This window comes from Bacillus glycinifermentans (genome assembly GCF_001042475.2).
GTDB classification, from domain to species: domain Bacteria; phylum Bacillota; class Bacilli; order Bacillales; family Bacillaceae; genus Bacillus; species Bacillus glycinifermentans.
On the sequence record NZ_LECW02000015.1, the window covers coordinates 1 to 115,343 of the forward strand.

The 115,343-nt window shown below is 47.5% G+C and carries 117 protein-coding genes and 1 pseudogene (1 of these 118 running past the window's edge); 116 read left to right on the plus strand and 2 right to left on the minus strand.

The genetic code is table 11. The features are described from left to right. From plsX to AB447_RS25770, 71 genes are all read left to right on the plus strand, one after another. The coding region (plsX, locus tag AB447_RS10245; RefSeq protein WP_082634644.1) for a phosphate acyltransferase PlsX at nt 1-626 on the plus strand (626 nt) is incomplete at its 5' end. A 17-nt stretch (nt 627-643) separates the two neighbouring features. Next, nucleotides 644-1,597: an ACP S-malonyltransferase gene (gene fabD / locus AB447_RS10250; RefSeq protein WP_048354634.1), complete on the plus strand. Its 954-nt coding sequence runs from the start codon at nt 644-646 to the stop codon at nt 1,595-1,597. Further along, complete coding sequence (gene fabG, locus AB447_RS10255; RefSeq protein ID WP_048354633.1) at nt 1,590-2,333, plus strand: 3-oxoacyl-[acyl-carrier-protein] reductase; 744 nt, start codon at nt 1,590-1,592, stop codon at nt 2,331-2,333. The genes fabD and fabG overlap by 8 nt, the downstream gene beginning before the upstream one ends. A gap of 66 nt (nt 2,334-2,399) precedes the next feature. Continuing rightward, the gene (acpP, locus tag AB447_RS10260; RefSeq protein WP_003181706.1) at nt 2,400-2,633 is read left to right on the plus strand and encodes an acyl carrier protein; all 234 of its coding nucleotides are present in this window, start codon (nt 2,400-2,402) and stop codon (nt 2,631-2,633) included. 145 nt (nt 2,634-2,778) lie between these two features. Continuing rightward, complete coding sequence (rnc, locus tag AB447_RS10265; RefSeq protein WP_048354632.1) at nt 2,779-3,528, plus strand: ribonuclease III; 750 nt, start codon at nt 2,779-2,781, stop codon at nt 3,526-3,528. Between the two features lie 98 nt (nt 3,529-3,626). Then, complete coding sequence (gene smc / locus AB447_RS10270) at nt 3,627-7,187, plus strand: chromosome segregation protein SMC (RefSeq protein WP_057957551.1); 3,561 nt, start codon at nt 3,627-3,629, stop codon at nt 7,185-7,187. A 16-nt stretch (nt 7,188-7,203) separates the two neighbouring features. Next, a complete protein-coding gene (gene ftsY, locus AB447_RS10275) occupies nt 7,204-8,190 on the plus strand; it encodes a signal recognition particle-docking protein FtsY (RefSeq protein ID WP_048354631.1) in 987 nt (328 codons plus the stop codon). A gap of 145 nt (nt 8,191-8,335) precedes the next feature. Continuing rightward, a complete protein-coding gene (locus AB447_RS10280; protein ID WP_048354630.1) occupies nt 8,336-8,659 on the plus strand; it encodes a putative DNA-binding protein in 324 nt (107 codons plus the stop codon). A gap of 16 nt (nt 8,660-8,675) precedes the next feature. After that, on the plus strand, nt 8,676-10,016 hold the full coding sequence (gene ffh / locus AB447_RS10285; protein ID WP_048354629.1) for a signal recognition particle protein: 1,341 nt from the start codon (nt 8,676-8,678) through the stop codon (nt 10,014-10,016). A 107-nt stretch (nt 10,017-10,123) separates the two neighbouring features. Continuing rightward, entirely contained in the window at nt 10,124-10,396 is a 273-nt protein-coding gene (gene rpsP / locus AB447_RS10290; RefSeq protein ID WP_006638197.1) for a 30S ribosomal protein S16, read from the plus strand. Further along, on the plus strand, nt 10,396-10,641 hold the full coding sequence (locus AB447_RS10295; protein WP_046128984.1) for a KH domain-containing protein: 246 nt from the start codon (nt 10,396-10,398) through the stop codon (nt 10,639-10,641). Before rpsP ends, AB447_RS10295 begins: the two co-directional genes overlap by 1 nt. A gap of 137 nt (nt 10,642-10,778) precedes the next feature. Continuing rightward, a complete protein-coding gene (locus tag AB447_RS10300) occupies nt 10,779-11,165 on the plus strand; it encodes a YlqD family protein (RefSeq protein ID WP_046128983.1) in 387 nt (128 codons plus the stop codon). A 4-nt stretch (nt 11,166-11,169) separates the two neighbouring features. Next, nucleotides 11,170-11,691 (plus strand): ribosome maturation factor RimM, encoded by a 522-nt coding sequence (gene rimM, locus AB447_RS10305; RefSeq protein WP_046128982.1) that lies wholly within the window; start codon nt 11,170-11,172, stop codon nt 11,689-11,691. Further along, entirely contained in the window at nt 11,688-12,419 is a 732-nt protein-coding gene (gene trmD, locus AB447_RS10310; protein WP_046128981.1) for a tRNA (guanosine(37)-N1)-methyltransferase TrmD, read from the plus strand. Before rimM ends, trmD begins: the two co-directional genes overlap by 4 nt. Before the next feature lie 137 nt (nt 12,420-12,556). Continuing rightward, nucleotides 12,557-12,904, plus strand: a complete 348-nt coding sequence (gene rplS / locus AB447_RS10315; protein ID WP_046128980.1) for a 50S ribosomal protein L19 — start codon at nt 12,557-12,559, stop codon at nt 12,902-12,904. Nucleotides 12,905-13,018: 114 nt separating this feature from the next. Further along, complete coding sequence (gene ylqF / locus AB447_RS10320; protein WP_048354628.1) at nt 13,019-13,870, plus strand: ribosome biogenesis GTPase YlqF; 852 nt, start codon at nt 13,019-13,021, stop codon at nt 13,868-13,870. A gap of 73 nt (nt 13,871-13,943) precedes the next feature. Then, a complete protein-coding gene (locus AB447_RS10325) occupies nt 13,944-14,711 on the plus strand; it encodes a ribonuclease HII (RefSeq protein WP_057957552.1) in 768 nt (255 codons plus the stop codon). A gap of 27 nt (nt 14,712-14,738) precedes the next feature. After that, on the plus strand, nt 14,739-16,412 hold the full coding sequence (locus AB447_RS10330) for a hypothetical protein (protein WP_232517665.1): 1,674 nt from the start codon (nt 14,739-14,741) through the stop codon (nt 16,410-16,412). Next, nucleotides 16,409-16,687: a FlhB-like flagellar biosynthesis protein gene (locus AB447_RS10335; protein ID WP_048354626.1), complete on the plus strand. Its 279-nt coding sequence runs from the start codon at nt 16,409-16,411 to the stop codon at nt 16,685-16,687. Before AB447_RS10330 ends, AB447_RS10335 begins: the two co-directional genes overlap by 4 nt. Nucleotides 16,688-16,863: 176 nt before the next feature. Continuing rightward, complete coding sequence (gene sucC / locus AB447_RS10340; protein ID WP_057957553.1) at nt 16,864-18,024, plus strand: ADP-forming succinate--CoA ligase subunit beta; 1,161 nt, start codon at nt 16,864-16,866, stop codon at nt 18,022-18,024. A gap of 19 nt (nt 18,025-18,043) precedes the next feature. Next, nucleotides 18,044-18,946: a succinate--CoA ligase subunit alpha gene (gene sucD, locus AB447_RS10345; RefSeq protein WP_048354625.1), complete on the plus strand. Its 903-nt coding sequence runs from the start codon at nt 18,044-18,046 to the stop codon at nt 18,944-18,946. Between the two features lie 104 nt (nt 18,947-19,050). Further along, nucleotides 19,051-19,953 carry a DNA-processing protein DprA gene (gene dprA / locus AB447_RS10350; protein WP_048354624.1) on the plus strand — a complete coding sequence of 301 codons (903 nt, stop codon included), beginning with the start codon at nt 19,051-19,053 and terminating at the stop codon, nt 19,951-19,953. A 203-nt stretch (nt 19,954-20,156) separates the two neighbouring features. Next, nucleotides 20,157-22,232 carry a type I DNA topoisomerase gene (gene topA, locus AB447_RS10355; protein ID WP_057957554.1) on the plus strand — a complete coding sequence of 692 codons (2,076 nt, stop codon included), beginning with the start codon at nt 20,157-20,159 and terminating at the stop codon, nt 22,230-22,232. A gap of 76 nt (nt 22,233-22,308) precedes the next feature. Next, on the plus strand, nt 22,309-23,613 hold the full coding sequence (gene trmFO / locus AB447_RS10360; protein ID WP_048354623.1) for an FADH(2)-oxidizing methylenetetrahydrofolate--tRNA-(uracil(54)-C(5))-methyltransferase TrmFO: 1,305 nt from the start codon (nt 22,309-22,311) through the stop codon (nt 23,611-23,613). A 66-nt stretch (nt 23,614-23,679) separates the two neighbouring features. Then, nucleotides 23,680-24,594, plus strand: coding sequence for a tyrosine recombinase XerC (xerC, locus tag AB447_RS10365; protein ID WP_048407238.1), 915 nt, complete (start codon nt 23,680-23,682; stop codon nt 24,592-24,594). 13 nt (nt 24,595-24,607) lie between these two features. Next, nucleotides 24,608-25,150, plus strand: coding sequence for an ATP-dependent protease subunit HslV (hslV, locus tag AB447_RS10370; RefSeq protein ID WP_048354622.1), 543 nt, complete (start codon nt 24,608-24,610; stop codon nt 25,148-25,150). 16 nt (nt 25,151-25,166) lie between these two features. Beyond that, nucleotides 25,167-26,570, plus strand: coding sequence for an HslU--HslV peptidase ATPase subunit (hslU, locus tag AB447_RS10375; RefSeq protein ID WP_048354621.1), 1,404 nt, complete (start codon nt 25,167-25,169; stop codon nt 26,568-26,570). Nucleotides 26,571-26,607: 37 nt separating this feature from the next. Beyond that, nucleotides 26,608-27,387, plus strand: coding sequence for a GTP-sensing pleiotropic transcriptional regulator CodY (codY, locus tag AB447_RS10380; protein WP_006638180.1), 780 nt, complete (start codon nt 26,608-26,610; stop codon nt 27,385-27,387). Nucleotides 27,388-27,728: 341 nt separating this feature from the next. Then, complete coding sequence (flgB, locus tag AB447_RS10385) at nt 27,729-28,118, plus strand: flagellar basal body rod protein FlgB (protein ID WP_048354620.1); 390 nt, start codon at nt 27,729-27,731, stop codon at nt 28,116-28,118. Further along, nucleotides 28,118-28,570 carry a flagellar basal body rod protein FlgC gene (flgC, locus tag AB447_RS10390; RefSeq protein WP_048354619.1) on the plus strand — a complete coding sequence of 151 codons (453 nt, stop codon included), beginning with the start codon at nt 28,118-28,120 and terminating at the stop codon, nt 28,568-28,570. Before flgB ends, flgC begins: the two co-directional genes overlap by 1 nt. A gap of 12 nt (nt 28,571-28,582) precedes the next feature. Next, on the plus strand, nt 28,583-28,900 hold the full coding sequence (fliE, locus tag AB447_RS10395; protein WP_048354618.1) for a flagellar hook-basal body complex protein FliE: 318 nt from the start codon (nt 28,583-28,585) through the stop codon (nt 28,898-28,900). A 50-nt stretch (nt 28,901-28,950) separates the two neighbouring features. Next, a complete protein-coding gene (gene fliF / locus AB447_RS10400; protein WP_057957555.1) occupies nt 28,951-30,552 on the plus strand; it encodes a flagellar basal-body MS-ring/collar protein FliF in 1,602 nt (533 codons plus the stop codon). 13 nt (nt 30,553-30,565) lie between these two features. After that, on the plus strand, nt 30,566-31,582 hold the full coding sequence (fliG, locus tag AB447_RS10405) for a flagellar motor switch protein FliG (protein ID WP_048354617.1): 1,017 nt from the start codon (nt 30,566-30,568) through the stop codon (nt 31,580-31,582). Further along, nucleotides 31,566-32,333, plus strand: a complete 768-nt coding sequence (fliH, locus tag AB447_RS10410; protein WP_082142516.1) for a flagellar assembly protein FliH — start codon at nt 31,566-31,568, stop codon at nt 32,331-32,333. The genes fliG and fliH overlap by 17 nt, the downstream gene beginning before the upstream one ends. Then, nucleotides 32,333-33,646, plus strand: coding sequence for a flagellar protein export ATPase FliI (gene fliI / locus AB447_RS10415; RefSeq protein ID WP_048406947.1), 1,314 nt, complete (start codon nt 32,333-32,335; stop codon nt 33,644-33,646). Before fliH ends, fliI begins: the two co-directional genes overlap by 1 nt. A gap of 2 nt (nt 33,647-33,648) precedes the next feature. Then, the gene (gene fliJ / locus AB447_RS10420; RefSeq protein ID WP_048354615.1) at nt 33,649-34,092 is read left to right on the plus strand and encodes a flagellar export protein FliJ; all 444 of its coding nucleotides are present in this window, start codon (nt 33,649-33,651) and stop codon (nt 34,090-34,092) included. 12 nt (nt 34,093-34,104) lie between these two features. After that, a complete protein-coding gene (locus AB447_RS10425) occupies nt 34,105-34,698 on the plus strand; it encodes a MotE family protein (RefSeq protein WP_048354614.1) in 594 nt (197 codons plus the stop codon). A gap of 18 nt (nt 34,699-34,716) precedes the next feature. Continuing rightward, the gene (locus AB447_RS10430; RefSeq protein WP_048354613.1) at nt 34,717-36,093 is read left to right on the plus strand and encodes a flagellar hook-length control protein FliK; all 1,377 of its coding nucleotides are present in this window, start codon (nt 34,717-34,719) and stop codon (nt 36,091-36,093) included. After that, entirely contained in the window at nt 36,093-36,530 is a 438-nt protein-coding gene (gene flgD / locus AB447_RS10435; RefSeq protein WP_048354612.1) for a flagellar hook assembly protein FlgD, read from the plus strand. The genes AB447_RS10430 and flgD overlap by 1 nt, the downstream gene beginning before the upstream one ends. Before the next feature lie 28 nt (nt 36,531-36,558). Further along, nucleotides 36,559-37,356 (plus strand): flagellar basal body rod protein FlgG, encoded by a 798-nt coding sequence (gene flgG / locus AB447_RS10440; RefSeq protein WP_048354611.1) that lies wholly within the window; start codon nt 36,559-36,561, stop codon nt 37,354-37,356. A gap of 44 nt (nt 37,357-37,400) precedes the next feature. Continuing rightward, nucleotides 37,401-37,616, plus strand: a complete 216-nt coding sequence (swrD, locus tag AB447_RS10445) for a swarming motility protein SwrD (RefSeq protein ID WP_048354610.1) — start codon at nt 37,401-37,403, stop codon at nt 37,614-37,616. Further along, a complete protein-coding gene (gene fliL, locus AB447_RS10450; protein WP_048354609.1) occupies nt 37,613-38,044 on the plus strand; it encodes a flagellar basal body-associated protein FliL in 432 nt (143 codons plus the stop codon). The genes swrD and fliL overlap by 4 nt, the downstream gene beginning before the upstream one ends. Before the next feature lie 38 nt (nt 38,045-38,082). Then, on the plus strand, nt 38,083-39,081 hold the full coding sequence (gene fliM / locus AB447_RS10455; RefSeq protein WP_046128953.1) for a flagellar motor switch protein FliM: 999 nt from the start codon (nt 38,083-38,085) through the stop codon (nt 39,079-39,081). Then, nucleotides 39,071-40,198, plus strand: a complete 1,128-nt coding sequence (fliY, locus tag AB447_RS10460) for a flagellar motor switch phosphatase FliY (protein WP_048354608.1) — start codon at nt 39,071-39,073, stop codon at nt 40,196-40,198. Before fliM ends, fliY begins: the two co-directional genes overlap by 11 nt. Nucleotides 40,199-40,226: 28 nt before the next feature. Further along, a complete protein-coding gene (locus AB447_RS10465; protein ID WP_003181796.1) occupies nt 40,227-40,589 on the plus strand; it encodes a response regulator in 363 nt (120 codons plus the stop codon). 15 nt (nt 40,590-40,604) lie between these two features. After that, a complete protein-coding gene (gene fliZ / locus AB447_RS10470) occupies nt 40,605-41,273 on the plus strand; it encodes a flagella biosynthesis regulatory protein FliZ (protein ID WP_048354667.1) in 669 nt (222 codons plus the stop codon). Next, nucleotides 41,266-41,931, plus strand: a complete 666-nt coding sequence (gene fliP, locus AB447_RS10475) for a flagellar type III secretion system pore protein FliP (RefSeq protein ID WP_048354666.1) — start codon at nt 41,266-41,268, stop codon at nt 41,929-41,931. The genes fliZ and fliP overlap by 8 nt, the downstream gene beginning before the upstream one ends. 14 nt (nt 41,932-41,945) lie before the next feature. After that, nucleotides 41,946-42,215 carry a flagellar biosynthesis protein FliQ gene (gene fliQ, locus AB447_RS10480; RefSeq protein ID WP_048354607.1) on the plus strand — a complete coding sequence of 90 codons (270 nt, stop codon included), beginning with the start codon at nt 41,946-41,948 and terminating at the stop codon, nt 42,213-42,215. A 7-nt stretch (nt 42,216-42,222) separates the two neighbouring features. After that, a complete protein-coding gene (gene fliR / locus AB447_RS10485; RefSeq protein ID WP_048354665.1) occupies nt 42,223-43,002 on the plus strand; it encodes a flagellar biosynthetic protein FliR in 780 nt (259 codons plus the stop codon). Next, nucleotides 42,999-44,078, plus strand: a complete 1,080-nt coding sequence (gene flhB, locus AB447_RS10490; RefSeq protein WP_048354606.1) for a flagellar biosynthesis protein FlhB — start codon at nt 42,999-43,001, stop codon at nt 44,076-44,078. The genes fliR and flhB overlap by 4 nt, the downstream gene beginning before the upstream one ends. A gap of 30 nt (nt 44,079-44,108) precedes the next feature. Then, nucleotides 44,109-46,145, plus strand: coding sequence for a flagellar biosynthesis protein FlhA (gene flhA, locus AB447_RS10495; RefSeq protein WP_048354605.1), 2,037 nt, complete (start codon nt 44,109-44,111; stop codon nt 46,143-46,145). Continuing rightward, on the plus strand, nt 46,142-47,251 hold the full coding sequence (gene flhF / locus AB447_RS10500; protein WP_048354604.1) for a flagellar biosynthesis GTPase FlhF: 1,110 nt from the start codon (nt 46,142-46,144) through the stop codon (nt 47,249-47,251). The genes flhA and flhF overlap by 4 nt, the downstream gene beginning before the upstream one ends. A gap of 2 nt (nt 47,252-47,253) precedes the next feature. After that, entirely contained in the window at nt 47,254-48,138 is an 885-nt protein-coding gene (locus AB447_RS10505) for a MinD/ParA family protein (RefSeq protein ID WP_048354603.1), read from the plus strand. Next, nucleotides 48,135-49,193 carry a protein-glutamate methylesterase/protein-glutamine glutaminase gene (locus AB447_RS10510; protein WP_048354602.1) on the plus strand — a complete coding sequence of 353 codons (1,059 nt, stop codon included), beginning with the start codon at nt 48,135-48,137 and terminating at the stop codon, nt 49,191-49,193. The genes AB447_RS10505 and AB447_RS10510 overlap by 4 nt, the downstream gene beginning before the upstream one ends. 18 nt (nt 49,194-49,211) lie before the next feature. After that, entirely contained in the window at nt 49,212-51,239 is a 2,028-nt protein-coding gene (locus AB447_RS10515) for a chemotaxis protein CheA (protein WP_048354601.1), read from the plus strand. A 55-nt stretch (nt 51,240-51,294) separates the two neighbouring features. After that, nucleotides 51,295-51,753 carry a chemotaxis protein CheW gene (locus tag AB447_RS10520; protein WP_411801421.1) on the plus strand — a complete coding sequence of 153 codons (459 nt, stop codon included), beginning with the start codon at nt 51,295-51,297 and terminating at the stop codon, nt 51,751-51,753. Continuing rightward, nucleotides 51,750-52,379, plus strand: a complete 630-nt coding sequence (locus AB447_RS10525; protein ID WP_046128941.1) for a chemotaxis protein CheC — start codon at nt 51,750-51,752, stop codon at nt 52,377-52,379. Before AB447_RS10520 ends, AB447_RS10525 begins: the two co-directional genes overlap by 4 nt. Continuing rightward, the gene (locus tag AB447_RS10530; protein ID WP_082142519.1) at nt 52,376-52,882 is read left to right on the plus strand and encodes a chemotaxis protein CheD; all 507 of its coding nucleotides are present in this window, start codon (nt 52,376-52,378) and stop codon (nt 52,880-52,882) included. Before AB447_RS10525 ends, AB447_RS10530 begins: the two co-directional genes overlap by 4 nt. A gap of 22 nt (nt 52,883-52,904) precedes the next feature. After that, nucleotides 52,905-53,669: a FliA/WhiG family RNA polymerase sigma factor gene (locus AB447_RS10535; RefSeq protein WP_046128940.1), complete on the plus strand. Its 765-nt coding sequence runs from the start codon at nt 52,905-52,907 to the stop codon at nt 53,667-53,669. Nucleotides 53,670-53,740: 71 nt separating this feature from the next. Next, a complete protein-coding gene (locus AB447_RS10540; RefSeq protein WP_048354599.1) occupies nt 53,741-54,277 on the plus strand; it encodes a hypothetical protein in 537 nt (178 codons plus the stop codon). A 149-nt stretch (nt 54,278-54,426) separates the two neighbouring features. Further along, nucleotides 54,427-55,170 carry a 30S ribosomal protein S2 gene (gene rpsB / locus AB447_RS10545; protein ID WP_046128938.1) on the plus strand — a complete coding sequence of 248 codons (744 nt, stop codon included), beginning with the start codon at nt 54,427-54,429 and terminating at the stop codon, nt 55,168-55,170. 99 nt (nt 55,171-55,269) lie between these two features. Next, nucleotides 55,270-56,151 (plus strand): translation elongation factor Ts, encoded by an 882-nt coding sequence (tsf, locus tag AB447_RS10550; RefSeq protein ID WP_048354598.1) that lies wholly within the window; start codon nt 55,270-55,272, stop codon nt 56,149-56,151. 147 nt (nt 56,152-56,298) lie between these two features. Next, nucleotides 56,299-57,021 (plus strand): UMP kinase, encoded by a 723-nt coding sequence (pyrH, locus tag AB447_RS10555; RefSeq protein WP_046128936.1) that lies wholly within the window; start codon nt 56,299-56,301, stop codon nt 57,019-57,021. Between the two features lie 16 nt (nt 57,022-57,037). Next, on the plus strand, nt 57,038-57,580 hold the full coding sequence (frr, locus tag AB447_RS10560) for a ribosome recycling factor (RefSeq protein WP_411801420.1): 543 nt from the start codon (nt 57,038-57,040) through the stop codon (nt 57,578-57,580). 129 nt (nt 57,581-57,709) lie between these two features. After that, nucleotides 57,710-58,489 carry an isoprenyl transferase gene (locus tag AB447_RS10565; protein ID WP_048354596.1) on the plus strand — a complete coding sequence of 260 codons (780 nt, stop codon included), beginning with the start codon at nt 57,710-57,712 and terminating at the stop codon, nt 58,487-58,489. A 12-nt stretch (nt 58,490-58,501) separates the two neighbouring features. Beyond that, nucleotides 58,502-59,305: a phosphatidate cytidylyltransferase gene (locus AB447_RS10570; protein WP_048354595.1), complete on the plus strand. Its 804-nt coding sequence runs from the start codon at nt 58,502-58,504 to the stop codon at nt 59,303-59,305. 44 nt (nt 59,306-59,349) lie between these two features. After that, nucleotides 59,350-60,501: a 1-deoxy-D-xylulose-5-phosphate reductoisomerase gene (dxr, locus tag AB447_RS10575; RefSeq protein WP_048354594.1), complete on the plus strand. Its 1,152-nt coding sequence runs from the start codon at nt 59,350-59,352 to the stop codon at nt 60,499-60,501. Between the two features lie 6 nt (nt 60,502-60,507). After that, the gene (rseP, locus tag AB447_RS10580; RefSeq protein WP_096891720.1) at nt 60,508-61,773 is read left to right on the plus strand and encodes an RIP metalloprotease RseP; all 1,266 of its coding nucleotides are present in this window, start codon (nt 60,508-60,510) and stop codon (nt 61,771-61,773) included. Between the two features lie 46 nt (nt 61,774-61,819). Then, nucleotides 61,820-63,538: a proline--tRNA ligase gene (locus tag AB447_RS10585; protein WP_048354592.1), complete on the plus strand. Its 1,719-nt coding sequence runs from the start codon at nt 61,820-61,822 to the stop codon at nt 63,536-63,538. An 85-nt stretch (nt 63,539-63,623) separates the two neighbouring features. Then, complete coding sequence (locus AB447_RS10590) at nt 63,624-67,940, plus strand: PolC-type DNA polymerase III (protein WP_057957556.1); 4,317 nt, start codon at nt 63,624-63,626, stop codon at nt 67,938-67,940. A gap of 467 nt (nt 67,941-68,407) precedes the next feature. Next, the gene (locus tag AB447_RS25770; RefSeq protein ID WP_156183651.1) at nt 68,408-68,551 is read left to right on the plus strand and encodes a hypothetical protein; all 144 of its coding nucleotides are present in this window, start codon (nt 68,408-68,410) and stop codon (nt 68,549-68,551) included. A 224-nt stretch (nt 68,552-68,775) separates the two neighbouring features. Here AB447_RS25770 and AB447_RS27230 read toward each other — a convergent pair whose 3' ends face one another. Beyond that, on the minus strand, nt 68,776-68,901 hold the full coding sequence (locus AB447_RS27230) for a hypothetical protein (protein WP_269430296.1): 126 nt from the start codon (nt 68,899-68,901) through the stop codon (nt 68,776-68,778). Beyond that, nucleotides 68,898-70,004, minus strand: coding sequence for a response regulator aspartate phosphatase (locus tag AB447_RS10595; RefSeq protein WP_053071270.1), 1,107 nt, complete (start codon nt 70,002-70,004; stop codon nt 68,898-68,900). Before AB447_RS10595 ends, AB447_RS27230 begins: the two co-directional genes overlap by 4 nt. Before the next feature lie 298 nt (nt 70,005-70,302). On the opposite strand from AB447_RS10595, the pseudogene AB447_RS26755 reads away from it, so the two are divergent. From AB447_RS26755 to mutS, 45 genes and pseudogenes are all read left to right on the plus strand, one after another. After that, nucleotides 70,303-70,515, plus strand: a pseudogene (locus AB447_RS26755) (hypothetical protein); the annotation flags it as partial. Nucleotides 70,516-70,710: 195 nt separating this feature from the next. Then, nucleotides 70,711-71,184, plus strand: a complete 474-nt coding sequence (gene rimP, locus AB447_RS10600) for a ribosome maturation factor RimP (protein ID WP_048354591.1) — start codon at nt 70,711-70,713, stop codon at nt 71,182-71,184. 31 nt (nt 71,185-71,215) lie between these two features. Beyond that, nucleotides 71,216-72,331: a transcription termination factor NusA gene (gene nusA / locus AB447_RS10605; RefSeq protein ID WP_048354590.1), complete on the plus strand. Its 1,116-nt coding sequence runs from the start codon at nt 71,216-71,218 to the stop codon at nt 72,329-72,331. 13 nt (nt 72,332-72,344) lie between these two features. Continuing rightward, entirely contained in the window at nt 72,345-72,620 is a 276-nt protein-coding gene (rnpM, locus tag AB447_RS10610) for an RNase P modulator RnpM (protein ID WP_082094016.1), read from the plus strand. Next, nucleotides 72,621-72,923, plus strand: coding sequence for a YlxQ family RNA-binding protein (locus tag AB447_RS10615; RefSeq protein WP_048354589.1), 303 nt, complete (start codon nt 72,621-72,623; stop codon nt 72,921-72,923). Between the two features lie 19 nt (nt 72,924-72,942). Continuing rightward, nucleotides 72,943-75,111, plus strand: coding sequence for a translation initiation factor IF-2 (infB, locus tag AB447_RS10620; protein ID WP_057957557.1), 2,169 nt, complete (start codon nt 72,943-72,945; stop codon nt 75,109-75,111). Continuing rightward, nucleotides 75,108-75,386 carry a DUF503 domain-containing protein gene (locus tag AB447_RS10625; protein ID WP_048354588.1) on the plus strand — a complete coding sequence of 93 codons (279 nt, stop codon included), beginning with the start codon at nt 75,108-75,110 and terminating at the stop codon, nt 75,384-75,386. The genes infB and AB447_RS10625 overlap by 4 nt, the downstream gene beginning before the upstream one ends. 18 nt (nt 75,387-75,404) lie before the next feature. Next, nucleotides 75,405-75,755 carry a 30S ribosome-binding factor RbfA gene (rbfA, locus tag AB447_RS10630; protein WP_046128919.1) on the plus strand — a complete coding sequence of 117 codons (351 nt, stop codon included), beginning with the start codon at nt 75,405-75,407 and terminating at the stop codon, nt 75,753-75,755. A 77-nt stretch (nt 75,756-75,832) separates the two neighbouring features. Then, on the plus strand, nt 75,833-76,762 hold the full coding sequence (gene truB / locus AB447_RS10635; protein WP_048354587.1) for a tRNA pseudouridine(55) synthase TruB: 930 nt from the start codon (nt 75,833-75,835) through the stop codon (nt 76,760-76,762). Between the two features lie 16 nt (nt 76,763-76,778). Further along, nucleotides 76,779-77,738, plus strand: a complete 960-nt coding sequence (gene ribF, locus AB447_RS10640) for a bifunctional riboflavin kinase/FAD synthetase (protein ID WP_048406950.1) — start codon at nt 76,779-76,781, stop codon at nt 77,736-77,738. A gap of 198 nt (nt 77,739-77,936) precedes the next feature. After that, nucleotides 77,937-78,206 carry a 30S ribosomal protein S15 gene (rpsO, locus tag AB447_RS10645; protein WP_006638123.1) on the plus strand — a complete coding sequence of 90 codons (270 nt, stop codon included), beginning with the start codon at nt 77,937-77,939 and terminating at the stop codon, nt 78,204-78,206. A gap of 199 nt (nt 78,207-78,405) precedes the next feature. Further along, nucleotides 78,406-80,523, plus strand: coding sequence for a polyribonucleotide nucleotidyltransferase (gene pnp / locus AB447_RS10650; protein ID WP_057957558.1), 2,118 nt, complete (start codon nt 78,406-78,408; stop codon nt 80,521-80,523). 156 nt (nt 80,524-80,679) lie between these two features. Beyond that, nucleotides 80,680-81,642, plus strand: a complete 963-nt coding sequence (locus AB447_RS10655) for a polysaccharide deacetylase family protein (RefSeq protein WP_048354586.1) — start codon at nt 80,680-80,682, stop codon at nt 81,640-81,642. A gap of 37 nt (nt 81,643-81,679) precedes the next feature. Then, complete coding sequence (locus tag AB447_RS10660) at nt 81,680-82,909, plus strand: M16 family metallopeptidase (RefSeq protein WP_048354585.1); 1,230 nt, start codon at nt 81,680-81,682, stop codon at nt 82,907-82,909. A gap of 86 nt (nt 82,910-82,995) precedes the next feature. Continuing rightward, the gene (locus AB447_RS10665) at nt 82,996-83,253 is read left to right on the plus strand and encodes a YlmC/YmxH family sporulation protein (RefSeq protein ID WP_048354584.1); all 258 of its coding nucleotides are present in this window, start codon (nt 82,996-82,998) and stop codon (nt 83,251-83,253) included. A gap of 167 nt (nt 83,254-83,420) precedes the next feature. Further along, complete coding sequence (dpaA, locus tag AB447_RS10670) at nt 83,421-84,305, plus strand: dipicolinic acid synthetase subunit A (RefSeq protein ID WP_048354663.1); 885 nt, start codon at nt 83,421-83,423, stop codon at nt 84,303-84,305. Nucleotides 84,306-84,316: 11 nt separating this feature from the next. Then, nucleotides 84,317-84,910 carry a dipicolinate synthase subunit B gene (dpaB, locus tag AB447_RS10675; RefSeq protein ID WP_096892162.1) on the plus strand — a complete coding sequence of 198 codons (594 nt, stop codon included), beginning with the start codon at nt 84,317-84,319 and terminating at the stop codon, nt 84,908-84,910. 125 nt (nt 84,911-85,035) lie between these two features. Further along, nucleotides 85,036-86,076: an aspartate-semialdehyde dehydrogenase gene (asd, locus tag AB447_RS10680; RefSeq protein ID WP_048354582.1), complete on the plus strand. Its 1,041-nt coding sequence runs from the start codon at nt 85,036-85,038 to the stop codon at nt 86,074-86,076. Nucleotides 86,077-86,174: 98 nt separating this feature from the next. Beyond that, nucleotides 86,175-87,389, plus strand: coding sequence for an aspartate kinase (gene dapG / locus AB447_RS10685; protein ID WP_057957559.1), 1,215 nt, complete (start codon nt 86,175-86,177; stop codon nt 87,387-87,389). Between the two features lie 30 nt (nt 87,390-87,419). Next, the gene (gene dapA / locus AB447_RS10690; RefSeq protein ID WP_048354753.1) at nt 87,420-88,289 is read left to right on the plus strand and encodes a 4-hydroxy-tetrahydrodipicolinate synthase; all 870 of its coding nucleotides are present in this window, start codon (nt 87,420-87,422) and stop codon (nt 88,287-88,289) included. A gap of 146 nt (nt 88,290-88,435) precedes the next feature. Then, nucleotides 88,436-90,100 carry a ribonuclease J2 gene (rnjB, locus tag AB447_RS10695; RefSeq protein WP_048354754.1) on the plus strand — a complete coding sequence of 555 codons (1,665 nt, stop codon included), beginning with the start codon at nt 88,436-88,438 and terminating at the stop codon, nt 90,098-90,100. A 311-nt stretch (nt 90,101-90,411) separates the two neighbouring features. After that, nucleotides 90,412-91,158: a ClpP family protease gene (locus AB447_RS10700; RefSeq protein ID WP_048354755.1), complete on the plus strand. Its 747-nt coding sequence runs from the start codon at nt 90,412-90,414 to the stop codon at nt 91,156-91,158. Then, nucleotides 91,155-91,370, plus strand: a complete 216-nt coding sequence (locus AB447_RS10705; RefSeq protein WP_048354756.1) for a YlzJ-like family protein — start codon at nt 91,155-91,157, stop codon at nt 91,368-91,370. The genes AB447_RS10700 and AB447_RS10705 overlap by 4 nt, the downstream gene beginning before the upstream one ends. 119 nt (nt 91,371-91,489) lie before the next feature. Continuing rightward, nucleotides 91,490-93,823, plus strand: a complete 2,334-nt coding sequence (locus AB447_RS10710; RefSeq protein WP_048354757.1) for a DNA translocase FtsK — start codon at nt 91,490-91,492, stop codon at nt 93,821-93,823. A 141-nt stretch (nt 93,824-93,964) separates the two neighbouring features. Further along, nucleotides 93,965-94,690 (plus strand): GntR family transcriptional regulator, encoded by a 726-nt coding sequence (locus AB447_RS10715; protein WP_048354758.1) that lies wholly within the window; start codon nt 93,965-93,967, stop codon nt 94,688-94,690. Between the two features lie 89 nt (nt 94,691-94,779). Continuing rightward, complete coding sequence (locus AB447_RS10720; protein ID WP_172796341.1) at nt 94,780-96,018, plus strand: bacillibactin exporter BcbE; 1,239 nt, start codon at nt 94,780-94,782, stop codon at nt 96,016-96,018. 129 nt (nt 96,019-96,147) lie between these two features. Continuing rightward, nucleotides 96,148-97,428 (plus strand): EF-P 5-aminopentanol modification-associated protein YfmF, encoded by a 1,281-nt coding sequence (yfmF, locus tag AB447_RS10725; protein ID WP_048354759.1) that lies wholly within the window; start codon nt 96,148-96,150, stop codon nt 97,426-97,428. After that, nucleotides 97,425-98,711, plus strand: coding sequence for an EF-P 5-aminopentanol modification-associated protein YfmH (gene yfmH, locus AB447_RS10730; protein ID WP_048354760.1), 1,287 nt, complete (start codon nt 97,425-97,427; stop codon nt 98,709-98,711). Before yfmF ends, yfmH begins: the two co-directional genes overlap by 4 nt. A gap of 75 nt (nt 98,712-98,786) precedes the next feature. Further along, nucleotides 98,787-99,518 carry an elongation factor P 5-aminopentanone reductase gene (gene ymfI, locus AB447_RS10735; protein WP_048354761.1) on the plus strand — a complete coding sequence of 244 codons (732 nt, stop codon included), beginning with the start codon at nt 98,787-98,789 and terminating at the stop codon, nt 99,516-99,518. Between the two features lie 70 nt (nt 99,519-99,588). Continuing rightward, nucleotides 99,589-99,846 carry a DUF3243 domain-containing protein gene (locus AB447_RS10740; protein WP_048354762.1) on the plus strand — a complete coding sequence of 86 codons (258 nt, stop codon included), beginning with the start codon at nt 99,589-99,591 and terminating at the stop codon, nt 99,844-99,846. A 230-nt stretch (nt 99,847-100,076) separates the two neighbouring features. Further along, nucleotides 100,077-100,868, plus strand: coding sequence for a YmfK family protein (locus AB447_RS10745; protein ID WP_046132857.1), 792 nt, complete (start codon nt 100,077-100,079; stop codon nt 100,866-100,868). A gap of 17 nt (nt 100,869-100,885) precedes the next feature. Beyond that, nucleotides 100,886-101,791, plus strand: a complete 906-nt coding sequence (locus tag AB447_RS10750; protein WP_057957560.1) for a helix-turn-helix domain-containing protein — start codon at nt 100,886-100,888, stop codon at nt 101,789-101,791. A gap of 62 nt (nt 101,792-101,853) precedes the next feature. Then, nucleotides 101,854-102,435, plus strand: a complete 582-nt coding sequence (gene pgsA, locus AB447_RS10755) for a CDP-diacylglycerol--glycerol-3-phosphate 3-phosphatidyltransferase (protein ID WP_048354763.1) — start codon at nt 101,854-101,856, stop codon at nt 102,433-102,435. Between the two features lie 19 nt (nt 102,436-102,454). Further along, nucleotides 102,455-103,705 (plus strand): competence/damage-inducible protein A, encoded by a 1,251-nt coding sequence (locus AB447_RS10760; RefSeq protein WP_048354764.1) that lies wholly within the window; start codon nt 102,455-102,457, stop codon nt 103,703-103,705. Nucleotides 103,706-103,890: 185 nt separating this feature from the next. Next, nucleotides 103,891-104,937 (plus strand): recombinase RecA, encoded by a 1,047-nt coding sequence (recA, locus tag AB447_RS10765; protein WP_046132861.1) that lies wholly within the window; start codon nt 103,891-103,893, stop codon nt 104,935-104,937. A gap of 346 nt (nt 104,938-105,283) precedes the next feature. After that, nucleotides 105,284-106,843 (plus strand): ribonuclease Y, encoded by a 1,560-nt coding sequence (gene rny, locus AB447_RS10770; RefSeq protein WP_048354765.1) that lies wholly within the window; start codon nt 105,284-105,286, stop codon nt 106,841-106,843. Between the two features lie 85 nt (nt 106,844-106,928). After that, the gene (locus tag AB447_RS10775; protein WP_048354790.1) at nt 106,929-107,726 is read left to right on the plus strand and encodes a TIGR00282 family metallophosphoesterase; all 798 of its coding nucleotides are present in this window, start codon (nt 106,929-106,931) and stop codon (nt 107,724-107,726) included. Nucleotides 107,727-107,928: 202 nt separating this feature from the next. Continuing rightward, nucleotides 107,929-108,189: a stage V sporulation protein SpoVS gene (spoVS, locus tag AB447_RS10780; protein ID WP_003181955.1), complete on the plus strand. Its 261-nt coding sequence runs from the start codon at nt 107,929-107,931 to the stop codon at nt 108,187-108,189. 103 nt (nt 108,190-108,292) lie between these two features. Beyond that, a complete protein-coding gene (locus AB447_RS10785) occupies nt 108,293-109,207 on the plus strand; it encodes a dipeptidase (protein ID WP_048354766.1) in 915 nt (304 codons plus the stop codon). 124 nt (nt 109,208-109,331) lie between these two features. Continuing rightward, entirely contained in the window at nt 109,332-110,375 is a 1,044-nt protein-coding gene (gene tdh / locus AB447_RS10790) for an L-threonine 3-dehydrogenase (RefSeq protein ID WP_096892164.1), read from the plus strand. A gap of 15 nt (nt 110,376-110,390) precedes the next feature. Continuing rightward, a complete protein-coding gene (locus AB447_RS10795) occupies nt 110,391-111,566 on the plus strand; it encodes a glycine C-acetyltransferase (RefSeq protein ID WP_048354768.1) in 1,176 nt (391 codons plus the stop codon). 131 nt (nt 111,567-111,697) lie between these two features. Continuing rightward, on the plus strand, nt 111,698-113,227 hold the full coding sequence (miaB, locus tag AB447_RS10800) for a tRNA (N6-isopentenyl adenosine(37)-C2)-methylthiotransferase MiaB (protein ID WP_048354791.1): 1,530 nt from the start codon (nt 111,698-111,700) through the stop codon (nt 113,225-113,227). A gap of 1 nt (nt 113,228) precedes the next feature. Continuing rightward, a complete protein-coding gene (gene ricA / locus AB447_RS10805) occupies nt 113,229-113,660 on the plus strand; it encodes a regulatory iron-sulfur-containing complex subunit RicA (RefSeq protein ID WP_048354769.1) in 432 nt (143 codons plus the stop codon). A 193-nt stretch (nt 113,661-113,853) separates the two neighbouring features. Continuing rightward, entirely contained in the window at nt 113,854-114,402 is a 549-nt protein-coding gene (gene cotE / locus AB447_RS10810; RefSeq protein ID WP_048354770.1) for an outer spore coat protein CotE, read from the plus strand. A 111-nt stretch (nt 114,403-114,513) separates the two neighbouring features. Beyond that, a protein-coding gene (mutS, locus tag AB447_RS10815) for a DNA mismatch repair protein MutS (RefSeq protein ID WP_048354771.1) crosses the window boundary here: on the plus strand, nt 114,514-115,343 show its beginning. It continues 1,777 nt past the right edge of the window; the window shows 830 of its 2,607 coding nt (coding positions 1-830); its start codon is at nt 114,514-114,516; its stop codon lies beyond the right edge, outside the window.

Sequence of the window (115,343 nt, forward strand, 5' to 3'; positions counted from 1 at the left end):
CACCGACGCTGCCGACGGTGGCGGGGGACGGCTTTCTCCTTCTGGACGTCGGAGCGAACGTAGATGCGAAGCCTGAGCATCTCGTCCAATACGCAATCATGGGTTCTGTATACGGCGAGCAGGTTCTCGGCGTGAAAAATCCGAGAATCGGGCTTTTGAACGTCGGAACGGAAGACAAAAAAGGAAATGAACTTGCAAAACAGACCTTTCAAAAGCTGAAGGAGACGGATTTGAACTTCATCGGCAATGTGGAAGCGCGCGACATGCTGGACGGAGTCGCAGATGTCATCGTAACGGACGGTTTTACCGGAAACGTTGCCCTGAAGACGGTTGAGGGCGCGGCTTTGTCGATCTTTAAAATGCTGAGAAGCACGCTGACATCAAGCTTTACCGCCAAATTGGCGGCGTCCGCGCTGAAACCGAAGCTGAAAGAAATGAAAACGAAAATGGACTACTCCGAATATGGCGGAGCAGGGCTTTTCGGTTTGAAGGCGCCGGTCATCAAAGCGCACGGTTCGTCGGACGGGCGCGCCGTTTACCATGCGATCCGCCAGGCGAGAGAGATGGTCAGCCAAAATGTCGCGTCTTTTATTGAAGAAAAAATACAACAAAAAGCAGATGAATAGTCTGGAGGTTTTACAACATGGGTAAGATTGCATTTCTATTCCCGGGCCAGGGATCACAGCATATCGGCATGGGACGTGAGCTGTATGAGAAAGAGCCGAAAGCAAGACGGATTTTCGAAGAGGCGGATGAAACGCTGGAAACAAAGCTGAGCGCTCTTATGTTTGAAGGCGACGCCAAAGAACTGACCCTTACATACAATGCGCAGCCGAGCCTTTTAACGGCCAGCATCGCCGCGCTTGAAAAACTAAAAGAATACGGCATTGAAGCCGATTTTGCAGCGGGCCACAGCCTCGGCGAATATACCGCGCTCGTGGCTGCCGGGGCGATGTCGTTTAGAGACGCCGTGTACGCCGTCAGAAAACGCGGCGAGTTCATGAATGAAGCGGTTCCTGCCGGAGAAGGCGCGATGGCCGCGATTCTCGGCATGGACGGAGAGGCGTTAAAAAAAGTGACGGATCAGGTGTCTGAAGATGGCCACCTCGTCCAGCTCGCCAACTTGAACTGCCCGGGGCAAATCGTCATTTCGGGTACGGCCAAAGGGGTCGAACTTGCGTCAGAACTCGCCAAGGAAAACGGTGCGAAGCGCGCGATTCCGCTCGAAGTCAGCGGACCGTTTCATTCAGATCTGATGAAGCCCGCCGCTGAAAAGCTGCGTGAAGTACTTGACGCATGCAGCATTAAAAATGCGTCAATCCCTGTCATTTCAAATGTGACCGCAGACGTGATAACGGATAAAGACGAGATCAAACAGAAGCTGATTGAACAGCTCTATTCACCGGTCCGCTTTGAAGAATCGATCAGCAGGCTGATCGACGAAGGCGTCACGACGTTCATTGAAATCGGGCCGGGCAAAGTGTTGTCTGGGCTTGTTAAAAAAGTGAACCGCAGAGTCAAAACGATTGCCGTATCTGACCCTGATACGATTGACCTCGCCGTTCAAACATTGAAGGAGGAAAACGAAAATGCTTGAGAATAAAACAGCCGTTGTTACCGGTGCTTCAAGGGGAATCGGCCGTGCGATCGCGCTGGATCTCGCGAAAAACGGAGCGAACGTCGTCGTCAATTACGCGGGAAATGAAGCGAAGGCGAACGAAGTTGTCGATGAAATCAAGGCGCTGGGCCGCGATGCGTTTGCAATTAAAGCGGACGTTTCCAATGCCGACGAAGTTCAGGCAATGATGAAAAAGGCGCTTGAGCGCTTCGGTTCAATCGATATTCTCGTCAACAATGCCGGCATCACGAAAGACAATTTGTTCATGAGAATGAAAGAAAATGAATGGGACGATGTCATTAACATAAACTTAAAAGGGGTATTCAACTGCTCCAAAGCTGTGACAAGACAGATGATGAAGCAGAGAAGCGGCCGGATCATCAATGTCGCCTCAGTTGTCGGCGTCGTCGGAAACGCCGGACAGGCGAACTATGTCGCGGCGAAATCAGGCGTCATCGGCCTGACGAAAACGCTGGCTAAAGAGCTTGCCTCTCGAAACATTACCGTAAATGCGATCGCTCCGGGTTTTATTTCAACGGAAATGACGGACAAGCTCACAAAAGACATTCAGGACGAAATGCTGAAACAGATTCCGCTTGCCCGCTTCGGGGAGCCTTCTGACATCAGCAGTGTCGTCGTCTTCCTTGCTTCTGACCAGTCGCGCTACATGACCGGCCAGACGCTGAATATCGACGGCGGAATGGTTATGCTGTAAAAATGTAATTATCTCTGGTTTTTTAAAAACGAATCAACTATAATACTTGAGGGGAGGTGAATAGCTATGGCAGACGCATTAGAGCGTGTAACAAAAATCATCGTAGACCGCCTTGGCGTAGATGAAGCTGACGTCACTCTTGAAGCTTCTTTTAAAGAGGATTTAGGCGCTGATTCCCTGGATGTAGTTGAGCTTGTCATGGAACTTGAAGACGAGTTTGATATGGAGATTTCTGACGAAGATGCTGAAAAGATTGCAACAGTCGGTGACGCTGTGAACTACATAAATAGTAAGCAGTAAGCTAACTTAAAGTCCCGTTTAAAGACGGGGCTTTATCCCTTTATACATGCGGCTTTAGCTTAATGTTTTGCCGAACGAAAAACGAACCCTGCCTTTTTCTAACAGGAGGTCTAGGTGAACCTGATGTGCCCATATGGAGGTTGCTATGTCAAAACATTCACATTTCAGAGACAAAAAATTGTTTCAAAAGAAAGCGGAGCAGTTTAAAAAGTTTCAAGAACGGATTTCGGTTCAATTTCAAAATGAGAAGCTTTTATACCAGGCATTTACACATTCATCTTATGTGAATGAGCATCGGAAGAAGCCGTATGAAGATAATGAAAGGCTTGAGTTTTTAGGAGACGCTGTTTTGGAACTGACGATTTCTCAATTTTTGTACGCCAAATACCCGGCGATGAGCGAGGGGGATTTGACGAAATTGAGAGCGGCGATCGTTTGCGAGCCTTCTTTGGTTTCTCTTGCCCATGAGCTGTCCTTCGGGGAGCTTGTCCTTCTCGGAAAAGGAGAGGAAATGACGGGCGGAAGAAAGCGGCCGGCGCTGTTGGCCGACGTGTTTGAAGCGTTTATCGGCGCGCTTTATCTCGATCAGGGGCTTGAAGCTGTTGTAGCTTTTCTGAAAGCGTACGTTTTCCCTAAAATCGATGATGGTGCTTTTTCTCATGTGATGGATTTTAAAAGCCAGCTGCAGGAATTTGTACAGCGCGACGGACGCGGCACTTTGGAATACAGAATCCTTCAGGAAAAAGGTCCGGCGCACAACCGCGAATTTGAAGCAAACGTATCGCTAAAAGGAGAAGTGCTCGGGGTGGGAAGCGGCCGTTCCAAAAAAGAAGCTGAACAGCATGCCGCTCAGGAAGCACTCGCAAAGCTGCAAAAACACCATATGAAACAGTAAATCCCCCTTGCTAGCATCCAGGGGGATTTCGATATGTTTACGCCTTTATCCAAAGGTGTGATAGAATTGTAATACTTTAATACATAAGGAGGATCAGGATGTTCCTCAAACGTTTGGACGTAATAGGTTTTAAATCGTTTGCAGAACGAATTTCTGTAGATTTTGTTAAAGGTGTGACAGCCGTCGTGGGCCCGAATGGAAGCGGAAAAAGCAACATTACCGATGCGATCCGCTGGGTGCTGGGGGAACAGTCCGCCAAATCATTGCGCGGCGGCAAAATGGAAGACATCATTTTTGCCGGGAGCGACTCGCGGAAAAAGCTGAACCTCGCCGAGGTGACGCTGACGCTTGATAACGAAGACCACTTCCTTCCGATTGACTTTCATGAGGTCAGTGTGACGCGGAGGGTATACAGGTCCGGGGAAAGCGAATTTCTCATCAACAATCAGTCGTGCCGCCTGAAGGATATCATCGATCTCTTTATGGACTCCGGACTCGGAAAAGAAGCGTTTTCGATCATCAGCCAGGGGAAGGTCGAGGAAATCCTCAGCAGCAAAGCGGAAGAGCGGAGAAGCATCTTTGAAGAAGCGGCGGGCGTTTTAAAATATAAAACGAGAAAGAAAAAAGCCGAAAACAAGCTGTTTGAAACACAGGACAATTTGAACCGCGTGGAAGACATCCTCCATGAGCTTGAAAGCCAGGTCGAACCGCTGAAGATGCAGGCGTCGATCGCCAAAGATTACCTCGGGAAAAAGGACGAGCTCGAAAAGATAGAAATCGCTTTGACGGCGTATGACATTGAGGAGCTTCACCAAAAATGGGAGGCGCTCAAACAAAAGGTCGAAAAAGCGAAAGATGAAGAAATGGCTTCCTCGTCAGCCATCCAGGCGAAGGAAGCCAAAATCGAAGAGGCGAGGGATAAAATCCAGGCCCTTGACGAATCGGTTGATGAGCTTCAGCAGGTCCTCCTTTTGACAAGCGAGGAGCTTGAAAAGCTCGAAGGCAGAAAAGAAGTGCTGAAAGAGCGGAAAAAGAACGCGAGCCAAAACAGGGCCCAGCTTGAAGATACAATCGCCCAGCGCGGGGAAAAAGAAAACAGTCTGAAAGAAAAAATCGCCGCACAAAAGCTTGTGTTTGAAAAACTGCAGGCCGAAACAAAGGGACTCGCACAAGAGGTCAAAGAAAAAACGGCGGCGCTTTCGGTTTACAGCGAAAATGTAGAAGAAGAGATCGAACAGCTCAAAAGCGATTATTTCGAGCTTCTGAATGAACAGGCGTCTCTGCGGAACGAGCTGCAGTTTTTAGACGATCAAATGTCCCAATCGAAAGCTGCGCAAAAACGGCTTGCCGGCAACAATGAAAAATACTTAAGCGAACGGCGGGATATCGCCGAGCAAAAAACAAAAGCCGAACACGAATTCAGCCTCTTGGAGAAGCGTCTCGGCGAGCAGATCAAAGCTTACCGCGACGCGCAGAAAAACTATGAGCTGAAGAAAAACGAATACGAAAAGAAAGAATCGGCTCTTTACCAGGCGTATCAATACGTTCAGCAGGCACGCTCTAAAAAAGAGATGCTTGAAGCCATGCAGGAGGATTTTTCCGGATTTTATCAAGGCGTCAAAGAAGTGTTGAAAGCAAGAAGTGAGCTAGCGGGCATCCACGGAGCGATCGCTGAGCTCGTCAAGACGGACGAAAGGTATGAGACGGCGGTCGAAATCGCTTTGGGCGCTTCTGCGCAGCACGTCGTGACCGAAAACGAAGACGCGGCAAGACGGGCCATTCAATATTTGAAAAAGCATTCGTCAGGACGTGCGACCTTTCTTCCGCTTTCTGTCATCAAAGAGCGCAGCATCCAGCCCCGCGACATCGAAGCCGCAAAAGAGCACCCGTCATTTATCGGGATCGCAAGCGAGCTCGTGTCGTTCGATCCCAGGTACAGGACGGTTGTGCAAAACCTGCTCGGCACCGTGCTCATCACCGAGCACTTAAAAGGGGCCAACGAGCTTGCCAAACGGCTTGGACACAGATACCGCATCGTCACGCTTGAAGGCGACGTCGTCAATCCGGGCGGATCGATGACCGGCGGTGCCGTCAAGAAGAAAAACAACTCTCTTTTGGGCCGAAACCGGGAGCTAGAAACAGCGGCAGAGCGCCTAAAGGTAATGGAAGAAAAAACCGAAGCGCTCGAAGCCGAAGTGAAAAGCTTAAAACAAGCGATCCAAAAGCTTGAACGGGAGCTTCAATCGCTGCGCGAAGACGGAGAGCGTTTGCGCGCTGAGCAGCAGGAGATCAAAGGACGCCTCTATGAGCTTGAAATCGCTGAGAAAAACGTCAACAGCCACTTGGAGCTTTACGACGAGGAAAAATCGGCGCTCCTGAAAGAAGACGACGAAAAGAAACAAAGGAAGGCAGAGCTCGAAGAAAAGCTTTCCGCCATGTCCGAAAGCTTAAAAGCGCTCGACGGGAAAATCGGGAGCCTGACGGAAAGAAAGCAGACGCAGACTTCAACCAAGGAGGCGCTGCAAAGCGAGCTTACAGATCTAAAGGTCGTTCTCGCCAAAACCGAGCAGTCATGTGCAAACGAACGGGAAAAGCTCACAAGGCTTGAAGAGGAATTTGCCGAGAACGAAGAAGCGCTGAAGATTGCAAAAGAAGACCTGTCATTATTGACAAATGAGATGTCGTCCAGCACAAGCGGCGAGGAAAAGCTTGAAGAAGCCGCGAAGAAGAAACTGAACGATAAAAACAAAACCGCCGAGCTTATCGCCTCAAGAAGGGAGCAGCGGATGAAGCTGCAGCAGGGCCTTGAAACAGAAGAGCTTGAACTGAAAGAAATGAAGCGCCAGTACAAACAAATGGCCGGCCTCCTGAAAGATGAAGAAGTCAAGCTCGGCCGCATGGAAGTGGAGCTGGACAACCTGCTGTCATTCCTGAGGGAGGAATACGGCCTCTCCTTTGAATGGGCGAAGGAAAAATATCCGCTTGAGCTCAGTCCCGAAGAAGCGAGAAAGCGCGTCAAGCTGATCAAGCTGGCGATCGAAGAGCTGGGCACCGTGAACCTCGGAAGTATTGAGGAATATGAAAGGGTCAATGAGCGCTACGTTTTCCTGACAGAGCAGAGAGACGATCTGCTTGAAGCGAAAAATACGCTCTTTCAGGTAATTGAGGAAATGGACGAAGAAATGACGAAGCGCTTTTCAGATACGTTTCAGCAAATCCGCTCCCATTTCGAAGACGTCTTCCGCGCGCTGTTCGGCGGCGGCAGAGCCGAACTGAAGCTGACCGATCCGAACGATCTGCTTCAGTCGGGCGTCGACATCATCGCTCAGCCTCCGGGGAAAAAGCTGCAAAACTTAAGCCTCCTCTCCGGCGGAGAACGGGCTCTGACGGCGATCGCCCTCTTGTTTTCGATCCTGAAGGTCAGACCCGTTCCGTTCTGCGTGCTTGATGAGGTTGAGGCTGCGCTTGACGAAGCGAACGTGTTCCGCTTTGCGCAATATTTGAAAAAATACAGCCGCGAAACGCAGTTTATCGTCATTACGCACAGAAAGGGAACGATGGAAGAAGCCGACGTTCTCTACGGCGTAACAATGCAGGAATCAGGCGTTTCCAAGCTTGTCTCCGTCAAGCTTGAAGATACGAAAGAATTAGTTCAATAAAGCGAGGTTACCAGTCATGAGCTTTTTTAAAAAACTGAAAGAAAAAATCACGAAGCAAACAGACTCAGTCTCAGGAAAGTTTAAAGAAGGGCTCGCCAAAACGAGAAACTCATTTCAGGAGCGGGTCAATGAACTTGTCTCCCGCTACCGGAAAGTCGATGAAGATTTTTTCGAAGAGCTTGAAGAAGTGCTGATCGGAGCAGACGTCGGCGTGTCAACGGTGATGGATCTGATCGATGAGCTGAAGACCGAGGTCAAACGAAGAAATATCCAGGACCCGAAGGAAGTGCGGTCCGTTATTTCTGAAAAGCTCGTCGACATTTATGAAGGCGGGGAGCAGGAAGCTTCAGAGCTCCGCGTGGAAGACGGCCGCTTGAACATCATCCTGTTTGTCGGGGTCAACGGCGTCGGCAAAACGACGACGATCGGCAAGCTCGCGCACAAGTTTGTCAAAGAAGGCAAAAACGTTGTTCTCGCAGCAGGAGACACGTTCCGCGCCGGTGCAATCGACCAGCTTGAAGTGTGGGGAGAGCGGGTCGGTGCCCATGTCGTCAAACAGGCCGAAGGCTCGGATCCGGCAGCCGTCATCTATGATGCCGTTCAAGCCGCCAAAGCGCGCGGCGCTGATGTACTGCTGTGCGACACGGCGGGACGTCTGCAAAACAAGGTGAACTTGATGAAGGAGCTTGAAAAAGTAAAACGGGTCATCCAGCGCGAGGTTCCTGACGCGCCTCATGAAGTGCTGCTCGTTCTGGACGCCACGACAGGCCAAAACGCGATGACGCAGGCGAAGGAATTTTCCAAAGCCACCGATGTATCGGGCATTGTCCTGACAAAGCTCGACGGAACGGCAAAAGGAGGAATCGTCCTCGCCATCCGCCACGAACTGAAGATTCCCGTCAAGTTTGTCGGCCTCGGCGAAAAAATGGACGACCTGCAGCCGTTTGAAGCCGAATCCTACGTATACGGCCTGTTTTCCGATCTGATTGAAAAAGAGGAATAGCACGCGAAAGCCCCTATATAAAAGGGGTTTTCTTTTTAACAAACGCTGCAGGACATTATGACAAGATAAAATCTTGACAGATGAAAAAAATCAGCGTAAACTAGTGTATCGTAAAGGGATTTGACTTAACAAGGGGGAGAGTCTCATGACGCTTGAAAAAACAACGCGAATGAATTACCTGTTTGATTTCTATCAGTCGTTGTTGACATCAAAACAAAAAAGCTACATGTCGCTTTACTATTTAGACGATTTCTCCCTCGGCGAAATAGCTGAAGAATATCATGTCTCAAGACAGGCGGTTTATGACAACATCAAACGGACCGAGGCCATGCTTGAGCAATATGAAGAAAAGCTACTTTTGTTTAAAAAATTTCAAGAGCGCAAAAAGATTTTTGAAGAGCTGAGACAGCTGACTGCCGGTCAGCCTGAAGCGTCTCCGCTCATCGACGCGCTTGAGAAATTAGATTAGGAGGCGGCACTGAAAAATGGCATTCGAAGGATTAGCCGACCGACTGCAGCAAACGATTTCTAAAATCCGCGGAAAAGGAAAAGTAACGGAACAAGACGTCAAAGAAATGATGCGCGAAGTCCGTTTGGCGCTCCTTGAAGCGGACGTCAACTTTAAAGTCGTCAAAGATTTTGTGAAAAAGGTAAGCGAACGGGCCGTCGGACAGGATGTCATGAAAAGTCTGACACCCGGACAGCAGGTCATTAAAGTCGTCAAAGAGGAGCTGACGGAGCTGATGGGCGGCGAAGAAAGCAAGATCGCCGCGGCAAAGCGCCCGCCAACCGTCATCATGATGGTCGGTCTGCAAGGGGCCGGTAAAACGACGACGACAGGAAAGCTTGCCAACCTGCTTCGCAAAAAACATAACCGCAACCCGCTGCTCGTGGCAGCGGATATATACCGCCCGGCTGCGATCAAGCAGCTGGAAACGCTCGGCAAACAGCTCGATATGCCGGTATTCTCGCTCGGAGACCAGGTCAGCCCTGTCGACATTGCCAAACAGGCAATCGAAAAGGCGAAAGAAGATCACCACGACTATGTGATCATCGATACGGCGGGACGCCTTCATATTGATGAAGAGCTGATGGATGAGCTGGAAAAGGTAAAAGAAACGGCTCAGCCGGAAGAAATCTTCCTTGTCGTCGATTCCATGACGGGTCAAGATGCGGTAAACGTTGCCAAAAGCTTTAATGAACAGCTTGGCGTGACAGGCGTCATCCTTACAAAACTTGACGGTGATACGAGGGGCGGGGCGGCCTTGTCGATCCGCGCCGTGACAAACACGCCGATCAAATTTGCCGGAATGGGCGAAAAGCTTGATGCGCTGGAGCCGTTTCATCCCGAACGGATGGCTTCGCGGATTCTCGGAATGGGCGATGTGCTCACCCTTATCGAGAAAGCCCAGGCCAACGTAGACGAAGAAAAGGCGAAAGAACTCGAGCAAAAAATGAAAAATATGAGCTTTACGCTCGACGACTTTTTGGAACAGCTCGGACAGGTCCGCAATATGGGGCCGCTTGAAGACCTGATTCAAATGATGCCCGGCGCAGGCAAAATGAAAGGCTTAAAAAACGTTAAGGTTGACGAAAAACAGCTCAGCCACGTCGAAGCGATCATCAAGTCCATGACGGGGAAAGAGAAAGAGCAGCCGGAGATCATCAATGCCAGCAGACGCAAACGGATTGCCAAAGGAAGCGGGACATCCGTCCAGGAAGTCAACCGTCTGCTAAAGCAATTTGATGAAATGAAAAAAATGATGAAGCAGATGACAAACATGACAAAAGGGAAGAAAAAAGGATTTAAATTGCCCTTCATGTAATCTTGTTTTCAGATGATAAAACCGTTGTTAAGAAAAAACACTTTACAAACACTTTTATCATTGTTAATATACTATCTTGTTGAAATATTTTCGGAGGTGCTAGTAAAATGGCAGTAAAAATTCGTTTAAAACGCATGGGAGCTAAAAAATCTCCTTTCTATCGTATCGTTGTAGCAGATTCTCGTTCACCGCGTGACGGCCGTTTCATCGAAACAGTCGGAACTTACAACCCGGTGGCAAAACCAGCGGAAGTGAAAATCGATGAAGAGCTTGCGCTGAAATGGCTTCAAACGGGAGCTAAACCGTCTGACACGGTTCGCAACCTTTTCTCAAAAGAAGGCATTATGGAAAAATTCCACAACGCTAAACAAAGCAAGTAATGAGTGATCTGCACTTGGAAGAACTGATTGTATCTTTGGTCAAACCGCTTGTGGATCACCCGGATGACATACAGGTATCCAAAGAGGAAAGCGAACGGCGGATCGTCTTTCGCCTTTCTGTCAACAAAGAGGATACCGGCAAAATCATCGGCAAAAAAGGGCGGACTGCAAGAGCGATACGTTCTGTCGTATTTGCGGCCGGCGCACAGTCTTCTAAGAAAGTTCAACTAGAGATCGCAGACTAAGGGGAGAGGGTGAAAACCTCCCCCTTTTTTATCATGTGAGAAACATTAAAACAGATGACAGATTCCGCGTCAGTCGGCCAAATCGCGCCGCCGGATATCAGGGAAGAAAAATCACGGGGACAGTAGGTGATGATGCCATGCAAATTATCCAACGTGTTACCGTCATGCAGGTTTTAACCGAAAACAGCAAAAAAAAGCTGCTGGCTTCTTTTGAAGAAAGAAAAGAAACCCTTGAGCGCGAATGCAACCAGCTTTATTTTCAGCTGAGAAAGCACGAAAAAGAACACCACAATCCGGCGGCAACCGAATCGTTCAAAAAAGAAATCGAAAAACGCCAGGATAAAATCAAAATCATCGATTTTCAAATCAATCAGATCCACACGCTCCCGCTGGGCAGCGAAGTGAAAGAAAAAGAGATTGATGCTTTAATGGAGATCGAAGTCGGTGACAATTGGCATGATATGACAGAGGGTAAAACAATCGTGATTAAAGACGGAATTGTCATTGAAATTCGTCCGAGGTGAAGAAATGCAGAAACAATGGTTTAATGTAGGGAAAATTGTCAATACTCATGGGGTAAAAGGTGAAGTCCGCGTGATTTCGAAAACCGACTTTCCCGAAGAACGGTACAAGCCGGGAAATACGCTCTATTTGTTCATGGAGGGAAAAGAGCCTGTTCAGGTGACCGTCGGCTCGCACAGGCTTCACAAACAGTTTCATCTCTTGCAGTTCGAAGAGATCTCCACTTTGACGGAAGCCGAAACGTTAAAAAACGCCTTGATTAAAGTTCCCGAAGACCAATTAAGCCCATTGGCAGAAGACGAATATTACTTTCATGAAATCATCGGCTGTGACGTTTTCTCGGAAGAAGGAGATCTGATCGGCAAAGTAAAAGAAATTTTGACTCCCGGTGCAAACGATGTCTGGGTTGTCGGGCGCCAGGGGAAAAAAGACGCGCTCATCCCTTATATCGATGCCGTCGTCAAAGACATTAACGTCAAAGACAAGACGATCAAGATTCATATCATGGAAGGATTACTTGACGAATGAGAATTGATTTTTTAACGCTTTTTCCGGAGATGTTTGAAGGCGTGCTGGGCTCTTCCATTCTGCAAAAAGCCCAAGAAAAAAATGCCGTCGACTTTCACGTAGTGAACTTTCGTGCTTATTCCGACAATAAGCATCAAACCGTTGACGATTATCCGTACGGCGGTGGCGCGGGAATGGTGTTAAAACCGCAGCCTGTCTTTGATGCGGTCGAAAAGCTGACAGAAGAAGCAGGCAGATCTCCCAGAATCATCCTCGTCTGCCCCCAAGGCGAGCGCTATACGCAGAAGAAGGCGGAAGAGCTGGCAAAAGAGGAGCATCTGCTGTTCATTTGCGGCCATTATGAAGGATATGATGAACGGATCAGAGAGCATCTTGCCACAGACGAGATTTCGATCGGGGACTTCGTCCTGACGGGCGGCGAGCTCCCTGCCATGATGATCGCCGACAGCGTTGTGAGACTTCTGCCGGGCGTGCTCGGCAAGGAAGAGTCGCACCTTGAAGACTCTTTCAGCACCGGGCTGCTCGAGCACCCTCACTACACGCGGCCGGCGGATTATAAAGGCATGAAGGTGCCGGAAGTTCTCACATCGGGAAACCATGCGAAGATTAAAGAGTGGAGACGGAAAGAGTCTCTCAAACGGACGTTTTTAAGGCGGCCCGATCTTCTCGAAGACTATCCTTTGTCAGACGAAGAAAGAAAATGGATTTCAGAGTGGGAAAACCGATAGATTCTATTGCATGGCGAGAAAAGGTATGATATGATACTACTTGTGACTCAAACGGGGATTTCGTTTGAGTTTGAAAACGATGTTCCGCTGTGTGAGGTTATTCGCTCATGAGCATCTGTTGGAAGGAGTTGAAGACGATGCAAAAATTGATTGAAGAAATCACAAAAGAACAATTGCGCACTGACTTGCCTGCGTTCCGTCCTGGTGACACTCTTCGCGTACACGTGAAAGTCGTCGAGGGTAACCGCGAGCGTATTCAGGTATTCGAAGGTGTTGTGATTAAGCGTCGTGGTGGCGGAATCAGCGAAACTTTCACAGTTCGTAAGGTTTCTTACGGTGTCGGAGTTGAGCGTACATTCCCATTACACACACCGAAAATCGCGAAAATCGAAGTTGTCCGCCATGGTAAAGTACGCCGTGCGAAACTTTATTACTTGCGTGAACTTCGTGGAAAAGCGGCTCGTATTAAAGAAATCAGACGATAATGATAGCGAACGAAAAGAGCTTGTTAACCATAACAAGCTCTTTTTTTGTAAAAGAAGTATAAAATCATTCTGCCTTTTAAAAGATAGCAGTAACAGAAGGAAGGTGTCCGTCATATGGTAATTCAATGGTTTCCCGGGCATATGGCCAAAGCGAGGCGGGAAGTAACGGAAAAGCTGAAACTAATCGACATCGTATATGAGCTGGTAGACGCCAGAATTCCGATGTCTTCGCGAAACCCGATGATCGAAGAGATCCTCAAGAATAAACCGCGAATCATGCTGCTCAATAAAGCGGATAAAGCCGATTCCGCGGTGACGAACCAATGGAAAAAGCACTTTGAAGCGGACGGGATTCCCTCCCTTGCGATCAACTCCGTCAACGGCCAGGGGTTAAATCAAATCCTGCCGGCTTCAAAAGAGCTGCTTAAAGAAAAATTTGATAAAATGAAAGCAAAAGGCGTAAAGCCCAGGGCGATTCGGGCATTGATCGTCGGCATTCCGAACGTCGGCAAGTCGACCTTGATCAACCGGCTCGCCAAAAAGAATATTGCGAAAACCGGCGACAGACCGGGGATTACGACCGCACAGCAATGGGTGAAAGTCGGAAAAGAGCTTGAACTTCTCGATACGCCGGGCATTTTATGGCCGAAGTTTGAGGATGAGCTCGTCGGATTAAAGCTGGCGGCAACTGGCGCCATTAAAGATTCGATCATCAATTTGCAGGATGTCGCGGTTTTCGCTTTGCGCTTTTTGGAAGAGCACTATCCCGACCGCTTAAAAAAGCGCTACGATTTAGCGGACATTCCGGAAGAGATCGTACGTTTGTTTGATGAGATCGGCAAAAAGCGCGGCTGTCTGATGGCGGGCGGAGAGATTAATTATGACAAAACGACAGAAGTCATCATCAGGGATATCCGCACCGAAAAATTCGGCCCGCTCTCTTTTGAGAAGCCTATCGACGATTAAGGCGCGCTTTTAAAGAGGCGGGTCTTTATTTTTGCGGGAGAAGCGCCGATAAGAAAAATAGGGGAGAAGAGAAGTGAAACCACTAACCGTAAAAGAAATCAAAGAACATCTTCAATCGGTGAAAGAAGAGCACGACCCTTTTATCGAGCAGTGTAAAAAAGATGAGAGAAAAAGCGTTCAAGCCCTTGTCAGCGCATGGCTGAAGAAAAACGAAAAGCTCTCGGCCCTGCGGGAAGAATGGCGGGTGATGACGTCTATGGAGCGGCGTTTAAGAGCGGAGGGCTGCCGTTATATCGCCGGAATAGATGAAGCCGGAAGAGGCCCTTTGGCAGGCCCTGTCGTGGCTGCCGCCGTCATCTTAAAAGAGGACTGTGAAATACTCGGTTTGACAGATTCCAAAAAGCTGTCAAAGCAAAAAAGGGAAGATTACTATTCTTACATTATGGAAGAAGCGGTTGCTGTCGGCGTCGGAATTTGCGATTCAGCCGTGATCGATGACGTGAATATTTACGAAGCGTCGAAGCTTGCGATGGTCAAAGCCGTTCAAGCTCTGCCCACGGCCCCAGACTACCTTTTGCTGGACGCGATGTCGCTTCCTTTGGACACGAAGCAGTCCTCGATTATAAAAGGGGACGCCAAAAGCGCGTCGATCGCCGCCGGCGCATGCATCGCCAAAGTAACGAGAGACAGGCTGATGGACGAATACGCCGCAAGCTATCCGATGTACGGTTTTGAAAAACATAAAGGCTACGGGACGAAGGAACACCTTGAAGCCCTTGCCAAATACGGACCGTCACCGATTCACCGAAGATCGTTCGCCCCTGTTCAAGCCTATTTATAAATCATAAAAGGGAGCAGGATGCCGGTGATGCTGAACGACATACATAACAGCCTGATAAAACAATTTGAAAAGTCGGATGCTATAAAGCAGATCATGGGGACGGAGACGGATCAGAAAAGGCTGATGCTCGGAAAGGTTCTGCGTTTCATCAGCGGACAGCTGGCTGAAATACAGATCGGCAATTCGGTGCTGCAGGGAAAACTGGAAACGCCGCTTGCCGCAAATACATACTACTGGTTTTCTTATGAGAAGAATCCGGATGAACCGGCGGGCCGGCTTCAAGTCGTCGAGGCGTTTGACCAAAATCCGAAGACGATGCAGGATGCCGCTGTTAAGCTGTTAAACGGACTCTCATTGAAACGTACGAATGAAGCCTTATTTCTGGTCGGAGCGATGCTGAAAGAACAGCAGCCCATCAAGGAAAACGACTTGAAAGCGGCCGTTAAATGGCTTGAAAATCTGCCGAAATCAGAGGCCCGGAAAGGAACGGATGCCGTCATGTTTGCGCTGAAGCGCGAGCTGCCGGTTCACCCCGGCGTGCTGGATTCGATCCTAGCCGTCAAAGATCCGGCTCCCCTGCACAAACAGATTGCAGAAACTTTTGAGATGATCAATAGGGAGCCCCAGCAAACGGCAAGTATGGAAAAGCTGAAGCAAGCGCTGCTGCCGATTTTGCAGTCGGAAACAGAGGTTCATGCCGAAAAGCTCATTCAAGTACTGAAAGAGCTCACTGTATCGGCCGGCAAGGACGCGAAGCAAACCGCCCAGCCCCTTCTGCAGGCGGATGCACCCGAACGGGGAATTCCTCAGCAATTGCAGGCGGTACAGGAAAGAATAACGGTACAACAGAGACCAGAGAGCCTTGAATCAGCCGCGGAACGCCTGCTCGCAAAATTGGCCGCACAGGCTGACCATAACGGAACAACCCCCGTTAAAGAGGCGGTAAACTGGATGAAAGCGATCGAAGCTAAACAGCCTGTGGCGCTTCACGCCGATCTGGGCGCATTGTCGGAAAACGAGATGGACGTATTGCGGAATGTCATCAGGGAAACAGCGCCTTCATTGACGAATAAAGCGGATGCGCTCGCCTTCCTTTTTAAAGCGAAAGACCTTTTTGGCGTCAAAGACGAGCTGTCATTCATTAAAGCGCTCGACAGCGGAAGAACCTTGAAAGATGGGGGATTTCACTCATTAAAGCTGCTTTTGAACGAGATGAGGCATTCGCAGGACTTACCGGCGCCTGTCAGGCAGGAAGCGGAGCAGATCTTTCACCGTTTAAACGGCCAGCTGTTTCTGCAGCAGGACAATACCGCGCAAAGCCAGCTGTTTCTTTCGTATCCTTTGTTTTCAAAGAACGGGGTTCAGGATTTGACGGTTTTCTTAAAGGGAAAAAAGAAGGAAGACGGAAAAATCGATCCGTCCCAATGCCGCCTCATGTTTTATCTTCAGTTGGAGGGATTGAAGGAGACGGTTGTCGATTGCTTTATCCAGCAAAACGTCATGACGGTTACGGTCGAGACCGGCTTTGATTTGGAGCCGCTCATTGAGCCTTTGATCCCCGTCCTGAAAGAAAATGTGAAAGAGCTGGGCTACAGCCTGTCAAGCGTCACGGCGAAACAGCGCGAAAACATTGAAATCGCGCCGTTTATAGAGCGTCAGTTTGAGCGGGTCACAGAAAGCGCCCTGGATGTGAAAATATGAAGGAATCTTTATTAAGAAGGGCTGTCGCTCTTCACTATGATGAAATGAAAGACAAGGCGCCGAAAGTCGTTGCCAAGGGATCGGGTCTGACAGCCGAAAAGATCATTGAAGAAGCGAAAAAAGCGGGCGTTCCGATTCAGGAGGACCCGACGCTTGTCGAATTGATGCGCCATCTGGAGCTTGACGATCATATCCCTGAAGCGCTGTATGAAATCGTCGCCGAGATCTTTTCGTTCATCTATACGTTGGATGAAAAAATGAAAATGAGGGAATGACCTTTGCGAAAAAGGCATTCCCTTTATTAATTTTTATATTTTCAATAAAATAAAAGTTTGAATGTTTAGAAGGATTTTACGATTTCTCATTGAAACCTAGACAATCGATCTATGATTATATAAAATGAAAGCGCAGTCTATTTTTATTTTTGCTACATAAGTTAGGAGGATGGGAAATGAATATCCATGAGTACCAAGGGAAAGAGGTCCTCAGAAAATACGGGGTGACTGTTCCGGAAGGTAAAGTGGCATTTACAGCAGATGAAGCGGTCGAAGCGGCAGAATCACTGTCGGGCCCGGTTTATGTCGTGAAAGCTCAAATTCATGCAGGCGGCCGCGGCAAAGCAGGAGGGGTAAAAATTGCAAAATCAACAGACGAAGTGAAAGCCTATGCGGAAGAACTGCTGGGGAAAACGCTCGTCACTCATCAGACGGGTCCTGACGGCCGTGAAATAAAACGCTTACTTATTGAAGAAGGCTGCGATATTAAAAAGGAATATTACGTCGGGCTTGTTCTTGACAGGGCGACGTCGCGCATCGTCCTGATGGCTTCTGAAGAAGGCGGAACGGAGATCGAAGAAGTCGCCGAAAAAACGCCGGAAAAAATCGTCAAAGAAGTCATTGATCCGGCTGTCGGACTGCAAAGCTATCAAGCGAGGAAAATCGCTTTTGCGATCAACATTCCAAAAGAGCTCGTCAACCAGGCTGCGAAATTCATGATGGGGCTGTACACTGCTTTTGTTGAAAAGGACTGCTCCATCGCCGAAATCAACCCGCTCGTCGTCACTGGAGACGGGAAGGTCATGGCGCTTGACGCAAAGCTCAATTTTGACAGCAATGCTTTATACAGGCAAAAAGACATATTGGAATACAGGGATCTTGATGAAGAAGATCCGAAGGAAATTGAAGCATCAAAATACGATTTAAGCTATATTTCACTGGACGGCAACATCGGGTGCATGGTCAACGGAGCGGGGCTTGCGATGTCGACCATGGACATCATCAAACACTATGGAGGGGAACCGGCCAACTTTCTTGACGTAGGAGGCGGCGCAACAGCCGAAAAGGTAACGGAGGCTTTCAAGATCATCTTGTCTGACCAAAATGTCAAAGGGATCTTCGTCAACATTTTCGGCGGCATCATGAAGTGTGACGTCATTGCTGAAGGCGTTGTAGAAGCGACAAAACAAGTCGGTTTGACATTGCCGCTTGTCGTTCGATTGGAAGGAACAAACGTGGATCTCGGCAAGAAGATCCTCGATGAGTCAGGACTCAATATCACGTCAGCGGAATCGATGGCTGACGGCGCGCAGAAAATCGTATCCTTAGTGAAGTAAGAAAGGCAGGGGGACCAAAATGAGTGTATTTATTAATAAAGACACGAAAGTCATTGTACAAGGGATAACAGGTTCAACCGCTTTGTTTCATACAAAGCAGATGCTCGAATACGGAACAAAAATCGTCGGCGGTGTAACGCCGGGCAAAGGCGGAACAGAGATTGAAGGGGTGCCTGTGTTCAATACGGTGGAAGATGCGGTAAACGAAACGGGAGCGACCGCATCTGTCATTTATGTTCCGGCGCCTTTTGCCGCAGACGCGATTATGGAAGCGGTTGACGCGGAGCTTGAGCTCGTCATCTGCATCACCGAGCATATTCCGGTGCTTGACATGGTAAAAGTGAAACGATTTATGGAAGGCAAGAAAACGCGGCTGATCGGGCCGAACTGTCCGGGAGTCATCACGCCTGAGGAATGCAAAATCGGCATCATGCCGGGATACATTCATAAAAAAGGCCATGTCGGAGTCGTGTCGCGGTCTGGAACGCTTACATATGAAGCGGTTCATCAGCTGTCAGAAGCCGGAGTCGGCCAGTCGACGGCGGTCGGAATCGGCGGAGACCCTGTGAACGGCACGAACTTCATCGATGTGCTGAAAGCATTTAATGAAGATCCTGAGACACATGCGGTGATCATGATCGGAGAAATCGGCGGAACAGCCGAAGAAGAAGCGGCAGAATGGGTAAAAGCAAACATGACCAAACCTGTCGTCGGCTTTATCGGCGGAAAAACGGCGCCTTCCGGAAAGCGGATGGGCCATGCCGGCGCCATCATTTCCGGAGGAAAAGGCACGGCTGACGAAAAGATTAAAACGATGAATGCTTGCGGAATCGAAGTCGCGGAAACACCTTCAGTCATGGGCGAAACGCTGATTAAGGTCCTGAAGGAAAAAGGACTTTACGAAACCTGCAAGACACATTGATTTATCGTCCCTTAGCGGGAATAGTCCGAACGGTCTATTCCTGCTTTTTTATCATGGAGATATCGTACGATACTTTCAGATCACTTTATAATGGAGGTTTTCGAATGAATGACAAGTGCGGGCTTTTGATATTGCTTCGCCTGTACGGCAACCTTTCCCCTTCCCTCTTATTTAAATGGTGGAAGGAAGACCCGTCCTTATCGCTTACGGAAGAAAAGAGCCACCCTCTAAAAAAGCTGTCATCGAAAAGCATAGACGTCGGAGCCATCCGAAAGCTGGCCGAAAAAGAGCTGCCGAACGTAAAGCGGATCATCGCAAGCTACCGCGAAAACGGAATCAGCGTGATCGCGATTTCGTCCCCTGAATATCCACCCCTGCTGAAAACGATCCACGACCCGCCTCCCGTTCTTTTTCTCAAAGGAAACAAAACCCTTCTTTATGAAAAAAGGCTCATCGGTATTGTGGGAACCCGAAATCCTTCAGCGTACGGCGAAAATGCGGCTTCCTACTTTGCCAGAGCGCTCAGCAAAAAAGAATGGACAATCGTCAGCGGGCTTGCCAAAGGGATCGACGGTCACGCCCATCGGGAGACGATCCGTTCAAAAGGAAGAACGATCGGCGTCATCGCCGGCGGATTCAACTGCATATATCCTCGTGAAAACCGTCTGCTTGCCCAACAGATGGCTGAAAGCCATCTTCTGGTGTCAGAGCACCTTCCCGATGCAAAACCTCAAAAATGGCACTTTCCGCTGCGAAATCGGCTGATCAGCGGCTTAACAGAAGGAGTCGTCGTCATTCAGGGCAAGGAAAAAAGCGGCTCGCTCATTACCGCCTATCAGGCGCTCGAACAAGGCAGGGAAGTATTTGCGGTGCCGGGTTCAATATTTGACGAAAATTCAAAAGGACCGGCCGGGCTGATCCAGGAAGGAGCGAAACTCGTCGCAAGCGTAGACGATATTCTCGGTGAGCTTTCGGGATTTCAGGCTCGTTATACGGAATCCGTTTAGAATTATCGTTTGACAAACCGTATATGAATATTTAATAATAGTGAGGATTTCAAGTTTAAACGCTTTAATCAGCGTTCATCATATAAAAGGAAATAAATCAGACGTTTTTAATCAGCATCATGACTATATAAACGGCGATTATGATGAATATAATAAAAAGGCTAAATTGATAAGAGAGAACACCTCTTGAGGGGGATAATGTGATGTCCGAATACTTAGTCATCGTGGAATCGCCTGCAAAGGCGAAAACGATTGAACGATACTTGGGAAAAAAATACAAAGTAAAAGCATCGATGGGGCATGTCAGAGATCTGCCGAAAAGCCAAATGGGAGTTGACACCGAGCGGAACTTTGAACCAAAATACATTACGATCCGCGGGAAAGGACCGGTTCTGAAGGATTTAAAAACGGCGGCGAAAAAAGCGAAAAAAGTTTATCTCGCAGCCGACCCCGACAGGGAAGGGGAAGCCATCGCATGGCACCTTGCCCACAGTCTAGATTTAGATTTAAATTCAGACTGCCGCGTCGTATTTAACGAAATTACAAAAGACGCGATCAAAGATTCGTTTAAGCATCCGCGCATGATCAACATGGATCTCGTCGATGCCCAGCAGGCGCGAAGGGTGCTTGACCGCCTCGTCGGTTATAAAATCAGCCCGATTTTATGGAAAAAAGTCAAAAAAGGATTAAGCGCGGGACGCGTGCAATCTGTGGCGCTCCGCCTGATCATTGACCGAGAAAAAGAAATCAACGAGTTCAAACCTGAGGAATACTGGACGATTGATGGCACGTTCCTGAAAGGAAAAGAAGCCTTTGAAGCCAGCTTCTTCGGCATCCGCGGCGAGAAGCATCCATTGAAAAGCGAAGACGATGTCAAACAGATCCTTTCACAGATCAAAGGAAACAAATTTGATGTCAAAAAGGTAACGAAAAAAGAGCGCAAACGAAATCCGGCTCTGCCGTTTACAACGTCAACATTGCAGCAGGAAGCCGCGCGCAAATTAAATTTCCGGGCGAAGAAAACGATGATGATCGCCCAGCAGTTATATGAGGGAATCGACCTCGGAAAAGAAGGAACGGTCGGGCTCATTACGTATATGAGAACGGATTCAACCCGCATCTCAAACACGGCCCAGGAAGAAGCCGCCTCTTTTATCGGTGAAAACTACGGAAAAGAATTTTTGGGCAGCAAACGAAAGCCTGCCAAAAAGAATGAAAACGCCCAGGATGCTCACGAAGCGATCAGGCCGACCTCAGTGCTCAGGAAGCCTTCAGAGCTGAAAGCCGTGCTGGGCAGAGACCAGCTTAGACTATACAAGCTGATTTGGGAACGCTTCGTCGCGAGCCAAATGGCGCCGGCCACTTTGGATACGATGAGCGTCGACCTTGAAAATAACGGATTGACATTCCGGGCGAACGGAAGTAAAGTCAAATTTTCCGGTTTTATGAAAGTGTATGTTGAAGGAAAAGACGACCAGTTGGAGGAAAAGAACAAGATGCTCCCTGATCTGGCAGAAGGGGATACCGTTCTTTCCAAGGACATCGAACCCGAACAGCACTTCACCCAGCCGCCTCCGCGCTATACGGAAGCAAGGCTCGTCAAAACGCTTGAAGAGCTGGGCATCGGGCGTCCGTCCACGTACGCTCCTACGCTTGACACCATTCAAAAGCGGGGATATGTCGCGCTTGATAATAAACGCTTTGTGCCGACAGAACTCGGCGGTATCGTCCTTGATCTCATTATGGAGTTTTTCCCTGAAATCATTAACGTTGAGTTCACGGCGAAAATGGAAAAAGAGCTTGATGACGTCGAAGACGGAAACATCGAGTGGGTGCAGATCATCGATTCCTTTTATAAGGACTTTGAAAAGCGCGTGAAAAAAGCGGAAGCAGAGATGCAGGAAGTCGAAATCGAACCCGAGTATGCGGACGTCGACTGCGAAGAGTGCGGCCATCCGATGGTATACAAAATGGGCCGTTACGGAAAATTCATGGCTTGTTCCAATTTTCCAGACTGCCGCAATACGAAGCCGATCGTCAAAGAAATCGGCGTCAAATGCCCGTCCTGCAAAATCGGCAACATCGTCGAACGCAAATCGAAAAAACGCCGCATCTTTTACGGCTGTGACCGTTACCCTGAATGCGAATTTGTATCATGGGATAAACCCCTTGAGCGCAAATGTCCGAAATGCGGGGACATGCTCGTTGAGAAAAAGCTCAAAAAAGGCGTTCAGGTGCAATGCGTGGGCTGCGATTATAAGGAAGAACAACAAAAGTAGCGGTGAGCAGGGCTTTGCTCACCTTCTTTGTTGTGTTAAAAGAACAATTCAATTCATAAATTAGGAGATGTAAAACATGAATCAAACAGTTAACGTCATCGGGGCCGGACTTGCCGGAAGCGAAGCAGCATGGCAGCTTGCTAAACGTGGGATTAGCGTCCGCCTGTACGAAATGAGGCCCGTCAAGCAGACGCCGGCACATCATACTGACAAATTCGCAGAACTTGTCTGCAGCAATTCCCTTCGCGCCAATTCTTTAACGAATGCCGTCGGCGTATTAAAGGAAGAAATGCGGATTCTTGATTCGGCGATTATCGCCGCTGCCGATGAGTGCTCAGTACCGGCCGGCGGAGCGCTTGCCGTGGACAGACACGAATTTGCCGCAAACGTGACGGATAAAGTGAAGAATCATCCGAATGTGACCGTTATTAATGAAGAGGTGACATCGATTCCGGAAGGACCGACGATCATCGCGACAGGCCCGCTCACTTCCGAGGCGTTGTCGGGGCAGCTCCGGGAGCTGACCGGTGAGGACTACCTGTATTTTTATGACGCCGCAGCGCCGATTGTCGAAAAGGACAGCCTTGATATGGATAAAGTATATTTAAAATCGCGCTATGATAAAGGCGAAGCCGCATACCTGAACTGTCCGATGACAGAAGAGGAATTCGACCGCTTCTATGATGCGCTCGTGTCCGCGGAAACCGTTCCGCTGAAAGAGTTTGAAAAAGAGATCTTTTTCGAAGGCTGTATGCCGATTGAAGTAATGGCCAAACGGGGCAAAAAAACGATGCTTTTCGGACCGATGAAACCGGTTGGCCTGGAAGATCCGAAAACGGGAAAACGTCCGTATGCTGTCGTTCAGCTCAGGCAGGACGATGCCGCAGGCACGCTCTATAACATCGTCGGGTTTCAAACGCACTTGAAATGGGGCGATCAAAAAGAGGTTCTACGTCTGATTCCGGGGCTGGAACAGGCTGAAATCGTCCGCTACGGCGTCATGCACAGAAATACGTTCATCAACTCGCCGAGCCTTTTAAAACCGACGTATCAGTTCAAAAAGCGGAACGATCTGTTCTTTGCCGGACAGATGACCGGAGTTGAAGGCTATGTGGAGTCAGCGGCATCAGGGCTTGTCGCCGGTATCAACGCCGCGCACCTCGTCATGGGCAAAGAGCCTGTCACGTTTTCAGGTGAAACGGCAATCGGCAGCATGGCCCACTACATTACGGAAACGAACAAGAAGAATTTTCAGCCGATGAATGCGAATTTCGGGCTTTTTAAGGACCTGGGGGTTAAAATTAAAAATAAACAGGAACGAAATGAACAGTACGCTTTGCGCGCCTTGGAAACGATTCGAAATATTGCGAAAACACTATAGTTATTCATTGCATGATCAACTTGTTATGTGATACCATTTAAAAGCCCTTTTCGGCGAGGTGGAGTCATGGCAAATGTTAAGAATTTTTTAACTTTATTCATTGAATATTTACAAATAGAAAAGAATTATTCAAAATATACAATTGTGGGTTACATTTCTTCCATAGAGGAATTTGAATCCTTTTTAAAAGTTCAGGGAATAAAGGGCTTTGAAGACGTCACCTATCCAGATGTAAGGATTTTTTTGACGGAGGCTCATGAAAAAGGGCTCACACGCAGAACGATCAGCAAGAAAATATCCGCTCTGCGAAGCTTCTATAAATTTTTATTAAGGGAAAAATTAGTTAAAGAAAACCCGTTTCTGCTCGTCAGTCTTCCGAAACAGGACAAAAGAATTCCGAAGTTTTTGTATGAAAAGGAGCTTGAAGAACTGTTTCGAATGTCTGATTTGGACACGCCGCTTGGCCAAAGAAACCAAGCGCTGCTGGAACTTCTTTATGCTACAGGCATGCGGGTGAGCGAACTTTGCAGCTTAAAGGAATCCGAAGTCGATCTGTTTTTGGATACGGTATTGGTTCACGGGAAAGGGAAAAAGCAAAGGTATATTCCATTTGGTTCCTATGCCCGCGAGGCTTTGGATCTATATTTTCAAAATGGAAGGCGCGTCCTCCTGGCAAAAGCAAAGGAGCCCAGCCCTTTTGTCTTTTTAAATCAAAGGGGGGGCCCTTTAACTTCAAGGGGGGTCCGCTATATTTTGGATGAGCTGGTCAAGAAGACTTCGGGTACGTTACATATACATCCGCATATGCTTCGCCATACGTTTGCCACCCATTTATTAAATGAGGGGGCCGATTTGCGGAGCGTACAGGAGCTTTTGGGACATTCAAATCTTTCTTCCACCCAGGTGTATACACATGTATCGAAAGACATGCTCAGAAAGGCGTATATGTCTCACCACCCCCGTGCTCAAAAAGGGAAATAAAGGAGGTTCTTTTATGTCATCTTTTCATGCAACAACGATATTTGCCATCCGGCATAACGGAAAATGCGCCATGGCGGGTGACGGCCAGGTCACGTTCGGTCAGGCTGTCGTCATGAAGCATACGGCAAGAAAGGTAAGGAAGCTGTTTAACGGAAAAGTGCTCGCGGGTTTTGCGGGTTCTGTTGCAGACGCTTTCACTCTTTTTGAAATGTTTGAGGCGAAGCTTGAGGAGTACAACGGCAATCTCCAGCGGGCGGCTGTGGAGCTTGCGAAGGAGTGGCGAAGCGATAAAATTCTCAGAAAGCTTGAAGCGATGCTGATCGTGATGAATGCCGACAGCCTTCTGCTCGTTTCCGGAACGGGGGAAGTGATCGAACCGGATGACGGCATCCTTGCGATCGGCTCCGGCGGGAACTATGCCCTTGCCGCAGGCCGGGCTCTGAAACGCCATGCCTCAGGCCTGACCGCAAAAGAGATTGCAAAGGCATCACTCGAAACTGCGGGCGAAATCTGTGTGTATACGAACGATCAGATCATTGTAGAAGAACTTGAATAGAAAGGATATGAGGCATATGGAAAAAAAGCCGCTGACGCCGAGACAGATTGTTGAACGGCTTGACCAGTACATCATCGGCCAGCTCGACGCAAAAAAAGCGGTCGCCGTCGCTTTGAGAAATCGCTACAGAAGAAGTCTTCTCGATGAAAAGCTGCGCGAAGAAATCGTTCCGAAGAACATATTGATGATGGGCCCGACAGGAGTAGGAAAAACCGAAATTGCAAGGCGGATTGCCAAGCTCGTAGGCGCGCCGTTTGTTAAAGTCGAAGCGACGAAATTCACGGAGGTCGGCTATGTCGGCCGTGATGTTGAGTCAATGGTCAGGGATCTTGTCGAAACATCCGTACGCCTTGTCAAAGAGGAAAAAATGAATGAAGTCAAAGGCATCGCCGAGGAAAACGCGAATAAACGGCTCGTGCGCCTGCTTGTTCCCGGAAGAAAAAAACAGGCAGGAGCCAAAAATCCTTTTGAAATGCTGTTTGGCGGAAATCAGGATCAGCAAAACGACGAAGCGGAAAAGCAGGAAGAATCAGATATCGAAAACAAACGGAAGCGTATTGCGCATCAGCTCGTTCTCGGCGAACTTGAGGACCATTACGTCACAGTCGAGGTTGAAGAGCAGCAGCCTTCGATGTTTGATATGCTCCAAGGTTCAGGAATGGAACAGATGGGCATGAACATGCAGGATGCCCTCAGCAGCCTGATGCCGAAAAGGAAAAAGCGCCGCAAGCTCACCGTCAGGGAAGCGAGAAAGGTGCTGACGAACGAAGAGGCCGCCAAGCTTATCGATATGGACGAAGCGGCTCAGGAAGCGGTGATAAGAGCCGAACAATCAGGGATCATTTTCATTGATGAAATCGACAAAATCGCCAAAAAAAGCGGAGCTTCCTCTTCGGCGGATGTATCAAGGGAAGGCGTACAACGCGATATTCTGCCGATCGTCGAAGGCTCGACCGTCATGACGAAGTACGGAGCGGTCAAAACAGATCATGTGCTGTTCATTGCGGCGGGTGCATTCCATATGGCAAAGCCGTCTGATTTGATCCCTGAGCTTCAGGGACGTTTTCCGATCCGCGTCGAACTGAAAAAGCTGAGCATCGATGATTTTGTCAAAATTTTAACCGAACCTGATAACGCGCTTCTGAAACAGTATAAAGCTTTATTAAAGACTGAAGGTATATCTCTTGAATTTTCTGACGATGCTATTCGTAAGATTGCAGAAGTGGCTTATCACGTGAATCAGGACACAGATAATATCGGAGCGCGGAGACTCCATACGATTTTGGAACGGCTATTGGAGGAACTGTCATTTGAGGCTCCGGACGTGATGATGGAACAAGTGGTTATCACGCCGCAGTATGTCGAAGAAAAGCTAGGTTCGATCGCCAAGAATAAGGATTTAAGCCAGTTTATTTTATAAACAATTAAATACGAGTAATTTAGGAGGATCATTTATTATGGCTTTATTACAAAAAACAAGAAAGATTAATGCAATGCTGCAAAATGCGGCAGGGAAGCCGGTTAATTTCAAAGAAATGGCCGAAACGCTTCGCGATGTGATTGATTCGAACATTTTCGTCGTCAGCCGCAGAGGAAAACTTCTCGGTTTCTCTATCAACCAGCAGATCGAAAACGACCGGATGAAAAAAATGCTTGAAGAACGCCAGTTCCCTGAAGATTACACAAAAAGCCTGTTCAACATTCCGGAAACGTCATCAAACCTCGACATTAACAGCGAATATACGGCGTTCCCTGTCGAAAACCGCGATCTTTTCCAAGCAGGGTTGACAACGATCGTACCGATCATCGGCGGAGGAGAAAGGCTCGGAACGTTGATTCTTTCCCGTCTTCAGGAAAAATTTGAAGACGATGATCTGATCCTTGCCGAATATGGCGCAACGGTTGTCGGAATGGAGATTCTCAGAGAGAAAGCCGAAGAAATCGAAGAGGAAGCCCGCAGCAAGGCTGTCGTTCAAATGGCGATCAGTTCATTATCTTACAGCGAGCTTGAAGCGATTGAACATATCTTCGAGGAGCTAGATGGGAACGAAGGACTGCTCGTTGCAAGTAAAATTGCAGACCGCGTCGGCATTACACGCTCGGTTATCGTAAATGCGCTGAGAAAACTCGAAAGCGCAGGCGTTATTGAGTCCCGCTCATTAGGGATGAAAGGCACATACATTAAAGTCCTGAACAACAAATTCCTGATGGAGCTTGAAAAACTAAAGTCTCATTAATCGAAAAGGCTGCAGAGCATTTTGTTCTGCAGCCTTTTTTTGTCGTCACTGTTAAATTATATTATTGTAATTTCCTGAAACAAAAAACCCAATATTGTCGGATATTTGAGCTTCCTAAAAAATATATCAGAATATTTTTTAGGAAGCTCAATTTCATTTAAAAAACATAGTTCTTACAATCTAGGTCAAAATACCTATTCGTAAAATAGATATATATTACGATTTTTTTTTGCTGTCAGATCATAGACTTTAAGCCTATTATTTCTTACAATAGGCTTATGGTTTTTACAATTCTCGACAAGATTTTAAGACAGATGGAAAAAGATTGGAGGTATTTGGCGGTGGATATATTTTCAGGAACGATTAAAACACTTGAAGGAGCCTTGCAACGAGCGAATGTTAAGCAAAAAGTCATATCCGACAATATCGCCAATGTAGATACACCGAACTACAAGGCGAAAAAAGTATCCTTTAAAAACATGCTGAATGAGGAGTCCTCCCGGATAGATGCAATGAAAACAGACTATAGACATATTGACTTTAAAGGTAATGAGTCTAATTATTCAATCGTGTCGAGCAAACAAACATCATACCAGCAGAATAGAAACAACGTGGATATCGATCAGGAAATGAGTAAAATGGCTGAAAACCAAATTCAGTACCAAGCACTAGTTGAAAGAATCAGCGGAAAATTCAACTCGCTGAAAACAGCAATTACGGGAGGTAAATGATGGGGGTATTTAGTAGCATCAACATCTCAGCTTCTGCCTTGACTGCTCAGCGGGTCCGAATGGACACCGTTTCTTCCAACCTTGCGAACATGGATACAACAAGAGCCGAGAAGGTGAATGGAGAATGGCAGCCCTACAGGCGGAAGCTTGTATCGACGGCTCCGAAAGGCGAGTCCTTCTCATCCGTTCTGGAGTCATCGATGAATGCATCAAGCAGAATCGGTGAAGGGGTCAAAGTAACAAAAATCAGCGAAGATAAAACGCCTTTTAAGCTTGTTTATGATCCGACACACCCTGACGCAAATAAAGACGGCTATGTACAAATGCCGAATGTCGATCCCCTGAAGGAAATGGTCGACTTGATGAGCAGCACGAGATCTTACGAAGCAAATGTCACTGCAATGAATGCAACAAAAGGAATGCTCATGAAAGCATTAGAAATCGGAAAGTAGGGTGATGAACTTATGATCAACGGAATCTCTCCGTTCCAGGTTCAAGCCGCGCAGGCAGGAACAGACGCAACTAATCAAATCAACAACAATCAAGCAGGTTCCGCAAACCAAACCAGCTTTTCAAATGTGCTGAAAGATTCTATCAATGCTCTGAATCAATCTCAAAATGAATCTGATAAACTGACAAACGCGCTGGCGCTCGGTCAGAATGTCAATCTTGACGAAGTCATGATCGCGGCTCAAAAAGCAAACGTAACATTAACAGCAGCGACAGAATTCCGCAACAAAGCGGTGGAGGCTTATCAGGAAATTATGAGAATGCAAATGTAGGAAAGGAGTCTGAAAGCGAAGAGAATTAGTGTAACTACCGGGGGAGTAAGATGAATCGTACTTTAACGCAAATTAAAACAAAAATAACCGATTTTTGGAATAAAAGATCGAAGCTGCAAAAAATATTGATGATCGGCGGCTTTGCAGCAGCCGTCATCTTTACCATCATCATCGCCATTTTTGCTTCATCAGAGAAGATGGTTCCTCTCTACAAAGACCTATCTGCTGAAGAGGCAGGACAGATTAAACAAGTGCTCGATGAAAAGAGCGTCTCTTCCGAACTGGCGGATAACGGTACCGTTATCAAGGTCCCTGAAGAGCAGGTGGATTCGCTGAAAGTCGAACTGGCGGCCCAGGGGCTGCCGAAAAGCGGAAACATTGATTATTCATTCTTCAGCCAAAACGCCAGCTTCGGCATGACGGACAATGAGTTTGACGTATTAAAAGCCGAGGCGACGCAGACGGAATTGTCCAACTTAATCAAAGGCATGGATGGGATCAAGGATGCAAAAGTAATGATCAACATGCCGAAGGATTCCGTTTTTATCGGAGAAGAAAAACCGGAAGCTTCCGCGTCGATCGTCCTGCAGATCAAGCCGGGCTATACGCTCGACAAAAGCCAGATCAACGGCCTGTATCATCTGGTCTCTAAAAGCGTGCCGAATCTTGACCCGAAAAACATTGTCATCATGGATCAAAATTCGAATTACTATGATCAAAACAGCGAGGGCGCCGGAGCTACGGCGGGAGATACATATGCATCTCAGCGCGAGATCAAGACGCAGATCGAAAAAGATCTTCAAAGACAGGTTCAAAGCCTGCTCGGCACGATGATGGGTCAGGATAAAGTCGCGGTATCTGTTACGACAGACATCGACTTTACGCAGGAAAAAAGAAAAGAAGACCTTGTTGAGCCTGTAGACAAGGAAAATATGGCAGGCATCGTCGTAAGCTCGGAAAAAATCAGCGAAACATACTCTGGTGACGGGGCTCAGGCGGGCGGAGTCAACGGCACAGGTGACCAAGACGTCACCAATTATGCCGAAACTGAGGACGGCAATAATAACGGAAATTACGAAAAAAGCGAAGACCGTCTCAATTACGAAGTTAACAAGATTCATAAAGAAATCGCAGAAAGCCCTTATAAAGTCAGAGATTTAGGCATTCAAGTTTTAGTTGAACCGCCTGATCCAAAAAAACCGGCTTCTCTGACGCAGGAACGGCAGGACGATATTAAAAACATTCTTTCTACAATCGTCCGCACATCGATTGACAAATCAGAGAATAATAACCTGTCAGACGAAGATCTTCAAAATAAAATCGTCGTATCCGTCGAACAGTTCGATGGAAAAGCAGCGGTCGATACGGCAAAGGATACCGGCGGCATTCCGCTTTGGGTTTATATTGCAGGCGGAGCGGTCTTGATCGCGCTGATCGGTTTGATTTTCTGGCTTGTGAGAAGACGCAAAAATGACGACGAGGAATATGAAGAAGAATGGTATGAAACGCCTCAGGAACCGATAAAAGTTGCGGACGTTAACAATGAAAAAGAGACTGAAGAAACCGTCAGACGAAAACAGCTTGAAAAAATGGCGAAAGACAAACCGGAAGAATTCGCAAAATTACTACGCAGCTGGCTGACCGAGGATTAGGAGGAGTTTTGAAATGTCAAAAATGAAACAAGACAAGCTTACAGGCAAGCAAAAAGCGGCCATCCTCATGATATCCTTAGGGCTTGATGTGTCAGCGTCCGTTTACAAACATTTAACCGACGAAGAAATTGAAAGGCTGACGCTTGAAATATCAAATGTCAGATCTGTTTCGCCTCAGAAAAAAGACGAAATTATTCAGGAATTTCATGAAACGGCTATCGCCCAGGAGTACATTTCCCAAGGCGGGATCCATTACGCGAAACAAGTCTTGGATAAGGCGCTTGGCGAAGAAAAGGCGTCCAGCATTATCAACAGGCTCACATCATCCTTGCAGGTCAGGCCGTTTGATTTTGCCAGAAAAGCTGATCCTGAACAAATTCTGAACTTTATTCAGCACGAGCATCCACAGACGATCGCTTTGATCTTATCCTATCTTGATCCTGTGCAGTCCGGACAGATCCTGTCGGAACTGAATCAGGACGTGCAGGCTGAGGTCGCAAGGCGGATCGCCGTCATGGACCGGACGTCACCGGAAATCATCAACGAAGTGGAGCAGATTTTGGAGCAGAAGCTTTCATCGACCTTCACTCAGGATTACACGCAGACCGGCGGCATAGAAGCGGTTGTGGAAGTATTAAACGGAGTTGACAGGGGAACGGAAAAAACGATCCTTGATTCCCTGGAAATTCAGGATCCTGAGCTTGCTGACGAAATTAAGAAGAGGATGTTCGTCTTCGAAGATATCGTTACGCTTGACAACCGGGCCATTCAAAGGGTTATCCGCGATGTCGAAAACGACGATCTGCTTCTGTCCTTGAAGGTCGCGAGCGAAGAGGTCAAAGACATCGTCTTCAGCAATATGTCACAGCGTATGGCTGAAACGTTTAAAGAGGAAATGGAATTCATGGGACCTGTCCGTCTGCGCGATGTCGAAGAGGCTCAGTCCAGAATCGTAAGCGTCATCCGGAGACTGGAAGAAGCGGGTGAAATCGTAATCGCCAGAGGCGGAGGGGATGATATCATTGTCTAATATCATTAAACAGCGAATATCATCCGTTCCCGAGCAAAAAAAGCGAAAGATTTCTTTAAAAGAAATTAAGCTTCCTGAAACGGCGGCCGATCTGGCTGCCGAAGAAAGCCCCGAGCTCCTTATTAACAAGGCACAGCAAGAAGCAAAGGAAATTCACGAAAAGGCGAATGTTGAACTCGAACAAATCCGCCGGCAAATCGAACAGGAAAGAAAAGGCTGGGAAGCAGAACGCGAAGCCTTAATCGAACAGGCGAAAAAAGAAGGCTATGAGGCAGGTTTTGAACTGGGGAAGGCTGAGGCGGAAAAATCCTATCAATCCTATTTGGAAGGTGCAAACGCCATCGTCAGGGCAGCAAGACAGGATTATGAGCAAAAAATCGAGCAATCTGCGGAAGACATCATTACGCTTGCCGTTTCCCTGGCGAAAAAAGTATGGAATCAAAAGCCTGATGACAAAGAAGCCTTCATCGTCCTTGTCAAACAGGTGCTGTCTGAAATGAAGGAGTTTGACGAGATTTCCATTTATGTGGACCCGGAATATTACATAGAGGTTCAGAGCCATAAAAATGAGCTTGAAGAGATGCTTCAATACGGTGCACACATCGCGATCTACGCAGATGAAAAAGCGGCAAAAGGCACCTGCTATATCGAAACGGCGTTTGGAAGAATCGACGCCGGCATCGACACCCAATTGCAGCAGCTCAAACAAAAGCTGCTCGATACGCTTGAAACGGCGGGTGAAAGCCGGTGATGATGGAGCAGCTTCTGGAGTGTATTGAAACGGCCGATTCTTATAAACGCTATGGAAAAGTAAAACAGGCCGTCGGATTAATGATTGAATCGAAAGGGCCGGAAAGCTCGATCGGTGATGTCTGCAAAATTTACACAAAAGGAGACAGCCGGAAGGTTATTAAAGCGGAAGTCGTCGGCTTCAAAGACCAAAATATCCTTCTGATGCCGTACCTTGAAGCGTCGAATATCGCACCGGGCAGCATCGTCGAAGCGACGGGTGAATCATTAAGGATCAAGGTAGGCGCCGGCTTGATCGGCCAGGTTGTCGATGCGTTTGGAAATCCGCTCGACGGCAGCATGCTGCCGAAAGGCTTGACTCCGGTTTCGACGGAGCAGGCCCCGCCAAATCCGATGAAACGGCCGCCGATCAGAGAAAAAATGGAAGTCGGGGTCAGATCGATTGACAGCCTTTTAAGCGTCGGAAAAGGGCAGCGTGTCGGCATCTTCGCGGGAAGCGGCGTCGGGAAAAGCACGCTGATGGGAATGATCGCAAGACAAACTGCAGCAGATCTGAACGTCATCGCCCTTGTCGGCGAGCGCGGGCGCGAAGTGCGCGAATTCATCGAAAAAGACCTTGGAAAAGAAGGATTAAAGCGCTCGATCGTCGTCGTTGCAACATCTGACCAGCCGGCTTTGATGAGGCTGAAAGCGGCCTATACGGCGACTGCAATTGCCGAGTATTTTCGGGACAAGGGCCAAAACGTCATGTTTATGATGGATTCGGTGACAAGGGTCGCCATGGCCCAGAGGGAAATCGGGCTGGCGGCGGGAGAACCGCCGACTACGAAAGGCTATACACCTTCAGTGTTCGCTATTTTACCTAGGCTCTTAGAACGAACAGGAACAAATGAAAGCGGCTCGATCACCGCATTCTACACGGTTCTTGTAGACGGCGACGATATGAACGAACCGATCGCCGATACGGTAAGGGGGATTTTGGACGGGCATATCGTCCTTGACAGACATCTGGCGAATAAAGGCCAGTTTCCGGCGGTCAATATTTTAAAAAGCATCAGCAGGGTTATGGGAAACATTTCTGAAAAAGACCATCTCAAGGCGGCAAACCGTTTCAGGGAACTGTTATCAACCTATCAAAACTCAGAGGATTTAATCAACATAGGCGCATATAAAAAAGGATCTTCGAGAGAAATCGATGAGGCGATACAGTTTCATCCAAAGCTGATCAGCTTCCTCAAACAGGAAGTAGATGAGACCGCATCAATGAAAGACAGCATATCTTTCTTAAAGAGTCTTACAGGAAGAGAGGAATAAGAATGGCCTATTCATTTAAATTTCAAAAGCTTTTGGAGCTTAAGGAAAATGAAAAAGACCAATCATTCGCTGAATATCAGCACTCGGTTTCCGAATTTGAAAAGGTTGCAGAAAAGCTGTATGAAAGCATGAACAAAAAAGAAACGCTCGAAAAAAACAAGGAAGTCAAGCTGCAGTCGGGCATGAGCGTTCAGGAAATGAGACATTATCAGCAGTTCGTCACCAACCTTGAAAACACGATTCACCACTACCAAAAGCTGGTCATCATGAAAAGAAACGAAATGAACGAAAAACAGCACGACTTGACGGAAAAAAACATCGAGCTCAAAAAGTTTGAAAAAATGAAGGAAAAACAGCTTGAAATGTTCTTAATACGAAACAAAGCAAACGAAATGAAAGAGATGGATGATATATCCATCACCCAATTTATGACTCATGGAAATTAGGAGCAGAACACGATGAGTGAAGAAAAAAAAACCGGTAAATTTCAGACGTTTTTGTTTTTGATTGTCATTCCGTTCATCTTCTTAATCATTATTGCATGTGTCGGATTGTGGCTTTCCGGTGTAGGCATTAAAGATGTTGCCTCACATATTCCATTCGTCAAGGAGCTCGTACCGGACGACAAAGAAAAGGCGGCTACAGCAAGCAAGAATGATAACAGCCAAACCGAAGAGCTTCAAAAAACGATCAAAGAACAAAAAACGAAAATCGAAAACTTGACAAGCGACCTTAAGACAAGCGATGAAGAAATTCAAAGGCTGAATCAAAAAGTCCGCTCGTTCGAAAAACTCGAAAAAGACGGCAAAAAAGACAGCAAGGACAAAGCAGGCAGCAAAGCGGACAGCGATGAGCAGGCGCAAAAAGTCGTGAAAATTTACCAAAGCATGGACAGCGGCAAAGCCGCCAAAATTTTGAGCCAGCTCAATGAAAAAGAAGCTGTCAAGATTCTGAATGAATTAAACAAGCAGAAGATCAGCGAAATCCTTGCAAAAATGGCGCCTGACAAGGCCGCTGCAATAACGGAACAGCTGTCAAAACTAAAAAAATAAATAAGAGGGGGGAAAAAGTTGAAGCTCCTGGATATGATCTCTTTTGACGGGGCGCCGCCGGCGCAAACGTCGGGGAATTATGGGAAAACGTCAGCGGGAACGCTGTTTCAGAGCGTGCTGCAAAAAGAAAACCTCTCGTTTAGCGGAAACGCTCAGGGCATGACGCAAAATGCGGACAACCTGAATGAGCTTTTGCAAAAAATCAAGGATTTGCTGTCGGGAACGTCAGCAGGCGAGTTGGATGATAAGCTGCTCAAAGCTCTCGAGGCGCTCATCGGCCAGGGGGCGAAAGATCAGGAGACGGTGTCATTAGCCGAAGAACTCCTGAAGAAAATCGCAGCGCTGCTGCAGCAGAGCGCTGCGCCGGCCGCCGGTCTTGAAGACGTGAATTCATCTGAACCTGCTGATGAGTCAGACGGGGATGAGGCGAAAAGCAACTCGCCTGACAGAGATGCCCTTGCAACGATTCAGCACCTTTTATACACGCTCGTTTATGAACAGCAGCCGCTCGAAAAATCGGCGCAAATCTCGTCCATTTTGGAAAAAGGGCCCGAATTTCTCGAGATGCTGAAGAATAAGGAAGCCGCGCCCGAGCTCATTGATGAGCTGAAGCGTCAAATATTTACGAAAGATCCTGACCAATCAAAACTGTTATCGATGTCAAAGGCTGAGCTGAAAAGCTTTCAAAGCGTCATCGACCAGATGATGAAAAACACCGCGGACACGGGACAAAAGGAATGGAAGATGGCTGAAAGCGAACTGAAGGCCTTTCTTCTTGGCAAAAAAACGGATGTACAGGTGACAGGCAAACCGTTTTTCGTACTCCCGAAAGACGATCGGCCGAAAGCGGATGAAAAACCGGCGCCTTTCCACCAGCAAAGCTTAGGTGTTCAGCAGAAATCAGAATCATTTCTGCTCAAGGCGAGCCAGGCTGCTCCATCCGGTGATCCGGCATCTTCACAGTCAAAGGCATTTACGGATCAGATTCTCGGCTCTTGGAAGCAGATGAAGTATACGCCGTTCGGGAAATCGACAGGCAGCTTTACGATTCGGCTCAATCCTGAAAATCTGGGATTTATCACCGTAAAACTGATCAAACAGCACGGTATGTTCTCAAGCAAAATCATCGCTTCGACACAGTCGGCGAAAGAGCTTTTGGAACACAACCTGGCTCAGCTCAAACAGGCGCTTCCGAGCATGTCGGTACAGATCGACCGCTTCAGCGTTCCGCTGCAAACCGGAGATCAGCAGCAGTTCGGCCAGCCGGCCGATGATCAAGGAAGACAGCAGCAGCCGAAGCAGGACAGCCGAAGCCAACAGGAAGGCGAAGACTTCCGTGAATTTTTAGAAGAGCTCATCGAAAGCCGAACCCACGATTACGAGGAGGAGATTTAATGTCTGGAACAACAGCTGCCGCAAGAACCGAAACGACGGCTTTGAATGCAAGTTCGACAAAAACGGCGAAATCAAAAGGCTCCGACTTAGGCAAGGATGACTTTTTGAAGCTGCTGGTAACACAGCTGCAACACCAGGATCCTTTAAATCCGATGGAGGACCGCGAATTCATCGCGCAGATGGCAACTTTTTCAAGCCTTGAGCAGATGACGAATTTAAATTCGACGATGTCAACGTTCGTCGGCCTCCAAGACCCGATGTCGATGTACGTCAGCTGGATTGGAAAAGAAGTCACATACGAAGGCGACAATCAAGAAGAAAAAACCGCGCTCGTCAAATCCGTGAAAAGCTCAGACGGCCAATATAAGCTCGTTCTCGACAATGGTACTGAAGTGAGCCCATGGAATGTGACCGCCGTCGGCGCAGCTAGCAAATAAAAACAAAGAATACCGGGAGGAATACTACATGTTACGTTCACTTTATTCAGGAATCAGCGGAATGAAAAACTTTCAGACGAAGCTTGATGTTGTAGCAAACAACATCTCAAACGTCAATACTGCAGGATTTAAGAAAAGCAGGGTCACCTTTAAAGACATCGTCAGCCAGCAGATTTCAGGGGCGTCTGCTTCAACTGCCAACAGGGGATCAGTAAACGGCAAGCAAGTCGGTCTCGGTTCAGCGGTTGCCACGATCGATACCGTTCATTCACCTGCATCAACTGGGACAACAGGTAGAGACTTAGACATCGCGATCACCGGCGACGGCTACTTCCGGGTCGGCACAGGGGACGAGATCAGCTATACAAGATACGGGAACTTCCAGTTGTCTGATCAAGGCTATTTAACAACAGCAGACGGACTGTTTGTCTTAACGGCTGATAATCAGAAGATTCAAATTCCTGTAGATGATGCGAAAAGCTACGCCATTGCACCTAACGGAACGGTGACATACGTAGATAAGGATACGAACAACAGCGTAACAGCAGGACAGATCTCACTTGCGACGTTCAGCAATGCGGCGGGTTTAACCAAAACTGGTGACAACCTTTACCGAGAATCATTAAGCTCTGGAACTCCGCAGATTGTCGCACCTGGCGAAGGATCAGCAGGAGCATTGCAAACAGGTGCGCTTGAAATGTCAAACGTCGACCTTTCGGAAGAATTCTCCGAAATGATCATCGCGCAGCGCGGTTTCCAATCCAACGCGAAAATCATTACAACCTCTGACGAAATCCTTCAGGAGCTCGTCAATCTGAAGCGATAAGGAGGAAGGCGGGCGCCTTTAGATAAGGCGCCTTCTGTGAAACGATGATCAAGGTTACGCGATTAAACGGACAACCCTTTGTTCTGAACGCATTATTAATCGAACAAATCGAATGTTTCCCAGACACGACGATTACGCTGTCAAACGGAAAAAAATTTGTTGTCAAAGAAGACGAGAATACAGTTGTAGAAAGCATCGTGTCATTCTATCAAAAAATCAACATACTTTCTTGTGACCAAAGAATTGAGGAATCAGAATGAATAAAAAACTTCTAGCAATCATGATGATCATTTTGTTGGCGATCGCCGCACTGGGGACGGCTGCTTTCTTTGTCATTAAAGGAAATGCAAGCGAAAAGGATACAAAAAAGGAACCGACGATTGACGAGGTTGTCGAGTCGTCAGTCGCAATCGATGAGATCACGACAAACCTGAAATCAGACAACTACGTCCGCCTTTCGATCAAGCTTGAAACCGATTCGAAAATAGCGAAGGAAGAGCTTGAAAAACGCGATTTCCAAATCAAAGATACGGTCATTTCCCTGCTCGGAAATATGACAGCTGACCAAATGGATGGAGAAAAGGGAAGAGAAGCCTTTAAAAAGGAGCTCAAAGATAAGCTGAACTCAGAGTATATGAAAGAGGGCAAAGTCAAAAAAGTATACATTACCTCCTTTAATCTGCAGTAGGAACCATATTTGACAGGACCACGGAGGTGAAAAAGAAGATGGCAGGAGAAGTGCTCTCCCAAAATGAAATTGATGCATTGCTTTCAGCGATATCGACCGGAGAAATGGATGCCGATGAGCTGAAAAAAGAAGAGACCGTGAAAAAAGTAAAAGTTTACGATTTTAAACGGGCGCTCCGCTTTTCAAAAGACCAGATCCGCAGTTTAACAAGGATTCACGATAATTTTGCGAGGCTGTTAACGACCTATTTTTCGGCACAGCTGAGAACGTATATCCAAATTTCGGTGAGCTCGGTTGACCAGGTTCCGTATGAGGAATTCATCAGATCCATTCCGAATATGACGATCCTCAATCTGTTTGAGGTTCATCCTCTTGAAGGGAGGATCATGATGGAGATCAATCCAACCATCGCCTATGCGATGATGGACAGAGTCATGGGCGGGATCGGAACGAGTCATAACAAAATTGACAGCATGACGGAAATTGAGACGAAAATCATGTCCAATCTATTTGAAAGCAGTCTTGCGAACTATAAAGACGCTTGGGAATCCATCGCGGAAATCGAGCCGGAAATGTCCGATTTTGAAGTGAATCCGCAGTTTGTGCAAATGGTTTCTCCTAATGAGACGGTTGTCGTCATTTCATTGAACACGCAAATAGGAGATATCAGCGGGGTCATCAATCTGTGCATCCCGCACGTCGTTCTCGAACCGATTATTCCTAAGCTTTCCGTCCATTATTGGATGCAGTCTGACAGAATTGAGCCAAAACCGGAGGAAACAAAGTCGATCGAAAAGCGGATTATGACGGCACGAATTCCGATTGTCGCAGAACTCGGAAAATCGGAACTCACAATTGAAGAGTTTTTACAATTAGAAATTGGCGATTGTATCACCTTGGACAAATCAGTAGCAGAACCTCTTACTGTTTTGGTCGGAGATAAACCGAAATTTCTAGGACAAGCCGGCCGCATGAATCGAAAAACTGCGATTCAAATTCTAGATCACGACATAAGAGGTGAAGAATATGGAGAATAACAATAGGTTATCACAGGATGAAATTGATGCGCTGCTAACGGGCGGCGATGACAATAACGGGGAGCAGCCGGAATCAGGGCTGTCCCCGATGGAACAGGATACGATCGGAGAAATCGGAAACATTTCCTTTGGGAGCTCTGCAACAGCTTTGTCCACATTGCTAAACCAGAAAGTAGATATCACAACACCGACCGTTTCGGTTATTGAAAAGAGCCATTTAAACGAGGAATTCCCTCATCCTTATGTATCGATCGGCGTGAGCTATACGGAAGGCTTTTCAGGAAACAACCTTCTGGTCATTAAGCAGGAAGACGCGGCAATCATCGCTGACCTGATGATGGGGGGAGACGGGACAAACGCAGATCCATCGCTCAGCGAAATTCATTTGAGCGCAGTTCAGGAAGCGATGAACCAAATGATGGGATCAGCAGCGACTTCCATGTCGACCGTCTTCAGCAAGAAGATCGACATCTCACCGCCTGAGGTAGACCTTCTTGACGTGAAGGAAGGGGAAGGGACAGACCAGATCCCGAAAGAGGACCCGCTCGTTAAAGTTTCTTTCAAATTGAAAGTCGGAGAGCTGATAGATTCCCATATCATGCAGCTGTACCCGCTTACGTTTGCGAAAGAATTGATAGATGAATTAACAATGCCGCAGGGTGCAGATGAACCGGTACAGGCTGATGAACAACCGCCTGCCCCGGTACAGCCGGCGCCTGCCGCCGCTCCGCAAAGCGCGGCTCCTAAACAAGAGCCTGCCCCTAAAAGGCAAGGAACGGCAAAGGTTTCCGAGCCCGTTCAGGTCACGCCGGCCGAGTTTGCGTCGTTTGATCCGCAGCCTGAAGGCCGCGCCTCTACGAACAATCTCGACATGCTCATGGACATTCCTTTATCCGTGACGGTTGAGCTCGGCAGGACAAGCCGCAGCGTCAAAGAGGTGCTGGAGCTGTCGACAGGCAGTATCGTCGAGCTTGACAAATTGGCCGGTGAACCCGTCGACATCCTCGTTAACCAGCGGGTTGTCGCAAAAGGTGAGGTCGTCGTCATCGACGAAAACTTCGGCGTCAGGGTAACAGACATTTTAAGCCAGGCCGAACGAATCAGCAAATTACGATAACAACAGATTGATGAAGGAGAGATAAACAATGGCTTACAAGATTTTAGTAGTTGATGATGCAGCATTTATGAGAATGATGATCAAAGATATTTTGGTGAAAAACGGATTTGAAGTGGTCGCCGAAGCTCAAGACGGAGCGCAGGCAGTTGAAAAATATAAAGAGCATTCACCGGATTTGGTGACAATGGACATCACCATGCCGGAAAAAGACGGAATTACCGCTTTGAAAGAAATCAAAGAAATCGACCCGCAGGCGAAAATCATTATGTGTTCTGCAATGGGACAGCAATCCATGGTTATTGACGCGATCCAGGCCGGAGCAAAAGATTTTATCGTCAAGCCGTTCCAGGCTGACCGCGTAATGGAAGCGATCAATAAAACGCTGAGCTAAAGGGTGTACAAGTTGTTGAAAAAATCTCTTATTTTCATAGCCGGCATTTGTCTCGTTCTTTTTCTCGCTTTGCACGCCGCCCCCGCTCACGCTGAGGAATCCGGCGACAAGACGGTTGATCAGCTGTTTGATAAAGGGGCCGGCAAAGACAGTCAGAAAAATGAAAAAGACAAGACGGAGAAAACAAGCAGCAGCAAATCTCTTAAGGAAGGGACGGAGACACCGTCTCCTTCCGTTTCCATATTTGATTTTGTCAAAATGATCGGCGCCTTGCTGTTTGTGATTTTTCTCATCTATGCGTTGGTCAAATTCATGAATAAACGAAACCGGCTGTTAAAACCGTTTCAGTATGTTGAAAACATCGGCGGTGCGCCGCTCGGCCAAAACAGGTCCGTACAGCTGGTGAAAGTGGGGAACAGGGTGCTTGTCGTCGGTGTCGGCGAAAACATTCAGCTCCTGAAGGAGATCGATGACGAACAGGATGTAAAAGAAATTCTCGCTCAGCATGAGGCTGCAATGAACAGCAAGATCGAATGGCAGAAATGGGTGGATCAAGTCAAAGGTCCGGGCGCGCAAAAACGAGGCGGGCTGCCTTCGTTTTCTGAATCGTTAAAAGCGCAGCTTGCAGAGCTTAAACAAAACCATGCAAAAGGCAGAAAGAAAGGCCAAAATCAACATGAATGAATTTATCAATTTATTTAATTCAAGCGATGCGGCAAATGTCAGCGCCAGCGTCAAACTCCTGCTGCTGTTAACCGTGTTTTCGATCGCTCCGGGGATTTTGATCATGATGACGTGCTTTACAAGGATCGTCATTGTTTTGTCTTTTGTCCGGACATCTCTGGCAACGCAGTCGATGCCGCCAAACCAGGTGCTGATCGGACTCGCATTATTTTTAACCTTTTTCATTATGGGACCGACATTTTCAGAGGTTAACAAAGATGCCCTGACCCCATTAATGGATAACAAAATCAGCTTGGACGAGGCCTATACAAAAGCCGAGGCTCCGATCAAGCAATTCATGAGCAAGCATACGAGACAGAAGGATCTGGCGCTGTTTATGAATTACGCGAAGATGAAAACGCCCGACTCCATTGATGACATTCCGCTTTCAACAATGGTGCCTGCGTTCATCATCTCGGAATTAAAAACCGCATTTCAAATGGGATTTATGATTTTTATTCCGTTTTTAATTATCGATATGGTAGTGGCGAGTGTTTTGATGTCGATGGGGATGATGATGCTTCCTCCGGTCATGATCTCGCTGCCGTTTAAAATTTTGCTTTTTGTCCTTGTAGACGGCTGGTATTTAATCGTTAAATCTTTGCTGGAAAGCTTTTAGAGTAGGTGCTGAAAATGAGTTCGGAATTTGTTATATCGATTGCCGAAAGAGCGGTGTACGTAACGTTGCTCGTCAGCGGGCCGCTGCTTGTGCTCGCTCTTCTGGTGGGGCTGATCGTCAGCGTTTTTCAGGCAACGACCCAAATACAGGAACAGACTCTTGCGTTCATCCCGAAAATTGTCGCCGTTTTGGTGGGACTCGTCATTTTCGGGCCGTGGATGCTGTCGACGATTTTGTCTTTTGCGACCGAGCTGTTCTCGAATTTAAATCGTTTTGCAGGGTAGCTTGAACATGTCAATGATTGAATTATTTCCAGCCTTTTTACTTGTGTTTGTCAGGATCACGGCATTTTATGTAACGGTCCCTCTATTTTCTTATCGGACAGTTCCAGCTATTCATAAATTAGGTTTTGCATTTTTTCTTGCGCTCGTCAGTTTCAGCACGATCGAAAAACCTCCCCACCTTGATATTGACGGCTTTTACATGCTGCTTGTCATGAAGGAGGCGCTCGTCGGGCTTCTTCTGGGGCTTATCGCCTACATGATGCTGTCGGCGGTTCAGATTGCCGGGTCGTTTATCGACTTTCAGATGGGGTTCGCGGTGGCGAACATCATCGATCCCCAAACAGGGGCGCAAAGCCCGCTTGTCGGTCAATTTTTGTACACGATGGCGCTGCTTTTGATGCTGAGCCTGAATGCGCACCATTTATTGCTCGATGGCATCTATTACAGCTATCAGTATATTCCGGTTGACCATCTCGGGCTGTCGTTCGGAAACGCGCAGTTTGCCGAGTTCATCGCGAAAAGCTTCAACACGATGTTCATTACGGCTTTTCAATTATCTGCACCCGTTGTTGCGAGCTTGTTTTTGGTCGATTTGGCGCTCGGCATCGTGGCGAGAACGGTGCCTCAGCTGAACGTCTTTGTCGTCGGTCTTCCGCTGAAAATCGCGGTCACCTTTATCATGCTTATCATCTGTATGGCGGTTATGTTCAGCATGATGCAAAACGTGTTCGAATTCGCCGTCAGGACGATGAGAGATCTACTAACTTTGCTTGGGGTGGCACGATGAAGCTGACGTTGGATTTGCAATTTTTCTCAGGTGAAAAAACGGAAAAAGCAACGCCGAAAAAACGGCGGGAGACAAGAAAAAAAGGACAGGTTGCCAAAAGCGCGGACGTCAATACGGCAGTTACGCTGTTTATCGTCTTTTTGTCCCTGCTGTTTTTCGGATCGTATATGAGGGATCATCTGCTCGGTCTGATCAAAAGGTTTTATCACGATCTGCTCATGATGAAGGTGACGGAGACCAATATCCCTTTACTCTTTCAGGATCTGTCGCTGGAAGCCGGCATGATTTTGGCACCGGTCATGCTTGCCGCTCTCATTTCAGGGGTTTTGAGCAATTACATGCAAGTGGGATTTTTATTCGCGCCTGAGGTGGTCAAGCCCGATCTTGCTAAACTGGATCCGCTGAAAGGATTCAAGCGCATTTACAGCATCAGGGCGATCGTTGAGCTATTAAAATCCATTTTAAAGATCGTTGTCGTCGGAGGCGTGACCTTCGCAGTCCTGTGGCAAAACTTCGGCGAAATTCTCAGGCTCCCATTGCTGACCCCTGGAAAAGCTCTGTCATATGTCGGCTGGCTCTCCTTTTTGATGGGGGTGTCGGCAGCGGTTGCCTTGCTTTTTCTTGCGGCGCTCGATTACCTCTATCAGAAATTTGATTATGAAAAAAATATTCGGATGTCAAAGCAGGACATCAAAGACGAATACAAAAAGACCGAGGGTGATCCGTTAATCAAGTCCAAGATCAAGCAAAAGCAAAAAGAAATGGCGATGCGCCGCATGATGCAGGAGGTTCCGAAGGCAGACGTCATCATCACAAACCCGACCCATTATGCGGTCGCCCTGAAATACGACGAAAACAAAATGGATGCACCGTTTATCGTGGCCAAAGGGGTCGATCTGGTAGCCCTGAAAATCAGACAGGTTGCAAAAGAGCATAACGTCATGACGGTCGAGAACAGGCCGCTTGCAAGAGCGCTCTATGATCAGGTTGAGATTGAACAGGCCGTTCCGGAAGAATTTTTCAAAGCCATAGCCGAAATCCTGGCTTATGTCTATAAAGCAAAGCAAAAAATATGAATTTTTCAGTTTTAAAAGGAGAGAAACAGCATGTCAGCAAGAGATTTATCAGTTTTATCAGGCGTTGTCCTCATTGTGGCAATGCTTATCATACCCTTTCCACCATGGTTGTTGAGCGTTTTAATTATCGTGAATATTTCTCTTGCGTTAATCGTGCTTCTCACCACAATGAACATGCAAGAACCGCTGCAGTTTTCGATTTTTCCTTCATTGTTGCTGCTGCTGACGCTGTTCCGATTAGGACTTAACGTTTCAACGACGCGCTCGATCCTTTCAAACGGAGACGCGGGCAAAGTCGTTGAGACGTTCGGATCATTCGTCGTCGGCGGCAATGTGTTAGTCGGTCTTGTCGTCTTTATTATTCTGATCATTATCCAGTTTATCGTCATTACAAAAGGGGCGGAGCGGGTTTCTGAAGTCGCTGCGAGATTTACGCTTGACGCCATGCCGGGAAAACAGATGAGCATCGATGCCGATCTGAACGCCGGAATGATTACCGAGCATGAAGCGAGGACGCGCCGGGAAAAAGTCTCGCGCGAAGCGGATTTTTACGGAGCGATGGACGGTGCCAGCAAATTCGTCAAAGGCGACGCTATCGCAGGGATCATCATCGTGCTGATCAACGTGCTTTGCGGGATCGTCATCGGCATGCTGCAAAAACAGATGACCATTCAGGAAGCCGCATCCCACTTCACGCTGCTGTCCGTGGGGGACGGTATTGTATCACAGCTGCCCGCGCTTTTGATTTCGACGGCAACGGGTATCGTCGTCACGAGAGCCGCCTCGGACGGCAACCTCGGACAGGATATTACAGGCCAGCTGTTTGCCTATCCGAAGCTTTTATATGTGACAGCCGGTACGATTTTTGCGCTCGGGATTTTCACGCCGATCGGGCTCCTTTTGACAGGGCCGCTCGCCCTTCTCCTCGCTTTTGGCGCCTACATGCTTTCTAAAGCCGGTCAAGAGAAGGAGAAAGTGGAAGATATTTTAGAGGAAGAAGCCGAAGTCGATGAGCTGAAAAGTCCGGAAAGCGTCATACATCTGCTTGATATCGATCCGATCGAAATTGAATTCGGCTACGGTCTGATTCCGCTGGCTGATGCGAATCAAGGCGGAGACCTTTTGGACAGGATCGTCATGATCAGGCGCCAGCTTGCGATCGAACTCGGACTCGTCATTCCGGTCGTCAGAATCAGGGATAACATTGCCTTGCAGCCGAACGAGTACAGGTTGAAAATCAAAGGAAATGAAGTGGCGAAAGGCGAGCTTCTCCTTGACCACTATTTGGCGATGTCCCCGACGGGAGAGGACGATGACATCGAGGGGATTGACACGGTCGAACCGTCTTTTGGCCTTCCGGCTAAATGGATACCCGAGTCTCAAAAGGATCAGGCTGAAATGCTCGGATATACGGTCGTCGATCCTGCTTCCGTCGTCTCAACCCATATTACGGAACAGGTGAAAAAGCATGCGCACGAACTGCTCGGCAGACAGGAAACAAAGCAGCTCATCGACCATTTGAAAGAATCGTATCCGGTTCTCGTCGAAGAAGTGACGCCGAATCCTCTGTCTGTCGGCGACATTCAAAAAGTGCTTGCTAAGCTTCTGAAAGAAAAAGTATCTATCCGGAATCTGGTGACGATTTTTGAAACATTGGCTGACTACGGCAAACTGACGACGGATTCAGACATGCTGACCGAATATGCAAGGCAGTCTCTCGCCAAGCAGATTACCGCGCAGTATGCAAAGGAAAACGAGGTGCTGAAGGTCGTGACCTGCTCAGGACGCGTTGAGAAGGCGGTGGCTGAAGGCATTCAGCAGACCGAACACGGCAACTATTTATCTCTTGAACCGTCAATCTCGGACAATATCATTCAATCTGTAGCGAGGGAAATCGAGCAGCTTTCCTTAAGGCAGGAAGTGCCGATCCTCCTCTGTTCACCGCCGGTCAGGATGTACGTCAAACAGCTTTTGGAGCGGTATTTCCCTGATCTTCCGGTTCTGTCATATAACGAACTGGAGGCCAACGTAGAAGTTCAAAGTATCGGAGTGGTGGATATTCAATGAGAATCAAAAAATTTGTAGCCGGTTCGATGCAGGAAGCCACAAAGCAAATTAGACACGAGCTTGGAAATGACGCCGTTATTTTAAACTCCAAAAAGATTCAGACGAGGCGCTTTCTCGGACTCGTCAAAAAACAGGGCGTTGAAGTGATCGCCGTTGTCGATCAGGACTTTTCCGATGCGAGAAAAGCGAAGCAGCAGGTGCAACCTGCTTTTCGCGAGCCCGCTCCTCTCCCGGAAAACCCGGTCCAGCTTGAGCTCGCAAGCCAGGTGAAAGAGCTGAAGACGCTTTTAGAAACGCGGCACGAACAGCCTGCCGATGTGCTGCCGGGGCCTTTAAAACAAACGGACAGGCTCCTGGCGAAACAGGGGGTATCGCAAGCGATCCGAACGAAAGCGTTGAGCAGGCTGCTCAGCACGTCATTCGAGGCGGGGGAACAATGGACGGAAGAAAAAGCGCTCCGCCGTGTAACCGAGATTTTAGCAGAGCTTCTTCCGGAAAATCCGGAAGGAAATGCGGCGATCCGTTCGAAATATGTCGTCCTTTTTGGAGCGACCGGAGTCGGCAAAACGACGACGCTTGCCAAACTTGCCGCCTCATCGGTCCTTGAGAAGCAAAAGAAGATCGCCTTCATTACAACGGACACGTACAGGATCGCCGCGGTTGAGCAATTGAAAACGTATGCTGAACTGTTACATGCACCGCTTGAAGTGTGCTATACGAAAGAAGAATTTAAAACGGCCCAGCAAAAATTCGCCGATTTCGATCATGTGTTTATCGATACGGCTGGCCGCAATTTTAAAGACGGGCAATATGTCAGGGAATTGAAGGAAATCATTCCGTTTGAGCGGGGAATTCAGGCGTTTCTCGTTTTGTCCGCCACAAGCAAATATGAAGATATGAAAGAGCTCGTCAAGCAATTTTCAAGCATTCCGATCGATCAGCTCATTTTGACGAAGGTGGATGAAACCGATTCGCTCGGAACCGTCATGAATCTGCTTGCCGAATCGAGAATCGGCCTCGGCTATGTTACAAACGGCCAGAACGTTCCCGAAGATATTCGTTCTGTATCAAATGCATCTTTTGTTAAATTGCTTACGGGGTGTTGAACATGGATCAGGCAGAAAGCTTGAGAAAGCGAATGGAAGAGCGGTTTGCCGGGGCGCCCGCCGTCTATCGCAATAAAGCGAAAACGCTGGCTGTTGTCAGCGGAAAAGGGGGCGTCGGGAAATCGAACATATCGCTTAATACGGCGCTGGCATTATCCGACAAAGGGAAAAAAGTTCTTGTCATCGATCTTGATGTGGGAATGGGCAATATCGACATCTTGATCGGCCGCCAGGCGCTTTATACCGTGGTGGACGTGCTGAATCACAAAATGCCGATTCACCGCGCTTTGTCAACGGGCCCGAAAGGCATCCGGTATATTTCCGGAGGAACCGGGCTCAACACGATGTTCGAATTAAACAGAGACAAATGGGCGTTTTTTCTGAAAGAACTGTCAACTGTCCTTAATGATTTCGATCTTGTCGTGTTTGACATGGGAGCGGGACTGTCAAAAGACCAGCTGCCATTCGCCCTTTCGGCGGATGAAATTCTGGTCGTCACCACCCCTGAGCCGACGTCGATTATGGATGCATACAGTGCGATTAAACATTTGACTTTAAACGGACGGGAGCTCAGGCTGAAAGTCATCGTCAACCGCTGTATAAACCAGAAAGACGGAATTTCTGCTTTTTTGCGGCTTTCGAATACGGTGAACGCATTTTTGCAGCAAAAATTGGAATACGCCGGGCCGATTCCCGAAGATCCTTTAGTGTCAAAAGCAGTCGTCGAGCAGCAGCCGTTTTTGATCAGACATCCGCGCTCCAAGCTGAGCAGCGCGGTTTATCTTTTGGCTGACTCGCTGCTTGAAAGCCGCACAGTGAAGACGGAAGGAAACCGGTCGTTTATTGATAAATTATCTTCATTTTTCAGAAGGGGTAATGCTACATGATTCGTGTTCTTGTCGTTGATGACTCTGCTTTTATGAGAAATATGATCACCGAGTTTTTAACATCCAATCAACAGATTGCTGTAGCGGGAACGGCAAGAAACGGGGAGGAAGCCCTCCAGAAAATCGAGGAGCTCCGCCCGGATGTGGTCACATTGGATATCGAAATGCCCGTGATGGATGGAAAAGAAACATTGAAAAACATCATGGCCAAAAGGTCCCTTCCGGTCATCATGGTATCAAGCCTGACACAGCGCGGAGCGGATATTACCATCGAGTGTCTGGAGATCGGTGCGGTTGATTTTGTCGGAAAGCCGTCAGGCTCGATTTCATTCGATTTATACAAAGTAAGGGAAGAATTGATAGAAAAGGTTTTGGCAGCCGGACGGGCGAAAGTAAATCCCGCCTCAGCCCGCTTGCCGAAACAAGCGCCTCTTCAAACATCCGCTGCAAAAAGCGGCGGCCGGTTCATTCCTTCCGGGGCTTCCAAACAGCTGGTCTGTATCGGAACATCGACAGGGGGGCCGAAAGCGCTGCAAAGAGTGCTGCCGAAGCTTCCCCGCACGCTGAAGGCGCCTGTATTTGTTGTCCAGCATATGCCGGCGGGGTTTACGGCTTCACTTGCAAACAGGCTGAACCACCTCTCAGAAGTAACCGTAAAGGAGGCTGAACACGGCGAGAGAGCAAAAGCCGGATGGGTCTATATCGCGCCGGGCGGAAAAAACATGACGGTGCACCTTGCAAACGGCGAGCTTGTGATTTCGCTCGATGACAGGGACACAGGCAGCCGCCACAAACCGTCTGTCGACTACCTGTTCAACTCGCTGGCGACACTGACAGGCTTTGAAAAAATCGCCGTAATTATGACGGGCATGGGATCGGACGGCACAGAAGGCGTCAAAAACCTCTTGAGGCATTCGCGCGGGCCGGTGATCGCCGAATCGGAAGAATCCTGCGTCGTCTTCGGGATGCCCAAAGCGGTCATTAACAACGGACTCGCAGATGATGTCAAGCATGTTGACGAAATAGCTGCAGCTATTATGACGTATACGAAATAAAGAGAGGGCGTGACTTATATGGAGATGAATCAATATTTAGACGTCTTTATTGAAGAAAGTAAAGAACATTTGCAAACCTGTAATGAAAAACTGCTCGAGCTCGAAAAAAATCCATCAGACCTGCAGCTTGTCCACGATATCTTCAGGGCGGCCCATACGTTAAAAGGCATGAGCGCCACGATGGGATATGAGGATATGGCGCATTTGACGCACAGCCTCGAAAATGTGCTGGATGCCATCCGGAACGAGGAAATGACGATTACGTCAGAATGGATGGATATCATGTTTGAAGCGCTTGACGATCTGGAGGCGATCGTCCTTTCGATCATCGAAGGCGGCGACGGAAAACGGGATGTTTCAGAAGTCTGCGCCAAGCTCGATGTCACAGGAGCCGGCAAGGAAACGGCGGCAGCGGCCGAAGCCCCTGAAACGGCACCTTCTAAATCGAAATGGTCCTACGACGAGTTCCAAAGAACCGTCATTGCAGAGGCGGAAGAACAGGGCTTTAAATGCTATGAAATCACCGTTTCTCTTAAAGAGGATTGCTTGCTTAAAGGCGTCCGCGTCTACATGGTGTTTGAACAGCTGAATGAAATCGGCGAAGTCGTCCAAACCATTCCGGAAACGGAAGTGCTGGAAGCCGAAGACTTCGACTCCGAATTTGTGATTTGTTTTTTAAGCAAGCACAATGAGCAGGATATTTTCAATAAAATTAACGGTGTCTCAGAAATTGAAAAAGTCGAAGTGACTGAGCTGAAAATCGACGCCGCAGCACCTGAAGAGGAGAAGGAGGGCGCCGAAAAAGAAGCAGCGCCGAAACAGCCGGAGAAAAAACCGGAAAAGCAGGCAAAACAGGCAAATGACAAAAAAGAGCCGGCAAAACCGGCGGCAGGCGGCGGAACGAAAACAATCCGCGTCAACATCGACCGCCTCGATTCACTGATGAACCTCTTTGAAGAGCTTGTCATTGACAGAGGTCGTCTTGAGCAGATTGCAAAAGAGCTTGACCATGGCGAATTAACGGAAACCGTCGAGCGGATGACGAGAATTTCCGGAGATCTCCAATCGATCATCCTCAATATGCGAATGGTGCCTGTCGAAACCGTATTCAACCGTTTTCCGCGCATGGTCCGTCAATTGACGAAAGAGCTGAACAAAAAGATCGAGCTTTCCATTTTCGGAGCGGATACAGAGCTTGACCGGACGGTGATCGATGAAATCGGCGATCCGCTTGTCCATCTGCTGCGAAACAGCCTTGATCACGGCATCGAAGCCCCTGAAGTCAGGGCGAAAAACGGAAAGCCTGAAACAGGACACGTCCGGCTGAAAGCATACCACAGCGGAAACCACGTCTTTATCGAGGTTGAGGATGACGGAGCGGGCATCAACCGCAAAAAAGTGCTTGAAAAAGCGATAGAGCGAAACGTCATTTCTGAACGTGACGCGGAAACGATTGAAGATCATGAAATCGACGCGCTCATTTTTGCGCCGGGATTTTCGACCGCGGATCAGATTTCGGATATTTCCGGACGCGGCGTCGGCCTGGATGTCGTCAAAAGCAAGCTTGAATCATTGGGCGGATCTGTCAGCATCAAATCAACCGAAGGGGAAGGGTCGCTGTTTTCAATCCAGCTTCCGCTGACGCTGTCGATCATCTCTGTGCTTCTCGTCAAACTTGAAAAAGAAACGTTTGCGATTCCGATTTCTTCTATTATAGAAACGGCCGTCATCGATAAGAAAGACATTCTTCAGACGCACGACCGCGAAGTGATTGATTTCAGGGGCCATATCGTACCGGTGGTTTACCTGAAAGAAGAGTTTAATGTTGAGGATTCATCAGACGACCTCGACCAGCTCCATGTCATCGTCGTGAAAAAGGGAGACAAGCTGACCGCGTTTGTCGTCGACTCTTTTATCGGCCAGCAGGAAGTCGTCCTAAAATCGCTTGGCGATTACTTGACAAACGTCTTTGCGATATCAGGAGCGACGATCCTTGGAGACGGACAAGTCGCGCTGATCATTGATTGCAACGCCCTTATTAAATAGAGATAGCGAAAGGAGAGCGATCCTCTTGACCACACAGACTACCACCGGTGAAAAAATGATTGTATTCAAAGTGAATCATAAAGAATATGCCATATCTGTTTCAGAAGTCATGTCGATCGAAAAGTGGCAGGAGCCTACAAGGGTTCCGGGAGTTGAACCGTATATTTGCGGCGTCATCAATTTAAGGGGCGTCGTCACGCCTGTCATCGATTTAAGAAAGCGGATCGGGGCGCCCGGTGATGACATTACGGATGAAACGAGAATTATCATCATTACCTATCAGGACATCGAAGTCGGCTGGGTCGTAGATGAAGCAAACGACGTCATCACCGTCGAAGAGCACGAGATCGAATCAGCTCCCGAAACGGTCGGGAAAGACGGAAGGCAATGGATAAAAGGCATTGTGAAGCAAGGCTCTAGACTTCTTAATCTGATTGACTCTGAAGCCGTATTAAACAGGAAATCCAGCCTTTCTGCAGCTTCAGAAAACGCGAAGAAGCAGGTAGATAGATGAGCATATTTAAAGGAATTACAGAACAGCATCTTGATATTTTGCGGGAAGTAGGAAACATTGGGGCAGGTCATTCGGCGTCCGCTTTGGCCCAGTTGCTCAACAGGAAAATCGAGATGGAAGTGCCGTTTGTCAAGCTGCTGTCATTTGATGAACTGGTGAACTTCTTCGGCGGAGCAGACCTTCCTGTCGCCAGCATTTTTTTAAGAATGGAGGGGGATTTTCCGGGCTCCATGTTCGTTATCATGCCTTTTTCGGAGGCGGAGCAGTTAATCAGGGAGCTAGTCGGCAATCCGGAATTCGAGATCGACAGCATGACGCCTGATGATATCGGTGCCTCCGCCCTCCATGAACTGGGCAACATTATGGCGGGGTCTTATTTGACGGCTCTCGCCGATTTGACAAACCGGCAAATGTATCCGAGCGTTCCCGAACTCACGCTTGATATGTTCGGGGCCGTCATCAGCGAAGGGCTGATCGAGCTCAGCCAAATCGGGGACCAGGTGATCGTCATTGACAATTCCATTTTTGACGAAGAGCACAACCGGAAGGTAAATGCGCACCTTTTCCTTTTGCCTGACTATGATTCGTTTGAAAAGCTCTTCCGGACATTGGGTGCAGCGCTATGAAAATGATAGAGAAAGAGACTTCCATTATCAGGGTGGGCATTGCAGATGTGAAGATTGTCCGCTCTCCGGACCGCATCAGAACATCCGGACTCGGCTCGTGCGTCGGGCTTGTGCTTTACGATCTAGAAGCGAAAACAGCCGGACTCGTCCATGTCATGCTTCCCGATTCTTCCCTTTCAAAGACACCGGAAATCAATCTGGCAAAATACGCGGACACGGCTGTTGCGGCAACGGTTGACATGCTGCTTAAAACCGGCTGCCGCAAATTCGCCCTGAAAGCGAAGATGGCCGGAGGAGCCGAAATGTTTAAATTCAAAATGACGAATGATTTGATGAAAGTCGGGCCAAGAAACGTGTTGGCGATAAAAAAACATCTATCTCTCTTGAACATTCCGATTGTAAGCGAGGATACAGGCGGAAACAGCGGAAGGACCATCGAGTTTGATCCGCAGACTGCGGAGCTTGTCATCCGCACTGTGAAACAAGGTATAACGACGATTTAATAAGCAATTTAGGGGGATAACGATGCAATCCTTGAACTACGAAGATCAAGAGCTTTGGTCGCGGTGGAAAGAATGGAAAGATCCTCAGGCCGGGGATGATTTGATCCGCCGCTATATGCCGCTTGTCACATACCACGTCGGCCGGATCGCCGTCGGCTTGCCAAAGTCCGTACATAAAGATGATCTGGTGAGCCTCGGCATGCTGGGTTTGTATGATGCCCTTGAAAAATTCGATCCGGGAAGGGATCTGAAGTTCGATACATACGCTTCTTTCAGAATCAGGGGCGCGATTATCGACGGCCTTCGAAAAGAGGACTGGCTTCCGAGAACATCCCGGGAAAAAACGAAAAAAGTCGAAGCGGCGATTGAGAAGCTTGAACAGCGCTACTTGCGAAACGTATCACCGAGCGAAATTGCGGCTGAATTGGGAATGACAGAACAGGATGTCGTGACGACAATCAATGAGGGTTTTTTTGCAAATCTCCTTTCCATTGATGAAAAACTTCACGACCATGAAGACGGGGAGAATGTCCAGGTCATGATCAGGGACGACAAAACGAGCACTCCTGAAGAAAAGATGATCAAAGACGAACTGATATCCCAGCTTTCTGAAAAAATCAGCGAGCTTTCCGAAAAAGAACAGCTTGTCATCAGCTTATTTTATAAAGAAGAACTGACGCTGACTGAAATCGGACAGATTCTGAATTTATCGACCTCCCGCATTTCGCAGATCCATTCCAAGGCGCTTTATAAACTGAAGCACCTTCTTGATAAAGTGGTACAATAATCTTAGCTGCTGGCTTTGCCGGCAGCGTTTTTTAGGAACCTTTTAAAATCCATGGTTAGCGAGTGAAAAAAATGTCAACAATATTATGGATTGCGAGCTTTATGCTCCACGGTATACTGATCTATTTCGTCATCATCCTTTACACGCGGCTCGGCGCTTTTAAAGAGGCCGAAAAAAATCAAAAACAGCTATTGGAAGAAACAGAGAATACGCTGACCGCATTTCTGATGGAGCTGAAAGACGAAAATGAAAGGCTCGTCAGCAAGCTGCAGCAGGCCGGGAAACACGACGTGCAGCAAGCGGAAAAACACCGCCCGGCAGCCCCGGAAGAACCGGCCGCCCAGGATAAAACCGCCGCCGACCGCCCTGAAGCAAAAGACGCGGACGATCTGCCGCTTCACATCGAATCGATGATTGATGAAGTAGAAAGAAAAGAAGATGTCCTCAACCAGGAACAAACAGGCGAATCGGTTTCCTTTGAAGAAAAAGCCGTCGCACTGCATGAAGAGGGCTATTCACCCGAAGATATTGCAAGGCGGTTAAAAAGCGGAAAAACCGAAATCGAGCTTTTGTTAAAATTTCGCGGAAAGCTGAAAAACGATTCTTGATTGTCCGGGAAGCTTATGTTATATTAATTCGTGGTGTTAATTACACACGCTTAACGATTTATGCAAGCGGTGCTATCGCGCTGTCGCGTTAGTCCTGCATAAAAATGACCTAAGCGGAGGAAAAAACCATTATATTAGGAGGAAATCACATGTCAGTCATTTCTATGAAGCAATTGCTTGAAGCTGGTGTTCACTTCGGTCACCAAACTCGCCGTTGGAACCCAAAAATGAAACGTTACATCTTCACGGAGCGTAACGGAATCTACATCATCGACCTTCAAAAAACGGTCAAAAAAGTTGAGGAAGCATACAACTTTACGAAAAACCTTGCAGCTGACGGAGGAAAAATCCTTTTCGTCGGTACGAAAAAGCAAGCACAAGACTCTGTTAAAGAAGAAGCGGAACGTTCTGGAATGTACTATGTGAACCAACGCTGGCTCGGCGGTACATTAACAAACTTTGAAACGATCCAAAAGCGTATCAAACGCCTTAAAGATATCGAAAAAATGCAAGAAAACGGCACATTTGACGTGCTTCCTAAAAAAGAAGTCGTTCAATTGAAAAAAGAATTAGAGCGTCTTGAAAAATTCCTTGGCGGAATCAAAGACATGAAAGAACTTCCTGACGCGCTGTTCATCATCGACCCTCGCAAAGAGCGCATCGCTGTTGCTGAAGCGCGCAAGCTGAACATTCCGATCATCGGAATCGTCGACACAAACTGCGACCCTGATGAAATCGACGTTGTCATCCCTGCGAACGACGACGCGATCCGCGCTGTCAAATTGCTTACTTCTAAAATGGCTGATGCGATTTTGGAAGCGAAGCAAGGTGAAGAAACAGCAGCTGAAACAGAAGAGAAAGAAGCAGAAACAACTGAAACGACAACTGCTTAACCTGATCAAAAGGTGATAAGGGGGAACTGCCTTTTATCACCTTTTTTTTCACCAAATCACAATTTACATAATTTGTTGAATCATAAGGAGGAAATCAAAATGGCAATTAGTGCACAAATGGTAAAAGAGCTTCGCGAAAAAACCGGTGCAGGCATGATGGACTGCAAGAAAGCGTTAACTGAAACTGACGGCGACATGGACAAAGCGATCGACCTTCTCAGAGAAAAAGGAATTGCAAAAGCGGCGAAAAAAGCTGACCGCATCGCTGCTGAAGGCCTGACGATCGTGAAAACAGAAGGCAACACAGGCGTGATTTTGGAAGTGAACTCTGAAACTGACTTCGTTGCGAAAAACGAAGGCTTCAAAACGCTTCTAAACGACCTGGCTGATCATATTCTTGCCGAAAAGCCTGAAAACCTTGAAACAGCTATGGCGCAAAAAATGGCAAACGGTTCAACCGTTGAAGAATATATTACGAGCGCCGTTGCGAAAATCGGAGAAAAAATTACGCTTCGCCGCTTTGCTGTACTTACAAAAGGCGATGACGCTGCATTCGGTTCATACCTGCACATGGGCGGAAAGATCGGCGTACTGACCGTTCTAAACGGCACAACTGACGAAGAGACTGCGAAAGACATCGCAATGCACATTGCGGCTATAAACCCTCGCTACATCTCCCGTGACCAAGTGTCTGAGGAAGAAGCAAATCGCGAGCGCGAAATTTTGACTCAGCAAGCCCTTCAAGAAGGCAAGCCTGAAAACATCGTCGCTAAAATGGTTGAAGGCCGTCTGAACAAATACTTCGAAGAAATCTGCCTCCTGGATCAGGCGTTCGTGAAAAACCCTGATGAAAAAGTGAAGCAGGTTGTCGGTGCGAAAAACGCAACTGTTGAAACATTCGTCCGCTACGAAGTCGGAGAAGGAATCGAAAAACGCCAAGAAAACTTTGCTGAAGAAGTTATGAACCAAGTGAAAAAATAAGACTGAAAAGCGCTTGCCAAAGCAGTTCGGCACGATCTTTTCAAGGAAAATAAGGGACACGGACTGTGTCCCTATTTTTAAAACAGTTTACAAACCTTTTTTTCTCTTGCATAATAAATAACGGCAAGCATGCACTTGGAGGTTATTATGGAAAAACCAAAGTATAATCGTATCGTATTAAAGCTTAGCGGAGAAGCGCTTGCGGGTGAGCAGGGCAGCGGCATCAACCCGACTGTGATCCAGTCCATCGCCAAGCAGGTGAAGGAAATAGCCGAGCTTGACGTTGAAGTTGCAGTCGTCGTCGGAGGCGGCAACCTGTGGCGCGGAAAAACCGGAAGCGATCTGGGAATGGATCGCGCGACGGCAGATTACATGGGAATGCTTGCAACTGTCATGAATTCCCTCGCCCTTCAAGACAGCCTTGAAACACTCGGCGTTCAGTCAAGGGTGCAGACATCGATAGAAATGAGGCAGGTCGCTGAGCCATACATAAGAAGAAAAGCGATTCGCCATCTTGAAAAGAAGCGTGTCGTCATTTTCGCTGCCGGTACAGGCAACCCGTATTTCTCTACGGACACGACAGCTGCGCTCAGAGCGGCTGAAATTGAGGCCGACGTCATTTTGATGGCCAAAAATAATGTCGACGGCGTGTACAATGCCGATCCAAGGACTGACGAAACGGCCGTAAAATATGAACAACTTTCATATCTCGACGTATTGAAAGACGGTTTGGCCGTCATGGATTCGACTGCTTCTTCACTGTGCATGGATAACGACATCCCGCTGATCGTCTTTTCCATTATGGAAGAAGGAAATATTAAAAAAGCCGTGTTCGGCGAACCAATCGGAACAATCGTAAGGGGGAAATAACGTGTCAAATCAAGTGATGAATGAAACAAAAGAACGCATGGAAAAAGCCGTGACCGCATACCAGCGCGAACTTGCCACAGTCCGTGCCGGACGTGCGAATCCGTCGCTGTTGGATAAAGTAACGGTCGAATACTACGGAGCGCAAACGCCTTTGAACCAGCTTTCGTCCATTACTGTGCCTGAAGCGCGCATGCTCATTATCACACCGTATGATAAAACGGCGCTCGGAGACATCGAAAAAGCGATTCAAAAAGCCGATTTGGGCGTGACTCCGACAAACGACGGCAGCATTATCCGCATCACGATTCCTCCTTTAACAGAGGAGCGCAGAAAAGAGCTCGTCAAGCTCGTCAAAAAATATTCTGAAGATGCTAAAGTCGCCGTCCGCAACATCCGCCGCGATGCAAACGACGATCTGAAAAAATTAGAGAAAAATGGTGAAATGACTGAGGATGAACTGCGCTCTTCAACGGAAGATGTGCAAAAGCTGACAGATGAATACGTGTCAAAAATCGATGAGATCACAAAAGATAAAGAGAAAGAAATCATGGAAGTTTAATGAAAAACTCTGTACAATAGATAATAGTGAAAAGACCCTCTCATGTTTACAGGGGGTTTTTTTGTTAATACTGTTGTTATCTAGCAGGATATCACAGGAAAGCAACCTTTTGGGTGATGGAGGAATCTCATGCTCAATATACTCAAAAATTGGAAGAACCAGCATTCGGCTGCTTCCAATGAATCTTACACAAAAGAAAATATTTTAAAGGGAGAAATTCCTGAACATATCGCCATTATTATGGACGGAAACGGCCGTTGGGCAAAAAAACGTGCCATGCCCCGCATTGCGGGCCATCATGAAGGCATGAAGGTGGTCAGGGAGACGACAAAGCTTGCAAGCGAACTTGGTGTCAAAGCATTGACTTTGTATGCTTTTTCTACTGAAAACTGGAAACGTCCAAAGCTTGAGGTTGATTTTCTGATGAAGCTGCCTGAAGAATTTTTGGGCACGTATCTTCCTGAATTGGTGGAAGAGAATGTTCAGGTGCGAATTACCGGTGATAAGAACGGTCTGCCCCCTCATACGATCCGCGCTGTGGAAAAAGCCATCAGCGATACGGAGCACAATGACGGACTTATTCTTAACTTTGCATTGAATTACGGGGGACGGGCGGAAATCGCAAATGCTGCCAAAAGAATCGCCGAGGAAGCAAAAAAAGGGTCGCTGGACATTGAAGAAATCGATGAAAAGCTGTTTTCCGATTATTTAATGACCGAATCGCTGCAGGATCCCGATTTGCTGATTCGGACAAGCGGCGAGATCAGGCTGAGCAATTTCATGCTCTGGCAGCTTGCGTACAGCGAGTTTTTATTCACCGATGTTCTGTGGCCTGATTTTAAAGAGGTTCATTTCCTTCAGGCCATCGGAGAATATCAGCGTCGAGGGAGAAGGTTTGGCGGAATTTAGAGGATGGTGCAGATGAAACAGAGAATATTGACAGGTGTTCTGGCAGCGGCGATTTTTTTGCCGCTCGTGATTTTGGGCGAGCTGCCGTTCACCCTGCTGGTCTACGCGATGGGCGTTTTGGCCCTATTTGAACTTTTGAGAATGAAAGGCATGAAGCTTTTGAGCGCTCCGGGCATCATAAGCCTTTTGCTGCTCATGATTTTATTAGTCCCGAGCCAATTTGGCGGAACCGTGGATATCGCCGTCACGAAAGGGGAAATCGTGTTTTTGGCCGTGATGCTCTTGCTTTCTTATACGGTCTTCAGCAAAAACTCGTTTTCTTTTGATGAGGCAGCTTTTGCTGCTTTGGCTGCGATTTATATCGGATTCGGTTTTTATTATTTTATCGAAATCAGAAGCATCGGCCTCAGCTATGTCTTTTTCGCGATCGGCGTCGTCTGGTCGACGGATTCGGGCGCTTATTTTATCGGAAAGGCGCTCGGTAAGCGCAAGCTCTGGCCCGAGATCAGCCCCAACAAAACGATTGAAGGCTTTTGGGGAGGCATTTTGACAGCTGTCGTCTTTTCGGCCGTTTACCAGGCTGCAACAGGTTTTCCGCATTCGTATTTATTCGTGCTTTTGATCACCGTGCTTTTGTCGATCGTCGGGCAGCTCGGCGATTTGGCCGAATCTGCGTTCAAGCGGCATTACCATGTGAAAGACTCCGGACGGATTCTTCCCGGACACGGCGGAATGCTCGACCGCTTTGACAGCTTTTTATTTGTCATGCCGGTTTTATACTTCTTGCTTGTTCTTTTTCAGCCGTTCGGGCTATGATAGAGAAGTACTGATAGCTAGAAAGAAACAGAGGTGCGGCAATTTTGAAGAACATATGTCTATTGGGGGCGACAGGCTCCATCGGAGAACAGACGCTTGATATCATAAAAGCACACGGCGATAAATTTCGTCTTGCAGCGATGACGTTTGGCAAAAATGTGGAAAAAGCGGCTGAGATCATCGAAACGTTTAAACCGAAATACGTAGCCGCCGGTGATGAGCGTACATATAAAAAATTAAAACAGCTTTCTTTTTCCTACTCCTTTCAAACGGGAGTCGGGGAAGAAGCTTTAATCGAAGCGGCCGTTTTTCCGGAAGCGGATATCGTCGTCAATGCTCTTGTCGGAAGCGTCGGCCTCATTCCGACGTTAAAGGCGATAGAGCATAAAAAAACAATTGCGCTTGCAAATAAGGAAACTCTTGTGACAGCCGGACATATAGTGAAAGAACACGCAAAACAATACGATGTTCCATTGCTGCCCGTCGACAGCGAGCATTCTGCGATTTTTCAATGCCTTCAGGGCGAAAATCCGAAACAGATCAAGCGCCTTGTCATCACGGCTTCGGGCGGAAGTTTCAGAGACAGAACGAGAAAAGAGCTGGAAGGCGTAACGGTCGAGGAAGCCCTCAACCATCCAAATTGGTCGATGGGTGCAAAAATTACGATCGATTCGGCTACAATGATGAATAAAGGGCTCGAAGTCATTGAAGCGCACTGGCTTTTCGACCTGCCGTACGAACAGATCGATGTTTTGCTGCACAAGGAAAGCATCATCCATTCAATGGTCGAGTTCCATGACAGAAGCGTCATCGCCCAGCTCGGCACACCTGATATGAGAGTGCCGATCCAATACGCGCTCAGCTATCCGGAGCGCCTGCCGTTTGAAGAAGCGAAATCTCTCGAGCTGTGGGAGATCGGCCAGCTGAATTTTGCCCAAGCTGATGCTGAAAGGTTCCGCTGCTTACAATTCGCATATGAATCAGGTAAAATAGGCGGTACAATGCCGACCGTTTTAAATGCGGCCAACGAGGAAGCCGTTGCAGCGTTTCTGTCAGGCAGGATTACCTTTTTGGAAATCGAAGACATCATTGAAAAAGCATTGGAACGTCATCAGGCGATTGCAAAGCCTAGCCTTCAGGAGATCCGTGAAGTGGACAAAGATGCCAGAAGGTTTGTCCAAACATTACTCACATAAGGTGGTATGTCCGTGAATACTGTGATAGCTTTTATTCTCATTTTTGGAACGCTCGTTTTTTTTCATGAGCTGGGCCATTTAATCCTTGCCCAAAGAGCGGGGATCCTGTGCCGGGAGTTTGCCATCGGCTTCGGCCCGAAGATCTTTTCGTTTAAGAAAAATGAGACCGTCTATACGATCCGACTGCTTCCGATCGGCGGCTTTGTCCGGATGGCCGGCGAAGATCCCGAAATGGTCGAGGTCAAGCCGGGTTATACGGTCGGACTTTTGTTCAACAAAGAAAACAAAGTCGAAAAAATCATTATTAATCAAAAAGAAAAATATCCTGATGCATTGGTCATCGAAGTCGAAGAGGCCGATTTGGAGCACCAGATGAGAATTTCCGGCTATGAGCAAGGCAATGAGGATCAGCTCGTTTCCTTTTCCGTCAGCGAAACGTCATTTTTCATCGTCGACGGGGAAGAAGTGCAGGTTGCACCGTACAACCGCCAATTTCATTCGAAAACGGTCTGGCAGCGCATCAAAGCAATTGCAGCCGGTCCGATCATGAACTTTATTCTGGCTTACGTGATTCTCGTCATGCTCGGCTTGATGCAGGGCGTGCCGTCAGATGAGCCGGTGCTCGGAAAGCTGATCGACAACGGACGTGCAGCTGAAGCCGGACTCAAGGAAGGCGACCGCATCCAGACGATCAACGGAGAAAAAATGTCTTCGTGGACCGATATTGTCAATACGGTCAGGGAGCATCCGGAAAAGGAACTGAAGATCGTCCTGACGCGCGACAATGTCAAGATGACGAAATATGTGACCCCTGAATCGGTCAAATCGGGGAAAGAAACCGTCGGCAGATTCGGCGCCTATAACCCCGTGCAAAAAGGTATTTTAACATCGATTTCATACGGCGCGACCGAAACCGTCGCTGTGGCGCAGAATATCGTCACAAGCCTGAGCAAAATCGTGACGGGCCAGTTTTCGATCGATATGCTGGCTGGACCTGTCGGCATCTATGATATGACAGAGCAAGTGGCGAAAACGGGCATCATCAACCTGCTGAAGCTTGCCGCCTTTTTAAGCATTAACCTCGGGATTGTCAACCTCCTGCCGATTCCGGCTTTGGACGGCGGAAGGCTGTTGTTTCTGTTGATTGAAGCGGTCCGCGGAAAGCCGATCAACCGGGAAAAAGAAGCATTCGTCGTATTCATCGGCGTGGCGTTTCTGATGCTGTTGATGCTTGTCGTCACATGGAATGACATCCAGCGTTTATTTTTATAAAAATGAATGAAAAGTAACCAATTGACATAAATGAGGTGCGAACGAAATGAGACAGAGCAGGACTCTAATTCCGACGCTCCGGGAAGTGCCGGCTGATGCGGAGGCGAAAAGCCATCAGCTCCTTCTCAGAGCGGGTTTTATCCGACAAAATACGAGCGGCGTATACAGCTATATGCCCCTTGCCAATAAAGTAATTCAAAAAATCCAGGCCATCGTCCGCGAAGAGATGGAAAACATCAACGCCGTTGAAATGCTGATGCCGGCGCTGCAGCAGGCAGAAACTTGGCAGGAATCCGGAAGATGGTATACATACGGACCTGAGCTGATGAGGCTGAAAGACCGCCACGGCCGCGAATTCGCGCTCGGCGCCACACACGAAGAGGTCATCACGAGCATCGTACGGGACGAAATCAAATCGTACAAGCGGCTTCCGCTGACCCTCTATCAGATCCAATCCAAATTCCGCGATGAAAAGCGTCCGCGTTTCGGATTGCTGAGAGGCCGCGAATTCATCATGAAAGACGCGTATTCTTTCCATTCATCTGCTGAAAGCCTTGATGAGACATACCATGATATGTACCAGGCTTACATGAACGTCTTTACGAGATGCGGCTTGAATTTCAGGCCGGTTATCGCCGACTCCGGTGCAATGGGCGGAAAGGACACGCATGAATTCATGGCGCTTTCCGATGTCGGGGAAGATACGATTGCCTACTCCGATCAGTCGTCATACGCGGCCAACATCGAAATGGCAGAAGTGCTGGAATCCGCTGAAGCCAAAAACGAAGACATGAAAGAGCTTCAGGAAGTCCATACGCCAGGCGTGAAAACGATTGAAGAGCTTGCCGCATTTTTACACGTATCCCCGTCAGACTGTATCAAATCGATGCTGCTGAAAGCGGACGACCGCTTCGTCCTCGTCTTGACAAGAGGGGACCATGAAGTGAACGATATTAAGGTGAAAAATCTGCTGAACGCGCAAACGATCGAATTCGCAAGCGCTGAAGAGGTCCAAGAGGTCATCGGGACAGAGCCGGGCTTTGTCGGACCGATAGGCCTTAACGCGGACATCGAGGTATACGCCGATTTCGCCGTAAAAGCGATGGCAAATGCAGCCGCAGGCGCGAACAAAGCTGACTACCATTATCAAAACGTCAATATCAGCCGCGATGCGGGCAATGTCACATACGCTGACATCCGCTTCATCCAGGAGGGAGATCCGTCCCCTGACGGCAAAGGGACGATCCGCTTTGCAAAGGGAATCGAAGTCGGACAGGTATTCAAGCTCGGCACCCGCTATTCAGAAGCGATGGATGCGACATTCCTTGACGAAAACGGCCGCGCCAAGCCGATGCTGATGGGCTGCTACGGAATCGGTATTTCACGGACGCTTTCCGCCATCGTCGAACAGCATCACGACGAGAAAGGCCTGATCTGGCCGCTTAGCGTGAGCCCGTATGACCTTCACATTCTCGCGCTCAACATGAAAAATGACGCACAGGCCGAGCTTGCTGAACGATTATACGGCGAATTTAAGGCGAAGGGCTATGACGTTTTATTTGACGACCGGGCTGAGAGGGCCGGCGTAAAATTTGCGGACTCCGATCTCATCGGCCTTCCGATCCGTATCACGGTCGGAAAGCGCGCTGACGAAGGCGTTGTCGAAGTGAAAATCCGCAAAACCGGGGAGACTTTTGAAGTCGCAGCCGCCGAGCTTTCAGACTTCATCGAAAAGCAAATCAAGAGCTTATCTTCACATTCATAAACGTGTTACACTAAAGTAAAGGAAGGTACCTCGGGAATCCCTGAGGTACCTTCCATTATGATTTTCTTTTAGGGAGGAATCTGTCTTGGAAGACCAGCTTTCTGTCAACAGAAGACAGTTTCAAATTCTTCTGCAGCAGCTGAATTTTACCGAAGATACAGTGATCCGCCATCTTGAAGGCGGGCAGATCATCAAGCTAACCGTTCATAAAAACAAGAAGACCTGGAATTTCCACTTTCAATTTAAAGCCGTGCTGCCGTATCAGGTTTTCGAACGATTTCATCACCAGCTGACACGCACCTTTTCCCATATCGCACAAGTGACATGCTCAATCGAAGCCGAAGACCGGACGGTGGACGAGCAGCTCATCCAGGACTACTGGACGCGCTGCATTCAAGAATTAGACGGCATTTCTCCGCCGATTTTAACGCTTTTGAATGAGCAAAAACCTAAACTTTCAGGGAATAAACTCGTACTGAAAACGAAAACAGATACAGAAGCTTCCGCACTGAAGAAAAAATACGCTTCACTCATCCAGGCAAGCTACCGGATGTTCGGGTTCCCCGAGCTTCAGCTCGAGACTGAAATTTTCGTATCGGATCAAGAGATTCAGAAATTCAGAGAACAAAAGCTGGCTGAAGACAAGGAACGTGCCCTTCAGGCCTTAATCGAAATGGAAAAGCAGGATAAAGAAAGCGCTGAAGATGAGGCGCCGCAAGGACCGCTGCAAATCGGCTATCCGATCAAAGACACGGAAGAAATCAGAACGCTTGACAGCATCATGGATGAAGAGCGGAGAATTACGGTTCAAGGGTATGTGTTTGATGCTGAAACAAGGGAACTCAAGAGCGGAAGAACGCTTTGCATCTTTAAAATCACCGATTATACGAACAGCATCCTCATCAAAATGTTCGCCCGCGAGAAAGAGGACGCAAACCTGATGAAATCCTTGAAAAAAGGGATGTGGGTCAAGGCGAGGGGAAGCATTCAAAACGACACGTTCGTCCGCGATTTAGTCATGATCGCCAACGATGTAAATGAAATCAAAGCGAAAACGCGCGAAGATAACGCACCGGATGACGAAAAACGGGTCGAACTTCACCTCCATTCGCCGATGAGCCAAATGGATGCCGTTTCAAGCATCGGCAAGCTTGTCGAACAGGCGAAAAAATGGAACCATTCCGCCATCGCAATCACGGATCACGCCGTCGTACAGTCGTTTCCGGATGCGTATGCGGCAAGCAAAAAGCACGGCGTAAAAATGATCTATGGACTTGAAGCCAATCTTGTCGATGACGGCGTGCCGATCGCTTACAATCCCGCGCACCGCCTTCTTGAAGAAGAAACCTATGTCGTATTTGACGTCGAAACGACGGGGCTGTCGGCTGTATACGATACGATCATCGAATTGGCTGCTGTAAAAGTAAAAGGCGGGGAAATCATCGAGCGTTTTGAAAGGTTTGCTAACCCGCATCGTCCTTTATCAGCTACGATCATTGAGCTGACGGGAATCACGGATGATATGCTCAAAGACGCACCAGATGTTGAAGAAGTGATCAGAGATTTTAAGGAATGGATCGGAGACCATACGCTTGTCGCCCACAATGCGAGCTTTGACATGGGGTTCATCAATGTCGCCTATAAGCGGCTGCTGAAAACCGAAAAAGCGCAAAATCCTGTCATCGATACGCTGGAACTTGGACGTTTTCTTTATCCTGAGTTCAAAAACCACAGACTGAATACGCTCTGTAAAAAGTTCGATATCGAGCTCACGCAGCACCACAGGGCGATTTATGATACAGAAGCGACGGGCTATCTCCTCGTGAAAATGCTCAAAGACGCGGCTGAAAAAAATATTTTGTATCATGACCAGCTCAATGAAAACATGGGGCAGTCGAATGCGTATCAGCGCTCAAGACCTTATCATGCGACCCTTTTGGCGGTAAACGAGACAGGCTTAAAAAACCTGTTCAAACTCGTTTCGCTGTCACACATCAACTATTTTTACAGGGTGCCGAGAATTCCGCGGTCACAGCTGGAAAAGCATAGAGAAGGCCTTTTAGTCGGTTCGGCGTGCGACAAAGGCGAAGTATTTGAAGGCATGATGCAAAAATCGCCGGAAGAGGTCGAGGAGATCGCTTCGTTCTATGACTACCTTGAAGTGATGCCGCCTGAAGTCTACCGCCATCTGCTCGAGCTTGAGCTGGTCAGGGATGAAAAAGCGCTCAAGGAAATCATCACAAACATCACAAAGCTCGGGGATAAGCTGAACAAACCCGTCGTGGCAACAGGAAATGTGCATTACTTAAATCCGGAGGACAAAATCTACAGAAAGATTTTGATTTCCTCGCAGGGCGGCGCAAATCCGCTGAACAGGCATGAGCTGCCGAACGTTCATTTCCGCTCAACGGATGAAATGCTTGAAGCCTTTTCATTCTTGGACAAGGAAAAAGCGAAAGAAATCGTTGTCACAAATACGCGGATGATCAGCGAAAAAATCGAAGAAATCAAGCCGATCAAAGATGATCTCTATACGCCGAAGATCGAAGGGGCAGATGAAGAAATCCGTAACATGAGCTATGAAAAAGCAAAAAGCATTTATGGCGAAAATTTGCCCGAGATTGTGGAGAAGCGGATCGAAAAAGAGCTGAAAAGCATTATCGGCCACGGATTTGCCGTTATTTATCTCATTTCCCATAAGCTCGTAAAACGCTCTCTTGATGACGGTTATCTCGTCGGCTCAAGGGGATCGGTCGGTTCTTCACTCGTTGCGACATTAACGGAAATTACCGAGGTCAACCCGCTGCCTCCGCACTACGTCTGCCCTGATTGCTGCCATTCGGAATTTTTCAATGACGGATCTGTCGGCTCGGGATTCGATTTGCCTGACAAAGACTGTCCGAAATGCGGAGCCGTCTATAAAAAAGACGGGCACGATATTCCATTCGAAACGTTCCTGGGCTTTAAAGGGGACAAGGTTCCGGATATCGATTTGAACTTCTCCGGGGAATATCAGCCCCGCGCCCACAATTACACGAAAGTGCTGTTCGGGGAAGATAACGTCTACCGCGCTGGAACGATCGGCACGGTTGCCGAAAAAACGGCTTACGGATATGTCAAAGGGTATGCGAACGATAACAATCTGCATATACGCGGGGCGGAAATCGACCGCCTTGTGCAGGGGTGCACCGGTGTTAAGCGGACGACGGGCCAGCACCCGGGCGGAATCATCGTCGTTCCGGATTATATGGACATTTACGATTTTTCACCCATCCAGTTTCCGGCAGATGCCACCGATTCAGAATGGAAAACGACCCACTTCGACTTCCATTCGATTCACGACAATCTGCTGAAGCTCGATATCCTTGGACACGATGATCCGACGGTGATCCGCATGCTTCAGGATTTAAGCGGAATCGATCCGAAGACGATTCCGACCGATGATCCGGAAGTCATGAAAATCTTCCAGGGGCCGGAGTCTTTAGGCGTCACAGAAGAGCAGATCGGCTGTAAAACCGGTACGCTCGGAATCCCTGAATTCGGAACCCGTTTCGTCAGACAGATGCTTGAGGATACAAAGCCGACGACATTTTCCGAGCTCGTCCAGATTTCCGGACTTTCTCACGGCACGGACGTCTGGCTCGGAAACGCACAGGAGCTCATTCATAATAATATATGCGAGCTGAGCGAGGTTATCGGATGCCGCGACGATATTATGGTGTATCTCATCTATCAGGGTCTTGAACCTTCCCTGGCCTTTAAGATTATGGAGTTTGTCCGGAAAGGGAAAGGCTTGACTCCGGAGTGGGAAGAAGAAATGAGGAATAATAATGTTCCCGAGTGGTACATCGATTCATGCAAGAAAATCAAATACATGTTCCCGAAAGCCCACGCCACCGCCTATGTGCTGATGGCCGTCCGGATCGCATATTTTAAAGTGCACCACCCGCTGCTTTATTACGCAGCGTACTTTACGGTCCGCGCCGATGATTTCGATATCGATACGATGATCAAAGGCTCGACCGCGATCAGAGCCGTCATGGATGACATCAACAGCAAGGGGCTCGATGCTTCTCCGAAAGAGAAAAGCTTGCTTACCGTGCTTGAGCTGGCGCTTGAAATGTGTGAAAGGGGATTTTCTTTCCAAAAGGTGGATTTATACAGGTCAAGCGCCTCAGAATTTATCATTGACGGCAACAGCCTGATCCCTCCTTTCAACTCCATTCCGGGCCTTGGTACAAACGCAGCTTTAAATATTGTCAAGGCAAGGAAGGAAGGCGAATTTCTTTCAAAAGAAGATTTACAAAAAAGGGGAAAGGTTTCGAAAACCCTTATGGAATACTTGGAGAGGCACGGCTGCTTAGAGTCGCTTCCGGAACAGAATCAGCTTTCTTTATTCTAAAACTGCCGGCTTTGTCGGCAGTCAGGCTGTCGAGAAAATCGACAGCCTTTTTTAAATAAAGAAAAGTCTTCTAAAAGGACGGTGTCTGCTCATGTTCCACACCAGAAATTCTTCCCATAATGAAGCTGAATTTGTATTGCTTGATCAGCTTGTCGAAGAGGAGCACCCGATCCTTAAAATTGGAAATTATATATCAGCTTCCCAAATTTGCCGAAAAATCATCGTTTTCTCTCTTTCGTGTCACTAGCGCTTCTTGCTTGAGTAACCACTGAAGAAGAAATGAAACCCGAGCGGGAGCGACTACCGGGAACATTGAGTGGGAAGCGGAAACAGGAGAACATGTAATCATACTATACGCTCCAAAATCCGATGACTTCCGTAAGTACACAATTAATATAACGGAAGATACAACAAGGTTTATAAATAATAAATAAAAGAGCCCCAGGTTTTTATGTGGGGGCCCTTTTTTGGCTTATCGACTGCCGCATACGTTACAGCTGTCGCCGTCCGCAAACCCGTCCGTGATATACGCCGTCGGCCTCCCGGTACCGGTGAGAGCTTCAGTCACGAAAAGATCTGCTGCCTCGCGAATCCAGGTCATTTATTCTTGAGCGGCTATTAAAGAAAATTTTCTGTGAATTTAAAGACAAAAGGAAATAAAATGAGACTAGAGTTATAGGCAATTGCACAAAAAAGAGCGGGATATTGGAAGATTTCCGCTCTTTCATGGAAATATAATGCAGTTGAACAATAACACACTTGTGTCTTAGCGTTTTAAGGAATTTGTCGCGAAACGAGAGAATTTTTTATTCATTGAATACCGCTCCTATTGTGTTTATGTAATTGCTTTTTCAGCTACTTGAAAATCTGGTGTTCCACCAGTAATGGCTTTTTCAAGAGGGCCAAAAGCAAAAGTGATTGTAAGGATGCTTAAAATTCCGATGATACTCAGTTTTTTCATGCTAACGCCTCCATTACTTTCATAATTTGATTTTTTGCTTTTAATGCTCTTTTATAGTATTCAACAGCCTTAGTTAAATTTCCTTTTTTTAAATAATATTCCGCAATTTGTTCATTAAGTTCTGATGTATCTGGCCATAGATTTTTTTGTTCAAGGTATTGTAAAGATTCATTTATTATAGAATCATTATGGCAATCATATAAAGCATGGATCAGCTTTAGTTTTGCTTTGTATTCCTTTTCTTTTAATGATTTGGCCTTTGCAAGACCCTTGTCATACCAATTCCTCGCTTCGGCAATTCGACTATTTCTGAAAAGAACACTTGCTATCATATATAAACTCCTAACACCATTTATTGATTCTGAGTGCTCTTTAATATGAGCAGCTCTTATAAAATATTCTTCAGCTAGTTTAGGGATATTTTTTCTGTCATAAATTAAACCGAGATTATGATAAACTATGCCAACTTCTTTTGGAAATCCTGAGCTTTTGGCTTCATTCAAAGCTTTTTGATAATGCTCTTCTGCTTGGGAAAATCTATACATATCGTACATGTTAGCTCCAAGAATCATTTCACATTTAATCGATCTGTGCTTATATTCTTCATGTTCTCTAAAAATGCTTCTTGCTTTTAACGCATGGCTTATAGAAATAAGATGTTGGTCTATCTGATAATATGCTTCGGCAATCTTATAATGGAATTCTGCGTGTTCTATTTGGTCGGGGATATTACGGAGTTTTGCTTCTGCCAGTTGATAGAAGCTTATAGCTTCAACATAGTTCTTTTTGTAAAACTCATATACACCTGAGAAAAACAACGAATAATAAACGATCATATTATCGGTGTTTTCTTCGCCAATACCCTTGATGATACCATAGGCTTTATCAGTTTCCTCAAGTTTTTCTTCTGATAACACCTTGTAGCGAAAATCTAAGAGGTTGAAATAAATAAGAAGTTCCTGATTTTCATCCATATGAGGCAGCAAACCATGGATTTCCTCTTTTAAAGCAGCTGCTTCTGTGGTTTGATGACGTTTAATCATGCCATACCATTGATTCAGCATTTTTGCCACTTTTTCGGGGGCTATTTTCGTCTCCAACATGTTAGCATTCTTCCTCTCTTGTTGTTTTAAATATTTAGAAAATTAAAACCGATCTCATCCCTCTTAATTCCCATTTTACAAAAAAGAACTTTCATTTACAATGTTCATCCAAAATTGATGATATGTGTAAATTAATCGTAACATTTAGAGCAGTGGAGGTAGGGGAGTATATCCCTTTCATTTTGAGACAGAATTTTAAAAATAGGATTTATTACGATTTATTTTCTGTATACGATATTATGCATTCTTATGAGATAAGACATCTCCATTCATATACATAACAAACCCCTTCTTTTGCACCTGGCTTGATATCATCGAGTCACAGGACGGCGCCGGAAGCCAATTTTGGATTTTAACCGGCGTTCAGGACGACGGCACCCTTTATCCGGATTATGACGGCTTCCGAATTATTCATCCGAGCACGTCTGCTTCCGTCATTTCAGAACATGCAGAGCGAATGAACGAAAAGTCGTTAAAAATAAAGGAGAAAACCGCAACCGGTTTGCAATAAAAATATGGTTATGGTATAGTTTTATTGGAAATGCTAACGATAGCCGAGGCGAAGAGTGGGGAAACCCGCTCTTTTGTATTGAACAGGCAATTTTGTCTCGACATGTTCATCGTCTTTTCTTTAGCCCCTGCTTCTTAAAAAGCGGGGTTTTTACGAGAAAGCTGATGAATGGGAGCCTGCACAAGGAGGAAAAGTATGAGTAGCAAAGTGGTCGAAACAGCAAGCGAAATGGTTCAGCCCATATTAGACAATCTTCAGCTCGAACTCGTTGACATCGAATTTGTCAAGGAAGGGCAAAACTGGTTCCTTCGCGTGTTTATTGATTCTGATGACGGCGTCGACATCGAAGAATGTGCAAAGGTTAGCGAAGCGCTGAGTGAAAAGCTTGACGAGGCTGATCCGATTCAGCAGAACTACTTTCTTGAAGTATCATCTCCCGGAGCTGAACGGCCTTTAAAGAAAGAAGCCGATTTCACAAAAGCGCTCGGAAAAAACGTATATATTAAGACATACGAACCTATTGAAGGCAATAAAGAATTCGAAGGCAAGCTTTCTGCATTTGACGGTGAAACCGTAGAAATTACAGTCACGATCAAAACGCGGCAGAAAAAAATCCAGATTCCGTACGAAAAAATAGCAAAAGCAAGGCTGGCTGTTTCGTTCAATTAATTTTTGACTGTTTAAGGGGGAAACCATACACATGAGTAGTGAGTTGTTAGATGCCCTGACTATTCTTGAGAAAGAAAAGGGAATCAGTAAGGAAATTATTATTGATGCAATTGAGGCTGCGCTCATTTCCGCATACAAGCGGAACTTTAACCAGGCGCAGAATGTCAGGGTCGATTTAAACCGCGACACCGGCACAATCCGCGTTTTCGCACGCAAGGACGTCGTGGACGAAGTCTATGATCCGCGCCTTGAAATCTCGATTGAAAACGCAAGAAACATCAACCCGAACTATATTGTCGGGGACGTCGTGGAAATAGAAGTTACCCCGAAAGATTTCGGCCGCATCGCCGCCCAGACGGCGAAGCAGGTGGTTACTCAGCGCGTCCGCGAAGCCGAGCGGGGCGTCATCTATTCAGAATTTATCGACCGTGAAGAAGATATCATGACAGGCATCGTCCAGCGGATCGACAATAAGTTCATCTACGTTTCTCTGGGTAAAATCGAGGCGCTTCTGCCGGTCTCTGAACAAATGCCGAATGAGGTCTACAAGCCTCACGACCGGATTAAAGTGTACATCACAAAGGTCGAGAAAACGACGAAGGGTCCGCAGATTTATGTTTCAAGAACTCATCCCGGATTATTAAAGCGCCTCTTCGAAATCGAAGTTCCTGAAATCTACGATGGAACCGTCGAGCTTAAGTCTGTGGCGAGAGAAGCCGGAGACCGCTCGAAAATCTCCGTCCGGACGGACGATCCAGACATCGATCCGGTCGGCGCCTGCGTCGGCCCTAAAGGACAGCGCGTGCAAGCGATCGTCAATGAACTGAAAGGCGAGAAAATCGACATCGTCCACTGGTCAAGCGATCCCGTCGAATTTGTCGCCAATGCGCTGAGCCCTTCCAAAGTCCTTGAGGTCATCGTCAATGAGGAAGACAAGGCGACTACCGTCATCGTCCCTGATTACCAGCTTTCGCTCGCCATCGGCAAAAGGGGCCAAAACGCCCGGCTGGCCGCAAAGCTGACAAGCTGGAAAATCGATATTAAAAGCGAAACAGATGCAAGGGAACTTGGGATTTATCCAAGGGAGCTTGAAGAAGAGTCTGAAGAGCTCTTTTTAGAGAGCGAAACTCCAGAAACGGATGAATAAGAGGTGACCTTTGGTGAAAAGCCGAAAGAAGATCCCGCTTCGAAAATGCGTCGTAACAGGGGAAATGAAGCCTAAAAAGGAGCTCATCCGCGTCGTCCGCTCCAAAGAAGGGGAAGTTTCAGTAGACCCGACTGGCAAAAAGAACGGCCGGGGAGCTTACCTTACGCTTGATAAAGACGTAATCTTAACCGCAAAAAAGAAAAACAGCTTAGCAAATCAGCTTCAGGCACAAATTGATGATCAGATTTTTGATGAATTGCTGGAACTGGCGGAAAAGGAGACCAGATAGATGTCGGAATCAGAATGGTTTTCCTTGCTGGGCCTGGCGAATCGAGCTCGAAAGGTCGTCTCCGGAGAAGACCTGGTTGTGAAGGAAATCAGGCATTTGCGCGCAAAGCTTGTTTTGCTTGCAGAAGACGCATCAGCCAACACGGAGAAAAAGGTAACCGACAAATGCAAGTACTACGGCGTGCCGTGTAAAAAAGTCGGAGACCGTACGATTCTCGGCCGTGCAATCGGCAAAGAATCCCGTGTGGTAGTGGCCGTCACTGATCAAGGCTTTGCGCAAACGTTGCTCCGAAAGCTCGATTAATTTTTTTGGGGGTGAACGAATGGCTAAAATGAGAGTTTATGAATATGCAAAAGCCATAAATGTTTCAAGTAAGGATGTCATCGCGTCGTTGAAAGATATGAATATCGAAGTCAATAACCATATGGCAATGATTGAAGAAAATGCAATCAAACAGCTTGATAAAAAATTCAAAAAAGGCGCCGGACAGCCTGCCGGAAATAAGCAGGCCGAAAACAAAAAAAGCGCCGATCGAAGCGGCCAAAAACCTCAGCAAGAAGCCGCAAAACAGAATGCCGGAACTAAGCCAAACAAAAATCGAGACGGAAAGAAGAATAACGTGCAAAATACTCAATTTAACAACAAAAACAAGAAGAAAAATAACAACAACAAAAAAAACAAGCGCAATAAAAACCATCAATCTCCGCAGGAGAAGCAGGTTAAACCGAAAAAGGAACTCCCTGAAAAAATTTCATTTACAAATTCAATGACGGTCGGCCAGCTTGCCGAAGAACTCGGCAAAGAGCCGTCAGAAATCATTAAAAAACTGATGCTGCTCGGAACGATGGCGACGATCAACCAGGATCTCGACAAAGACACGGTTGAACTGATCGCTTCCGAATACGGCGTTGAAGTCGAAGAAGTCATCGTCCATGAAGAAACCGAATTTGAAAAGTATGAAGAGCCGGATCGCGAAGAAGATCTCGAAATCCGTCCGCCTGTCGTGACGATCATGGGTCACGTCGACCACGGAAAAACGACGCTTCTTGACAGCATCCGCAAAACGAAGGTTGTCGAAGGAGAAGCAGGAGGCATCACACAGCATATCGGTGCTTATCAAATCGAAGAAAACGGCAAAAAGATCACGTTCCTCGATACGCCGGGACACGCCGCATTCACGACAATGCGCGCCCGCGGAGCGGAAGTAACCGATATTACGATTCTCGTTGTTGCGGCTGATGACGGAGTTATGCCTCAGACGGTCGAAGCGATCAACCACGCAAAAGCTGCAGAGGTGCCGATTATCGTCGCTGTTAATAAAATCGATAAGCCGACGGCAAATCCGGACCGCGTCATGCAAGAGCTGACAGAGCACGCCCTCGTTCCGGAAGCATGGGGAGGAGACACGATTTTCGTTCCGCTTTCCGCCCTTTCAGGCGAAGGAATCGACGAGCTGATTGAAATGATTCTGCTTGTCAGCGAAGTAGAGGAGCTCAAAGCGAATCCAAACCGCAGAGCGAAAGGAACGGTCATCGAAGCCGAACTTGATAAAGGTAAAGGTTCTGTGGCAACATTGCTCGTCCAAAACGGAACGCTTCACGTCGGAGATCCGATCGTTGTCGGAAACACATTCGGCCGCGTGCGTGCGATGGTCAACGATGTCGGCAGACGCGTCAAAGAGGCCGGCCCGTCAACTCCTGTTGAAATCACAGGTCTGAACGAAGTTCCGAACGCCGGGGATCAGTTCCTTGTCTTCAAAGACGAAAAAACGGCCCGCTCGGTCGGTGAAGCGCGTGCTTCCAAACAGCTTGAAGAACAGCGAAGCGATAAAGCGAAACTCAGCCTTGACGACTTATTTGAACAGATCAAACAAGGCGACGTCAAAGATATCAATCTTGTCGTAAAAGCCGATGTTCAAGGCTCTGCTGAGGCGCTGGCAGCAGCTCTGCAAAAAATCGAAGTGGAAGGCGTCAGGGTGAAAATCATTCATACGGGCGTCGGCGCGATTACCGAATCAGATATCATTTTGGCTTCCGCGTCAAATGCGATCGTCATTGGGTTTAATGTAAGACCTGACGGTAATGCTAAGAGTACCGCCGAAGCCGAAAATGTGGATATCCGCCTTCACCGCATCATCTATAAAGTCATCGACGAAATTGAAGCAGCGATGAAAGGCATGCTTGATCCGGAGTACGAAGAAAAAGTGATCGGCATGGTCGAAGTCCGTCAAACATTCAAAGTCTCTAAAATCGGCACGATTGCCGGGGGCTATGTGACGGAAGGTACGATCACGCGCGACAGCGGAATCCGCTTAATTCGCGACGGCGTCGTCATCTTCGAAGGCGAAGTCGATGTGCTCAAACGCTTTAAAGATGACGTAAAAGAGGTTTCACAAGGATATGAATGTGGTATCACCATTAAGAATTACAATGACATCCGCGAAGGCGATATGATCGAAGCGTATGTCATGCAAGAAATTGAAAGAAAGTGATCGGTTTCGCCGAATGCGAATGCATCATCTATGATGCATCCTCACTCAAGGAAAAACGGGCGGTTCTGAAGCGGATCATCACAAGGATCCGAGGCAGGTTCAACGTGTCTGTCTCAGAGATTGCCTACCAGGATTCGTGGCAGCGCACAAGCATTGGAATCGCCGCCGTTTCTTCCTCTCGCGTTCAAACGGAAAAAGAGCTTCAGCGGGTTCTAAGCTTTATTGACTCTTTTCCGGAAATCGAACGGACGATCACGAGAACAGAGTGGTTTTAACGTAGAGGTGGTATGGACATGAGTATGAGAGCTACCCGTGTGGGTGAACAGATGAAAAAAGAACTTGGCGACATTATCGGAAGAAAGCTGAAAGACCCGAGAATCGGGTTCTTAACGGTTACCGATGTCAGCGTCTCCGGCGACTTGCAAATCGCCAAAGTGTACATTTCCGTTCTTGGCGATGAAAAGAAAAGAGAAGAGACGCTAAAAGGCCTGGCAAAAGCGAAGGGCTTTATCCGATCCGAATTGGGGAATCGGATCAGGCTCCGCAAAACACCTGAAATCCAGTTTGAATTCGATGAATCAATCGATTACGGAAACCGCATCGAAACATTGATCCATGAACTGCATTCAGACAAAGAAGAATAAACAGCTAAACAAGAGGATAGGCGGCTTTTTAAGCGCCTGTCCTTTTTAGCTGAAATGAGAAAGGAGCGGATGTTTGCATGTACAACGGAGTCCTGCTTTTGCATAAACCGGTCGGGATGACCTCCCATGACTGCGTCATGAAGATCCGCAAAATGCTAAAAACAAAAAAAGTCGGCCATACAGGGACGCTCGATCCCGAGGTGTCAGGCGTTCTCCCGATTTGTATCGGCAGGGCGACCAAAATCGTTGAATACTTAACGGAGAAATCAAAAACGTACGATGCGGAGGTCACGCTTGGCTTCTCAACGACGACAGAGGATCAGACGGGGGAGATCACCGAAAGAAAGCCAGTCGGCACTCCGCCTGATGAAGAAGCGGTGAGGAGCGTCCTCAATAGCCTTGAAGGCAGAATCGAACAAGTGCCGCCGATGTATTCGGCAGTCAAAGTGGGCGGCAAAAAACTGTATGAATACGCAAGGGCGGGCATCGAGGTTGAAAGGCCGAAGCGCACCGTCACCATTCATCATATCGAACTGACATCGAAGATCGCGGGGGAAGAGAATACGGCCCGGTTCAGGTTTACTGTAACATGTTCCAAAGGCACTTATGTCAGGACTCTGGCGGTCACTATCGGCGAAAAGCTCGGGTTTCCGGCTCATATGTCCCATCTGATCAGGACGGCTTCAGGCAATTTTTCGCTTGATGAGTGCCTGACGTTTGAAGATATTGAGGATCACATCGCAAACGGCACATTGTCCGGACAGCTCGTCCCGATCGAGCGTGCGCTTGATCATTTGCCGAAATGGATAATTAGTGATACATTAGCTAAGAAAGTGGAAAATGGCGCAGTGCTTGAAACACCCGCGGGCTTAACACACTTGACCGCAGAAGACCGCCTGGCGGTTTTCACGGAAGACGGCCGTTGTATTGCCGTTTATTTTCCCCATCCGGCAAAGCCGGGACTGTTAAAGCCGGCAAAAGTACTCGCGCAAAAAAGCGAACAATAAGAAAAGGTGACCGTTCTTGAAGACGATACATATTTCTCATCCGCACGACCTGAAGCGTGAGGACTTTCCAAAATCAGTTATGGCATTAGGATATTTTGACGGTGTTCACCTGGGGCATCAGCAAGTGATTCGGGCGGCTGAAACAATCGCAAAGAGAGAAGGGGCGAAAACGTCTGTGATGACGTTTCACCCCCATCCTACGGCCGTGTTGAAAAAAGGCTCGGAGCCTAAAGACTTAATTACGCCTTTAAGCGATAAGATCAGCATCATCGAAGGGATGGGGGCCGATTATTTATATATCGTGGAATTCAGCCCCGAATTTGCTTCCCTTTCGCCTGAAGAATTTATCGAGCAATATATTCTCGGTTTCAACGTATGTCATGTCGTGGCAGGCTTTGATTTTACGTTCGGAAAATTTGGAAAAGGCACGATGGAAAACTTTCAAGAATATGCCAAAGGCCGCGTGAGGGGTACCTGTGTCGCCAAATATTCCAATCAGGATCAAAAGGTAAGCTCGACACGGATCCGCACTGTCATCGGGGCAGGAGACGTAGAGTATGCCGCTGAATTGCTCGGAAGGCCGTACTATGTTAAAGGCATCGTGATTCACGGTGATAAAAGGGGCCGGACGATCGGGTTTCCGACTGCCAATATCGGGCTTTCCGACGCGTACATCGTGCCGCCGACAGGCGTATATGCTGTCAAAGCGGAAATCGGCGGGACTTCGTACAACGGAGTCTGCAATGTCGGATACAAGCCGACGTTTTACGAAAAACGCCCTGATCAGCCTTCGATCGAAGTGAACTTATTTGACTTTAACCGGGAGATATACGGAACTGATATAAAAGTCGAGTGGTACAGACGCTTGAGAAGCGAGAAAAAATTCGGCAGCGTGGACGAACTGGTCGCGCAAATTTCGAAAGACAAGGAAGAAGCGATCCGCTTTTTTCAAGAAGCGAAGCTGACCGAAATTTAACAGGTATAAAAACGGTGGACATCCGTCAACAATGATGATGAAAATGAAACATACGGCAAAGTTTCTCATAAATGCCTTGCATCAGGCCGGTCTTTCTAGTATCATATTGTCTGTAGCTTTAAAACCGATCACTTGGCAAATCGATTCACCGGCGTTTGCTAGGTAACCGGGGCTAATAACATTTGGAGGTGAAACAGGATGGCAATTACTCAAGAGCGTAAAAACCAACTCATCAATGAGTTCAAAACACACGAATCTGACACGGGATCACCGGAGGTTCAGATCGCTATCCTAACTGATCAAATCAACAACCTGAACGAGCATTTGCGCGTTCATAAGAAAGACCATCACTCACGTCGCGGTCTTCTTAAAATGGTAGGTAAACGTCGTAATCTTCTTACGTATCTTCGTAACAAAGACGTAACTCGTTACCGTGAGTTGATCAACAAACTAGGATTACGTCGATAATCGTAAAAAGCGGGAGGATTCCCGCTTTTTTATCGTATAAAAACGAATATCCGGCAACTCCAAAACAAGTGGTTCATATATATGATCTTAATTAACTGATTCGATCTCTACATAGCACTTTGCCATTGATATGTTCAATTCATTTCGTTCATAATAGGAGTAACGTAAAAACTATCCGAAGAGAGGAGTTCATATAAGAATGGGACAAGAGAAACACGTCTTTTCCATAGATTGGGCCGGCCGAAAACTGACCGTTGAAACCGGCCAGCTTGCAAAACAAGCAAACGGTGCTGTTATGATCCGTTATGGAGATACTGCGGTATTAAGCACAGCAACGGCTTCAAAAGAGCCTAAAACCGTAGATTTCTTTCCTTTAACCGTGAATTACGAAGAAAGGCTTTATGCTGTCGGGAAAATTCCGGGCGGTTTTATTAAAAGAGAGGGCAGGCCGAGCGAAAAAGCAATTCTCGCCAGCCGATTGATCGACCGTCCGATCCGTCCGCTGTTCGCCGACGGTTTCCGCAACGAAGTTCAGGTCGTCAGCATCGTCATGAGCGTTGATCAGGACTGTTCGTCAGAAATGGCGGCAATGTTCGGTTCATCCCTTGCGCTGTCGATTTCGGATATTCCGTTTGAAGGACCGATCGCCGGTGTTACAGTGGGCCGGGTCGACAACGAATTCATCATCAATCCGACGCTTGAGCAGCTTGAAAAAAGCGACATTCATTTAGTCGTGGCCGGAACGAAGGACGCCATCAACATGGTGGAAGCCGGAGCAGACGAAGTTCCCGAGGAGATCATGCTTGAAGCGATCATGTTCGGCCATGAAGAAATCAAACGCTTAATCGCATTCCAGGAAGAAATCGTCGCCGTCGTCGGAAAGGAAAAATCAGAAATCACTCTGTATGAGATCGATTCCGATCTGAAAGAAAAAGTGAAAGCCATGGCTGAAAGCGATCTGTTAAAAGCCATCCAGGTTCACGAAAAACACGCGCGCGAAGACGCGATCAACGAAGTGAAAAAAGAAGTTGCAGCAAAATTTGAGGAAGAAGAGCACGATGAAGAAACGCTGAAACAGGTGAAAGACATATTGTCACAGCTTGTGAAAAATGAAGTGCGCCGCCTGATCACGGAAGAAAAGGTTCGTCCGGACGGCCGGGGCGTCGATGAAATCCGCCCGCTTTCCTCAGAAGTCGGACTGCTTCCGAGAACGCACGGTTCCGGCCTGTTCACGCGCGGACAGACACAGGCGCTCAGCATCTGTACGCTAGGTGCGCTCGGCGATGTTCAAATTTTGGACGGTCTCGGTGTAGAAGAATCAAAACGCTTCATGCACCACTACAACTTTCCGCAGTTCAGCGTCGGGGAAACAGGACCGATGCGCGGACCGGGACGCCGCGAAATCGGACACGGTGCCCTTGGAGAACGGGCGCTTGAACCGATTGTTCCGTCTGAAAAAGACTTTCCGTACACCATCCGCCTTGTCTCTGAAGTACTTGAATCAAACGGTTCGACTTCCCAGGCCAGCATTTGTGCAAGCACGCTGGCGATGATGGACGCAGGGGTGCCGATCAAAGCGCCGGTTGCCGGAATCGCCATGGGTCTTGTCAAATCCGGCGACAACTACACGGTCTTAACCGATATTCAAGGTATGGAAGATCACCTCGGAGATATGGATTTTAAGGTTGCGGGAACGTCCAAAGGCGTCACAGCCCTGCAAATGGATATTAAAATTGCCGGTCTCTCAAGAGAAATCTTGGATGAAGCGCTTCAGCAGGCGAAAAAAGGCAGAATGGAAATCCTTGAAAGCATGCTGAGCACGTTGGCTGAATCGAGAAAAGAACTGTCTCCATACGCACCGAAAATCTTGACGATGACGATTAATCCGGATAAGATCCGCGATGTTATCGGACCGAGCGGAAAACAAATCAATAAAATCATTGAAGACACAGGCGTTAAAATCGATATTGAACAAGATGGCACGATCTTTATTTCTTCAACAGATGAAAGCATGAACCAAAAAGCGAAGAAAATCATTGAAGACCTTGTCAGAGAAGTTGAAGTCGGACAGCTTTACCTAGGTAAAGTCAAACGGATTGAAAAATTCGGCGCTTTCGTCGAGCTCTTCAGCGGAAAAGACGGTCTCGTTCATATTTCAGAGCTTGCGCTTGAACGTGTCGGAAAAGTTGAAGACGTCGTGAAAATAGGCGACGAAATCCTTGTCAAAGTAACAGAAATCGATAAGCAGGGACGTGTCAACTTATCAAGAAAAGCAGTACTCCGCGAACAGAAGGAAAAAGAAGAACAAAAGTCTTAAAAACGGTGTCCGTCTTGCTTCTGTTAAGCTGAAAAAACGAAAAAGGAAGCCTGGGGGACCCGGCTTCTTTGTTTTAAGCAAAATTGTTTCCAAAACCGCTCCAGTTCTATCTTGTCCTTTTCCCACATATTTTTGTGGGGAAGGGAGGAAATACAATTGAAAAGAAAAATCGTTCCGTTTGCCGTTTTTTTCTTTTTATTGCTTGTATCATATCAGGTCATGAATCATCCGTACTCGCCACATTACATAGATGCAATGACAAAGGACGCGGCCACCGTTGCCGCCCAAAAGGACGAACTGTATCAGGAGCTGCTTCAAAAAGCGCCTGAATATGAAGTGAAAGCCCAAAATGCAAAAATCGATAGAATTTGGAAAGCGATGCCCGGTTATAATGGATTAAAGGTAAATATCGAAAAATCGTACAAAAAGATGAAGCGTTCAGGCGCATTCGATGAAAAGCTTCTCGTCTTTGACCAGGTCAAACCGGAGGTCCGCCTTGAGTCTTTGAAGCCTGAACCTGTCTACCGCGGGCATCCCGACAAACCGATGGTATCGTTCCTTGTCAATGTCGCCTGGGGGAATGAGTACTTAACAAAGATGCTTCCTGTTTTGAAAGAGAACGATGTGAAAGCCACCTTTTTTCTCGAGGGCAGATGGGTGAAAAATCATCCTGAGCTGGCCAAAACCATTGTAAGAGACGGGCACGAAATCGGAAACCATTCATACAATCATCCCGATATGAGCAAACTGACGAGTGAACGCATTTCGGAACAGCTGCGGCTGACGAACCGGCAAATCAAAGAAACGGTTGGCGTTGAGCCGAAATGGTTTGCTCCGCCGAGCGGAAGCTTTCGCAAAGAAGTCGTAGATCAGGCCCGCAAGATGGGAATGGGAACGGTGATGTGGACAGTTGATACGATCGATTGGCAGAAGCCGCAGCCGGCCGTCTTGCAGCATCGGGTATTAAGCAAAGTACATAACGGCGCCATGATTCTAATGCATCCGACAGATCCAACCGCCAAAAGCCTCGGAATCTTGATTCAGAAGCTGAAAGAAAAAGGCTATCATATCGGAACTGTCTCACAGCTGCTGAACGAAAAAAGGCTTGTGGTCAAATAGATGCTCAGGGCCCGTTCTTTGAATAGGAGGAACAGATTTGATAAAACGGTATACTTGTCAAAATGGGGTAAGAATTGTACTCGAAAACAATCCCACTGTCCGGTCCGTCGCGATCGGAGTTTGGATCGGAACCGGATCAAGACACGAAACACCGGAAATTAACGGCATTTCGCATTTTTTGGAGCACATGTTTTTTAAAGGGACAAAAACGCGTACGGCCAGAGACATCGCCGAGTCGTTTGACAGAATCGGCGGACAGGTCAATGCGTTCACCTCAAAGGAGTATACGTGCTATTATGCCAAAGTTCTTGATGAGCATGCGAGCTATGCATTGGAAGTGCTCTCAGACATGTTCTTTCATTCAGCTTTTGACGAAGAAGAATTAAAAAAAGAAAAAAACGTCGTTTACGAAGAAATTAAAATGTATGAAGATACGCCTGACGATATCGTCCACGATCTGCTCAGCAAAGCGTCGTACGGAGGCCACTCCCTCGCCTATCCGATCCTCGGGACAGAGGAAACGCTTGCCGCGTTTGACGGGGATGCCTTGAGAGGGTATATGGACGAATATTACACGCCTGACCGCGTCGTGATTTCGATTGCCGGAAATGTTTCTGACAGCTTTATTAAAGAAGCCGAAAAGCATTTCGGCTCATATGAGGCAAAAGGAAAAAGAACGGGGACGAGAAAACCGGAATTCCAGCATGAAAAAATGGCGCGGAAAAAAGAAACCGAACAGGCTCATCTCTGCCTCGGCTTCAACGGCCTGGAAGCCGGCCATCCCGAGATTTACGATCTGATCGTGCTCAACAATGTCCTCGGAGGAAGCATGAGCAGCCGCCTTTTTCAGGATGTCCGCGAAGATAAAGGGCTCGCCTATTCCGTATACAGCTACCACAGCTCATACGAAGACAGCGGAATGATGACCATTTACGCCGGAACAGGTGCAGGTCAGCTTCAGCTTCTTTCGGATACGATCCATGAAACGCTTCGCGTTTTAAAAACGGAGGGCATCACGCCGAAAGAGCTTGAAAACAGCAAAGAGCAGATGAAAGGCAGCCTGATGCTCAGCCTTGAAAGCACAAACAGCAAAATGAGCCGCAACGGCAAAAACGAGCTTTTACTGGGAAGGCACCGGACGCTTGATGAAATCATCGAAAAGCTGAATGCCGTCAATCTGGACCGGGTTAACAGCCTCGCGAACCGCATTTTTACCGATGATTTTTCAACGGCCTTAATCAGTCCGACCGGAGAGCTGCCGAAATAATATATGCCTGAAAAACATGCCTGTCTAAAAGTGCAGGCATGTTTTTTGTTTGGAGAACATACATCATTACAAAAGGGGGTTTTTCGATGAGGCTCAGTGAACTATCCGGAAAAGAAATCGTGGATGTCAAGCGGGCCGAGCGCCTCGGCATTTTAGGACAGACCGACCTTGAAATCAATGAACAGGACGGACAGATTACCGCACTTATCATCCCGTCGGTCAAATGGTTCGGCTTTAGAAAACAGGGGAATGACATCAGAGTGCCCTGGAAGCAGATCCGCAAGATCGGATCAGACATGATCATTCTCGACGTTCCGGAAGAAATCGGGAATCACGACGAATAAACTTCTTTTTGCATACCGCAAGAATCGGCCCGGCTCCTCAAGCCGGGTTTTTTTTATTGCCCTTAGATCACCCGAAATATTTCAATTCACCGCCATTTCCTTTTTTTCATATGATGACATTAGCTTATGAATTAGATCCTTGTCAAAAAGAAGGTGAATATAAAGCCATGTTAACCGGATTGACGATTGCAATCATCGGCGGTGATGCGAGGCAGCTTGAAATCATCCGCAAGCTGACCGAACAGGATGCACAGGTGTTTCTGGTCGGTTTTGACCAGCTTGACCACGGATTTACGGGCGCCACCAAATTAAAATTAAGCGAACTCGACTTCGGAGCGGTAGACAGCATCGTTCTGCCTGTATCAGGAACATCGGCAGACGGCGCGGTTGCGACCGTTTTCTCAAATGAAGAAGTTGTGTTAAAGCAGGAGCATTTGGAAAAAACAAAGCCTCATTGCACGATCTATTCAGGTATTTCAAACGATTATTTGGAAGGAATCGCCAAGGGATCGAACCGCCGGCTCATCAAGCTTTTTGAAAGAGACGATATCGCGATTTACAACTCGATACCTACAGTTGAAGGGGCCATTATGATGGCTATCCAGCACACCGATTATACGATTCACGGCTCAAACGTCATGGTTCTCGGACTCGGGCGGACCGGAATGAGCATCAGCCGGGCGTTTTCCGCTCTTGGAGCCCGCGTCAAAGTCGGCGCGAGAGCCTCCGCCCACCTTGCCAGAATCATGGAGATGGGCCTCACTCCTTTCCACATACATGAACTTGGGGAGCACGTCGAGGATACCGATATTTGCATCAATACCATTCCGAGTCTCATTCTCGATCACGCCGTCCTATCCCGAATGACACCCAGAACATTGATTCTCGATTTGGCGACCCGTCCGGGGGGCACCGACTTCGAATTCGCCGAAAAACAGGGCATCAAAGCGCTGCTTGCGCCGGGTCTTCCGGGTATTGTCGCTCCTAAAACGGCGGGTCAGATCATCGCCAACGTTTTGTGCAATCTTTTATCACCATCAACAACCGATTGAAGGGGGCTGTCATAATGTCGATCAAGGGAAAAAGAATCGGATTTGGCCTTACGGGTTCGCACTGTACGTATGATGCCGTTTTTCCGCAAATCGAAAAGCTCGTCGATCAAGGAGCAGAGGTCAGGCCGATCGTGACGACAACGGTAAAATCGACGGACACACGCTTTGGAGAAGGGGAAGAATGGGTTAGGAAAATCGAAGAGCTCACGGGTTTTGAAGTTATCGATTCCATACCGAAAGCGGAGCCCCTCGGACCGAAAACACCGCTTGACTGCATGGTGATTGCGCCGCTGACGGGAAATTCTCTGAGCAAGCTTGCAAACGCGATGACGGACTCTCCGGTATTAATGGCGGCCAAGGCGACGGTCCGCAATTCCCGCCCCGTCGTCCTCGGCATATCGACGAACGATGCGCTCGGTTTAAACGGAGTGAATCTGATGAGGCTGATGACGACGAAAAACATTTTCTTCATCCCGTTCGGGCAGGATGATCCGTTTAAAAAACCGAACTCGCTCGTCGCAAAAATGGATCTTTTGCTGCCGACAATAGAAGAAGCGCTTGCATACAAACAGATGCAGCCGGTTCTGATCAGCAATTACCAATAATTTTTGAGAAAATAAAGATGTAACAAAAAATATCAATCATCAGGCTTACTTCTATGTTAAAATATAATGTAAAATTGCATAGTCAACCAATCGTCATTAACGATAGGGTGGAAGGAGTTTTACAATTGGGCAGAGGATTACATGTAGCAGTAGTTGGTGCGACAGGCGCTGTAGGACAGCAAATGTTAAAAACGTTAGAAGACAGAAACTTTGAACTGGATAAACTGACTTTATTATCCTCAAAACGTTCAGCAGGTACGAAGCTTACATTCAAAGGCGAAGAGCACACTGTACAGGAAGCTGTTCCTGAAAGCTTTGAAGGGGTAAACATCGCATTGTTCAGCGCAGGGGGAAGCGTTTCAAAGGCGCTCGCTCACGAGGCTGTCAAACGCGGTGCGATCGTCATTGACAATACGAGCGCGTTTCGGATGGATGAAAACACTCCGCTCGTCGTGCCCGAGGTCAATGAAGAAGATTTGCACCAGCATAACGGAATCATTGCAAACCCGAACTGTTCAACGATCCAAATGGTTGTAGCGCTTGAGCCTATCCGCAAGGCTTTCGGTTTAAATAAAGTCATCGTGTCGACCTACCAGGCTGTTTCAGGTGCCGGCAATGAAGCTGTAAAAGAGCTGAACGGCCAAACGGAAGCCATCTTAAAAGGCGATTCGTACGAACCGCAGATCATGCCTGTAAAAAGCGATGAAAAGCACTACCAAATCGCATTCAACGCGATTCCTCAAATCGATAAGTTCCAGGAAAACGGCTTTACGTTTGAGGAAATGAAAATGATCAATGAAACGAGAAAAATCATGCACATGCCTGAGCTGGAAGTTGCGGCCACTTGCGTCAGACTGCCGATTGCAACAGGGCATTCAGAGTCCGTCTACATCGAGACAGACCGCGATGATGTCACAGCAGAGGATATCAAAAACCTGTTAAAAGAAGCTCCGGGCGTCATTCTTCAGGACGATCCTGCAAATCAGGTATACCCGATGCCGGCTGATGCAGTAGGGAAAAGAGACGTGTTCGTCGGACGCGTCCGCAAAGACCTTGACCGTCCGAACGGATTTCACCTGTGGGTTGTGTCCGACAACCTGCTGAAAGGTGCGGCCTGGAACTCCGTACAAATCGCAGAAAGCCTAAAAGCTTTGGATTTAGTTTAAAATATACTAAGATTTCTTACTGGAGATGCGAGAAGAGAGTGAGGCCCATTCGGCCCCTCTCTTCTGTTGCGTCCGAAATAAACTTGGAGTGAAATACATTGAAAATCATCGTTCAAAAATTTGGTGGAACCTCTGTTAGGGATGACCGCGGCAGAAAGCTTGCCTTGCACCATATACAAGATGCGGTCAATGAAGGATATAAGGTTGTTGTTGTCGTATCGGCAATGGGCCGGAAAGGCGATCCGTATGCGACCGATTCATTACTCGATCTCCTTTATGGCGGGAAGGATATGATAACGGAACGTGAGCAGGACTTATTGCTTTCATGCGGCGAAACGATTTCTTCCGTCGTGTTTACAAGCATGCTGCTGAAAAACGGCATTAAAGCCGCTGCATTGACCGGTGCACAGGCCGGATTTTTAACCGATAATCAGCACACGAACGCCAGAATCCTCGAAATGAAACCGGAACGCGTCATCGGCATGCTGGCCGATCATGACGCTGTCGTCGTCGCAGGTTTTCAGGGAGCCACTGCCAAAGGTGATATCACAACGATCGGCCGCGGCGGCAGCGATACATCGGCCGCGGCGCTCGGAGCGGCGCTGGACGCGGAATTTATTGATATTTTCACAGATGTCGAAGGCGTGATGACCGCCGATCCGAGAATTGTAGAAAAGGCAAAGCCGCTTCCTGTGATTACCTACACGGAAATCTGCAATTTGGCTTACCAGGGTGCAAAGGTCATCCACCCGAGGGCTGTGGAAATCGCGATGCAGGCGAAGGTGCCGATGCGCGTGCGCTCGACCTATTCAAAAGAAAAAGGGACGCTTGTGACAAGCCATCACACGTCAAAGGCCGGAAGCGACGTATTTGAACGGCTTATCACAGGCATCGCCCATGTAAAAGATGTGACGCAGTTTAAAGTCCCGGCCAAAGAGGGACAATACATCGTGCAGACAGAAGTGTTTAAAGCGATGGCGAACGCAGACATCAGCGTGGATTTCTTTAATATTACGCCGAGCGAAATTGTATATACGGTCGCCGGAAACATGACAGACCGGGCAGAGAGCATATTGAAGGAATTAGGCTATGAGCCTGCCGTTACGAGAAATTGTGCAAAGGTTTCGGCTGTAGGGGCGGGCATCATGGGCGTGCCAGGCGTCACCTCAAAAATCGTTACCGCTTTATCGGAAAAGGGCATTCCAATCCTTCAGTCGGCAGACAGCCATACGACGATTTGGGTGCTCGTTCACGAGAAAAACATGGCGACTGCCGTGAACGCTCTGCACGAAGTGTTTGAACTATCAAAATAAATGTGATTGAATCATGATGAGGTGAAAAAAATGGATTTCGGAAATATTGCAACCGCAATGGTTACCCCCTTTGACAAAAACGAAAATGTCGATTTTCAAAAATTGTCAAAGCTGATCGATTATTTATTAAAAAACGGAACGGATTCACTTGTCGTCGCCGGCACTACCGGTGAATCGCCGACCTTGTCTGAAGAGGAAAAAGTTGCGCTCATCCAATATACCGTCAAGGAAGCGGCAGGCCGCGTGCCCGTGATCGCGGGTACGGGCAGCAACAATACGAAGGCGTCGATCAAGCTGACGAAAAAAGCGGAAGAAGCAGGGGCAGACGCGATCATGCTTGTGACGCCGTACTACAACAAACCTTCCCAGGAAGGAATGTACCACCACTTCAGAGCGATTGCCGAAGAAACATCGCTGCCGGTCATGCTGTATAATGTGCCGGGGCGCACGGTTGCATCGCTGGCTCCGGAAACGGCGATCCGCCTGGCGGAAATTCCGAATATCGTCGCGATCAAGGAAGCGAGCGGTGATCTCGAGGCGATCACAAAGATCATCGCTGAAACGCCTGATGATTTTGCTGTATACTCAGGTGACGACAGTCTGACGCTTCCGGTTCTGTCAGTGGGAGGCAGGGGAATCGTTTCCGTTGCTTCACACATCATCGGACCGGAAATGCAGCAGATGATCAAACATTACATCAATGGGGAGGCGAAAGAAGCGGCCTTGATCCATCAGAAGCTGCTGCCGCTGATGAAGGGTCTTTTCGCTGCTCCAAACCCGTCGCCTTTAAAGACCGCTCTTCAGCTGAAAGGTCTTGACGTCGGCTCTGTCCGGCTCCCTTTAGTTCCGCTGAATGAAGATGAGCGTCTCCGTTTAAGCAGCCTGATGAACAGCCTGTAACAACATATACGGACGAAAACGGTCATTCTCTTTTTTGGGTTTGGCCGTTTGTTCTATACATAATGGTTCTTGTTTTCTAAATTTAGATTCAGGTATAATAGGGACAAGTGATGATGGACGGGTACTTAGATTAGGAGGATTACAATTTGAAAAAAAATACAGATAATATTAGAATCATCGCCTTAGGTGGCGTCGGGGAGATCGGAAAAAACCTTTATGTCATTGAAATCGACTCTGACATATTCGTGGTTGACGCCGGACTCATGCATCCAGAAAATGAAATGCTCGGGATCGATGTGGTTATACCGGACATTTCCTACTTAATTGAACGATCTGACAGAGTAAAGGCGATTTTCCTCACACACGGACACGAAGAAAACATCGGAGGCGTGTTTTACTGCCTGAACAAGCTATCCGTGCCTGTTTACGGAACAAAACTGACACTTGCCCTTTTAAAAGAAACGCTAAAACAATACGGCTCAAATAAAAAAGCCGATTTAAGAGAAATCCACTCCAAATCCGTTATTACATTTGAATCAACGAAAGTATCTTTTTTCAGGACAAACCACAGCATTCCGGATTCGGTCGGCATCAGCTTTAAAACGTCCCTCGGATCCATCGTGTGCACGGGCGATTTTAAATTCGACCAGACGCCGGTTTTAAACCAGACCAGCGACATCGGCGAAATCGCCAAGATCGGCAACTCAGGCGTGCTGTGCCTGCTGTCGGACAGCGCAAACGCCGAAAAACCGGGTTATACTCCTTCGGAAGCGGTCGTCGGAGGCGAAATTTCCGATGTGATGTATAATGCCGAAAACCGCGTGATCGTGGCCGCGTTCGCTTCAAACTTCAACCGCATTCAGCAGGTGATTGACGCCGCTCTGCAAAACGGCAGAAAACTGGCGGTATCAGGGAAAAATATTTCCGCTATCCTGCAGCTGGCGATCAAGCTCGGTTATGTGACCGCTGATGAGGATATGTTCATACCTGTCCAAGACGTCAAAAAGTATCCGAAAAGGGAAGTTGCCATTTTAACGGGCGACAATCAGGGTGAACCGCTGGCGGCCTTGACAAGAATCGCAAAACAGGGTCATAAGCAGCTTGACATTGAAGAAGGGGATACCGTATTGATCGCTTCCTCTCCTATACCCGGTCAGGAGCTGATTTATTCCAAAGCAGTCGATCTTTTAACAAGGGCGGGCGCCAACGTCGTATTCGCACAGAAGCGCGTACATGTGTCAGGACACGGCTGCCAGGAAGAGCTGAAGCTTATGCTCAACCTGCTGAAGCCGAAGTATTTAATTCCCGTAAACGGCGAATACAGAATGCAAAAAGCGCACTCTAAGCTTGCCGAAGAAATCGGGATGAAGCGAAGCGACATCTTTTTGGTTGAAAAAGGCGACGTCGTTGAGTTCCGCGGGCAAAACGTAAAAATCGGCGATAAGGTCCAGTCAGGAAATATTCTGATTGACGGCCTCGGCGTCGGAGACATCGGCAACATCGTGCTCAGGGACCGCCGCCTTCTGTCCCAGGACGGAATCTTAATCGTTGTCATCACCCTCGATAAAAAGAAAAAACATCTTGTATCAGGACCCGAAATTATCACGAGAGGTTTTGTCTATGTCAGGGAATCTGAACAACTGATCGTAGAGGCGACAGAGCTTGTCAGAGAAATCGTAAAAGAAAGCACCGAAAACGCCGTCGTCGAATGGTCCGCCTTAAAACAGACCATGCGTGACGCATTAAATCAATTCTTATATGAAAAAACAAAACGAAAACCAATGATCATTCCAATCATCATGGAAGTATAAAACCAGGAGGATTCCCTCTTGGTTTTCAGATTGTTGACAAAATCCTAAAACGGTTTAAGGTTTTAGGATTTTGTCGTCCTTTCAGCCCAGCGTGATTGAAAACCATTGCAGTCTAGGAAAGCCGAGCATCGGAGCGGAGCGAATGTTGGATTCGTGAGCACCGACGCGCAGGCCTGACAACGAATGCGAGGGTTTGTCAACACGCTGAAACCAAGAGGATTCCCTCTTGGTTTTTTTGTCCCGTCTGCACTGAATGAAAAAAACGCCATTGTCCATAATACAAAAAGAAACTCGAGAAAGAGGTGGGCCAGATGGACTCAAACCGGATGCAAAACGGGGAAGGACAAGGAGAGCAGCCGGCCAAGCAGGATGCTAAGGACAATCTCGTCAACAAAATTCAGCAGCTTGGCGAAACGACGCTTCCGCAAATGGGACAGGATTCAAACATTCACTGCCTGACCATCATCGGTCAAATTGAAGGGCATGTACAGCTTCCGCCCCAAAACAAAACGACAAAATACGAGCATGTCATTCCACAGATTGTCGCTATCGAGCAAAATCCTAAAATCGAAGGGCTACTGATCATTTTAAATACCGTCGGCGGAGACGTAGAGGCAGGTCTGGCGATAGCCGAGATGCTTGCTTCTCTTTCAAAACCGACCGTGTCGATCGTTCTAGGAGGCGGACATTCAATCGGTGTTCCGATCGCTGTCTCCTGCGATCACAGCTATATCGCTGAAACGGCTACGATGACGATCCATCCGGTCAGATTGACTGGGCTTGTGATCGGTGTACCGCAAACGTTTGAATACCTTGATAAAATGCAGGAGAGAGTCATTAACTTTGTGACCAGCCATTCAAACATTTCGGAAGAGAAATTTAAAGAGCTGATGTTTTCAAAAGGCAACCTGACAAGGGATATCGGAACGAATGTCGTCGGGAAAGATGCGGTCAAATACGGGCTGATCGATGAAACAGGCGGAGTCGGCCAAGCCATTCAAAAGCTCAATGAACTGATCGAACAAGATCGCGGCGGGAAGGAAAGGATGATTCAATGATTCTTTATACAACAATGCCGCAGGAAATCGTGTTCGCCGGCCAGGCGGAACAGACAAACCTGAGGCAGATCGACGTTAACGGCGTGCCGGTCCTCGTCGAAATGAACGGGGAAGAAGCGAAAGTGGTTCAGGTCTTAAGCACAAATCCGATGGATTTTTTAAAGCAGGAGACGGCTCCGGGCCAAACGTTTAAACTGACATTTTATAAATAGCTGAAGTGTCGTCAGGATAAATATGCTATAATAGGGGAATCCAGAGGAAAAATCGCAGCCAAAACCGGGCTGCTTTCTCTTTGTTTTTACATTTTTTACATGCAGTAAGGTGATGGAACATGGCAAAAAGAAAAAGAAAATCAAAAAAGAAGCAAAAACAGGTCAAAAGAATTAATCTAAAATACGAACTGTACGGTTTAATTTGCATCGCCATTTCGATTATTACGGTGTTGCAGCTTGGCGTTGCAGGCCAAACGTTCATTTACATGTTCCGTTTTTTCGCAGGCGAGTGGTTCATCCTGTTCGTTCTTTCTCTCTTTCTAACAGGCGTATCGCTGTTTTGGAAGAAAAAAACGCCGAGCTTTTTGACGAGAAGAAAAGCGGGGCTTTATTGCATCGTCGCAAGCATATTGCTTTTATCACATGTCCAGCTGTTTCAGCATTTGACAGACAGGGGGATGATCGAGTCTCCGAGCGTGATCAAAAATACGTGGGAGCTGTTTTTAATGGACGTAAAAGGCGAAACCGGCACCCCTGATCTGGGAGGCGGGATGATCGGGGCGCTTTTGTTTGCAGCATCTTATTTTCTGTTCGCATCAGCAGGCTCGAAAATTATCGCTATTTTTCTGATCCTGATCGGGCTCCTTTTGATCACCGACCGCTCCCTCCAGGAGACGCTGATCAAATGGACGGCTCCTGTTGCCGGGTTCGTGAAGAATCAGTGGCTCGCATTTCTCGATGATATGAAGGATCTGAAACAGCAATCGTCCAAAAAGAAATCCGGAAAAAAACAAAAAACCGAGCGGAAACCAAAACCTGCGGCAGAGCCTGTTCAGGATGCGACGGATCAAGATGCGGTAATCCATACGGAGCCGATTATTTCAAGCTTTTCAGACCGTGACGAAAAGCCGGAAATTCAAGCTTATGAAACGGCCGAACCGGCCGCAAAAACGCCGCCGGAGCCTGAAAGCGGAGGGGAGGCAGAGGCTGCTCCCGAGATCGCTTTTACAGAGCTTGAAAACAAAGACTATCAGCTGCCGTCGATCAGTTTGCTGGATGATCCGAAGCATACAGGTCAGCAGGCTGACAAAAAAAATATTTATGACAACGCGCGAAAACTCGAAAAGACGTTCCAAAGCTTCGGAGTTAAGGCGAAAGTAACCCAGGTTCATCTCGGCCCGGCCGTGACGAAATACGAAGTCTATCCTGATGTCGGCGTCAAGGTAAGCAAGATCGTCAATTTAAGCGATGACTTGGCGCTTGCACTTGCCGCCAAGGATATCCGCATCGAAGCGCCGATACCGGGCAAATCGGCGATCGGAATCGAAGTGCCGAATGCCGAAGTCGCGATGGTTTCCTTAAAAGAGGTGCTCGAATCAAAGCTGAATGACCGCCCTGACGCAAAGCTGATGATCGGCCTCGGCCGGAATATTTCCGGAGAGGCGGTTTTGGCCGAATTAAACAAAATGCCCCATCTCCTTGTCGCAGGTGCGACGGGAAGCGGGAAAAGCGTCTGTGTCAACGGCATCATTACAAGCATATTAATGAGAGCGAAGCCGCATGAGGTCAAGATGATGATGATCGATCCGAAAATGGTCGAGCTTAATGTGTACAACGGCATTCCGCACCTGCTTGCGCCTGTCGTGACAGATCCGAAAAAAGCGTCACAGGCCTTAAAAAAGGTCGTAAATGAGATGGAGCGGCGCTATGAACTGTTTTCTCACACGGGAACGCGGAATATTGAAGGATACAACGATCACATCAAAAAGATGAATGCATCCGAAGAAGCAAAGCAGCCGGAACTTCCGTATATCATCGTCATTGTGGACGAGCTTGCAGACCTGATGATGGTCGCTTCCTCTGATGTTGAAGACTCGATTACAAGGCTGTCGCAAATGGCCCGCGCGGCTGGAATCCATTTGATTATCGCGACGCAGCGTCCTTCCGTCGATGTCATCACAGGGGTCATCAAAGCGAATATCCCGTCAAGGATCGCCTTCAGCGTGTCATCACAGACCGATTCCAGAACGATTCTTGATATGGGGGGCGCTGAAAAGCTTCTCGGAAGAGGGGACATGCTGTTTCTGCCGGTCGGAGCCAACAAGCCGCTCCGCGTTCAGGGGGCTTTCTTATCAGACGAAGAAGTCGAAAAAGTCGTTGATCATGTCATCACACAGCAAAAAGCCCAATACCAGGAGGAAATGATTCCGGAAGAAACGTCTGAAACGCTCAGTAAAGTGACGGATGATCTCTACGATGAAGCTGTAGCGCTCGTTGTCGGCATGCAAACGGCATCCGTTTCGATGCTGCAAAGGCGGTTCCGCATCGGCTACACGAGGGCGGCCCGGCTCATCGATGCCATGGAAGAACGGGGAGTTGTCGGTCCTTATGAGGGATCAAAGCCCCGTGAAGTGTTACTGTCAAAAGAGCAATATGAAGAACTCTCTTCTTAACAGAAGAGAGTTTGATTTGACATAAAATTATTATGTAAACTAAACAAGTTTAAAACGTCTATTTATTTATTTGACAAAACATGATATAGTTATCCTCAATTAAAGATAATTTTAATTTGATCTGTCAGACGGAGGGAAAACATGTCTATACAAGCTGACAATCAACAGTTATGTTTAAAGGTGATTGATCGGATAAAAGAAGATATTCAAAAAGGCGTATACTGCGAAAATGAACAGCTCCCCTCTGAATTCAAGCTGTCAAAGATGCTGGGCGTCACAAGAACGGCTTTACGGGAAGCGCTCAAAGTGCTGGAGGATGAAAACGTCATCATCAGACGGCACGGCGTCGGTACATTCGTCAACCCGAAACCTTTATTTTTATCAGGTATCGAACAGCTGAACAGCGTGACGAAAATGATTGAACAGGCGAGCATGACTCCGGGAACCATCTTTATGTCTTCACAGGTGACCGACCCGACTGAAGATGATCTGCTTCGTTTTCAAAATGCGGACGAAAGCGGAATATTCTTGCTTGAGCGGGTAAGAACGGCGAACGGTGTACCCGTCGTCTACTGCCTGGATAAAATCCCGATGTCGATTCTGCCGGATGGTTTTTCGCACGAGCAGGAGTCGATGTTCGAATGGCTTGAGAACAAGTCCGGTGCGGTGATCAGCTATGCGGTCGCCGATATTGTGCCGATCGGCTTCCACGATACGATATCCCAAATTCTTGAGTGCGATCCGGAGACGGCTTTGCTTCTCTTGAAACAGATTCACTATGACCAACATGATAAGCCTGTATTGTATTCTTTAAACTATTTCCGGGCTGACAAATTCAGATTCCACGTCGTAAGAAAACGTTTTTGATAAAGGCGGGCGCTCAGGAACCGAGCGGCTGTTTTTTTGCCTTACATAAATTCACCCTTTTCAAGCAATAATAACAGATGGAAATACTAATGAATTGGGTGAAAAAGTTGAGCAGAAAAAAAGGCGTTAAAAGCATCATCGCGCTGTCTTCCGTCCCGCTCGTCATGACGCTTGGCAACTCGATGCTGATACCTGTTTTGCCCGTGATTGAAAAAAAATTAGGCATCTCATCTTTTCAGGTTTCTTTGATCATTACGGTTTATTCGATCGTGGCGATCCTGTGCATCCCGATCACGGGCTATTTATCTGACCGGTTTGGGAGAAAAAAGGTCATGCTGCCGTGTCTTGTCATCGCGGGTGCGGGAGGCGCCGTAGCCGGAGCAGCCTCCTTATGGTTCAGTGAGCCGTACGCGCTGATTTTGGCGGGGCGTGTGCTTCAAGGTATCGGTTCAGCCGGTGCTGCTCCGATCGTAATGCCGTTTATCGGGGATTTGTTTCAAGATGAAGAAGTCAGCGCAGGTCTTGGAGATATTGAAACGGCAAATACTGCCGGAAAAGTGTTAAGCCCGATCTTAGGGGCTTTTTTAGCATCTTGGGTTTGGTTTATGCCGTTCTGGTTTATCCCGGTCGTCAGTCTGATCAGCTTTTTCCTCGTGCTGTTTTTGGTTCCAAAGCCAAAGGAGAAAAGCGAGGAGACAAAATCTTTGAAAGAGTTCGCCAAAAACGTAAAGATCATTTTTAAACGGGAAGGCCGCTGGCTCGTTTCCATCTTTATCATCGGCGGCATTATCATGTTTCTGCTGTTTGGGGTACTCTTTTACCTTTCAGAGAGCCTTGAGAAAACATACAAGATTGACGGGATCGTGAAAGGGGCGCTGCTCAGCATTCCGCTGCTTTTTCTGTCGGTCAGTTCGTATTTAGCCGGAAAGCTGATCGGAAACAATAAAATCAGAATGAAAATCTGTGTGATGATCGGGATGATCCTGCTTGTTTTGTCTTTTGGCGGGATGTGGTGGAACCACTCCTTTTATCCGTTGTTTTTGTTTATGTCAATCGGCGGCATCGGCATCGGGATGGCCTTGCCCTCGCTTGATGCGCTTATTACGGAAGGGGTCGATAAAGAAGAGAGCGGCACGATTTCGTCATTTTACAACAGCATGCGGTTTATCGGAGTCGCCCTCGGGCCGCCGGTTTTTGCATATATGATGTCAAATGCCGCCCGCTTGATTTTCATCGTCTCACTTTTGTGCAGTTTGGCCGCTTTAACCCTTGTGTTATTTTATATTGATCCAAAAGAAAACGAAAATGAGGCGGCAAAGACGGTGTGACGCGCACCGTCTTTTCTTTTTATTTCCTTAATCATCCTTCAGTTGATATAATTACAACCAAACGACCCAAAGCATATGCTCATTTATGGTCATAATACATAATATAAACAAGGACGAAGGAGGTTCTTTATGACATACCTTAACGAAACAAAGGGAAAACACAAGGGGCTAACAAGCCATATTGTGAAAACGGAAAAATTTAAGACCGTTTCCATCATCTTTAAAATGCTCGCCCCTTTAACAAAAGAAGAGGTAACAAAACGGGCCCTTTTCCCGCATGTGCTTTTGCGGGGAACGAGCACACACCCGAAAACGGCAGATCTCAGAACGTACCTTGATGAGCTTTACGGCACTTCAGTGACCGCAGACCTTTCCAAAAAGGGCGAACAGCATGTCATAACATTCCGTTTGGACATTGCGAACGAAAAGTATTTAAAGGATCAGACGCCGCTTTTGGAAAAAGGGCTGGAGCTTCTGTCAGAGATTATTTTTTCGCCGGCGCTCGAAAACGGTGCTTTTGACTCATTGTATGTCTCTCAGGAAAAACGGACGTTAAAGCAAAGAATTCAAGCCGTTTACAATGATAAAATGCGTTATTCCAATTTGAGGCTCATTCAGGAAATGTGCAAAGATGAGCCGTATTCCCTGCATGTAAACGGAGAACTCGACGATGTAGAAGGCATCACACCGGAGAGCCTTTATGAAGCTTATATAAAAGCGATCAAAGAAGATCAGCTTGATCTATACATCGTTGGGGACGTTGACGAAAAACAGGTGGAGCAGTACGTTTCTTCCTATTTCGATGTTGACGAAAGAGAGGCGGGGCCCAGAGCCGGTATTCGGCGCGACTTTGCTCCCGAGCCGAAAGAAATCATTGAAGATGCGGATGTTAAACAGGGAAAATTGAACATTGGCTTTCGGACCAATACGTTTTTTACGGATGATGATTACCCGGCTTTGCAGCTTTTCAACGGCCTGTTCGGCGGATTTTCCCATTCAAAGCTGTTCATCAACGTCAGGGAAAAAGCGAGCCTTGCCTACTATGCGGCTTCCAGGATCGAAAGCTTTAAAGGTCTGTTAATGGTCATGTCCGGGATCGAAGTCGGCAATTATCAAAAGTGCGTCGACATCATTAAAGAGCAATTTCAAGAAATGAAAAAAGGCAGCTTTACCGATGAAGCGATCGGCCAGACGAAAGCGGTCATTAAAAACCAGATTCTTGAAACGCTTGACACGCCTTACGGATTAGTCGAATTCATTTACCAGCAGGCCGCCGCTCAAACCGAATTTTCTTTGGAAGAATGGCTCGGCCGCATTGACGGTGTCACAAAAGACGACATCATCGAAGTCGGAAAGAAAATCGAACTGGATACAACGTACTTTCTGAAAGGGACGGAGGGAGCATCTTGACGAAAAAGATCGAATTTGAGCAGCTCAAGGAAACGCTATACTACGAAAAAATGCCGGGCGGGCTTGACGTATATGTCCTTCCGAAAGAAGGCTTTAACAAGACATACGCCGTGTTTACGACGAAATACGGCTCGATTGACAACGAATTCGTCCCGCTCGGCAAAGAGGATTTAGTTCGCGTGCCTGACGGGATCGCCCACTTTTTGGAGCATAAGCTGTTTGAAAAGGCCGACGGCGACGTGTTCCAGCAATTCAGCAAACAGGGGGCATCAGCGAATGCTTTTACCTCCTTTACCAGAACGGCGTATCTCTTTTCAAGCACATCAAATGTAGAAGAAAATCTGGAAACGCTCGTCGATTTTGTGCAGGACCCGTATTTTACGGAAAAAACGGTTGAAAAGGAAAAAGGTATTATCGGCCAGGAAATCAATATGTACGACGATAATCCGGATTGGCGCCTTTTCTTCGGCCTGATCGAAAACATGTATAAAGAGCACCCTGTCAAGATTGACATTGCCGGTACGATCGAAAGCATCTCACACATTACGAAGGATCTTTTGTATGAATGCTATGAGACGTTCTATCACCCGAGCAATATGCTGCTTTTCATCGTCGGTCCGGTCGACCCGGAAGCGGTCATCCGCCAGGTGAGGGACAATCAGCAGAACAAGCCGTATACGGATCAGTCTGAAATCGTCCGCAAAGAAGTGAAAGAGCCTGCGGCGGTATACCGAAAAGAGCATGAGATCAAAATGAACGTCCAAAGTTCGAAATGCCTGGTCGGATTAAAAAGCATCAATCCGACCAATACAGGCGACGATCTCTTAAAGCATGAACTGACCATGAACCTGATTCTCGAGTGTCTGTTCGGTAAAAGCTCGGCCGATTATGAAAGAATTTATGAAAAAGGCTACATTGACGAGACGTTCAGCTACGACTACACCGAGGAACACGGCTTCGGCTTCGCTTCTGTCGGCGGCGATACGCCTGAGCCCGACAAGCTTGCCGATGAGCTGAAACAGGTGCTTTATAAAGCGAAAGAGACGATCACGGCAGAAAAACTCGATTTGGCGAGAAAGAAAAAAATCGGTACGTTCCTAAAATCGATGAACTCTCCGGAGTATATCGCCAACCAATTTACACGGTACGCCTTTTTAGAAACGAGTTTATTCGATATCGTATCCGTTTTGGAATCGATTACCCTGGAAGACGTTCACCGTGTCGTCGATGAAGAGATAGAAGAGGACAGAATCACTGTCTGCAAAGTTGTTCCAAAATCATAACCGTCAGGAAAGTTCAGCGTGGGCAGCATGTTGTAGCATCACGCTGAACCTTTCTTTTTTAGGAAGGGTGGAAACATGACAAAACTGGCTCTTGTAACAGGAGCAAGCGGCGGAATCGGCCAGAGCATATGCGAAAAGCTGGCACAAAGCGGCTTTGACCTGCTCCTTCACTACAATACAAATGAAAAAGCGGCCGTCTCTTTAAGCGGGCGGCTGTCAAATACATATCGCATTCAAACCGAAATCATCCAAAGCGATCTGTCCGACCCCGGCGGTGCCGCGGCTGTTTCCGCTTGCATTGGCGGCCGGGCGCTGGACGCCGTCGTGTTAAACAGCGGGCAAAGCTACCGCGGCCTTGTCACAGACATGACAGACGAAGAAGCTCATGAGATGGTCCAGCTTCACGTGACAAGCCCGTTTACGCTGACAAGAAACGTGCTTCCGGCCATGATCAGAAGAAAAGCCGGCGCGATTGTCGCGATCACTTCCATATGGGGAGAAACGGGGGCTTCCTGCGAGGTGCTGTACAGCATGACAAAGGGGGCGCAGCATTCGTTTGTCAAAGCCCTCGCAAAAGAGCTGGCGCCGAGCGGCATCAGAGTGAACGCCGTTTCCCCCGGAGCCGTCAAAACGAATATGATGAGCGGGTTTTCGGATAAGGAAGAGGACATGATCGCAGAAGATATCCCGATGGGCAGGCTCGCAAAGCCCGACGAGGTCGCAGATGCCGTTCAATTTCTGCTTTCGGAAAAAGCGTCATATATCACCGGCCAGATTTTATCGGTAAACGGAGGCTGGCATTGCTAAAACAATGTATAGTTTATGATCCCTCAGAGAATAATAAGGCTGTAACTTTAAGAGAATGGAGGGGCCTGATATGTCCGTACTGGATAATTGGGATCAGTGGAAAAACTTCTTGGGCGACCGTCTCAACTACGCCCATGAAAAAGGAATGTCAAACGAAACCATCTCGGATCTTGCTTATGAGATCGGCGATTATTTAGCCGGTTCAGTCGATTCAAAAAACCATCAGGAAAGAGTGCTCGCAGATCTGTGGAGCGTGGCTTCTGAAGATGAGCAGCGCGCGATTGCGAACGTGATGGTCAAGCTTGTTGAAAACAACGGCTCGCATTGAGGAGAGAGTGTGTTCACTCTCTCTTTTTATACGTTTACTTTGTTTTTTTCGGTTTCTTCCAGCGGCCGGAAGGGTAAAAAAGGTTTAGAGGGGGCAGATTGGAGCGCCCGATTTTGGGAAACGGACGTTTTTCTTATTTAATCACATATTCTGCTTTCTAATTGAGACAAAATGCTTTATGATAAAGGAAGGTAAATTTTTGCCACGATGATGGATAGGGAGGTTATCATTTGGCAAAGCTCGAATGGTATTTAGAATACGAAATCCAAGTCAACCGTCCCGGACTTCTGGGAGATATATCCTCTTTATTAGGTATGTTATCGATTAATATTGTTACAATTAACGGCGTTGATACGTCAAGAAGGGGCCTTTTGTTAAAATGCCGTCATATAGATCAAATCAAACGTCTCGAATCCATTTTAAACACGATGGAGACGATTAAGGTTACAAAGCTGAGGGAGCCGAAACTGAGGGACCGCCTCGCCGTAAGGCACGGACGCTACATTCAGCGGGATGCCGATGACAAAAAAACGTTCCGCTTTGAACGCGACGAACTCGGGCTGCTTGTCGATTTTATGGCCGAACTGTTTAAAAAAGACGGACATAAGCTGATCGGAATCCGCGGGATGCCGCGTGTCGGCAAGACGGAATCGATCGTCGCCGCGAGCGTGTGTGCCAGCAAAAGGTGGCTCTTCGTGTCTTCAACGCTTTTGAAGCAAACGATCAGAAGCCAGCTTGTCGCCGATGAATATAACACGGAGAACGTCTTTATATTGGACGGAATCGTGTCGACGAGAAGGGGATCTGAACGACATTTGCAGCTCGTCAGTGAAATCATGCGGCTGCCCGCGACAAAAGTCGTCGAGCATCCGGATATTTTTGTGCAAAATACGGAATATACAATGGATGATTTCGATTACATTATCGAATTGCGTAACAGCCCTGATGAGGTTATTACATATGAACATGCCGAGGAACCGCAAATGTTTGACCATACGGGTTTTTCTGGCTTTGATTTTTAAAATGGAAGGTGTTTGTTGTGACTGAACTAGGAAATCGGCTCAAAGAAGCCAGAGAGGAAAAAGGGATGTCGTTAGACGACCTCCAGGCGGCAACGAAAATCCAAAAAAGGTATTTGACGGCGCTTGAAGAAGGAAACTATGACGTTATTCCGGGAAAGTTTTATGTAAGAGCTTTTATTAAACAGTACGCTGAAGCCGTCGGACTGAACTCGGAGGAGCTGTTTGAAGAGTTCAAAAAGGATATCCCTGACTCCTACAATGACGAGGTTTCTGATAAACTTTCTTCGATCAAGCCTCAGAGGGAGCTTCCGGCGCCCGCCTCCAAAGCGCTTGAGCTTTTGCCTACACTGCTTGTCTCGGCAGGCGTGATTGTCGTGATCGCGATCATTTACGTCATTGTCCAGGCCGTGATGGGCGGAGGAAATGAAAATTCCGCCGAACAGACGAAAACGGAAGAGACAGAGAGCAAGTATGATGTCTCAAAAGATTCGCCGCTGAAGAATGAAAATCAAAAAAACGCGGACAACGAAAAATCAGGCGCTGAAGATAAAAAAGACGACGACGCCCAGAAAACCGCTGACAAAAAAGAGCTGAGCATCAAGGCCGTAAACAGCCAGGGCTCTTCCACAACCTATGAAGTATCGGGAGCCGACAAGCTTGAGCTTGAGGTGACAACGACCGCAGACTCATGGGTCAGGGTGCGGGACGCGAAAGGAACCTCCCTTAAAGAAGGCATGATGAAAAAAGGAGATTCCTTTCAAAAAAATATTACCGACCAAGATCAGATTGAATTGCGGGTCGGATATGCGCCTGGCGTAGAAATCAAAATCAACGGAAAGGTTCTTTCCTACGAACTTGATCCGAAGAATGTGATGACACAAAACATAACGATTGAAAATAAAAAGGAGAAAAAGTCATCTTAACGGTCCGGATGACTTTTTCTTTCGTCCATCAGCAATAAAACGATACATAATGGAGGAACTTTATGTTTAACTTACCGAATAAAATCACGCTTTCGAGAATCGCCTTAATTCCTATTTTCATGATCATCATGCTCGTCCCGTTCAACTGGGGGTCGCTGTCTTTCGGAAACGAATCGATTCCGGTGGCACATCTGATCGGCGCTCTATTGTTCATCTTCGCCTCCGTTACCGATTGGGTTGACGGCTATTATGCAAGAAAGCTGAAACTCGTGACCAATTTCGGGAAATTTCTCGATCCTCTGGCAGACAAATTGCTCGTGTCTTCGGCTTTGATCATTTTGGTCCATTATCACCTTGCCCCGGCCTGGATGGCGATCGTCATCATCAGCCGGGAGTTCGCCGTGACGGGACTCCGTCTCGTGCTTGCGGGAACCGGCGAAGTCGTCGCTGCGAATATGCTTGGAAAGGTAAAAACGTGGGCGCAGATCATCGCCATTTCAGCCCTCTTGCTGCATAATCTCCCATTTGAGCTCGTCTCGTTCCCGTTCGGCTCTCTCGCGCTATGGGTGGCCGTCTTTTTCACCGTCGTATCCGGCTGGGATTATTTCGCCAAGAACTGGGATGCTTTAAAAACATCGAACTAAACACAGGGAAGTGGAAAACATGAAACTTGAAAGAAAAGCTGAAATCATCGCCGTCGGTTCAGAGCTTTTGCTCGGACAGATCGCTAATACAAACGCACAGTTTATCAGCAAGCATTTGGCGGAAATCGGAATCAACGTTTTTTATCATACAGCGGTCGGAGACAACCCTGAACGCTTGAAACGGGTCATTCAAACCGCCCAGGAGCGGTCTGATTTCATCATCTTCTCAGGGGGTCTTGGGCCGACGAAAGACGATTTGACAAAAGAAACGATCGCACGGGTCATCGGGCGTCCCCTTCAGCTTGATGAGGAAGCATTTCAATCGATTGAAGACTATTTCAAAAAAACGAACCGGACGATGTCTCCGAACAATCGAAAGCAGGCGCTCGTTCTCGAAGGTTCGGATGTGCTGCCAAACCGGTTCGGAATGGCTCCGGGGATGCTGCTTCAGCATGAATCGCGTTTTTACATGCTGCTTCCGGGGCCCCCGAAGGAACTTGAGCCGATGTTTGAAAACGAAGCGAAGCCGCTGATTTTAGAAAAACTCGGTTCAAAGGAGAAGATCGTCTCAAGAGTGCTGCGCTTCTTCGGAATCGGTGAATCCCAGCTTGAAACGGATTTGGAAGACCTTATCGATGCGCAGACGAACCCGACGATCGCTCCTTTGGCGGCAGATGGTGAAGTCACCCTCAGGCTGACGGCAAAACACGCCGATCCGGCTGAGACGGAACGCCTTCTAAAAGAAACGGAAGACCGCATTTTAGAGCGCGTCGGCGGGTTCTTTTACGGATACGATGATACATCGCTTGTCGAAGAGCTTGCGAAAGCCTGCGTCCGCAAAGGACTGACGCTGTCTGCTGCGGAAAGCTTTACAGGAGGGCTTTTTTCCAGCTGGCTGACGGAATTGAGCGGGGCCTCCGAATACTTCAAAGGCGGCGCCGTCTGCTACACAAACGAATTGAAAGTTTCAGCTGCAGGTGTTTCCGAAGACACGCTCGAGCGCTTTGGAGCCGTCAGCGCGCAATGCGCGAAGGAGCTTGCAGCGGGCATCAGAAGCAAAACCGGAAGCGACATCGGCATCAGCTTTACCGGTGTGGCCGGTCCGAATACGCAGGAAGGGCATCCTGCCGGGAAGGTATTTATCGGCATCTCGGTCGACGGCAAACCGGAGGAAGCGCACGAGTTCATGTTCGCGGGCTCAAGATCGGCCGTCAGGAAGCGTTCTGCCAAATACGGCTGCCATCTGCTCCTGCACATTTTGGGTAAATAAGCGATAATTCCGTTTTCGGAGAATCTTCCTTTTAAAAAAAGACCGCTTTCGCTCTTTGCAAAATGATTTTTTATCGTTTAAAACCCGCTGAAAAAAAATCGAATATGCGTTCGCTTTTTTCTTGGCAAATCCGAGCAAACAAGGTATAGTAGATATAGCGGAAGTGATAAAGGAGGAAAAAACAGATGAGTGATCGTCAGGCAGCCTTAGATATGGCGCTTAAACAAATAGAAAAACAGTTTGGAAAAGGTTCCATTATGAAACTCGGAGAACAAACCGAGACGAGAATTTCAACCGTTCCGAGCGGCTCTTTAGCGCTTGATACAGCCCTTGGGGTGGGCGGATATCCGCGCGGACGGATTATTGAAGTATACGGCCCTGAAAGCTCCGGTAAAACGACGGTGGCGCTTCACGCGATTGCCGAAGTTCAGCAGCAGGGCGGACAGGCGGCGTTCATAGACGCCGAGCACGCGCTTGATCCTGTTTACGCGCAAAAATTAGGGGTTAACATTGACGAGCTGCTGCTGTCCCAGCCTGACACGGGGGAACAGGCGCTTGAAATTGCGGAAGCGCTTGTCAGAAGCGGAGCCGTTGATATCGTTGTCATCGACTCCGTTGCGGCGCTCGTGCCGAAGGCGGAAATCGAAGGAGACATGGGAGACTCGCATGTCGGGCTGCAGGCCAGACTGATGTCCCAAGCGCTGCGGAAGCTTTCCGGGGCAATCAATAAATCAAAAACGATCGCGATCTTTATTAACCAGATCCGCGAAAAAGTCGGCGTCATGTTCGGAAATCCTGAGACGACTCCAGGGGGAAGGGCCCTGAAGTTCTATTCTTCCGTGCGGCTTGAAGTGCGCCGCGCCGAACAGCTCAAACAAGGCAACGACGTCATGGGGAACAAGACGAAAATTAAAGTCGTGAAAAACAAAGTGGCGCCTCCATTCAGGACGGCCGAAGTAGACATTATGTACGGCGAAGGAATCTCAAAAGAAGGGGAAATCATCGACCTTGGAACAGAGCTTGACATCGTCCAAAAAAGCGGGGCATGGTACTCCTATCAGGATGAGCGCCTTGGACAGGGCCGTGAAAACGCGAAGCAGTTCCTCAAAGAAAACAAAGATGTGCTTTTGATGATCCAAGAGCAGATCAGGGAGCATTACGGCCTGGATAACAACGGTGTTTCGGCTCCAAAAGAAGAAGAGGAAGACATTCAGGAAGAGCTCGAATTTTAATTTCAAGGCTGCCGCCCGGCAGCCTTTTCTTTTTCTTTCGCAAATCCGCCGTCCCCTCACAAAAAATCTCCGAACCTGTTGCCGGTTCAGCGCATGTATGTCCGGTGGATTGCTTATATCTTTTGAAACGTTAAGACCGTAAGCTTGACAAGTATTTGCCACACAATTACAATGAAATTGTATCACTTGTTTTTCTTAACATGATTGATAAACATTTAAACTTGACAAGGGCTGTGAAGCTTCTTCATTCCCTGTGAAGGTTCTGTATGTTGAGAAGAAAGTACAATGTACATGCCGACACTTACTTTTAGCAAGAAACAAGTTCATAGCAAGAGGAGGTGAAAGTATGAGTCCATTAACCATTCTCATCTCCATTTTGCTGAGCCTATTCTGTTTAGTTGTTGGCTACTATGTTCGAAAAATCATTGCCGAAGCAAAAATTTCAGGTGCGCGCAACGCAGCCGAACAAATTCTTGGAGACGCAAAGCGGGATGCTGAAGCGTTGAAAAAAGAAGCCCTTCTTGAAGCAAAGGACGAGATTCACACGCTTCGGATAGAAGCTGAACAAGAAGTTCGTGAAAGACGAAATGAGCTTCAAAAACAAGAAAACCGTTTACTCCAAAAGGAAGAGAACCTTGACCGAAAAGATGAATCGTTAGATAAACGGGAAGCGATGTTGGAGAAGAAGGATCATTCTCTGAATGAACGACAACAACATATTGAAGAGATGGAAAGCAAAGTGGATGAAATGATTCGTAAGCAGCAGTCGGAGTTGGAGCGTATTTCAAGTCTGACGCGTGATGAAGCGAAGCAAATCATTCTGGAGCGGGTTGAAAAAGAGCTTTCCCATGACATCGCGATCATGATGAAAGAAACTGAAAATCGTGCGAAAGAAGAGGCTGATAAAAAAGCGAAAAATATTCTTTCATTGGCTTTACAGCGCTGTGCGGCTGATCATGTGGCAGAGACGACGGTTTCCGTTGTCAACCTTCCAAATGATGAGATGAAAGGCCGTATTATCGGACGTGAAGGGCGAAACATCCGTACGTTGGAAACATTGACTGGAATCGACCTCATCATTGACGATACGCCGGAAGCCGTTATCCTTTCAGGATTTGATCCGATCAGGCGCGAAACAGCACGGATCGCTCTTGATAAGCTCGTTCAGGATGGACGCATTCATCCTGCCAGAATCGAAGAAATGGTTGAGAAATCCCGTCGTGAAGTGGATGATTATATTCGCGAAATGGGCGAACAGACGACGTTTGAGGTAGGAGTCCACGGTCTTCATCCCGATTTAATCAAAATACTCGGCCGCTTGAAGTTCAGAACAAGCTACGGACAGAATGTACTAAAACATTCAATGGAAGTGGCATTCTTGACCGGACTTATGGCTGCTGAGCTTGGAGAAGACGTTACGCTTGCGAAAAGAGCTGGTCTTCTTCACGATATCGGGAAAGCGATTGACCACGAGGTGGAAGGAAGCCATGTCGAAATCGGCGTGGAACTGGCCACCAAGTATAAGGAGCATCCTGTCGTCATCAACAGTATCGCATCACACCACGGAGATCAGGAGCCGACTTCCGTCATCGCCGTGCTCGTGGCCGCAGCTGATGCGCTGTCAGCCGCAAGACCTGGCGCAAGAAGCGAAACGCTCGAAAATTATATTCGCAGGCTTGAAAAACTGGAGGAAATCTCCGAGTCTTACGAAGGTGTTGAAAAATCGTTTGCGATACAGGCCGGACGGGAAGTGCGGATCATGGTGAAACCAGACTCGATTAACGATCTTGAAGCCCATCGTTTGGCGCGGGATATTCGAAAACGAATTGAGGACGAGCTCGACTACCCTGGACATATTAAAGTAACCGTCATCAGGGAAACGAGAGCCGTTGAATACGCAAAATAAAGTGGTGCGCATGCATCACTTTATTTTTTTGTTTCCTTGTGTAACACTATTAAAGAAACCTATTGAAAAAAGAAAGGGTCAAAGCATGAGAATTTTATTTGTTGGAGATGTCGTCGGTTCGCCCGGCAGAGAGATGATTAAAACGTATTTGCCAAAACTGAAGCTGAAATATAAACCGCACGCCGTCATCGTGAACGGAGAGAACGCAGCACACGGGAAAGGCATCACCGAAAAAATTTATCATCAGTTCATTCAAGCGGGTGCCGATGTCATCACAATGGGAAATCATACGTGGGATAAAAGGGAAATATTTGATTTTATCGATGGCGCTCCGCAGATCGTCAGGCCTGCCAATTTTCCTAAAGGCACGCCGGGCAAAGGAATCGCTTACATCAAAACAAACGGCAGCAAGGAACTGGCTGTGATCAATTTGCAAGGCCGTACATTTCTGCCTCCGATCGATTGTCCGTTTGAAAAAGCGGACGAATTGATTGAAGAGGCTTCTAAAAGAACGCCGTATATTTTTATCGATATGCATGCCGAAGCGACGAGCGAAAAGCAGGCGATCGGCTGGTATGCGGACGGACGGGTTTCGGCTGTTGTCGGAACGCATACACACGTGCAGACGGCGGACAACCGCGTACTTCCAAAAGGGACGGCTTATATTACCGACGTCGGCATGACAGGACCTTATGACGGCATTCTCGGCGTGGAACGGGAGACGATCATCAAACGGTTTAAGACGAGTCTTCCGGTCCGGTTCGAAATCGCCGAAGGCCGTACGACGTTAAGCGCAGTTGTCATTGATATCGATGACCAAAGCAAAAAAGCTGTTAAAATCGACCGGATATTAATCAATGATGACCACATGTTTTTTGAATAAAAGAACGAAAAATCATTTTAGAAAAATATTAAAAAGAAAGCAGGAATATCCCGGTCTTTTCGTGAATATAGTAAAAATGGAAGGTACCCTGCTATTTTTGAAAAGCAATTAAAAGGGGATGGCTTTTTCAAATGGCAATATCTAACAATGACTGTTCTAATGAACACTCACTTATCCATTGTAAAATTAAGGGGGAGCAGGAATGGAAATATTAAAGGTTTCAGCAAAATCAAATCCAAACTCGGTTGCAGGTGCGCTGGCGGGAGTTTTGAGAGAACGAGGGGCTGCAGAAATTCAAGCAATCGGTGCCGGAGCATTGAACCAAGCGGTAAAAGCGGTTGCGATTGCCCGGGGATTTGTGGCGCCCAGCGGTGTCGATCTGATTTGTATTCCGGCTTTTACAGACATTCAAATTGACGGTGAAGAGCGGACGGCGATCAAATTAATTGTAGAGCCTCGCTGATAGAAAAAGAATGTATTGATTTCATATGTTTCAACCTGCTTACACATGTAAGCGGGTTGTTTTTGATTTGGCTTTGAAAAATCTGTCATGGGAGGGATCGGTCGTGAACATTTTCGATGCCCATTCAGATTTGCTTATGAAACTTTGGAAAAACCCGCGGCTTAATGAATACAGCGATCCTTCGCTGCAAACGCCGGTCAGTGCGCTATTAAACGGAAAGGCAAAGGTTCAGTGTCTGGCGATTTTTCTGCCGGATACGGTGCCGGCGAATCTGCGCCTTGAAATGGCGCTCGTCCAAATTCAGCTGTTCTATGAAAAAGTCGCAAAATATAAACGAATCAAACTGATCAAAAGCAAGTCAGACATCGATTCGCTCAAATTTGATGAAACAGGGATTATCTTAACGATGGAAGGGTGCGAACCGATATCGAAAAATGTAAGACTGTTTGATATCTTTTTTCAGCTCGGCGTCAGAAGCTTCGGTTTGACATGGAATTGGGCCAACGTGTTCGCGGACGGCGCCTTGGAAAAGAGGAACGCCGGTCTTACGCAATGGGGGGAAAAACTGATCAAGATCGCCAACCGGCACCGGGTTTGGACTGACGTTTCCCATTTGTCGGAAAAAAGCTTCTGGGATACGGTTGCCCTTGCTAAATATCCGATTGCCTCCCACTCGAATTCGTACAGCCTCTGTCCGCATCCGCGAAATTTAAAAGATGACCAAATCAAAGCGCTGATCAAGAAAAACGGGGTCATCGGCATCACCTTTGTTCCCGAGTTTATAAATAAGACGCCCCGCATAAAAGACATCCTTTCGCATATCGACCATGTCTGCTCTTTGGGCGGTGAACGGCATATCGGATTCGGCTCCGATTTTGACGGGATCGATAAGGTGATTCCGGGGCTCGAAGCCTACAAGGATTACGACAATCTGATCCATGCATTGGAGCGCCATTATTCTGCAAGACAAGTCAGACGGTTTCTCTATGAAAATTTCATCAGCCGGATTCCGTTTTAAAAAAATATTCCATATTTTTCAGAGGGTGTTCAGATGTCCGCACCACGTGTACATCAATATTTACCGATGTATAAAATCGTGCTACAATCCTAATGTAAAGCGATTTAGCAAAGGGGGTCTGTTCATCATGAGCGGAAAAATGAAAGCGCTTATCAAGGCGGCGGGGGAGCCGGGAGCTGTTTGTGATCTTGTTCCGATACCGGAAATAGGCCAGCGCGAAGTGCTGATTAAAGTCAAAGCCGCGTCGATCTGCGGGACTGATGTTCATATTTATAATTGGGATGAATGGGCAAAAAACAGAGTGAAGCCGCCATATGTTTTCGGCCACGAATTTTCGGGTGAAGTGGCGGCGGTCGGGGAAAATGTCTCGTCTGTCAAAGAAGGCGATTTTGTATCGGCGGAAACGCACTTCGTCTGCGGCAAATGCATTCCGTGTCTGACGGGAAAACAGCATGTGTGCAGCAATACGATGATCCTCGGCGTTGATACAGAAGGATGCTTCGCCGAATATGTCAAGGTGCCCGAAAGCAACATTTGGAAAAATCCGCCCGGCATGCCCGAGGATCTTGCTTCCATACAAGAACCGCTCGGAAATGCCGTTCATACGGTTCTGTCAGGCATTGCGGCCGGATCGAAAACGGCTATTGTCGGCTGTGGACCGATCGGCCTGATGGCAGTCGCTGTGGCAAAAACAGCCGGCGCTTCACAAGTGATCGCCATCGATAAAAACGAGTACAGGCTCGAACTGGCCGTGAAAATGGGGGCAACGGCTACGATTTCGATCGAAAAAGAAGATACGCTTAAAAATGTAAGCGCTTTAACAAATGGGGAAGGCGCAGACCTTGTATGTGAGATGTCAGGCCATCCGACGGCGATCTGCCAAAGCTTAAAAATGGCGGCAAATGGTGGAAGGGTTCACATTTTAAGCCTGCCTGAGCATCCGGTGTGCATCGACATGACCAATGACATCGTCTTTAAAGGCCTTACAGTTCAAGGGATTACCGGCAGAAAAATGTTTGAAACGTGGCGGCAGGTGAGCGACTTGCTCCATTCAGGAGCCATTCAGATCAAGCCCGTCATCACCCACCATTTTTCTCTTGAGGAGTATGAAAAAGGCTTTGAGCTGATGAGGGAAGGACAGTGCGGCAAAGTCATACTGATACCATAAAAAGGAGAGATTGATATGAAAGAATTCACGTTTTTACAAAAAGAGCTCGACACGATGAGGGAACAGGGCACATTTCAAGAGCTGCCGAAGATCGAATCGTACCAGGGACCGATTGTCAGAATGAAGGGAAGAGATATCATTCAGCTGTCCTCCAACAATTATCTCGGCCTCACCTCTCATCCCCGGCTCAAAAAAGCAGCCGTTGACGCAGCCGAGCAATTTGGGGCGGGAACCGGCTCAGTCCGCACCATTGCCGGGACGTTCACGATGCATGATGAGCTTGAGAAAAAACTGGCCGCCTTCAAAAAAACGGAAGCGGCGCTCGTTTTTCAGTCCGGTTTTACGGCGAATCAGGGCATTCTCTCCAGCATTCTCACAAAAGACGATATCGTGATTTCGGATGAATTAAACCACGCCTCCATCATCGACGGGATCAGGCTCACCAAAGCAGGGCGTAAAGTCTATGAACATGCGAATATGGAAGACTTGGAAAAGATCCTGAAAAAATCAATGAGTTACAGAAACAGGCTTATCGTTACGGACGGCGTGTTTTCCATGGACGGGGACATCGCGCCGCTTCCGGACATCGTGAGACTGGCAGAGCAGTACGATGCATTTGTCATGGTCGATGACGCGCACGCGTCCGGCGTACTCGGCGAAAACGGGCGCGGGACGGTACATCATTTCGGCCTTGACGGAAAGGTGCATATCCAGGTCGGCACCCTAAGCAAAGCGATCGGCGTATTGGGGGGATATGCCGCAGGTTCAAAGGTGCTCATCGACTATTTGAAGCATAAAGGAAGACCGTTTCTGTTCAGCACCTCCCATCCGCCGGCAGTGACAGCGGCATGCATTGAAGCAGTCAACGTGCTCTTGGAAGAGCCGGCATTGATCAAAAGGCTTTGGGACAACACGGCATACTTCAAAAAAGGACTCGAAAACATCGGCCTTCCGCTCATTCAAAGCGAGACGCCGATCACGCCGATTTTAATCGGCGATGAAGCGGAAACATGCCGTTTTTCTGCAACCCTGTTTGAACTTGGCGTGTTTGCGCAGGCCATCGTATTTCCGACGGTTCCGAAAGGAAAAGCGTGCATCAGAACGATCATGACGGCGGAGCATACGAAACAAGACCTTGACAAAGCGCTTGACATCATCGAAACCGGCGCCCGAAAATCCGGGCTGCTTTAACGCTCAAAAACAAAGCAAATTACCATTGATAATCATTTTCATTTAGTGTACAATAATGGGTTCTGGGTTGTGCTGACAGCCGAGAACCTTTATACTGTAGGGTGGAGCTTTGTTTGAAAGGAGAAAAAAACATGAATGAGAAACAGCGAACTGAAAGCGGAAAGGTCAATCCACCGGACAAAAAATCCGAGAAGGATTACAGCAAATATTTTGAAGCTGTGTATGTTCCGCCTTCATTAAGAGATGCAAAAAAACGCGGCAAAGAAGCCGTTGAATACCATAACGATTTTAAAATATCAGAGCAGTTCAGAGGCATGGGAGAAGGACGGAAGTTTTACATCCGCACGTACGGCTGCCAGATGAATGAACACGACACAGAAGTGATGGCCGGGATTTTCATGGCGCTCGGCTATGAACCGACCGACTCGACTGAAGATGCAAACGTCATCTTGCTTAACACGTGCGCGATCCGGGAAAACGCGGAAAACAAAGTGTTTGGCGAAATCGGCCATTTAAAAGGTTTGAAAAAGGATAACCCCGATTTGATACTGGGCGTCTGCGGCTGCATGTCCCAGGAAGAATCAGTCGTCAACCGGATTTTAAAGAAACATCCGTTCGTCGACTTGATTTTCGGTACACACAACATTCACCGTCTTCCAGAGCTTTTGTCAGAAGCATATTTGTCAAAAGAAATGGTCGTTGAAGTGTGGTCTAAAGAAGGAGACGTTATTGAAAACCTGCCGAAAGTCCGCCACGGGAAAATCAAGGCATGGGTCAACATTATGTACGGCTGCGACAAGTTCTGTACGTACTGCATCGTACCGTACACAAGGGGAAAAGAGCGCAGCAGACGTCCTGAAGATATCATCCAGGAAGTGAGAAGGCTTGCGGCTGAAGGCTACAAGGAAATCACGCTTCTCGGGCAAAACGTCAACGCCTATGGAAAAGATTTTGAAGACATGGAGTACGGCCTCGGTCATCTGATGGATGAGCTTCGCAAAATCAACATTCCGAGAATCCGCTTTACGACAAGCCATCCGCGCGATTTTGACGACCATCTGATCGAGGTGCTTGCAAAAGGCGGGAACCTATTAGATCATATCCATCTTCCTGTTCAATCCGGAAGCTCTGACGTCCTGAAGCTGATGGCTCGCAAATACGACCGTGAGCGCTATCTCGACCTTGTCGCCAAAATTAAAAAAGCGATGCCGAATGCTTCTTTGACAACCGATATTATCGTCGGCTTCCCTAACGAAACGGACGAACAATTTGAAGAAACTCTTTCTTTATACAGGGAAGTTGAGTTTGACAGCGCCTATACGTTCATTTACTCGCCTCGCGAAGGAACACCGGCTGCGAAGATGAAAGACAATGTTCCGATGCGGGTCAAAAAAGAGCGGCTTCAGCGCTTAAATAACCTGGTCAACGAAATTTCCGCAAAGAAAATGAAGGAATATGAGGGTCAGGTTGTCGAAGTATTAGTAGAGGGTGAAAGCAAAAACAATCCTGATATTCTTGCCGGCTACACACGCAAAAACAAGCTTGTAAACTTTAAAGGACCGAAAGAAGCGATCGGCAAGCTTGTCAACGTGAAAATCCACCAGGCGAAAACGTGGTCGCTTGACGGAGAAATGGTGGGAGAAGCAATCGAGGTGAATTAAGATGACTCTTTACACGAAAAAGGATATCGTGGAAAAAGCGCGCGAGCTTGCAAAAATGATTGCAGAAACCGAAGAAGTCGACTTCTTCAAAAAGGCTGAGGAACAAATTAACGAGAATGCCAAAGTCTCAAATCTGATCAATCAAATCAAAGCTTTGCAGAAGCAAGCCGTCAACTTTAAACATTACGAAAAGCATGAGGCATTAAAGCAAACGGAAGCGAAGATCGATGCGCTTCAGGCAGAGCTCGATAACATTCCGATCATCCAGGAATTCAGAGACTCCCAAATGGAAGTCAACGACCTTCTTCAGCTTGTTGCCCACACGATATCAAATCAAGTGACAAACGAGATCATAACGTCGACCGGGGGAGACCTGCTGACGGGAGAAACCGGATCAAAAGTCAAAAACTCACAACCCAGCTGCTCATTATAAAACAAGGCGCCTATTTAGGCGCCGTTTTTTTTCGTCGTGCCGGCTTATTTTTTAAGTCAAGTTTATCCTCGTTGCTGCATACACTTAAACAGATTCATTAAATGGGTGCTTTATTTTGTTTTCTTCTTAGCGCGCACATGAGACAAATGCCCAGCATAAGATAATACGAGGAAAAACAAGGAGGCATGACTGAATGTCTGAATACAGGGAAATTATAACAAAAGCGGTAGTCGCGAAAGGCAGGAAATTTACCCAGTCCACACATACGATCTCCCCTTCGCAAAAGCCAACCAGCATACTGGGCGGTTGGATTATCAATCATAAGTATGACGCCGAAAAGGTCGGAAAAACGGTTGAGATTGAAGGGACATACGATATCAACGTATGGTATTCGTATGCCGACAACACAAAAACGGAGGTTGTGACAGAACGCGTTTCCTATGTCGATGTCATCAAGCTCAGATATCGTGACAAAAACTACTTAGACGATGAACACGAAGTCATTGCGAAGGTGCTTCAGCAGCCGAACTGTCTTGAAGTGACGATTTCCCCGAACGGGAACAAAGTCGTTGTTCAGGCCGAAAGAGAATTTTTATCTGAAGTCGTCGGCGAAACGAAAGTCGTCGTCGAAGTCAATTCCGAATGGACGGAAAGCGATGAAGAAGAAGCATGGGAAGAAGAGCTTGATGAGGAATTGGAGGAGATTAATCCGGAGTTTTTGGTCGGAGATCCGGAAGAATAAAAGGAAACTAGGGAGACGCCGCCCTAGTTTTCTTTTTTTTCGGAAGGAATGTTTGTGGTATAATCGTTCTTGGAATCAATAGAAACGAGAGATACATAATGGGGGATTAATATGGCAGGCTACACGCCGATGATACAGCAATATTTAAAGATCAAGGCAGAGTATCAGGATGCCTTTTTATTTTTTCGTCTCGGTGACTTTTACGAGATGTTTTTCGAGGATGCGAAAAAAGCGTCACAGGAGCTTGAAATCACATTAACGAGCAGAGACGGCGGATCAAGCGAGAGAATCCCGATGTGCGGCGTTCCTTACCATTCCTGCTCATCCTATATCGAACAGCTGATCAAAAAAGGCTATAAAGTGGCGATCTGCGAGCAGGTGGAAGACCCGAAGGAGGCAAAAGGAGTCGTCAAAAGAGAAGTGGTTCAGCTCATTACGCCGGGAACCGTCATGGACGGAAAGGGCATTCACGAAAATGAGAACAACTTTATCGCTTCTGTCAGCGACTTTCAGCATACATACGGCCTTGCCTTTTCAGATTTGACGACCGGAGAGAACTTAGTGACGGCGATTGAAAGATTTGACGATGTCGTTTCCGAAATTTATTCCGTCGGAGCGCGGGAAATCGTCGTCTCGAGCGGGATCGGCGAACAAGAGAAAACGGTTTTAAAAGAGCGCTGCGGAGCGACCATTTCCTTTGAAGACGAACAGGCAAATGAGGCGCCTGACATTGTAAAAGGTCTGCCGTCAAAAGAGCTTATTGATACATTCATGAGGCTGTACACCTATTTGAAGCGCACGCAAAAGAGAAGCCTTGACCATCTTCAGAAGGTAGAGCCTTACGAATTGGAAGAAGCGATGAAAATCGATCTTTACTCGAAGCGGAATCTGGAGCTGACGGAGACGATCCGCTCCAAAAATAAAAAAGGCTCGCTTCTCTG

Excerpts from the sequence above, each read along its gene's own strand:
- ymfI (WP_048354761.1), top strand. The coding sequence starts at position 98,787 with ATGACAAAACTGGCTCTTGTAACAGGAGCAAGCGGCGGAATCGGCCAG.
- fliL (WP_048354609.1), top strand. The coding sequence starts at position 37,613 with ATGAATAAAAAACTTCTAGCAATCATGATGATCATTTTGTTGGCGATC.
- dpaA (WP_048354663.1), top strand. The coding sequence starts at position 83,421 with ATGTTAACCGGATTGACGATTGCAATCATCGGCGGTGATGCGAGGCAG.
- AB447_RS10720 (WP_172796341.1), top strand. The coding sequence starts at position 94,780 with ATGAATTGGGTGAAAAAGTTGAGCAGAAAAAAAGGCGTTAAAAGCATC.
- flgC (WP_048354619.1), top strand. The coding sequence starts at position 28,118 with ATGGGGGTATTTAGTAGCATCAACATCTCAGCTTCTGCCTTGACTGCT.
- rpsP (WP_006638197.1), top strand. The coding sequence starts at position 10,124 with ATGGCAGTAAAAATTCGTTTAAAACGCATGGGAGCTAAAAAATCTCCT.
- fliG (WP_048354617.1), top strand. The coding sequence starts at position 30,566 with ATGTCAAAAATGAAACAAGACAAGCTTACAGGCAAGCAAAAAGCGGCC.
- AB447_RS27230 (WP_269430296.1), bottom strand. The coding sequence starts at position 68,901 with ATGAAAAAACTGAGTATCATCGGAATTTTAAGCATCCTTACAATCACT.
- pnp (WP_057957558.1), top strand. The coding sequence starts at position 78,406 with ATGGGACAAGAGAAACACGTCTTTTCCATAGATTGGGCCGGCCGAAAA.
- flhF (WP_048354604.1), top strand. The coding sequence starts at position 46,142 with ATGAGAATCAAAAAATTTGTAGCCGGTTCGATGCAGGAAGCCACAAAG.
- AB447_RS10300 (WP_046128983.1), top strand. The coding sequence starts at position 10,779 with ATGCAAATTATCCAACGTGTTACCGTCATGCAGGTTTTAACCGAAAAC.
- rimM (WP_046128982.1), top strand. The coding sequence starts at position 11,170 with ATGCAGAAACAATGGTTTAATGTAGGGAAAATTGTCAATACTCATGGG.
- flgD (WP_048354612.1), top strand. The coding sequence starts at position 36,093 with ATGTCTGGAACAACAGCTGCCGCAAGAACCGAAACGACGGCTTTGAAT.
- acpP (WP_003181706.1), top strand. The coding sequence starts at position 2,400 with ATGGCAGACGCATTAGAGCGTGTAACAAAAATCATCGTAGACCGCCTT.
- dapA (WP_048354753.1), top strand. The coding sequence starts at position 87,420 with ATGGATTTCGGAAATATTGCAACCGCAATGGTTACCCCCTTTGACAAA.
- AB447_RS10520 (WP_411801421.1), top strand. The coding sequence starts at position 51,295 with ATGATTGTATTCAAAGTGAATCATAAAGAATATGCCATATCTGTTTCA.
- yfmF (WP_048354759.1), top strand. The coding sequence starts at position 96,148 with ATGACATACCTTAACGAAACAAAGGGAAAACACAAGGGGCTAACAAGC.
- tsf (WP_048354598.1), top strand. The coding sequence starts at position 55,270 with ATGGCAATTAGTGCACAAATGGTAAAAGAGCTTCGCGAAAAAACCGGT.
- AB447_RS10715 (WP_048354758.1), top strand. The coding sequence starts at position 93,965 with ATGTCTATACAAGCTGACAATCAACAGTTATGTTTAAAGGTGATTGAT.
- ffh (WP_048354629.1), top strand. The coding sequence starts at position 8,676 with ATGGCATTCGAAGGATTAGCCGACCGACTGCAGCAAACGATTTCTAAA.
- AB447_RS10585 (WP_048354592.1), top strand. The coding sequence starts at position 61,820 with ATGAGACAGAGCAGGACTCTAATTCCGACGCTCCGGGAAGTGCCGGCT.
- AB447_RS10505 (WP_048354603.1), top strand. The coding sequence starts at position 47,254 with ATGGATCAGGCAGAAAGCTTGAGAAAGCGAATGGAAGAGCGGTTTGCC.
- ylqF (WP_048354628.1), top strand. The coding sequence starts at position 13,019 with ATGGTAATTCAATGGTTTCCCGGGCATATGGCCAAAGCGAGGCGGGAA.
- swrD (WP_048354610.1), top strand. The coding sequence starts at position 37,401 with ATGATCAAGGTTACGCGATTAAACGGACAACCCTTTGTTCTGAACGCA.
- fliF (WP_057957555.1), top strand. The coding sequence starts at position 28,951 with ATGAATCGTACTTTAACGCAAATTAAAACAAAAATAACCGATTTTTGG.
- ricA (WP_048354769.1), top strand. The coding sequence starts at position 113,229 with ATGACTCTTTACACGAAAAAGGATATCGTGGAAAAAGCGCGCGAGCTT.
- AB447_RS10705 (WP_048354756.1), top strand. The coding sequence starts at position 91,155 with ATGATTCTTTATACAACAATGCCGCAGGAAATCGTGTTCGCCGGCCAG.
- recA (WP_046132861.1), top strand. The coding sequence starts at position 103,891 with ATGAGTGATCGTCAGGCAGCCTTAGATATGGCGCTTAAACAAATAGAA.
- fliI (WP_048406947.1), top strand. The coding sequence starts at position 32,333 with ATGATGGAGCAGCTTCTGGAGTGTATTGAAACGGCCGATTCTTATAAA.
- AB447_RS10665 (WP_048354584.1), top strand. The coding sequence starts at position 82,996 with ATGAGGCTCAGTGAACTATCCGGAAAAGAAATCGTGGATGTCAAGCGG.
- smc (WP_057957551.1), top strand. The coding sequence starts at position 3,627 with ATGTTCCTCAAACGTTTGGACGTAATAGGTTTTAAATCGTTTGCAGAA.
- fliR (WP_048354665.1), top strand. The coding sequence starts at position 42,223 with ATGTCAATGATTGAATTATTTCCAGCCTTTTTACTTGTGTTTGTCAGG.
- topA (WP_057957554.1), top strand. The coding sequence starts at position 20,157 with ATGTCCGAATACTTAGTCATCGTGGAATCGCCTGCAAAGGCGAAAACG.
- rseP (WP_096891720.1), top strand. The coding sequence starts at position 60,508 with ATGTCCGTGAATACTGTGATAGCTTTTATTCTCATTTTTGGAACGCTC.
- rnc (WP_048354632.1), top strand. The coding sequence starts at position 2,779 with ATGTCAAAACATTCACATTTCAGAGACAAAAAATTGTTTCAAAAGAAA.
- AB447_RS10515 (WP_048354601.1), top strand. The coding sequence starts at position 49,212 with ATGGAGATGAATCAATATTTAGACGTCTTTATTGAAGAAAGTAAAGAA.
- miaB (WP_048354791.1), top strand. The coding sequence starts at position 111,698 with ATGAATGAGAAACAGCGAACTGAAAGCGGAAAGGTCAATCCACCGGAC.
- fliH (WP_082142516.1), top strand. The coding sequence starts at position 31,566 with ATGATATCATTGTCTAATATCATTAAACAGCGAATATCATCCGTTCCC.
- fliM (WP_046128953.1), top strand. The coding sequence starts at position 38,083 with ATGGCAGGAGAAGTGCTCTCCCAAAATGAAATTGATGCATTGCTTTCA.
- sucD (WP_048354625.1), top strand. The coding sequence starts at position 18,044 with ATGAGTGTATTTATTAATAAAGACACGAAAGTCATTGTACAAGGGATA.
- fliJ (WP_048354615.1), top strand. The coding sequence starts at position 33,649 with ATGGCCTATTCATTTAAATTTCAAAAGCTTTTGGAGCTTAAGGAAAAT.
- pyrH (WP_046128936.1), top strand. The coding sequence starts at position 56,299 with ATGGAAAAACCAAAGTATAATCGTATCGTATTAAAGCTTAGCGGAGAA.
- AB447_RS10565 (WP_048354596.1), top strand. The coding sequence starts at position 57,710 with ATGCTCAATATACTCAAAAATTGGAAGAACCAGCATTCGGCTGCTTCC.
- AB447_RS10330 (WP_232517665.1), top strand. The coding sequence starts at position 14,739 with ATGCTGAACGACATACATAACAGCCTGATAAAACAATTTGAAAAGTCG.
- fliQ (WP_048354607.1), top strand. The coding sequence starts at position 41,946 with ATGAGTTCGGAATTTGTTATATCGATTGCCGAAAGAGCGGTGTACGTA.
- cotE (WP_048354770.1), top strand. The coding sequence starts at position 113,854 with ATGTCTGAATACAGGGAAATTATAACAAAAGCGGTAGTCGCGAAAGGC.
- flgG (WP_048354611.1), top strand. The coding sequence starts at position 36,559 with ATGTTACGTTCACTTTATTCAGGAATCAGCGGAATGAAAAACTTTCAG.
- AB447_RS10465 (WP_003181796.1), top strand. The coding sequence starts at position 40,227 with ATGGCTTACAAGATTTTAGTAGTTGATGATGCAGCATTTATGAGAATG.
- AB447_RS10510 (WP_048354602.1), top strand. The coding sequence starts at position 48,135 with ATGATTCGTGTTCTTGTCGTTGATGACTCTGCTTTTATGAGAAATATG.
- fabD (WP_048354634.1), top strand. The coding sequence starts at position 644 with ATGGGTAAGATTGCATTTCTATTCCCGGGCCAGGGATCACAGCATATC.
- AB447_RS10700 (WP_048354755.1), top strand. The coding sequence starts at position 90,412 with ATGGACTCAAACCGGATGCAAAACGGGGAAGGACAAGGAGAGCAGCCG.
- xerC (WP_048407238.1), top strand. The coding sequence starts at position 23,680 with ATGGCAAATGTTAAGAATTTTTTAACTTTATTCATTGAATATTTACAA.
- hslV (WP_048354622.1), top strand. The coding sequence starts at position 24,608 with ATGTCATCTTTTCATGCAACAACGATATTTGCCATCCGGCATAACGGA.
- AB447_RS10525 (WP_046128941.1), top strand. The coding sequence starts at position 51,750 with ATGAGCATATTTAAAGGAATTACAGAACAGCATCTTGATATTTTGCGG.
- AB447_RS10795 (WP_048354768.1), top strand. The coding sequence starts at position 110,391 with ATGAAAGAATTCACGTTTTTACAAAAAGAGCTCGACACGATGAGGGAA.
- fliP (WP_048354666.1), top strand. The coding sequence starts at position 41,266 with ATGAATGAATTTATCAATTTATTTAATTCAAGCGATGCGGCAAATGTC.
- truB (WP_048354587.1), top strand. The coding sequence starts at position 75,833 with ATGTACAACGGAGTCCTGCTTTTGCATAAACCGGTCGGGATGACCTCC.
- fliE (WP_048354618.1), top strand. The coding sequence starts at position 28,583 with ATGATCAACGGAATCTCTCCGTTCCAGGTTCAAGCCGCGCAGGCAGGA.
- AB447_RS10540 (WP_048354599.1), top strand. The coding sequence starts at position 53,741 with ATGTCAACAATATTATGGATTGCGAGCTTTATGCTCCACGGTATACTG.
- AB447_RS10335 (WP_048354626.1), top strand. The coding sequence starts at position 16,409 with ATGAAGGAATCTTTATTAAGAAGGGCTGTCGCTCTTCACTATGATGAA.
- ftsY (WP_048354631.1), top strand. The coding sequence starts at position 7,204 with ATGAGCTTTTTTAAAAAACTGAAAGAAAAAATCACGAAGCAAACAGAC.
- AB447_RS10615 (WP_048354589.1), top strand. The coding sequence starts at position 72,621 with ATGTCGGAATCAGAATGGTTTTCCTTGCTGGGCCTGGCGAATCGAGCT.
- AB447_RS10425 (WP_048354614.1), top strand. The coding sequence starts at position 34,105 with ATGAGTGAAGAAAAAAAAACCGGTAAATTTCAGACGTTTTTGTTTTTG.
- fliY (WP_048354608.1), top strand. The coding sequence starts at position 39,071 with ATGGAGAATAACAATAGGTTATCACAGGATGAAATTGATGCGCTGCTA.
- hslU (WP_048354621.1), top strand. The coding sequence starts at position 25,167 with ATGGAAAAAAAGCCGCTGACGCCGAGACAGATTGTTGAACGGCTTGAC.
- AB447_RS10710 (WP_048354757.1), top strand. The coding sequence starts at position 91,490 with ATGGCAAAAAGAAAAAGAAAATCAAAAAAGAAGCAAAAACAGGTCAAA.
- infB (WP_057957557.1), top strand. The coding sequence starts at position 72,943 with ATGGCTAAAATGAGAGTTTATGAATATGCAAAAGCCATAAATGTTTCA.
- AB447_RS10535 (WP_046128940.1), top strand. The coding sequence starts at position 52,905 with ATGCAATCCTTGAACTACGAAGATCAAGAGCTTTGGTCGCGGTGGAAA.
- flhB (WP_048354606.1), top strand. The coding sequence starts at position 42,999 with ATGAAGCTGACGTTGGATTTGCAATTTTTCTCAGGTGAAAAAACGGAA.
- pgsA (WP_048354763.1), top strand. The coding sequence starts at position 101,854 with ATGTTTAACTTACCGAATAAAATCACGCTTTCGAGAATCGCCTTAATT.
- rplS (WP_046128980.1), top strand. The coding sequence starts at position 12,557 with ATGCAAAAATTGATTGAAGAAATCACAAAAGAACAATTGCGCACTGAC.
- AB447_RS10280 (WP_048354630.1), top strand. The coding sequence starts at position 8,336 with ATGACGCTTGAAAAAACAACGCGAATGAATTACCTGTTTGATTTCTAT.
- rbfA (WP_046128919.1), top strand. The coding sequence starts at position 75,405 with ATGAGTATGAGAGCTACCCGTGTGGGTGAACAGATGAAAAAAGAACTT.
- frr (WP_411801420.1), top strand. The coding sequence starts at position 57,038 with ATGAATGAAACAAAAGAACGCATGGAAAAAGCCGTGACCGCATACCAG.
- sucC (WP_057957553.1), top strand. The coding sequence starts at position 16,864 with ATGAATATCCATGAGTACCAAGGGAAAGAGGTCCTCAGAAAATACGGG.
- spoVS (WP_003181955.1), top strand. The coding sequence starts at position 107,929 with ATGGAAATATTAAAGGTTTCAGCAAAATCAAATCCAAACTCGGTTGCA.
- flhA (WP_048354605.1), top strand. The coding sequence starts at position 44,109 with ATGTCAGCAAGAGATTTATCAGTTTTATCAGGCGTTGTCCTCATTGTG.
- AB447_RS10775 (WP_048354790.1), top strand. The coding sequence starts at position 106,929 with ATGAGAATTTTATTTGTTGGAGATGTCGTCGGTTCGCCCGGCAGAGAG.
- rpsO (WP_006638123.1), top strand. The coding sequence starts at position 77,937 with ATGGCAATTACTCAAGAGCGTAAAAACCAACTCATCAATGAGTTCAAA.
- nusA (WP_048354590.1), top strand. The coding sequence starts at position 71,216 with ATGAGTAGTGAGTTGTTAGATGCCCTGACTATTCTTGAGAAAGAAAAG.
- rpsB (WP_046128938.1), top strand. The coding sequence starts at position 54,427 with ATGTCAGTCATTTCTATGAAGCAATTGCTTGAAGCTGGTGTTCACTTC.
- rny (WP_048354765.1), top strand. The coding sequence starts at position 105,284 with ATGAGTCCATTAACCATTCTCATCTCCATTTTGCTGAGCCTATTCTGT.
- AB447_RS10760 (WP_048354764.1), top strand. The coding sequence starts at position 102,455 with ATGAAACTTGAAAGAAAAGCTGAAATCATCGCCGTCGGTTCAGAGCTT.
- trmD (WP_046128981.1), top strand. The coding sequence starts at position 11,688 with ATGAGAATTGATTTTTTAACGCTTTTTCCGGAGATGTTTGAAGGCGTG.
- codY (WP_006638180.1), top strand. The coding sequence starts at position 26,608 with ATGGCTTTATTACAAAAAACAAGAAAGATTAATGCAATGCTGCAAAAT.
- rimP (WP_048354591.1), top strand. The coding sequence starts at position 70,711 with ATGAGTAGCAAAGTGGTCGAAACAGCAAGCGAAATGGTTCAGCCCATA.
- fabG (WP_048354633.1), top strand. The coding sequence starts at position 1,590 with ATGCTTGAGAATAAAACAGCCGTTGTTACCGGTGCTTCAAGGGGAATC.
- AB447_RS10295 (WP_046128984.1), top strand. The coding sequence starts at position 10,396 with ATGAGTGATCTGCACTTGGAAGAACTGATTGTATCTTTGGTCAAACCG.
- dprA (WP_048354624.1), top strand. The coding sequence starts at position 19,051 with ATGAATGACAAGTGCGGGCTTTTGATATTGCTTCGCCTGTACGGCAAC.
- AB447_RS10595 (WP_053071270.1), bottom strand. The coding sequence starts at position 70,004 with ATGTTGGAGACGAAAATAGCCCCCGAAAAAGTGGCAAAAATGCTGAAT.
- AB447_RS10530 (WP_082142519.1), top strand. The coding sequence starts at position 52,376 with ATGAAAATGATAGAGAAAGAGACTTCCATTATCAGGGTGGGCATTGCA.
- AB447_RS10570 (WP_048354595.1), top strand. The coding sequence starts at position 58,502 with ATGAAACAGAGAATATTGACAGGTGTTCTGGCAGCGGCGATTTTTTTG.
- trmFO (WP_048354623.1), top strand. The coding sequence starts at position 22,309 with ATGAATCAAACAGTTAACGTCATCGGGGCCGGACTTGCCGGAAGCGAA.
- AB447_RS10740 (WP_048354762.1), top strand. The coding sequence starts at position 99,589 with ATGTCCGTACTGGATAATTGGGATCAGTGGAAAAACTTCTTGGGCGAC.